The 113,750-nt window shown below is 71.3% G+C and carries 107 protein-coding genes and 1 pseudogene (2 of these 108 cut by a window edge); 67 read left to right on the top strand and 41 right to left on the bottom strand.

Annotated elements, in window-relative coordinates; translation table 11 throughout:
- The 12 genes from rpsD to aroQ form a co-directional block, all read left to right on the top strand.
- Positions 1-17, top strand: the 3' portion of a protein-coding gene (gene rpsD, locus ACZOOI_RS03375; RefSeq protein ID WP_465279328.1) for a 30S ribosomal protein S4. 592 nt of this gene lie to the left of the window's left edge; the window shows 17 of its 609 coding nt (coding positions 593-609); its start codon lies beyond the left edge, outside the window; it ends in the stop codon at positions 15-17.
- A gap of 356 nt (positions 18-373) precedes the next feature.
- Positions 374-808 carry a DUF948 domain-containing protein gene (locus ACZOOI_RS03370; RefSeq protein WP_391587549.1) on the top strand — a complete coding sequence of 145 codons (435 nt, stop codon included), beginning with the start codon at positions 374-376 and terminating at the stop codon, positions 806-808.
- Between the two features lie 5 nt (positions 809-813).
- A complete protein-coding gene (locus ACZOOI_RS03365; RefSeq protein ID WP_465279327.1) occupies positions 814-1,173 on the top strand; it encodes a DUF6167 family protein in 360 nt (119 codons plus the stop codon).
- The gene (gene alaS, locus ACZOOI_RS03360) at positions 1,173-3,842 is read left to right on the top strand and encodes an alanine--tRNA ligase (protein ID WP_465279326.1); all 2,670 of its coding nucleotides are present in this window, start codon (positions 1,173-1,175) and stop codon (positions 3,840-3,842) included. The genes ACZOOI_RS03365 and alaS overlap by 1 nt, the downstream gene beginning before the upstream one ends.
- A 134-nt stretch (positions 3,843-3,976) precedes the next feature.
- Positions 3,977-4,474: a Holliday junction resolvase RuvX gene (gene ruvX / locus ACZOOI_RS03355; protein WP_465279325.1), complete on the top strand. Its 498-nt coding sequence runs from the start codon at positions 3,977-3,979 to the stop codon at positions 4,472-4,474.
- Positions 4,471-5,628, top strand: coding sequence for an endolytic transglycosylase MltG (mltG, locus tag ACZOOI_RS03350; RefSeq protein WP_465279324.1), 1,158 nt, complete (start codon positions 4,471-4,473; stop codon positions 5,626-5,628). The genes ruvX and mltG overlap by 4 nt, the downstream gene beginning before the upstream one ends.
- Positions 5,625-6,467, top strand: a complete 843-nt coding sequence (locus tag ACZOOI_RS03345; RefSeq protein ID WP_465279323.1) for a shikimate dehydrogenase — start codon at positions 5,625-5,627, stop codon at positions 6,465-6,467. The genes mltG and ACZOOI_RS03345 overlap by 4 nt, the downstream gene beginning before the upstream one ends.
- A 379-nt stretch (positions 6,468-6,846) precedes the next feature.
- Positions 6,847-7,551, top strand: coding sequence for a prepilin peptidase (locus ACZOOI_RS03340; protein WP_465279322.1), 705 nt, complete (start codon positions 6,847-6,849; stop codon positions 7,549-7,551).
- A 162-nt stretch (positions 7,552-7,713) separates the two neighbouring features.
- A complete protein-coding gene (gene aroC / locus ACZOOI_RS03335; RefSeq protein ID WP_465279321.1) occupies positions 7,714-8,898 on the top strand; it encodes a chorismate synthase in 1,185 nt (394 codons plus the stop codon).
- Positions 8,899-8,902: 4 nt separating this feature from the next.
- Positions 8,903-9,529 (top strand): shikimate kinase, encoded by a 627-nt coding sequence (locus ACZOOI_RS03330; RefSeq protein ID WP_465279320.1) that lies wholly within the window; start codon positions 8,903-8,905, stop codon positions 9,527-9,529.
- Positions 9,526-10,620: a 3-dehydroquinate synthase gene (gene aroB / locus ACZOOI_RS03325; protein ID WP_465279319.1), complete on the top strand. Its 1,095-nt coding sequence runs from the start codon at positions 9,526-9,528 to the stop codon at positions 10,618-10,620. The genes ACZOOI_RS03330 and aroB overlap by 4 nt, the downstream gene beginning before the upstream one ends.
- The gene (gene aroQ / locus ACZOOI_RS03320) at positions 10,617-11,060 is read left to right on the top strand and encodes a type II 3-dehydroquinate dehydratase (protein ID WP_391587539.1); all 444 of its coding nucleotides are present in this window, start codon (positions 10,617-10,619) and stop codon (positions 11,058-11,060) included. Before aroB ends, aroQ begins: the two co-directional genes overlap by 4 nt.
- 104 nt (positions 11,061-11,164) lie before the next feature.
- Here aroQ and ACZOOI_RS03315 read toward each other — a convergent pair whose 3' ends face one another.
- Entirely contained in the window at positions 11,165-13,126 is a 1,962-nt protein-coding gene (locus ACZOOI_RS03315) for a trypsin-like peptidase domain-containing protein (RefSeq protein WP_465279318.1), read from the bottom strand.
- Positions 13,127-13,372: 246 nt separating this feature from the next.
- On the opposite strand from ACZOOI_RS03315, the gene ACZOOI_RS03310 reads away from it, so the two are divergent.
- The 6 genes from ACZOOI_RS03310 (at position 13,373) to ACZOOI_RS03285 (ending at position 17,211) form a co-directional block, all read left to right on the top strand.
- Positions 13,373-14,503, top strand: coding sequence for an aminopeptidase P family protein (locus ACZOOI_RS03310; RefSeq protein ID WP_465279317.1), 1,131 nt, complete (start codon positions 13,373-13,375; stop codon positions 14,501-14,503).
- Between the two features lie 74 nt (positions 14,504-14,577).
- A complete protein-coding gene (gene efp / locus ACZOOI_RS03305; protein ID WP_020551770.1) occupies positions 14,578-15,144 on the top strand; it encodes an elongation factor P in 567 nt (188 codons plus the stop codon).
- Positions 15,144-15,572, top strand: a complete 429-nt coding sequence (nusB, locus tag ACZOOI_RS03300) for a transcription antitermination factor NusB (protein ID WP_355535936.1) — start codon at positions 15,144-15,146, stop codon at positions 15,570-15,572. The genes efp and nusB overlap by 1 nt, the downstream gene beginning before the upstream one ends.
- A 120-nt stretch (positions 15,573-15,692) precedes the next feature.
- Positions 15,693-16,067: a YidH family protein gene (locus tag ACZOOI_RS03295; RefSeq protein WP_465279316.1), complete on the top strand. Its 375-nt coding sequence runs from the start codon at positions 15,693-15,695 to the stop codon at positions 16,065-16,067.
- The gene (locus ACZOOI_RS03290; protein WP_465279315.1) at positions 16,067-16,411 is read left to right on the top strand and encodes a DUF202 domain-containing protein; all 345 of its coding nucleotides are present in this window, start codon (positions 16,067-16,069) and stop codon (positions 16,409-16,411) included. Before ACZOOI_RS03295 ends, ACZOOI_RS03290 begins: the two co-directional genes overlap by 1 nt.
- A 44-nt stretch (positions 16,412-16,455) precedes the next feature.
- Entirely contained in the window at positions 16,456-17,211 is a 756-nt protein-coding gene (locus ACZOOI_RS03285) for a class I SAM-dependent methyltransferase (RefSeq protein ID WP_465279314.1), read from the top strand.
- A 52-nt stretch (positions 17,212-17,263) separates the two neighbouring features.
- Here the strand turns inward: ACZOOI_RS03285 and ACZOOI_RS03280 are convergent, their stop codons facing one another.
- Together ACZOOI_RS03280 and ACZOOI_RS03275 are read right to left on the bottom strand one after the other, a co-directional pair.
- Positions 17,264-17,755: a MarR family winged helix-turn-helix transcriptional regulator gene (locus ACZOOI_RS03280; RefSeq protein WP_355535948.1), complete on the bottom strand. Its 492-nt coding sequence runs from the start codon at positions 17,753-17,755 to the stop codon at positions 17,264-17,266.
- Positions 17,756-17,880: 125 nt separating this feature from the next.
- Positions 17,881-19,422 (bottom strand): MFS transporter, encoded by a 1,542-nt coding sequence (locus ACZOOI_RS03275; protein ID WP_465281104.1) that lies wholly within the window; start codon positions 19,420-19,422, stop codon positions 17,881-17,883.
- Between the two features lie 218 nt (positions 19,423-19,640).
- Here ACZOOI_RS03275 and ACZOOI_RS03270 point away from each other — a divergent pair, with 218 nt between their 5' ends.
- A complete protein-coding gene (locus tag ACZOOI_RS03270; RefSeq protein WP_465279313.1) occupies positions 19,641-20,300 on the top strand; it encodes a TetR family transcriptional regulator in 660 nt (219 codons plus the stop codon).
- 199 nt (positions 20,301-20,499) lie between these two features.
- On the opposite strand, the gene ACZOOI_RS03265 is transcribed toward ACZOOI_RS03270, so the two are convergent.
- Complete coding sequence (locus ACZOOI_RS03265) at positions 20,500-21,855, bottom strand: MFS transporter (RefSeq protein ID WP_465279312.1); 1,356 nt, start codon at positions 21,853-21,855, stop codon at positions 20,500-20,502.
- A gap of 409 nt (positions 21,856-22,264) precedes the next feature.
- On the opposite strand from ACZOOI_RS03265, the gene ACZOOI_RS03260 reads away from it, so the two are divergent.
- Positions 22,265-23,281, top strand: coding sequence for a LacI family DNA-binding transcriptional regulator (locus ACZOOI_RS03260; RefSeq protein ID WP_465279311.1), 1,017 nt, complete (start codon positions 22,265-22,267; stop codon positions 23,279-23,281).
- A 101-nt stretch (positions 23,282-23,382) separates the two neighbouring features.
- Here the strand turns inward: ACZOOI_RS03260 and bldD are convergent, their stop codons facing one another.
- The gene (gene bldD, locus ACZOOI_RS03255) at positions 23,383-23,886 is read right to left on the bottom strand and encodes a transcriptional regulator BldD (RefSeq protein ID WP_355535963.1); all 504 of its coding nucleotides are present in this window, start codon (positions 23,884-23,886) and stop codon (positions 23,383-23,385) included.
- Between the two features lie 374 nt (positions 23,887-24,260).
- Between bldD and pyrR the strand changes: the two genes are divergently transcribed.
- The 13 genes from pyrR (at position 24,261) to ACZOOI_RS03190 (ending at position 38,132) form a co-directional block, all read left to right on the top strand.
- Positions 24,261-24,896: a bifunctional pyr operon transcriptional regulator/uracil phosphoribosyltransferase PyrR gene (gene pyrR, locus ACZOOI_RS03250; protein ID WP_391587530.1), complete on the top strand. Its 636-nt coding sequence runs from the start codon at positions 24,261-24,263 to the stop codon at positions 24,894-24,896.
- 3 nt (positions 24,897-24,899) lie between these two features.
- Positions 24,900-25,913, top strand: a complete 1,014-nt coding sequence (locus ACZOOI_RS03245; protein WP_465279310.1) for an aspartate carbamoyltransferase catalytic subunit — start codon at positions 24,900-24,902, stop codon at positions 25,911-25,913.
- Positions 25,910-27,196, top strand: a complete 1,287-nt coding sequence (locus ACZOOI_RS03240; RefSeq protein WP_396008581.1) for a dihydroorotase — start codon at positions 25,910-25,912, stop codon at positions 27,194-27,196. The genes ACZOOI_RS03245 and ACZOOI_RS03240 overlap by 4 nt, the downstream gene beginning before the upstream one ends.
- On the top strand, positions 27,193-27,819 hold the full coding sequence (locus ACZOOI_RS03235) for a PH-like domain-containing protein (protein WP_465279309.1): 627 nt from the start codon (positions 27,193-27,195) through the stop codon (positions 27,817-27,819). The genes ACZOOI_RS03240 and ACZOOI_RS03235 overlap by 4 nt, the downstream gene beginning before the upstream one ends.
- Before the next feature lie 5 nt (positions 27,820-27,824).
- A complete protein-coding gene (gene carA, locus ACZOOI_RS03230; protein WP_465281103.1) occupies positions 27,825-28,958 on the top strand; it encodes a glutamine-hydrolyzing carbamoyl-phosphate synthase small subunit in 1,134 nt (377 codons plus the stop codon).
- Complete coding sequence (carB, locus tag ACZOOI_RS03225; RefSeq protein ID WP_465279308.1) at positions 28,951-32,262, top strand: carbamoyl-phosphate synthase large subunit; 3,312 nt, start codon at positions 28,951-28,953, stop codon at positions 32,260-32,262. Before carA ends, carB begins: the two co-directional genes overlap by 8 nt.
- Before the next feature lie 8 nt (positions 32,263-32,270).
- Positions 32,271-33,122, top strand: coding sequence for a dihydroorotate dehydrogenase electron transfer subunit (locus ACZOOI_RS03220; RefSeq protein ID WP_391587525.1), 852 nt, complete (start codon positions 32,271-32,273; stop codon positions 33,120-33,122).
- A complete protein-coding gene (locus ACZOOI_RS03215; RefSeq protein ID WP_465279307.1) occupies positions 33,122-34,144 on the top strand; it encodes a dihydroorotate dehydrogenase in 1,023 nt (340 codons plus the stop codon). Before ACZOOI_RS03220 ends, ACZOOI_RS03215 begins: the two co-directional genes overlap by 1 nt.
- A gap of 184 nt (positions 34,145-34,328) precedes the next feature.
- Positions 34,329-35,024: an orotidine-5'-phosphate decarboxylase gene (gene pyrF, locus ACZOOI_RS03210; RefSeq protein WP_465279306.1), complete on the top strand. Its 696-nt coding sequence runs from the start codon at positions 34,329-34,331 to the stop codon at positions 35,022-35,024.
- Positions 35,025-35,610: 586 nt separating this feature from the next.
- On the top strand, positions 35,611-35,934 hold the full coding sequence (mihF, locus tag ACZOOI_RS03205; RefSeq protein ID WP_026218483.1) for an integration host factor, actinobacterial type: 324 nt from the start codon (positions 35,611-35,613) through the stop codon (positions 35,932-35,934).
- On the top strand, positions 35,918-36,520 hold the full coding sequence (gene gmk / locus ACZOOI_RS03200) for a guanylate kinase (protein WP_020551791.1): 603 nt from the start codon (positions 35,918-35,920) through the stop codon (positions 36,518-36,520). The genes mihF and gmk overlap by 17 nt, the downstream gene beginning before the upstream one ends.
- Positions 36,521-36,598: 78 nt before the next feature.
- On the top strand, positions 36,599-36,862 hold the full coding sequence (rpoZ, locus tag ACZOOI_RS03195) for a DNA-directed RNA polymerase subunit omega (protein ID WP_020551792.1): 264 nt from the start codon (positions 36,599-36,601) through the stop codon (positions 36,860-36,862).
- Between the two features lie 211 nt (positions 36,863-37,073).
- A complete protein-coding gene (locus ACZOOI_RS03190; protein ID WP_465279305.1) occupies positions 37,074-38,132 on the top strand; it encodes a TIGR03617 family F420-dependent LLM class oxidoreductase in 1,059 nt (352 codons plus the stop codon).
- Between the two features lie 232 nt (positions 38,133-38,364).
- On the opposite strand, the gene ACZOOI_RS03185 is transcribed toward ACZOOI_RS03190, so the two are convergent.
- Positions 38,365-42,192 (bottom strand): SCO7613 C-terminal domain-containing membrane protein, encoded by a 3,828-nt coding sequence (locus tag ACZOOI_RS03185; protein WP_465279304.1) that lies wholly within the window; start codon positions 42,190-42,192, stop codon positions 38,365-38,367.
- 248 nt (positions 42,193-42,440) lie between these two features.
- Here ACZOOI_RS03185 and coaBC point away from each other — a divergent pair, with 248 nt between their 5' ends.
- The gene (gene coaBC, locus ACZOOI_RS03180) at positions 42,441-43,649 is read left to right on the top strand and encodes a bifunctional phosphopantothenoylcysteine decarboxylase/phosphopantothenate--cysteine ligase CoaBC (protein ID WP_465279303.1); all 1,209 of its coding nucleotides are present in this window, start codon (positions 42,441-42,443) and stop codon (positions 43,647-43,649) included.
- A gap of 231 nt (positions 43,650-43,880) precedes the next feature.
- Positions 43,881-45,074, top strand: a complete 1,194-nt coding sequence (gene metK / locus ACZOOI_RS03175) for a methionine adenosyltransferase (RefSeq protein ID WP_391587519.1) — start codon at positions 43,881-43,883, stop codon at positions 45,072-45,074.
- A gap of 303 nt (positions 45,075-45,377) precedes the next feature.
- Here the strand turns inward: metK and ACZOOI_RS03170 are convergent, their stop codons facing one another.
- From ACZOOI_RS03170 to ACZOOI_RS03155, 4 genes are all read right to left on the bottom strand, one after another.
- Positions 45,378-45,608, bottom strand: coding sequence for a hypothetical protein (locus tag ACZOOI_RS03170; protein WP_391587518.1), 231 nt, complete (start codon positions 45,606-45,608; stop codon positions 45,378-45,380).
- 75 nt (positions 45,609-45,683) lie between these two features.
- Entirely contained in the window at positions 45,684-46,211 is a 528-nt protein-coding gene (locus tag ACZOOI_RS03165) for a hypothetical protein (protein WP_465279302.1), read from the bottom strand.
- Between the two features lie 156 nt (positions 46,212-46,367).
- The gene (locus ACZOOI_RS03160; protein ID WP_465279301.1) at positions 46,368-47,030 is read right to left on the bottom strand and encodes a nitroreductase family protein; all 663 of its coding nucleotides are present in this window, start codon (positions 47,028-47,030) and stop codon (positions 46,368-46,370) included.
- A gap of 133 nt (positions 47,031-47,163) precedes the next feature.
- Positions 47,164-47,448 carry a hypothetical protein gene (locus tag ACZOOI_RS03155; RefSeq protein WP_465279300.1) on the bottom strand — a complete coding sequence of 95 codons (285 nt, stop codon included), beginning with the start codon at positions 47,446-47,448 and terminating at the stop codon, positions 47,164-47,166.
- A 373-nt stretch (positions 47,449-47,821) separates the two neighbouring features.
- On the opposite strand from ACZOOI_RS03155, the gene ACZOOI_RS03150 reads away from it, so the two are divergent.
- Entirely contained in the window at positions 47,822-48,250 is a 429-nt protein-coding gene (locus tag ACZOOI_RS03150) for a DUF5709 domain-containing protein (RefSeq protein ID WP_465279299.1), read from the top strand.
- A 335-nt stretch (positions 48,251-48,585) separates the two neighbouring features.
- Here ACZOOI_RS03150 and ACZOOI_RS03145 read toward each other — a convergent pair whose 3' ends face one another.
- Positions 48,586-51,132: a hypothetical protein gene (locus ACZOOI_RS03145; protein ID WP_465279298.1), complete on the bottom strand. Its 2,547-nt coding sequence runs from the start codon at positions 51,130-51,132 to the stop codon at positions 48,586-48,588.
- A 414-nt stretch (positions 51,133-51,546) separates the two neighbouring features.
- Between ACZOOI_RS03145 and ACZOOI_RS03140 the strand changes: the two genes are divergently transcribed.
- A complete protein-coding gene (locus tag ACZOOI_RS03140; RefSeq protein WP_465279297.1) occupies positions 51,547-53,508 on the top strand; it encodes a copper-translocating P-type ATPase in 1,962 nt (653 codons plus the stop codon).
- A 175-nt stretch (positions 53,509-53,683) separates the two neighbouring features.
- Positions 53,684-54,614, top strand: a pseudogene (locus ACZOOI_RS03135) (phosphotransferase family protein).
- 49 nt (positions 54,615-54,663) lie between these two features.
- Here ACZOOI_RS03135 and ACZOOI_RS03130 read toward each other — a convergent pair.
- Entirely contained in the window at positions 54,664-55,251 is a 588-nt protein-coding gene (locus tag ACZOOI_RS03130; protein WP_465279296.1) for a TetR/AcrR family transcriptional regulator, read from the bottom strand.
- Between the two features lie 70 nt (positions 55,252-55,321).
- Between ACZOOI_RS03130 and ACZOOI_RS03125 the strand changes: the two genes are divergently transcribed.
- Positions 55,322-56,215, top strand: coding sequence for an NADP-dependent oxidoreductase (locus tag ACZOOI_RS03125; protein WP_465279295.1), 894 nt, complete (start codon positions 55,322-55,324; stop codon positions 56,213-56,215).
- Positions 56,216-56,261: 46 nt separating this feature from the next.
- On the opposite strand, the gene ACZOOI_RS03120 is transcribed toward ACZOOI_RS03125, so the two are convergent.
- Entirely contained in the window at positions 56,262-57,356 is a 1,095-nt protein-coding gene (locus ACZOOI_RS03120; protein WP_465279294.1) for a Gfo/Idh/MocA family protein, read from the bottom strand.
- A gap of 168 nt (positions 57,357-57,524) precedes the next feature.
- Positions 57,525-57,986 (bottom strand): hypothetical protein, encoded by a 462-nt coding sequence (locus ACZOOI_RS03115; RefSeq protein ID WP_465279293.1) that lies wholly within the window; start codon positions 57,984-57,986, stop codon positions 57,525-57,527.
- A gap of 115 nt (positions 57,987-58,101) precedes the next feature.
- Between ACZOOI_RS03115 and ACZOOI_RS03110 the strand changes: the two genes are divergently transcribed.
- The 3 genes from ACZOOI_RS03110 to ACZOOI_RS03100 all read left to right on the top strand — a co-directional run bounded on the left by ACZOOI_RS03110 (position 58,102) and on the right by ACZOOI_RS03100 (position 61,250).
- Positions 58,102-58,554, top strand: coding sequence for a PaaI family thioesterase (locus ACZOOI_RS03110; protein ID WP_465279292.1), 453 nt, complete (start codon positions 58,102-58,104; stop codon positions 58,552-58,554).
- Between the two features lie 154 nt (positions 58,555-58,708).
- Positions 58,709-60,361 carry an AMP-binding protein gene (locus ACZOOI_RS03105; protein WP_465279291.1) on the top strand — a complete coding sequence of 551 codons (1,653 nt, stop codon included), beginning with the start codon at positions 58,709-58,711 and terminating at the stop codon, positions 60,359-60,361.
- Between the two features lie 37 nt (positions 60,362-60,398).
- Positions 60,399-61,250, top strand: coding sequence for a PaaX family transcriptional regulator (locus ACZOOI_RS03100; RefSeq protein WP_465279290.1), 852 nt, complete (start codon positions 60,399-60,401; stop codon positions 61,248-61,250).
- Between the two features lie 314 nt (positions 61,251-61,564).
- Here the strand turns inward: ACZOOI_RS03100 and ACZOOI_RS03095 are convergent, their stop codons facing one another.
- Together ACZOOI_RS03095 and ACZOOI_RS03090 are read right to left on the bottom strand one after the other, a co-directional pair.
- Positions 61,565-62,659, bottom strand: coding sequence for an alpha/beta hydrolase (locus tag ACZOOI_RS03095; protein WP_465279289.1), 1,095 nt, complete (start codon positions 62,657-62,659; stop codon positions 61,565-61,567).
- 40 nt (positions 62,660-62,699) lie between these two features.
- A complete protein-coding gene (locus ACZOOI_RS03090; RefSeq protein WP_465279288.1) occupies positions 62,700-63,722 on the bottom strand; it encodes an alpha/beta hydrolase in 1,023 nt (340 codons plus the stop codon).
- Between the two features lie 169 nt (positions 63,723-63,891).
- Here ACZOOI_RS03090 and ACZOOI_RS03085 point away from each other — a divergent pair, with 169 nt between their 5' ends.
- Positions 63,892-64,563, top strand: coding sequence for a hypothetical protein (locus ACZOOI_RS03085; protein WP_465279287.1), 672 nt, complete (start codon positions 63,892-63,894; stop codon positions 64,561-64,563).
- Positions 64,560-65,801 carry a PrsW family intramembrane metalloprotease gene (locus tag ACZOOI_RS03080; RefSeq protein ID WP_465279286.1) on the top strand — a complete coding sequence of 414 codons (1,242 nt, stop codon included), beginning with the start codon at positions 64,560-64,562 and terminating at the stop codon, positions 65,799-65,801. The genes ACZOOI_RS03085 and ACZOOI_RS03080 overlap by 4 nt, the downstream gene beginning before the upstream one ends.
- A 64-nt stretch (positions 65,802-65,865) precedes the next feature.
- Here ACZOOI_RS03080 and ACZOOI_RS03075 read toward each other — a convergent pair whose 3' ends face one another.
- A complete protein-coding gene (locus ACZOOI_RS03075; RefSeq protein WP_465279285.1) occupies positions 65,866-66,087 on the bottom strand; it encodes a hypothetical protein in 222 nt (73 codons plus the stop codon).
- Positions 66,088-66,197: 110 nt separating this feature from the next.
- Positions 66,198-66,404 (bottom strand): TetR family transcriptional regulator C-terminal domain-containing protein, encoded by a 207-nt coding sequence (locus ACZOOI_RS03070; protein ID WP_465281102.1) that lies wholly within the window; start codon positions 66,402-66,404, stop codon positions 66,198-66,200.
- On the opposite strand from ACZOOI_RS03070, the gene ACZOOI_RS03065 reads away from it, so the two are divergent.
- Positions 66,312-66,566, top strand: coding sequence for a hypothetical protein (locus tag ACZOOI_RS03065; protein ID WP_465281341.1), 255 nt, complete (start codon positions 66,312-66,314; stop codon positions 66,564-66,566). The genes ACZOOI_RS03070 and ACZOOI_RS03065 overlap by 93 nt on opposite strands.
- Before the next feature lie 37 nt (positions 66,567-66,603).
- Positions 66,604-67,428 carry a GNAT family N-acetyltransferase gene (locus tag ACZOOI_RS03060; RefSeq protein ID WP_465279284.1) on the top strand — a complete coding sequence of 275 codons (825 nt, stop codon included), beginning with the start codon at positions 66,604-66,606 and terminating at the stop codon, positions 67,426-67,428.
- Here ACZOOI_RS03060 and ACZOOI_RS03055 read toward each other — a convergent pair.
- Positions 67,421-68,338, bottom strand: coding sequence for an NAD-dependent epimerase/dehydratase family protein (locus ACZOOI_RS03055; protein ID WP_465279283.1), 918 nt, complete (start codon positions 68,336-68,338; stop codon positions 67,421-67,423). The two genes, ACZOOI_RS03060 and ACZOOI_RS03055, sit on opposite strands and share 8 nt — an antisense overlap.
- 579 nt (positions 68,339-68,917) lie before the next feature.
- Between ACZOOI_RS03055 and ACZOOI_RS03050 the strand changes: the two genes are divergently transcribed.
- Entirely contained in the window at positions 68,918-69,493 is a 576-nt protein-coding gene (locus tag ACZOOI_RS03050; protein ID WP_465279282.1) for a hypothetical protein, read from the top strand.
- Here the strand turns inward: ACZOOI_RS03050 and ACZOOI_RS03045 are convergent.
- Positions 69,429-70,358 (bottom strand): hypothetical protein, encoded by a 930-nt coding sequence (locus ACZOOI_RS03045; RefSeq protein WP_465279281.1) that lies wholly within the window; start codon positions 70,356-70,358, stop codon positions 69,429-69,431. The genes ACZOOI_RS03050 and ACZOOI_RS03045 overlap by 65 nt on opposite strands.
- Before the next feature lie 48 nt (positions 70,359-70,406).
- On the opposite strand from ACZOOI_RS03045, the gene ACZOOI_RS03040 reads away from it, so the two are divergent.
- The 3 genes from ACZOOI_RS03040 (at position 70,407) to ACZOOI_RS03030 (ending at position 71,610) form a co-directional block, all read left to right on the top strand.
- Entirely contained in the window at positions 70,407-70,871 is a 465-nt protein-coding gene (locus tag ACZOOI_RS03040; RefSeq protein ID WP_465279280.1) for a hypothetical protein, read from the top strand.
- 164 nt (positions 70,872-71,035) lie between these two features.
- Positions 71,036-71,365, top strand: coding sequence for a DUF6247 family protein (locus ACZOOI_RS03035; RefSeq protein ID WP_465279279.1), 330 nt, complete (start codon positions 71,036-71,038; stop codon positions 71,363-71,365).
- Entirely contained in the window at positions 71,362-71,610 is a 249-nt protein-coding gene (locus ACZOOI_RS03030; protein WP_391587489.1) for a hypothetical protein, read from the top strand. The genes ACZOOI_RS03035 and ACZOOI_RS03030 overlap by 4 nt, the downstream gene beginning before the upstream one ends.
- Before the next feature lie 102 nt (positions 71,611-71,712).
- Here the strand turns inward: ACZOOI_RS03030 and ACZOOI_RS03025 are convergent, their stop codons facing one another.
- Positions 71,713-72,318, bottom strand: a complete 606-nt coding sequence (locus ACZOOI_RS03025; protein WP_465279278.1) for a hypothetical protein — start codon at positions 72,316-72,318, stop codon at positions 71,713-71,715.
- A gap of 241 nt (positions 72,319-72,559) precedes the next feature.
- On the opposite strand from ACZOOI_RS03025, the gene ACZOOI_RS03020 reads away from it, so the two are divergent.
- Positions 72,560-73,498 (top strand): sigma-70 family RNA polymerase sigma factor, encoded by a 939-nt coding sequence (locus ACZOOI_RS03020; RefSeq protein WP_465279277.1) that lies wholly within the window; start codon positions 72,560-72,562, stop codon positions 73,496-73,498.
- A gap of 239 nt (positions 73,499-73,737) precedes the next feature.
- Here ACZOOI_RS03020 and ACZOOI_RS03015 read toward each other — a convergent pair whose 3' ends face one another.
- The 4 genes from ACZOOI_RS03015 to ACZOOI_RS03000 form a co-directional block, all read right to left on the bottom strand.
- A complete protein-coding gene (locus tag ACZOOI_RS03015; protein WP_465279276.1) occupies positions 73,738-74,412 on the bottom strand; it encodes a response regulator in 675 nt (224 codons plus the stop codon).
- Positions 74,409-75,815 (bottom strand): sensor histidine kinase, encoded by a 1,407-nt coding sequence (locus ACZOOI_RS03010; protein ID WP_465279275.1) that lies wholly within the window; start codon positions 75,813-75,815, stop codon positions 74,409-74,411. Before ACZOOI_RS03010 ends, ACZOOI_RS03015 begins: the two co-directional genes overlap by 4 nt.
- A 158-nt stretch (positions 75,816-75,973) precedes the next feature.
- Complete coding sequence (locus ACZOOI_RS03005) at positions 75,974-76,522, bottom strand: hypothetical protein (RefSeq protein WP_465279274.1); 549 nt, start codon at positions 76,520-76,522, stop codon at positions 75,974-75,976.
- 772 nt (positions 76,523-77,294) lie between these two features.
- The gene (locus ACZOOI_RS03000; protein ID WP_391587483.1) at positions 77,295-77,450 is read right to left on the bottom strand and encodes a hypothetical protein; all 156 of its coding nucleotides are present in this window, start codon (positions 77,448-77,450) and stop codon (positions 77,295-77,297) included.
- 284 nt (positions 77,451-77,734) lie between these two features.
- On the opposite strand from ACZOOI_RS03000, the gene ACZOOI_RS02995 reads away from it, so the two are divergent.
- Positions 77,735-78,025, top strand: a complete 291-nt coding sequence (locus ACZOOI_RS02995; RefSeq protein WP_465279273.1) for a VOC family protein — start codon at positions 77,735-77,737, stop codon at positions 78,023-78,025.
- 45 nt (positions 78,026-78,070) lie between these two features.
- Here the strand turns inward: ACZOOI_RS02995 and ACZOOI_RS02990 are convergent, their stop codons facing one another.
- Positions 78,071-78,505 carry an SRPBCC domain-containing protein gene (locus ACZOOI_RS02990; protein WP_396008617.1) on the bottom strand — a complete coding sequence of 145 codons (435 nt, stop codon included), beginning with the start codon at positions 78,503-78,505 and terminating at the stop codon, positions 78,071-78,073.
- Positions 78,506-78,841: 336 nt separating this feature from the next.
- On the opposite strand from ACZOOI_RS02990, the gene ACZOOI_RS02985 reads away from it, so the two are divergent.
- Complete coding sequence (locus tag ACZOOI_RS02985) at positions 78,842-79,276, top strand: EboA domain-containing protein (RefSeq protein ID WP_465279272.1); 435 nt, start codon at positions 78,842-78,844, stop codon at positions 79,274-79,276.
- Between the two features lie 261 nt (positions 79,277-79,537).
- A complete protein-coding gene (locus ACZOOI_RS02980) occupies positions 79,538-80,740 on the top strand; it encodes an alpha/beta fold hydrolase (protein ID WP_465279271.1) in 1,203 nt (400 codons plus the stop codon).
- Positions 80,741-80,800: 60 nt separating this feature from the next.
- Here the strand turns inward: ACZOOI_RS02980 and ACZOOI_RS02975 are convergent, their stop codons facing one another.
- Positions 80,801-83,017 (bottom strand): SDR family oxidoreductase, encoded by a 2,217-nt coding sequence (locus ACZOOI_RS02975; RefSeq protein ID WP_465279270.1) that lies wholly within the window; start codon positions 83,015-83,017, stop codon positions 80,801-80,803.
- Positions 83,018-83,573: 556 nt separating this feature from the next.
- Between ACZOOI_RS02975 and ACZOOI_RS02970 the strand changes: the two genes are divergently transcribed.
- From ACZOOI_RS02970 to ACZOOI_RS02955, 4 genes are all read left to right on the top strand, one after another.
- Entirely contained in the window at positions 83,574-84,485 is a 912-nt protein-coding gene (locus tag ACZOOI_RS02970; protein ID WP_465279269.1) for an MEDS domain-containing protein, read from the top strand.
- Positions 84,482-85,003: an ATP-binding protein gene (locus ACZOOI_RS02965; RefSeq protein ID WP_465279268.1), complete on the top strand. Its 522-nt coding sequence runs from the start codon at positions 84,482-84,484 to the stop codon at positions 85,001-85,003. Before ACZOOI_RS02970 ends, ACZOOI_RS02965 begins: the two co-directional genes overlap by 4 nt.
- 69 nt (positions 85,004-85,072) lie before the next feature.
- Positions 85,073-86,491, top strand: a complete 1,419-nt coding sequence (locus ACZOOI_RS02960) for a hypothetical protein (protein WP_465279267.1) — start codon at positions 85,073-85,075, stop codon at positions 86,489-86,491.
- 67 nt (positions 86,492-86,558) lie between these two features.
- On the top strand, positions 86,559-87,701 hold the full coding sequence (locus tag ACZOOI_RS02955) for an FAD-dependent monooxygenase (protein ID WP_465279266.1): 1,143 nt from the start codon (positions 86,559-86,561) through the stop codon (positions 87,699-87,701).
- 45 nt (positions 87,702-87,746) lie between these two features.
- On the opposite strand, the gene ACZOOI_RS02950 is transcribed toward ACZOOI_RS02955, so the two are convergent.
- The 5 genes from ACZOOI_RS02950 to ACZOOI_RS02930 form a co-directional block, all read right to left on the bottom strand.
- A complete protein-coding gene (locus ACZOOI_RS02950; RefSeq protein WP_465279265.1) occupies positions 87,747-88,118 on the bottom strand; it encodes a VOC family protein in 372 nt (123 codons plus the stop codon).
- 326 nt (positions 88,119-88,444) lie between these two features.
- The gene (locus tag ACZOOI_RS02945) at positions 88,445-89,425 is read right to left on the bottom strand and encodes a hypothetical protein (RefSeq protein ID WP_465279264.1); all 981 of its coding nucleotides are present in this window, start codon (positions 89,423-89,425) and stop codon (positions 88,445-88,447) included.
- Positions 89,426-90,375: 950 nt separating this feature from the next.
- A complete protein-coding gene (locus ACZOOI_RS02940; protein WP_465279263.1) occupies positions 90,376-90,780 on the bottom strand; it encodes a PPOX class F420-dependent oxidoreductase in 405 nt (134 codons plus the stop codon).
- Positions 90,781-90,981: 201 nt separating this feature from the next.
- Positions 90,982-91,884, bottom strand: coding sequence for an aminoglycoside phosphotransferase family protein (locus tag ACZOOI_RS02935; protein WP_465279262.1), 903 nt, complete (start codon positions 91,882-91,884; stop codon positions 90,982-90,984).
- Positions 91,885-92,160: 276 nt separating this feature from the next.
- Positions 92,161-92,361 (bottom strand): hypothetical protein, encoded by a 201-nt coding sequence (locus tag ACZOOI_RS02930; protein ID WP_465279261.1) that lies wholly within the window; start codon positions 92,359-92,361, stop codon positions 92,161-92,163.
- 113 nt (positions 92,362-92,474) lie between these two features.
- On the opposite strand from ACZOOI_RS02930, the gene ACZOOI_RS02925 reads away from it, so the two are divergent.
- Both ACZOOI_RS02925 and ACZOOI_RS02920 read left to right on the top strand, forming a co-directional pair.
- Positions 92,475-94,811 carry a helix-turn-helix domain-containing protein gene (locus tag ACZOOI_RS02925; RefSeq protein ID WP_465279260.1) on the top strand — a complete coding sequence of 779 codons (2,337 nt, stop codon included), beginning with the start codon at positions 92,475-92,477 and terminating at the stop codon, positions 94,809-94,811.
- Positions 94,812-95,554: 743 nt separating this feature from the next.
- Positions 95,555-96,871, top strand: coding sequence for an ice-binding family protein (locus ACZOOI_RS02920; protein WP_465279259.1), 1,317 nt, complete (start codon positions 95,555-95,557; stop codon positions 96,869-96,871).
- On the opposite strand, the gene ACZOOI_RS02915 is transcribed toward ACZOOI_RS02920, so the two are convergent.
- Positions 96,855-97,307 carry a hypothetical protein gene (locus ACZOOI_RS02915; protein WP_465279258.1) on the bottom strand — a complete coding sequence of 151 codons (453 nt, stop codon included), beginning with the start codon at positions 97,305-97,307 and terminating at the stop codon, positions 96,855-96,857. The two genes, ACZOOI_RS02920 and ACZOOI_RS02915, sit on opposite strands and share 17 nt — an antisense overlap.
- Before the next feature lie 777 nt (positions 97,308-98,084).
- Between ACZOOI_RS02915 and ACZOOI_RS02910 the strand changes: the two genes are divergently transcribed.
- On the top strand, positions 98,085-98,441 hold the full coding sequence (locus ACZOOI_RS02910) for a peptidase inhibitor family I36 protein (protein ID WP_465279257.1): 357 nt from the start codon (positions 98,085-98,087) through the stop codon (positions 98,439-98,441).
- Between the two features lie 58 nt (positions 98,442-98,499).
- Here the strand turns inward: ACZOOI_RS02910 and ACZOOI_RS02905 are convergent, their stop codons facing one another.
- The gene (locus tag ACZOOI_RS02905) at positions 98,500-100,143 is read right to left on the bottom strand and encodes a CocE/NonD family hydrolase (RefSeq protein ID WP_465279256.1); all 1,644 of its coding nucleotides are present in this window, start codon (positions 100,141-100,143) and stop codon (positions 98,500-98,502) included.
- A gap of 795 nt (positions 100,144-100,938) precedes the next feature.
- Between ACZOOI_RS02905 and ACZOOI_RS02900 the strand changes: the two genes are divergently transcribed.
- The gene (locus ACZOOI_RS02900) at positions 100,939-102,141 is read left to right on the top strand and encodes a CHAT domain-containing protein (protein ID WP_465279255.1); all 1,203 of its coding nucleotides are present in this window, start codon (positions 100,939-100,941) and stop codon (positions 102,139-102,141) included.
- 220 nt (positions 102,142-102,361) lie between these two features.
- On the top strand, positions 102,362-103,729 hold the full coding sequence (locus ACZOOI_RS02895; protein WP_465279254.1) for a purine-cytosine permease family protein: 1,368 nt from the start codon (positions 102,362-102,364) through the stop codon (positions 103,727-103,729).
- 55 nt (positions 103,730-103,784) lie between these two features.
- Here ACZOOI_RS02895 and ACZOOI_RS02890 read toward each other — a convergent pair whose 3' ends face one another.
- The 5 genes from ACZOOI_RS02890 to ACZOOI_RS02870 form a co-directional block, all read right to left on the bottom strand.
- A complete protein-coding gene (locus ACZOOI_RS02890; RefSeq protein ID WP_465279253.1) occupies positions 103,785-104,534 on the bottom strand; it encodes a hypothetical protein in 750 nt (249 codons plus the stop codon).
- 606 nt (positions 104,535-105,140) lie between these two features.
- Positions 105,141-105,950, bottom strand: coding sequence for an amino acid ABC transporter permease (locus ACZOOI_RS02885; protein ID WP_465279252.1), 810 nt, complete (start codon positions 105,948-105,950; stop codon positions 105,141-105,143).
- A complete protein-coding gene (locus tag ACZOOI_RS02880) occupies positions 105,947-106,591 on the bottom strand; it encodes an amino acid ABC transporter permease (RefSeq protein WP_465279251.1) in 645 nt (214 codons plus the stop codon). The genes ACZOOI_RS02885 and ACZOOI_RS02880 overlap by 4 nt, the downstream gene beginning before the upstream one ends.
- A gap of 13 nt (positions 106,592-106,604) precedes the next feature.
- A complete protein-coding gene (locus tag ACZOOI_RS02875; RefSeq protein ID WP_465279250.1) occupies positions 106,605-107,666 on the bottom strand; it encodes a glutamate ABC transporter substrate-binding protein in 1,062 nt (353 codons plus the stop codon).
- A 13-nt stretch (positions 107,667-107,679) separates the two neighbouring features.
- Positions 107,680-108,426: an amino acid ABC transporter ATP-binding protein gene (locus ACZOOI_RS02870; RefSeq protein ID WP_465279249.1), complete on the bottom strand. Its 747-nt coding sequence runs from the start codon at positions 108,424-108,426 to the stop codon at positions 107,680-107,682.
- A gap of 307 nt (positions 108,427-108,733) precedes the next feature.
- Here ACZOOI_RS02870 and ACZOOI_RS02865 point away from each other — a divergent pair, with 307 nt between their 5' ends.
- Positions 108,734-108,940 (top strand): DUF2191 domain-containing protein, encoded by a 207-nt coding sequence (locus tag ACZOOI_RS02865; RefSeq protein ID WP_391587450.1) that lies wholly within the window; start codon positions 108,734-108,736, stop codon positions 108,938-108,940.
- A gap of 126 nt (positions 108,941-109,066) precedes the next feature.
- Positions 109,067-109,453, top strand: a complete 387-nt coding sequence (locus tag ACZOOI_RS02860; protein WP_465279248.1) for a hypothetical protein — start codon at positions 109,067-109,069, stop codon at positions 109,451-109,453.
- A gap of 96 nt (positions 109,454-109,549) precedes the next feature.
- Here the strand turns inward: ACZOOI_RS02860 and ACZOOI_RS02855 are convergent, their stop codons facing one another.
- Complete coding sequence (locus ACZOOI_RS02855; protein WP_465279247.1) at positions 109,550-110,200, bottom strand: GntR family transcriptional regulator; 651 nt, start codon at positions 110,198-110,200, stop codon at positions 109,550-109,552.
- A gap of 145 nt (positions 110,201-110,345) precedes the next feature.
- Here ACZOOI_RS02855 and aceE point away from each other — a divergent pair, with 145 nt between their 5' ends.
- Both aceE and ACZOOI_RS02845 read left to right on the top strand, forming a co-directional pair.
- Positions 110,346-113,024, top strand: a complete 2,679-nt coding sequence (gene aceE / locus ACZOOI_RS02850) for a pyruvate dehydrogenase (acetyl-transferring), homodimeric type (protein ID WP_465279246.1) — start codon at positions 110,346-110,348, stop codon at positions 113,022-113,024.
- Between the two features lie 163 nt (positions 113,025-113,187).
- Positions 113,188-113,529, top strand: coding sequence for a VOC family protein (locus ACZOOI_RS02845; protein ID WP_465279245.1), 342 nt, complete (start codon positions 113,188-113,190; stop codon positions 113,527-113,529).
- A gap of 52 nt (positions 113,530-113,581) precedes the next feature.
- Here ACZOOI_RS02845 and ACZOOI_RS02840 read toward each other — a convergent pair whose 3' ends face one another.
- Positions 113,582-113,750, bottom strand: the end of a protein-coding gene (locus ACZOOI_RS02840) for an FG-GAP repeat domain-containing protein (RefSeq protein ID WP_465279244.1). The gene runs 1,502 nt beyond the window's last position; 169 of the gene's 1,671 nt are visible here — the last part of the coding sequence; its start codon lies off the right edge, out of view; it ends in the stop codon at positions 113,582-113,584.

Here is a 113,750-nt window from a genome sequence, read left to right as displayed (position 1 = left end):
AGTACTACTCGCGCTGATCCGCGAGCGCACCCGACGCCGAACCGCGCCGAATCGCGACGCCCGCCCCGAACCGCGCCGCAGCGCACGCCGAACCGCGCCGCAGCGAATCCGAGGGCACCACACCACACCGCACCAACCCGCTCCCGCTCCTCCCCAGCCGCCCGCCGCCCGCCGCCCGCCGAGCCCTCGCACGGCAGCATGCCGACGGCACCGCACCGGCGATCGGGAAGCGACACCAAGTCAACACACGCGCCACACCGACCGCGCGGGTTTCCTCGGACGAGGAGACCCGCGCGGTCGCGGTAGGGTCGGGTTTTCCGAGGCGGGCCACGCATGTCTGCCGCCTCGACTGATCCCACTCATCAAGGAGCGCATGACGGTGTCGGGTGGCGAAGTCGCGCTGATGATCATCGCGGTTTTCTGGGCGATCCTGGTCGCCTTTCTCGCAGTGGCTCTGGTCAAGCTGGCGAAGGTGCTCAAGGAGGCCACGACCCTGGTCGCAGGAGTGGCGGACCGAGCCGTTCCGCTGCTCGACGAGGTGACCGAGACGGTCCGGGCGACCAACGCCCAGATGGGCCGGGTCGACCAGATCGCGGGCAATGTGCAGACCATGACCACGAACGCCACCGCGCTTTCCTCCACGGTCGCCGCCACCCTGGGCGGCCCGCTCGTGAAGACCGCCGCGTTCAGCTACGGTGTCCGCCGCGCGTTGTCCGCGCAGCAGCGCGCCGAGCTCGGCCGTCGGGTGCGGGTCGCGGCCAAGGCGCAGAAGGTCGCACGGCAGCGCAGCATGCGCGGGAGAGGCTGAGTCGAATGGCGAGGCTGTTCTGGATCGCGGTCGGCGCCGGCGCCGGCGTCTGGGCCGCGCGCAAGGTCAAGGACAAGGCGTACAAGTACACGCCCGAGGGCGTCGCCGACAATGTCACCGGCATCGGCGAGGCGATCAAATACTTCGCGGACGAGATCCGCGCGGGCATGGCCGAACGCGAGCAGGAGCTGTACCGCGCCATCGGCGCGGACGTGGCCGCCGCGTCGTTGCCGCCCGCCCCGGTGCGGCGCGTGTTGCCCGGCACCCGGGAAGCGCACGACGACTGGCACGACGGGCGTGATCTGTACGACCCGCGTGAGCTGTACGAAGGCAAAGCAAGGTACGACCGAAGGGACGGCAGCTGATGGAATCGGCAGAGATCCGGAAGCGCTGGCTGCGCTTTTTCGAAGAGCGCGGACACACCGTCGTCCCCTCGGCCTCGCTGGTCGCGGACGACCCCACGCTGCTCCTGGTGAACGCCGGCATGGTGCCGTTCAAGCCGTACTTCCTCGGTGAGGTCAAGCCGAGCTTCAAGCGCGCCACCAGCGTGCAGAAGTGCGTGCGCACCCTGGACATCGAAGAGGTCGGCAAGACCACCCGGCACGGGTCGTTCTTCCAGATGTGCGGCAACTTCTCGTTCGGCGACTACTTCAAGGAAGGCGCGATCGGCCTCGCCTGGGAGTTGCTCACCAACTCGATCGAGGACGGCGGCTACGGGCTGGACCCGGAGAAGTTGTGGATCACCGTCTACCTCGACGACGACGAGGCCGAGCGCATCTGGCGGGACGTGATCGGCGTACCGCCCGAGCGCATCCAGCGCCTGGGCAAGTCGGAGAACTTCTGGTCGATGGGCGTGCCCGGACCGTGCGGCCCGTGCTCGGAGATCAACTACGACCGCGGCCCCGCCTACGGCGAGGCGGGCGGCCCGGCCGTCAACGGCGAGCGCTACCTGGAGATCTGGAACCTGGTCTTCATGCAGTACGAGCGCGGCGCCGGGACCGGCAAGGACGACTATCCGATCCTGGGCGAGCTGCCCGCGAAGAACATCGACACCGGCCTGGGCCTGGAGCGCCTCGCGTGCATCCTCCAGGGCGTCGACAACCTGTACGAGATCGACACGTCGCGGATGATCCTGGATCGCGCCGCCGACCTCGCGGGCAAGACCTACGGCCAGGACCACAGGAACGACGTGTCCTTGCGCGTGGTGGCCGACCACGTGCGCACCGCGGTGATGCTGATCGGCGACGGCGTGGTGCCCGGCAACGAGGGCCGCGGCTACGTGCTGCGCCGGATGATGCGCCGGGCGATCCGCAACATGCGCCTGCTGGGCGCCGAGGGCGAGACGCTGCACGACCTGGTCGAGACCACGATCAAGGCGATGGGTCCGCAGTACCCGAACCTGATCGAGGAGGCCGAGCGGATCGACGCCGTCTCGGTGGCCGAGGAGAAGCGCTTCCTGGCCCGACTCCAGGAGGGCACCGCGCTCCTGGACGAGTCGATCGTCAAGGCGAAGAGCTCCGGCTCCGCGGTACTCCCCGGCGAGGTGGCGTTCCTGCTGCACGACACCGAGGGCTTCCCGATCGACCTGACCCTGGAGATCGCGGCCGAACAGGGCCTGGCGGTCGACGAGGACGGGTTCCGCCGGCTGATGAACGAGCAGCGGCAGCGGGCCAAGAAGGACGCCCAGGCGCGCAAGCAGGGGCTCGCCGACCTCTCCGTCTACCGCGAGGTCGCGGACGCGGCCGGCGGCACCGTGTTCACCGGCTACCACGACACCTCGGACGAGGCGACCGTGGTCGGCCTGCTCGTGGACGGCGTGCCCGCGCCCGCCGCGCACGAGGGCGACGAGGTCGAGGTCGTGCTCGACCGCACCCCCTTCTACGCCGAGGGCGGCGGCCAGCTCGCCGACACCGGCCGGATCCGGCTGGACACCGGCGCCGTGGTCGAGGTCCGCGACGTGCAGACCCCGGTCGCCGGTGTCACGGTGCACCGCGGTCGGGTCCAGGTCGGCGAAGTACTGGTCGGCGCCCAGGCGTCCGCCCAGATCGACACCAACCGGCGGAACGCCATCGCCCGGGCGCACAGCGCGACGCACCTGACCCACCAGGCGCTGCGCGACGCGCTCGGCCCGACCGCGGCACAGGCCGGCTCGGAGAACGCGCCCGGCCGCTTCCGGTTCGACTTCGGCGCACCCGGCGCGGTGCCGGGCAGCGTGCTCACCGACGTCGAGCAGAAGATCAACGAGGTGCTCGCGCGCGACCTGGACGTCACCGCCGAGGTGATGTCGATGGACGAGGCGAAGAAGCAGGGCGCCGTGATGATGTTCGGCGAGAAGTACGGCGACCGGGTCCGCGTGGTCACCATGGGGGACTACTCCAAGGAACTGTGCGGCGGCACGCACGTGCACAACACCGCCCAACTGGGCCTGGTCAAGCTGCTCGGCGAATCCTCGATCGGCGCCGGCGTGCGCCGGGTCGAGGCGCTGGTGGGCACCGACGCGTACAACTTCCTGGCGCGTGAGCACACCATCGTCAACCAGCTCACCGACGTGGTGAAGGGCCGCCCGGAGGACCTGCCCGAGCGGGTCGCCTCGATCATGGCCAAGCTGCGCGACGCCGAGAAGGAGATCGCGGCGCTGCGCGGCGCCCAGGTGCTCCAGGCCGCCGCAGGTCTGGTCGAGGGCGCGCAGGACGTGCACGGCGTCGCGCTGGCGACCGCGCAACTCCCGGACGGCACCACGCCGGACGACCTGCGCAAGCTCGCGCTGGACGTTCGCGGCCGGCTTGCGGCGCGCCCGGCCGCGGTCGCGGTGGTGTCGGTCGTGAACGGCAAGCCGATGGTCGTGGTGGCCGCGAACGAGGCCGCGCGCGAGCGCGGCGTCAAGGCGGGCGAGCTGGTCCGCGTGGCCGCGCAGACCCTCGGCGGCGGCGGTGGCGGCAAGGACGACGTGGCCCAGGGCGGCGGTTCGGACCCGACCAAGGTGGCCGACGCGCTGGCCGCGGTCACCCGGACAGTCGCCGAACGCGCCTCCTGAGACGTCCCCTACCCTCGTTCCCCCGGTGTGTGTGGAAGTCTGGAACCGGACTCCCTTACCACCGGGGGACTTGTATGACGGGGCGTCGTGCCCGAATAGTTCAGTGACGCAGAGCCTGTGACGGAGAGCCGACCTTGAGACGCGGAGTACGAATTGCGGTCGACGTGGGAGACGTTCGGATCGGCGTCGCGGCCAGCGACCCGCACGGTCTGATCGCCACCCCGGTGGAGACCGTGCCCGCGGGCAAGCGCGACGTCGCCCGAGTGCTGGAGATCGTCGCCGAGTACGAGGCGATCGAGGTCGTGGTCGGGCTGCCGCGCTCGCTCTCCGGCAAGGAGGGCGCCGCGGCGGCGAAGGCCCGGCTGTTCGCCGGCCGACTGGTCGCCGCGCTCGACCCGGCGATCGGCGTGCGCCTGGTCGACGAGCGGCTGACCACCGTCACCGCGACCCGCGGTCTGCAGGCATCCGGCGTGAAGGCCAAGAAGGCCCGCGGCGTCGTCGACCAGGCGGCCGCGATCGTGATCCTGCAAAACGCGCTCGACACCGAGCGTGGTTCCGGACGTCCTCCGGGCCTGGCCGTTACTCCCGCCCCGGCCGGGTCCGTCTCCGACTCTGAAAGGCCCACGGCATGAGCGATCTCGGACTGCGCATGGAGTCGGAGCCGCGCAGTCGGCGACGGGGCAAGGACGACAACTCACGGGGCGGCCGGCGCGGCCGGGGCCGCAAGAAGAAGAACCGCAGCGGTTGTGCGGTCTCGCTCGCGCTCGTGATCGTCCTCGCCGTCGTCGGCGGCGGCGGCTACTGGGCCTACGGCTTCCTGAAGGACCGTTTCGGCCCGCCGCCGGACTACAGCGGCAACGGCTCGGGTTCGCTCGTGGTCGAGATCAAGCAGGGCTGGGCCACCCCGCAGATGGCCAACGAGCTCAAGCGGGTCGGGGTCACCAAGAGCGTCGAGGCGTTCACCAAGGTCGCCCGCGAGGACAAGGACCAGCGCGCGTCCAAGATCCAGCCCGGCGCGTACACGATGGCCAAGCACATGTCCGCCAAGGCCGCCTTCGAGATCCTGGTCAACCCGAAGAACAAGCAGGACTACATCGTCAAGCCCGGCGCGCGCTCCGCGCAGGTCTTCGACTCGCTGGCGAAGACGCTCAAGGTGCCGAAGGAGAAGGTCGAGGCCGCCGCGAAGGACCCCTCGCTCGGCCTGCCCGCCTACGCCAAGGGCAACATCGAGGGCTTCATGTTCCCCGCGTCCTACGTCGCGGCGCCCGGCATGGACCCGCTCGTGGTGCTCAAGGAGATGGTCGCCAGGGCGGTCAAGGAGTACGACAAGATCGGCTTGGCGGCGAAGGCCCAGGCGATGGGCAGGTCGCCCTACGACATGATCATCATCGCCAGCCTGGTCGAGGCCGAGGGCAAGACCACCGACGACAAGGGCAAGGTGGCCCAGGTCATCTACAACCGGCTCGGCAAGAACATGACGCTGGGTCTGGACTCGACGGTCAACTACTACCTCGGCAAGAGCAACGTCCAGCTCACCAACAAGGAACTCAACGACACGAGCAACCCGTACAACACCCGGGTCAAGAAGGGGCTGCCGCCGGGGCCGATCAGCAACCCCAGCAAGGCCGCCATCGACGCGGCGCTGGCGCCGCCGGCGGGCGACTACCTGTACTTCGTGACCATCGACCCGGTGGTCGGCACCACCGAGTTCTCCAAGACGGAAGCCCAGTTCCAGGAGTCCAACCGCAAGCTCCAGACCTGGATCAAGGAGCACCCCGGCCAGTGACCGACGCACCCGCCACCCCGCGCCGGGCCGCCGTGCTCGGCTCGCCCATCCGGCACTCGCTGTCCCCGGTCCTGCACCGGGCCGCGTACGCCGAACTGGGCCTGACCCACTGGTCCTACGACGCGTTCGAGATCGACGAGGCGGCCCTGCCCGGCTTCGTCGCCGAACTGGACGCGTCCTGGGCCGGGTTGTCGTTGACCATGCCGCTCAAGCGGGCGATCCGGCCGCTGCTGGACGAGATCGGGCCGGTCGCGCGCGACGTGGACGCGGTGAACACGGTGGTGTGCACCGCGGACGGCCGGCGCCTCGGCGAGAACACCGACGTGCCGGGCCTGGTCGCGGCACTGCGCGAACGCGGCGTGGACCGGGTCGAGTCGGCGGCCGTGCTCGGCGCGGGCGCCACCGCGACCTCGGCCCTGGCCGCGTTGCGTGAGATCACCGACGGGCCGGTGTGGGTGTACGTGCGGGGCGAGGAACGGGCCCGCGAGATGCGGGCCGCGGGCGAGCGGCTCGGCGTCGCGGTGCGGGCGCGCCCGTGGACCGAGGCGGCCGAGGCGCTGCGGGCACCGCTGGTGGTGGCCACCACGCCCAAGGGCGCCGTCGACCACCTCGCGATCGAGGTGCTGCCCGCCGGGGTCGGCGTGCTCTTCGACGTCGTGTACGACCCGTGGCCCACCGCGCTCGCGGGTGCGTGGGGCCACGCGGGCGGCACGGTGGTGAGCGGGCTGGATCTGCTCGTGCACCAGGCGGTCCTTCAGGTCGAGTTGATGACCGGCCGGCCGGGTCCGTTGGCCGCGATGCGCGCGGCGGGCGAGGCGGCGTTGGCGGGGCGGGGCTGAGAGGGCCGGGTTGAGCGCGCGGGGTTGAATCGAGCGGTCGGCCGTCATCGGGCGGTCGCGACCGGCCGGCGCCGCTCCGGACGATCGCGACCGGTCGGTGGCGATCCGGCGGTGGCGGTCGGACGGTTGCGATCGGACGGCAGCGATCGACGCGAGTCGACTGCCCGGGTCCGGGTGGGTTCGGGGTGAGCTCCGGGCTGTTCGGGCGCCGCCGTGCCGTCCTGCCGGTCGGTCCGCCCGGTCGGCGGGCGAGGCCGGCACGCCGACGCGTGCTCGGTCGAATCCGTCGTCCCCAGGCTGCCGGATTCTTCCGATCATCGGATCGACACTGGGGACGACGGAACGTGACCGGGAGTCGATTCTGCGTATCGTCACTGGCGTGTTCCTCGGACTCACTCTCGCCTGCGCGCTGCTCGGCTTCGTCGCCGGGCTCGGTCTGCCCCGCCCCATCCATCTGCTGCTCGCCCAGGGCGCCGGCCCGGGGCCGCCCTCCCCGGTCGCCGAACCGGTGGTCGCCGGCACCGGGCGATACGGCCCGCTGCCGCTCGCGGCGCTGACCGGCCTGGTGTGCGCACTGCTGGCCTGGCGGCTCGGGCCGGGCCTGGATCTGCTCGCGTTCCTGGTGCTCGCGGTCGCCGGGGTCACCCTGGCCGTCGTGGACGTGCGCACGCTGCGGCTGCCCGACCCGGTGCTGCTGGTGACGCTGGCCACCGGACTGACCCTGCTGGGCATGGAGTCGCTCGCGCTGGGCGACTTCACCGCCTACCGACGGGCCCTGCTCGGCGGCGTCACGCTGGCCGGCTACCACCTGTGCCTGGCCGCGCTCTTCCGCGGCTGCCTGGGCATGGGCGACGTCAAGCTCGCGGGCGTGCTCGGCCTGCATCTGACCTGGCTTGGTTGGGGCGTGCTGGTCACCGGTGCGTTCCTGGCGTTCCTGCTGGCCGGGCTCACCGCCGGGGTGCTGATCTCGGCGGGCCGCGTACGCCGGGACAGCCGGCTGCCGTTCGGACCGTGGCTGCTGCTCGGTGCGCTCGGCGGGGTGTTGTGCGGCGCCGAGTTGTCCCGATTGCATCTCGCTTGGTGAGACGAGGTGCACCCGCGGGGCGGCTGTCCGACACCTGGACGCGGCGATGATCGGTCGCCGCCGGCATGAAAGGATTCGGGTGGACATCCGCCGGGCGCATCCAGGACAGCCCCCGCGCCGTTCCCCGGACGCGGTATGCGGCAAGCGCAAGAAGGAGCATTCGTGGGCAACCTACGCTGGCTGACCGCCGGGGAGTCGCACGGCCCCGCACTCGTGGCCACCCTCGAAGGGCTGCCCGCCGGCGTGCCCATCACGACCGACCTGGTCGCGGACGCGCTCGCCCGCCGCCGGCTGGGCTACGGGCGCGGTGCGCGGATGAAGTTCGAGCGCGACGAGGTCACCTTCCTCGGCGGCGTCCGGCACGGCCGCACCCAGGGCGGCCCGGTGGCGATCATGGTCGGCAACACCGAGTGGCCCAAGTGGGAGACGGTCATGTCGGCCGACCCGGTGGACCCCGAACTGCTCGCCGCGCAGGCCCGCAACGCCGCGTTGACCCGGCCCCGGCCCGGCCACGCCGACCTGGCCGGCATGCAGAAGTACGGCTTCGACGAGGCGCGGCCGATCCTGGAGCGGGCCAGCGCGCGCGAGACCGCCGCCCGGGTCGCCCTCGGCGCGGTCGCGAAGTCGTTCCTGGAGCAGGTGGCCGGCATTCGGATCGTCAGCCACGTGGTCGAGTTCGGTGCGGCCAAGGCGCCCGCCGGCGTGCTGCCCGGCCCCGACGACACCGCGCGCCTGGACGCCGACCCGGTCCGCTGCTTCGACCCGGAGGCCTCGGCCGCGATGGTCGCCGAGGTGGACGACGCGCAGAAGGCCGGCGACACCCTCGGCGGCGTGGTCGAGGTGCTCGCCTACGGGCTGCCGCCCGGCCTGGGCAGCCATGTGCACTGGGACCGCCGCCTCGACTCGCGGCTCGCGGGCGCGCTGATGGGCATCCAGGCGATCAAGGGCGTCGAACTCGGCGACGGCTTCGAACTGGCCCGGGTGCGCGGCTCCAAGGCGCACGACGAGATCGTCAACACCCCCGACGGCGCCAAGCGCACCTCGCACCGCTCCGGCGGCGTCGAGGGCGGCATGTCCACCGGCGAAGTGCTGCGCGTGCGTGCGGCGATGAAGCCGATCGCCACCGTGCCCCGCGCGCTGGCCACCTTCGACGTGCGCACCGGCGAGCCCGCGCAGGCGCACCACCAGCGCTCCGACGTCGCGGCCGTGCCCGCCTCCGGGATCGTGGCCGAGGCGATGGTCGCGCTCGTGCTGGCCGACCTGGTCACCGAGAAGTTCGGCGGCGACTCGATCGCCGAAACGACCCGCAACGTGCGCGGCTACCTGGACGCGCTGGAGATTCGGTAGCGCCATGGCGGACATCGGGGACGCAGCGGACGGCGAGACGGTGCACATCGAGGACGGGGGCGCCCGCCCACTGGTGGTCCTGGTCGGACCGCCCGGGTCGGGCAAGACGACGGTGGGCCTGGTGCTCGCCCGGGCGCACGGGGTCGGCTTCCGTGACACCGACGCCGACGTCGAGGAGCGCGCCGGCAAGTCGATCCCGGACATCTTCGTCGACGAGGGCGAGGCGCACTTTCGCACGCTCGAACACGAGGCGGTCGCCGCGGCGCTCGCCGGCCACGCCGGAGTGCTCGCGCTCGGCGGCGGCGCGATCCTGGACGACGCCACCCGCGTGTTGCTGAAGGGGCATCGGGTGGTCTTCCTGGAGGTCGACCTCGCGGACGCGGTCAAGCGGGTGGGCCTGGACGCGCCGCGCCCGCTCCTGGTGGGCAATCCCAGGGCCCGCTGGCGCGAGTTGATGCAGCAGCGCCGACCGCTGTACACCGAGGTCGCAGCCCTCACGGTGAACACCGCGGGACGCACCCCCGAGGACGTGGCCGCCGAGATCCGGGTCGGCCTGGGCCTCGTCGAGCAGACCGCCCCCGACCCGGCTCGATCCGGGCGCACCGAGCCCGAGAAAGACGTGAATCCATGAGCGGCAACCACTCCGAGCCCGTGCGGATCCGCGTCGGCGGCACCGCGGAGCCGTACGACGTGCTCGTCGGCACCGGCCTGCTCGGCGAACTCGCGGGCCTGATCGGCACGTCCGCCCGCCGGGTGGCGATCCTGCATCCCGAGGCGCTGACCGCCACCGGCGAGGCGGTCCGCGAGGATCTCGCCGCGCAGGGCTACGAGGCGATCGCGATCCAGGTGCCCAACGCCGAGGAGGCCAAGGACGTCGCGGTCGCGGCGTACTGCTGGTCGGTGCTGGGCCAGACCGGCTTCACCCGCTCCGACGTGATCGTCGGCATCGGCGGCGGCGCCACCACCGACCTCGCGGGTTTCGTCGCGGCCACGTGGCTGCGCGGCGTGCGCTGGATCGCGATGCCCACCACGCTGCTGGGCATGGTCGACGCGGCCGTCGGCGGCAAGACCGGGATCAACACCGCCGAGGGCAAGAACCTGGTCGGCGCGTTCCACCCGCCGGCCGGCGTGCTCGCCGACCTGGCCACGCTGGAATCGCTGCCCCGCAACGACTACGTCAGCGGCCTGGCCGAGGTGATCAAGGCCGGCTTCATCGCCGACCCGGTGATCCTGGACCTGATCGAGGCCGACCCCCAGGCGGCGCGCGACCCGCAGGGCAGGGGCACCGCCGAATTGATCACCCGCGCCATCCAGGTCAAGGCCGACGTCGTCTCCGGTGACCTCAAGGAGGCCGGCCGGCGGGAGATCCTCAACTACGGCCACACCTTGGCGCACGCGATCGAGAAGGCCGAGCGCTACAAGTGGCGGCACGGCGCCGCGGTCAGCGTCGGCATGGTCTACGCGGCCGAGTTGGGCCGAATCGCCGGTCGCCTCGACGACGCGACCGCCGACCGGCACCGCACCGTGCTCGCCTCGGTCGGCCTGCCGCTGACCTACCGCGGCGACGCGTGGCCCAAGCTGCTGGAGACCATGCGGGTGGACAAGAAGTCGCGCGGCGACATGCTGCGCTTCATCGTCCTGGACGGCCTGGCCAAGCCGGTCGTCCTGGAGGCCCCCGACCCGACCTTCCTGGTCGCCGCCTACGCCGAGGTGTCCGCGTGAGCGCGCGCCGGGTGCTCGTGCTCAACGGCCCCAACCTCGGCCGGCTGGGCAGCCGCGAACCCGACGTCTACGGCGCCACCTCCTACCAGGGTCTGGTCGCCGAGTGCGAGCGGCTCGGCGCCGAACTCGGCTTCGAGGTCGAGGTTCGCGAGACCAACGACGAGGGCGAGATCATCCGCTGGATGCACGAGGCCGCCGACGGCCGCATCCCGGTGGTGATGAACCCCGGCGCCTTCACGCACTACTCGTACGGTCTGCGCGACGCGGTCGCCCAGCGCACCGCGCCGTTCATCGAGGTGCACATCTCCAACCCGTACGCGCGCGAGAGCTTCCGGCACACCAGCGTGGTGGCCGCGGTCGCCAGCGGCACCGTCGCCGGCTTCGGCATCGGCTCGTACCGGCTCGCGCTGCGTGCGCTGGCCGAGGAGATCGACGGCTGACCGGGCGGCTCGCGGGTCACCCACGTGGGCGACCTGCGAGCCGTCCCGCCCACCCGAGAGCCGCCCAGCCGCGAGCCGCCCGGCCCACGAGCGAGCCGCCCCGCTCACCCCAACAACCGCCCGATCGCCGTGGCCACCTCCCGATGCGCCAGATACGCGCCGATGTCGTGCGCACGATCATGCGGATTGGCCACCGTGCACTCCGCGCCCAGCCCGCTCCAGTCGTCGGCCAGCGGACACCCGATGGCAACCGGATCGCTCGGACACCACGCGTTGAACCACGGCCCCGCGATCGGCGGCAACTGCGCCCCGCCGCCCCGCAGCCGCGAGTACACGGTGTCCATGCCCAGCGGACTGCCCACCGTGATCAACCCGGCCACCGGCAACTGCGGCCCCAGCCGGGTCAGCAGATCCATCGCCACCACCGTGCCCAGACTGTGCGCGACCAGCACCAGCGGACCGGACCCGGGCAGCCCCGCCGACACCTGATCGAGCACCGCCGCACGCGTGTCGTCCCGATCCAGGTAGGCCGCGACGTCGCGAAACGCGGCCCGGATCACCAGTCGGTCCACCCCGGTGTGCGCGGCGATCCAGCCCAGCGGCTCGTGCACCGTGCCCACCACGTGGTCCCAGATGCTCTCGGTCACCGCGACCTGCCCCGCAGCGGGCATCCCGGCCCGCCGCGCGGCCTCGTCGAGCAACTGCTCGTACAGCCCCTGCGCGGACGCGGACAGCGGCGCCTCGATCGGCAGCGCCGACTCCATCACCTCGACGAGCCGGTCGCCGTAGAACGGGAACCACACATCCTCGGGATCCACCGTCGGCAGCCCCGCCATGGTCAGCCCGCTGTTCAGCCCCGCCGCCCAAGTGCGCCGCAACTGCGCCGGATCGTGCCCCTGCTGACTGCGCCCGTGCACGAAGACCAGCCGCACCCGACCGCCGAACGCATCCGCCCGCCCGGCCACCCCGGTCACCGCGACCGCCTCGACGCCGGAGGCGGCCTCCACCGGCGCGCGCGGCGCGGGCACACCGGTGCGCACCGTCGGTGTCGAACCCAGACCCGACCCGGCACCCAGTTGCGCGAGCAGCGCCCGCTGCGCGTCGTTCGTGGTCAGCGCGCCCAGCCGGGCCAGGATCACGCTGATCCGCACCCCTTCGTTGGCGATCCACTTGATCTGCGCCAACCCCTGCTCGGGCTGCCACGGCAGGCCCTGCACGTTCAGCACCGTACCGTCGGCGTCGTGTGCGGGCACACCGCTGTGGTGCAGCCCGACCGCCTCCCACTGGTCGTTGAACACCGGCGAGCCGGAGTTGCCCGGTTCGGTGTCGGTCTCGTACTGGAGGAAGTCGTCGAAGCGCTGGGTGAACCGGTTCTCCCGGATGGCGATCTCCTTGAGCCGCCCGTCCGGGTGGCCGATCACGTTCACCGGATCGCCCACCACCAGCTTGCCCTCGGCCGCGATCAGCCGGATGTGCCCGAAGATCTGCCCCGGCGGTCGGCCATCGCCGCCCGGTCGCATCGCCACCAGGGTGAAGTCGAGGTCCTCGTCGGTCAGGAACAGCGCGTCCGGGTCGGGGGCGAAGCGGGTGGTGTGCACCGGCAGGTCGTTGTCGATGCCCATCTCGGCACCGAACTCGGCGAACGCGCCGCCCGCGGTCGCCGCATCCGGGAAGACGTGATGGTTGGTCAACAACAGGCTCGGCGCGACCAGGAAGCCGGTCGCCTGCGGCTGCACCGGCCCGCCCGTGGAGTACCAGATCCGGGCGACGCACGCGGCGGCCCGCAGCCCGCGCGCGAGGAAGTTCAGGCTCTGGAGGTCGTTGGTGGCTCCTATGATCCGCTCGGCCAACCGGGGGCCACTCTCCTCGGGCGAGGTGGCCAGCAACACCTGCCCGGGCACCTCGTTCTGCTCGACCAACCGGGCTGCGCGCAGCTGCAGCCGATCGTCCTCGTCCGGGAAGCGCCTGCCCTCGGCGCGCCGCCGATCGATCTCGCCACGAGCCGCCTCGGATGCCAGGTATCGCCCGGCAGCGGCCCTGATCTGGCGGACCAACAGCTCGTTCACCGGCGCGGAGCGAGTTGCGTCATTACCGCTGATTTCCACTGAAGTACACCCCCTCGCAGGCAGCGTAGGGCCGAATATCGCTCGTTGTCCGGACATCACCCGATTGCCCTGCTCTGAGCCCGAAAGAGGCAACGCGAAACCCGAAGGATGCAGTGCAGAGCCCGAACGATGCAGTCCGAAGCCCGAACGATGCAGTGCGCCGAGTCACGCCGGGCTCGCCCCACCTCGCGGCACTACGCTGGATTCATGCCCGAGGCCCATGCTCAACGCCGTGATCGGCTGCGTTCCCGCCTGGCCGGTGCCGGTGCGGATGTCGCCCTGATCACCAATCGCGTCAATGTGCGCTACCTGACCGGCTTCACCGGTTCGAACGCGGCGCTGCTGGTGTACACCCCGGGAGCGGCCGGCGAGGGGTCCACCGACTCGGGCGCGGTGTTGTGCACGGACGCAAGGTATGCGCACCAGGCGAGCGAGGAGTCGCCGGGCGTGGAGTTGCTCGTCGAGCGGGCCTGCGCGCAGGCGCTGACCCGCCGCGCCGCCGCGGCCGGGGCGGTCCGGCTCGCGATCGAGGAGCAGCACGTCACGGTCGAGCTGTACCGCGCCCTGGGCGCCGTGCTGGCCGAGGAGAGCGCCGCCGCCACGCTGGTCGGGCTCGGCCGGGTGGTCGAGGATCTGCGCCGGATCAAGGACCCGGCGGAGATCGCCGCGCTGCGGATCGCCTGCGAGATCGGCGATCGCGCGCTCGGCGAGATGATCGAGTCGATCCTGGTCGGGCGCACCGAGCGGCACATCGCGATGGAGCTGGAGCGGCGGATGGCCGACCACGGCGCCGACGCGGTGGCCTTCCCGACCATCGTGGCCACCGGGCCGAATTCGGCGATCCCGCACCACGATCCGGGCGACCGCCGGGTCGAGGACGGCGATTTCCTGAAGATCGATTTCGGTGCGCGCTATCGCGGCTACCACGCCGACATGACCCGCACCTTCGTGATCGGCACCGAGCCGGCCGGCTGGCAGCAGGAGATCTACGGCGTGGTCTTCGCCGCCCAGAAGGCGGGCCGCGAGGCACTCGCGCCGGGCGTCGAGGCGGTGGCGGTGGATCGAGCCGCGCGCGAGGTGATCGAGCAGGCCGGCTACCTGGAATTCTTCAAACACGGCCTCGGTCACGGCGTCGGGCTCGAGATCCACGAGGACCCGCATCTGGGTCCGACGGCGACCGGTAAGCTGGACGCTTGCATGCCGGTCACCGTCGAACCGGGGATCTATCTCCCGGGCCGAGGCGGTGTCCGCATCGAGGACACCCTTGTGGTTCGTCCGCTCGAAGACGGCGGGCCCGAGCTACTCACCATCACGACCAAGGAGTTGCTCGTCCTGTAGCGGGCGGTATCGATACCAGTCCCGTCCGACGCGCGATCATCCGGTCCCGGAAGCACGCAGGAGACACCACACTCGTGGCCACGACCAACGACCTGAAGAACGGCATGGTGCTCAAGCTCGACAACGGCCAGCTCTGGTCCGTCGTCGAGTTCCAGCACGTCAAGCCCGGCAAGGGCGGCGCGTTCGTTCGTACGAAGCTCAAGCATGTCCTCTCCGGCAAGGTCGTGGACAAGACCTTCAACGCCGGCACCAAGGTCGAGACGGCCACCGTGGACAAGCGCGGCATGCAGTTCTCGTACAAGGACGGCACCGACTTCGTGTTCATGGACACGGACACGTACGAGCAGCTGCCGATCTCGCCCGAGACCGTCGGCGACGCCGCCAACTACCTCCTCGAAGGCTTCGAGGCGACCGTCGCGATCTACGAGGGCTCCGCGCTCTACGTCGAGCTGCCGGCCTCCGTCGAACTGCTCATCGAGTACACCGAGCCGGGTGTCCAGGGCGACCGGTCCACCGGTGGCACCAAGCCTGCGAAGCTGGAGACCGGCTTCGAGATCGCGGTTCCGCTCTTCATCACGACGGGCGAGAAGGTCAAGGTCGACACCCGTTCCGGTGACTACCTGGGCCGCGTGAACAGCTAGTGGCCGGTGCCCGTAGCAAGACCCGGAAGCGCGCCTTGCAGATCCTGTTCGAAGCCGACCAGCGCGGCGTCGACCCGGTGACCATCCTCGCGGACTGGGTCGGCCGTTTCCAGGCCGACAAGGCGGAGCCGCAGGTCGCCGACTACACGATGCAACTGGTCGAGGGCGTCCAGGAGCACCGCAAGCGGATCGACGACCTGATCGGCACCTACGCCGTGGGGTGGACGCTCGACCGCATGCCCGGCGTGGACCGCAACGTGCTGCGCCTGGGCATCTACGAGCTGCTCTGGGAGAGCGACGTCCCCGACGTCGTGGCCATCGACGAAGCCGTCGAACTCGCCAAGGAATACTCCACGGACGAGTCGCCGGCCTTCGTGAACGGCCTGCTCGCGCGGATAAAGGAACTCAAGCCGACGCTGCTGCGTTAGCCGCGCCCGCCCGCTTCCGGGACTGCATCGAGCCGCCTGCCCCGTCACGGGGGAGGCGGCTCGTCGGCTTTGCCGGGTCGGGCGGGGTCGCGACGATCGGGTCGTGATCGAATGCCGATAATGAAGATCATGAGATCCGAGCGCAAGGGCTCCCGGCTGCGGGAGATCGGGGACGAGCCCGACTACCGCTTCACGCTCGCCAACGAGCGGACCTTCCTGGCCTGGATACGTACCGCCCTGTCGTTGCTCGCGGGCGGCGTCGCGGTGGTCCAGCTGGTGCCGGACCTGGCTCCGCACGCGCAGCGGCTCGTGCTCGGCCTGGCCCTGGTCGGCTTGGCACTGACCCTGTCGGCCACCGCGTACCGGCGCTGGTATCAGGTCGAGCGGGCGATGCGGCTCGGGCGCGCGCTGCCGTTCTCCGCGCTGCCGCTGGTGCTCTCGGCGGGCCTGGTGATCGTGATCGTGGTGAGCGTCGTGCTCATGCTCGCGTCCTGATGTCGCGATCGGCGCTGCTGCCGGGCGCACCGCTGGATCCGGGACTGCAACCGGAACGCACCAGGATGGCGTGGTCGCGCACCGCACTCGCGTTCGTCGCCAACGGTGCCCTGCTGGTGCGCGCGGGGCACGTGCCGGACCGCTGGTGGTACATGGTTCCCGGGTGCGTGGTGATGGCGGCCGGGTGCGTGGTGTACGGGGTGGGGCTGCTGCGGCATCGGCAGGTCTACCGCGCGGTGCGGGCAGGCACCCCCGCGGCGGGCGATCGGGCGATCCGGGCGACGCTGCTCACCTCGGTCGTGGCGTGCGTGCTCGCGGCAGCGGTTCTGCTGGGCCGGCCCTGAGCGGACCCTTGTCCGGGCTCGGGCCGTTGGCCAGAATGCGCGACATGACGACCGACGATCTCGGCACCCGAGGATTCGCCCAAGGCACCGATCGGTACGAGCGGGCGCGACCGTCCTATTCCCCCGAGGTGGTGGAGCATCTGTGCGCCGGCGCGGGCATCGGGCCGGGCGCTCGGGTGCTCGACCTGGCGGCCGGTACCGGCAAGTTGACCAGGCTGCTGGTCGAGCGCGGGGCGAGCGTGACCGCGGTCGAACCGTCGGCGGCGATGCGCGAGACCTTCGCCCGGGTGGTCGAGGGCGTGCCGGTGTACGCGGGCACCGCGGAGCGCATCCCGGCTCCGGCCGGGGCGTACGACGTGGTCACCGTGGCCCAGGCGTTCCACTGGTTCGACCCGGAGCAGGCGCTGCGCGAGATCGCCCGGGTACTGCGGCCGGGCGGCGCGTTGGCGATGGTGTGGAACGAGTTGGACGAGAGCGAGGAGTTCATCGCCCGTCTGCACCGAGTGGCCGAGTGGCCCTTCCACGCACTCCACGACTATCGCGCCGAGCTGGACGGCAGCGACCGGTTCGAGCCGGCCGAGCGCACCCTGTTCCACTGGCGAGACGAGCTGACGCGCGATCAGGTGGTGGAGAGGTGCTCGACGTTCAGCTACGTGGCAGCCGGGTTGGCGGCCGAGCCGAAGGCCCGATTCCTGTCCCGGATACGCGAGTTCCTCGGCGAGTACGCGGAGCCGATCGAACTGGCCTACATCACCGACACCTACATCGCCCGCCGCCGAGACTTCGAGCCGCCACTGTGACCCGGCGAGCGCTCGAACCCACCGCCCGGCGGGGATCGAAGACAGGCCCCGGTCAGTTCTCCCGCCACCACCACGCCTGGCTCAGGTTGTCGGGCAGTTCGCCGGATGCGCCGAGTTGGCGCATGCCCGCGCGTAGACCTTCCTTGAGCACCTCGACACCGTCGTCGCCGACCGCCTTCGTCCATGCGCCCTGGATCCCGGACAGCTCGGCCCAAATCACGCGCAGGCACTCGCGCCCGCGCTCGGTGAGGGTGATCCGGCGCGCCCGGCGGTCGGCGGGATCGGGCTTGCGTTCGACGTAGCCGTGGCGCGCGAGGTGCGAGACCACCTCGCCGGCCGACTGCTTGGTCATGCCGAGCCGGCGCCCCAGCTCGGTTGCGGTGGTGCCGCCCTCGCCGACCAGGGTCAGCGCGAAGCCGTGGGTGGGCCGGATCTCGTCGAAGCCCGCGGCCGTCATGCGGTCGGAGAACAGTTGACTGATCCCGCGCACGGCGCCGACCAGCAACGTCACCAGTTCGGACTCGGAGGAGGTGTCTTGCTGCACGAGGTAAGAATACCTGTCTAATTTGCCGGGCAAACCGGAACGCCGTCCCCGATGTGGATCGGGAACGGCGCGACGGTCTTGCCCACGACCACGGCCTACGGATGATGCTCCGCGTCGATCATGCCCTACACGTGCACGGCGACCGCGCCCTCCCGCTTCTCACCCTGCCGGACGAACAGTGCGAGGACGATCCCGATCGCCATCGTGATGGCGGCGATGGTGAAGGCGAGCTGCATGCCGTCCAGGAAGGTGACGTCCGACGCGTGTCGGACGGCGTCCATGGTCCGCTCGTTCATGGTGGCCGGGTCCACCGGCGGGAACCCCTGCGCGACCGACCCCTCGATCGCCTCGCGCTGCCCGTGCGGCAACTCGTCGTAGGTGCCTGCCTCGGCCGGCCACCGATCCGGCAGCACCGAGGAGACCTTGGCCGCCACCACCGCGCCGAGCACCGCGGTGCCCAGGGCGCCGCCGACCTGCATCGCGGCCTGCTGGATACCGGACGCGACGCCGGACAACTCCAGCGAGGCGTTGCCGACGATGATGTCCGTCGCGCCGACCATGATCGGGCTGAGCCCGAACCCGAGCAGCACGAACGGCAGCATGGTGGCGCCGAAGCTCGCGTCCTCGCCGAGGCGGGCCAGCAGTGCCATCGCGGTCGCCGACAGCGCCAGGCCGGCGATGATCGGGATGCGCGGGCCGAGCTTGGTGATCGCGAAGCCGCCGATCGGCGAGCCGATCATCATCACCACGGACATCGGCAACATCCGCACACCGGTCTCCGTCGGGCTGAGCCCGTTGACGCCCTGGAGGTAGAAGGTGATGAAGAACATCGCGCCGAACATCGCGAAGGCCATGAAGATCATCAGCACGATGCCGATCGAGAACGACCGGTTGCGGAACATCACCATCGGCATCAGCGGTTCGGGCGCCCTGGTCTGCCACAGCGCGAACAGCGCGAGCAGGATCAGCGCGGCGGCCATGAAGCTCAGCGTGTAGGCGCTGCCCCAGCCCTTCTCGCCGCTCTTGATCACACCCCACACCAGGCAGAACATCGCCACCGAGAGCAGCACGACGCCGAGGTAGTCGATCCGGTTGCTCGCGCCGGCCACCCGGCTGTTGGCGAGGGCCCAGATGCCGACGACCAGCGTCAGCACGCCGATCGGCACGTTGATGTAGAACACCGACTGCCAACTGACGTGCTCGACCAGCAGGCCGCCGACGATCGGTCCGGCCGCGGTCGCGGTGGAGATCGCCGCGCCCCAGATCCCGATCGCCATGTTGAGCTTGTCGCCCGGGAAGCTGTTGCGCAGCAGGCCGAGCGCCGTGGGCTGAAGCAGTGCGCCGAACACGCCCTGAAGCACCCGGAAGGCGATCAGCATCGTCACCGACTGGGAGAAGGCGATGATCAGCGACGTGGCCGCGAAGCCGGCCGCGCCGATCAGGAAGATCGTCTTGTGGCCGTAGCGGTCGCCGAGCTTGCCCGCCGGGATCAGACACACCGCGAGCGCGAGCAGGTAGCCATTGGTGACCCATTGCAGGTCGGCGAGCGAGGCGTCCAGGTCCTTGGAGATGGCCGGGTTCGCGATGCCGACCACGGTGCCGTCCAGGGCCACCATCATCACGCCGAAGGCGACCGCCAGCAGGGTGAGCCAGGGGTGCCCCTGCATGCCCTTGCGCACGGGGTTTTTCGAGGGGGCCGGCGGGAGTGCGTCCGATGTCGCCGCCGTCGAAGTCTGACTCATGCGTCCCCTACATCCATCCGTGTTCCACCGCCGAACCGAGCCATCGAACGATATGGCACACGGTGCCATATAGCCAAATCACTCAAGTTGCACGCAGTGGCAAGTGTCATACTGTGCAGAGACGAACGAGAGGATCACCCAACGTGCGGGACACGGCCGGCACCGCGACGGGTTTGCGGGAGCGCAAGAAGGAACGCACGCGCGAGGCATTGGTGGACGCCGCGCAGGAGTTGTTCCTGCGCAAGGGGTACGACGCCACCACGATCGACGAGATCGTGGCCGCCGTGGAGGTGTCCAGGCGTACCTTCTTCCGCTACTTCGCGGGCAAGGAGGAGGTGGCGTTGGCCCGGGCGATGGAGTTCGAGGCGCTGTTCCTGGACGCGCTCACGACCCGCCCGGCGGACGAGGCGCCGCTGACCGCCCTGCGCCGCGCGGGCACCGAGGTGTTCAGCCGGTTCGCAGGCGAGGAACGCGACGGCGCGGGCCAGGAGTTCCTGCACATGCGGCGGCTGATCGAGGACACCCCGGTCCTGCTGGCCGCGTCGCTGCGCAACATGATCGAGTCGGAACGACGGATGGCCGAGGAGATCGCCCGGCGCGAGGGCCTGACCCCCGGCGCCGATCGGCGGCCGGCGCTGTTGGTGACCCTGTACCACTCGGTGATGCGGGTGGCGATGGACGAGTGGACCGAGGGCGAGGCGCTGGAGGTCGCGGGCCTGGCCCGGCTCATCGACGACGCGTGGGACGACATGGGCGTCCTGCTCACCGGCCGCTGGACGGCGGGCGAGATCCCGCGCTCGTGAGCGCCGCCGCGCCCCCGCCCAGATGAGCGCTGCCGCGATCCCACGCGCATCGACGGTGTCACGGCCCCGCACACATCGGCGGCGACCCGGGCGCGTGCCCGACGGGAGCAGGCCCGGCTGGGCCGCGAACGGACGCCGACATACCGACGGGGCGGACCGGTGATCCGGTCCGCCCCGTCGGCGCGTGTGGTGCGCGGAGTCACTTCACCCGCTTGACCAGCAGCGCGAGCAACGCACCCAGCAGGGATATGGCGGCGGCGAAGGCGAACAGCCCCTCGTAGCCGAAGTCCAGGTCGTCGACCAGGAACGGGGCCAGGAACGGCGCGGCGATCTGCGGGCCGGCGTTGGCGATGTTGATCAGGCCCATGTCCTTGCCGACGTCCTGCGGACGTGGAAGCACCTGGGTGATCAGTGCCATGTCGACGGCCATGTACATGCCGAAGAACAGGCCGTTGGCGATCTGGAAGGCGATCATGCCGTCCTCGGTGGCCCACACCAGCGGGATCATCAGGGACAGCGCGGCGCCGGCGCCCGCGCCGATCACGAACGGCTTGACCCGGCCGACCCGGTCCACGATCGGGCCGATCACGATCGCCGCGACGATGGTCACCACGGCGTTGATCACGGTGAGGGTGCCCAGCTTGGACAGCACCTCGTTCATCGGGATCTTGATGTACATCAGCAGGATGAAGAAGTTGAACTGCAGGACCACCATGTAGCCGAGCATCACGCCCAGGCGCGAGACCAGGGCGATGAAGAAGTCCGCGTGCTCGCGCGGGGACACCCAAAAGCCCTTGACGAACGAGACGAACGCGAACTTCTCGCGCGGCATGTCCTTGGTGGACCTGTCCGGGCTGACGATCACGAAGATCACCGCGGCCGCCACCAGGATCGCGGCGATCAGGTAGAACCCCTTGGCCCCACCGTCCGCCGGATCGGCGAACCTGTGATCGAAGCCGCCGATGGTGGTGTCGATCCCGATCATGCTCAGGTCGACGCCGGCCAGCAGCAACGAGGCCACGATCGTGCCCACCGGGATGCCCAGGCCGATCAGCGCGGAGAACCTGCCGTACTTGCCCGCGGGCACCCGGTCGGGCATGACCGCGGTCACCGCGGCCTGGTAGCCGTTCATGATGAACTGGATGACACCCCAGGTCAGACCCACGACCGCGATCGAGTTCGCGTTGGCCTGGAAGCACAGGGCGGCGGCGCCGACGAGCGCGCAGAACAGGATGAACGGCGAGCGCCGGCCGAACCGGGACCGGGTGATGTCGGACAGCTTGCCGAACAGCGGGTTGCCGATCGTGGCGAACAGGGCGCCCCAGAAGATCGGCCACTTGAGCGCTTCCTGGTCGGGAACGCCCTTGATGTGGATGACCTGCGTCGGGAGCAGGTAGACCCCCACGCCCAGCCACAGCATGTACAGCGCGATGTTGGCGATGGGCAGCGTCGCGTAGAGCGGACCGAGCCTGTATCCGGTGGGCTCGGCGCCGGTGTCGGATCCCGGCGCCGGTGACGAGGAGGAGCCGGGCGCCTCTGTGGTGGTCGAACTCATGTGGACCGTCCGATGGAGGGGATCCGATTCCGTCCCTGCACGGAGGACTCGAATCTGCTGACGAGGTGTTGGGTTGGGAGCCTAGGTGACACGAATAAGCAGGGGAATGGGTCCACAACGTGAAATCAGTGCGACAAGATAACGATTTGATTGTTCAAGGCTTGAAGGAAGCGCAATTCGAACCGAATCGTCACCGTGAGTGATCTTGTAACGACCGACACTCGTCGGTAGCGCATTGGAGCGATTACGGCCAAGGTTGTGCCCGCTAACCAAGCGGTATCGGATCGCTCGTCCCAGTGATCCGGTGGACATCGGTTGCGCGCGGGCCGGCCCCGCGTGCGGGTGCGGTAGGGGGTGTCGTCGAGATGACGAGCACGAAGTCGGTCACTTGCCGCCCGGGGGGTCACGGATGAGCGCGCCGGAGGCGGGGGCCAAACCCCCCACCAGTTCCGACGTCGCCCGGCTCGCCGGCGTATCCAGATCCACCGTGAGCTACGTGCTCAACTCGCCGCCCGGGGTCCGGGTCAGCGCGCAGACCCGGGAGCGGGTCATGCTCGCGGTGCGCGAACTGGGCTACGCGCCCAGCGCGCCCGCCCGTTCGCTGCGCTCGGGCAACAGTGACGTGGTGCTCTTCCCGCTGCCGCTGCAGCCGATGGGCCAACTCCTGGAAGCGTTCATCGACGAGCTGACCGAGGCCCTGAACCGGCACGAGTTGAGCCTGCTCATCCACGCCGACCGCACCTCGCGCGGGGCCGACGCGGCCCGGCAGTGGGCCGCGTTGCGACCACTCGCGGTGATGGCCGAGTCCAACCGGCTCACCGGGGGCGCGGTCGACGTGCTCAAGCGGGCCGGCGTCCGGGCGATCTTCGCGTGGGGCCGCGAGGAGCACCCCGACGTGCCCACCGCGATCTTCGACAACCGGGACACCGGCCGGGTCGCGGTACGTCATCTGATCGACCGCGGCCACCGCCGGTTGGCCTGCCTGGTCCCGTCCGGGCCGCTGGCCTTCCTCGGCGAGGAGCGCTGGGCGGGCGCGCAGGCCGCGGCCGAGGACGCGGGTGTCTCGCTGCGCCGGGTGGACGTGGGCTATGTACGCGAGGACGTGCTCGCCATCGTGCGCCGGTGGCAGCGCGAGAGCGAGCCGCCGACCGCGGTGTTCGCCGGCAACGACGACTTCGCCCTGATGATCATCTCGGCGCTGCGCGAATGCGGCTGGTCGGTACCGGAGGACATGGCCGTGGTCGGCGCCGACGACCTGCCGTTCTGCGATCTGGTCTGGCCGCGGCTGACCAGCGTCTCGATGCACACCCGGACGATGGGCTCGGGCGCCTCGGACGCGATCACCACGCTGATCCGCGGCCGTGACTACCGACCGGGTGGTCGAATGGTCGTGCACCCGCGCGTGGTGGTCCGCGAATCCGGTTGAGGGCCGATGATCGTACAAAAAGTGAAGGGTCCCGAAGCCGGTCGGCCTCGGGACCCTTCGACGTTTCCGCGCGTAGCGGTCACGCTCCGTGCACTACTGCATCACGCGTTGTTCTGGTTCTCCACGGCCCGACGCGCCTCCGGGTTGAGCACGCCCCACCCGATCAGCTGCTCGGTCAGCACGCTCGGCGACTGGTCGTAGATCACGGCCAGGGTGCGCAGGTCGTCCTGACGGATCGACAGCACCTTGCCGTTGTAGTCGCCGCGCTGGCTCTGGATGGTGGCCGCATAGCGCTGCAGCGGACCGGCCTGGTCGGACGGAACGGTCTGCAGCCGCTCCAGGTCCAGGACCAGTCGCGGCGGCGGCTCGGCGGCGCCGTTCGGGGTGCCGCCGGGCAGCAGCTCCTGCACCGGGACGCCGTAGAAGTCGGCGAGCTCGGCCAGGCGCTGCACGGTTACCGCACGGTCGCCGCGTTCGTAAGAACCGACGACGACGGCCTTCCAGCGGCCCTGGGACTTCTCCTCGACGCCGTGCAGGGACAGGCCCTGCTGGGTCCGGATCGCGCGGAGCTTCGCCCCGAGCTGCTTGGCGTAGTCGCTGGACATCTCGCTCCCAAAACAGGTGACTGACCGTGAAGGTCCACCGGTGGTTGGCCGAACCGATGGGGTGGCTACCTCCGGGCCGGCTTTCTGTACCTCGACTCTCCCCGAAGCTGCGAGGTTCGGCACGTCGCGACTGTCGCGTTTGGCCCGGTGGTGACTCATTGTGAGGTTACGCAGAGTAATTTGCGTCCGTCAAGCCGAACGGCCTACAAAGCCGGATTCGCGCAGGTGAGAGGCACCTTTACTCCGCTTTCGCCCGACTCGATCCCTCGGTCCGGGCGGCCGAAAGGCTGATGATGTTGGCTGATACTGTGAGGGACGTACCCCGACGTCCTTTAAAGCCCGTCCTGTGAGACGGGGAAGGAGGTCTGTTTTCCATGACAGCACCTGGCTCCACCGGCGGCACGTCGGCCGCCCGTCCCAAGGACCTCGACCCGGCCACCGCCCGTACGGTCCTGGACCCCTCGGACATCAACCGGGCCCTGACCCGGATCGCGCACGAGATCGTCGAACGCGCCAAGGGCGCCGACGACGTCGTGCTCCTGGGCATCCCGACCCGAGGCGTGGCCCTGGCCCGCCGGCTCGGCGAACGTCTCGCCTCGATCGAGGACGGCGCCAAGGTCCCGGTCGGCGCGCTGGACATCACCATGTACCGCGACGACCTGCGGCTGGGCCCGGCCCGCGCGCTGGAGCGCACCGAGATCCCGGCCGAGGGCATCGACGGCAAGCTCGTCGTCCTGGTCGACGACGTGCTCTTCTCCGGCCGCACCATCCGCGCCGCACTGGACGCCCTGAACGACATCGGCCGCCCGCGCGCGGTCCAGCTGGCCGTCCTGGTCGACCGCGGCCATCGCGAACTCCCGATTCGCGCCGACTACGTGGGCAAGAACCTGCCGACGTCGCTGCGCGAGACCGTCAAGGTCCATCTCGCCGAGTACGACGGCCGCGACGCGGTCCTGCTCGGCACCCGCGCGGCCGACCCCGCCGCGGCCCCCACCGACGCGGAGAAGTAGCCAGTGAAGCGCCACCTGATCTCGGCCGCGGACCTCACCCGCGACGACGCCATCCTGATCCTCGACACCGCCGAAGAACTCGCGCACATCGCCGAGCGGCCGATCAAGAAGCTGCCGACGCTGCGCGGCCGCACCGTGGTCAACCTGTTCTTCGAGGACTCCACCCGCACCCGGATCTCGTTCGAGGCCGCCGCCAAGCGGCTGTCCGCGGACGTGATCAACTTCTCCGCCAAGGGCTCCTCGGTCTCCAAGGGCGAATCGCTCAAGGACACCGCGCTGACCCTGCAGGCGATGGGCGCAGACGCGGTGGTCATCCGCCACCACGCCTCCGGCGCGCCGCACCGCCTGGCCGGCTCCGGCTGGCTGCGCGGCTCGGTGGTCAACGCCGGCGACGGCACCCACGAGCACCCCACCCAGGCGCTGCTCGACGCGTTCACCATGCGGCGCAGGCTGGCCGGTGGGCGCGGCGATCTCGAAGGCCGCCGGATCACCCTTGTGGGTGACGTCTTGCACAGCCGGGTGGCCCGCTCCAACGTGCTCCTGCTGGCCACCCTGGGCGCCGAGGTCACCCTGGTCGCGCCGCCCACGCTGCTCCCGATCGGCGTGGAGAGCTGGCCCTGCACGGTCTCCTACGACCTGGACGCGCCGCTGCCCAAGAGCGACGCGGTGATGATGCTGCGCGTGCAGCGCGAGCGGATGAACGCCGCGTTCTTCCCCACCGAGCGCGAGTACTCGCGCCGCTACGGCCTGGACCTGCGCCGGATGGCGATGCTCCCCGAGCACGCCATCGTGATGCACCCCGGCCCGATGAACCGAGGCATGGAGATCGCCGCCGAGGTCGCCGACTCGACCCGCTCGACCATCGTCGAGCAGGTCACCAACGGCGTCAGCGTGCGGATGGCGGTCCTGTACCTGCTCCTGGGCGGCAACGAACCGGCCCTGAGCGCCCCGAGCACGTCCGGCACGTCCGGCACCCCGAGCATCCCGAGCACCGGCACCGAGGAGAGCACCAAGTGAGCACGTACCTGATCAAGGACGCCAAGGTCCTCGGGGGCGACGCGTCCGACGTGCTCATCCGCGACGGTGTGATCGCCGAGATCGGCACCGGCCTGACCGCCGACGGCGCCACCGTGATCGAGGCCGCCGGGCAGATCCTGCTGCCGGGCCTGGTCGACCTGCACACCCACCTGCGCGAGCCCGGCCGCGAGGACGCCGAGACGGTCGCCACCGGCGCGAACGCGGCGGCGCTGGGCGGCTTCACCGCCGTGCACGCGATGGCCAACACCGACCCGGTCGCGGACACCGCCGGCACCGTCGAGCAGGTCTGGCGGCTCGGCCAGGAGACCGGCCGCTGCGACGTGCACCCGGTCGGCGCGGTCACCGTGGGCCTGGCGGGCAAGCGACTGGCCGAACTGGGCGCGATGGCCGACTCGGCCGCGCGCGTGCGGGTGTTCTCCGACGACGGCAAGTGTGTCGACGACGCGGTGATCATGCGCCGGGCGCTGGAGTACGTGAAGGCCTTCGACGGCGTCGTCGCCCAGCACGCGCAGGAGCCCCGGCTGACCGAGGGCGCCCAGATGAACGAGGGCACCGTCTCCGGCGAGCTGGGCCTGCGCGGCTGGCCCGCGGTCGCCGAGGAGTCGATCATCGCCCGCGACGTGCTGCTCACCGCGCACGTCGGCTCGCGCCTGCACGTGTGCCACGTCTCCACCGCCGGTTCGGTGGAGATCCTGCGCTGGGCCAAGTCCAAGGGCTGGAACGTCACCGCCGAGGTGACCCCGCACCACCTCCTGCTCACCGACGAACTCGTGCGCAGCTACGACCCGGTCTACAAGGTCAACCCGCCGCTGCGCACCGCCGCCGACGTCACCGCGCTGCGCGAGGCGCTCGCCGACGGCACCATCGACGCGGTCGCCACCGACCACGCCCCGCACCCCAGCGAGGACAAGGACTGCGAGTGGGCGGTCGCCGCGATGGGCATGCTCGGCCTGGAGACGGCCCTGTCGATCGTGCAGGAGACCATGGTCGACACCGGCCTGCTCGACTGGGCCGGCGTCGCCGACCGGATGTCCGTGCGCCCCGCCGCGATCGGGCGGCTGGAGGGGCACGGCCGCCCGGTCGAGGTCGGCGAGCCCGCCAACCTGGTGCTGGTCGACCCGACCCCACGGCGTACGGTCGAACCGTCCGAACTCGCCTCGCGCAGCCGTAACACCCCCTACGCCGGACTCGAACTCCCCGGCAAGGTGGTCGCCACGTTCCTGCGCGGCGTACCCACGGTGATCGACGGGAAGCTCGCGTGACTCCAGGCACGGCCCACCACGACCTGCTGCTGCTCGCCACCACCGAACAGAAGTCGGCGGAGGTGACGAACTGGAGCGGTCGCATCCTCTGGATCGGCATCTGCCTCGTCTTCGTGCTCGGTGTCTACCTGCTGATGTGGCGCGCCTGGAAGAAGCGAGGCGAGCGCCAGGCGGCGCTGCCCGCACTGCCCACCGCCCCCGAGTCCGCCGCCGCGCCGCTGCTGCCGCCATTGGTCGGGCGCTACTTCGGCAGCACCACCGCCGGCGACTGGCTGGACCGGGTGGTCGCGCACGGCCTGGGCACCCGCAGCCCGGTCGAGCTGACCCTGCGCCCGGACGGCCTGGTGGTCGAGCGCCCCGCCGCGACCGACTTCTTCGTGCCCGCCGCGGCGCTGACCGGCGTGCGGCACGAGAAGGGCATCGCCGGGAAGGTGCTGCCCGAGGGCGGCCTGCTGGTGATCACCTGGACGCACGGCGACACCTCGCTCGACTCCGGCTTCCGCAGCGACCACCCGGACGACCACGACGCGTGGATCGAGACCATCACCCGGCTGATCGCCGGGGAACTGCCGGCGACCGCCGGCACGGCTACAAGGAACCACCAGGAAGGATCGGTCACGTGACCGCAATGACCGGACGGGCCACGACGCCTGCGGTGCTCGTCCTGGAGGACGGGCGCACGTTCCGCGGCAGCGCCTACGGCGCGGTGGGGGAGACGTTCGGCGAGGCGGTGTTCTCCACCGGCATGTCGGGCTATCAGGAGACCCTGACCGACCCCTCGTACCACCGCCAGGTCGTCGTGATGACGGCCCCGCACGTCGGCAACACCGGCGTCAACGACGAGGACCCCGAGTCGTCCCGGATCTGGGTCTCCGGCTACGTCGTCCGCGACCCCGCCCGAGTGCCTTCCAACCACCGCTCGCGGCGTTCGCTCGACGACGAACTGGTGCGCTACGGCGTGGTCGGCATCAGCGGCATCGACACCCGCGCGCTGACCCGCCACCTGCGCGAGCGTGGCGCGATGCGGGTCGGGATCTTCTCCGGCGACGCCGCCCGCGCGGACGAGGCCGCGCTGCTGGAGCGGGTGCGCACCAGCCCCGAGATGGCCGGCGCCGACCTCGCCGAGCAGGTCAGCACCGACGCCGCCTACGTGGTGCCCGCGATCGGCACCAAGCGCTTCACCGTCGCCGCCCTGGACCTGGGCATCAAGGGCATGACCCCGCACCGGATGGCCGAGCGCGGCATCGAGGTGCACGTGCTGCCCGCGACCGCCACCCTGGAGGAGGTCAACGCCGTCGCCCCCGACGGGGTGTTCTTCTCCAACGGCCCCGGCGACCCGGCCACCGCGACCCACCAGATCGAGCTGCTGCGCGCGGTCCTGGCCCAGGGCACCCCGTTCTTCGGGATCTGCTTCGGCAACCAGCTGCTCGGGCGCGCGCTGGGCTTCGGCACCTACAAGCTCAAGTACGGCCACCGCGGCATCAACCAGCCCGTGCAGGACCGCACGACCGGCAAGGTCGAGGTGACCGCGCACAACCACGGCTTCGCCGTGGACGCGCCGCTGGACACCGTCTCGGAGACCCCCTACGGGCGTGCCGAGGTCAGCCACGTGTGCCTCAACGACGACGTCGTCGAGGGCCTGCGACTGCTGGACCGACCCGCGTTCAGCGTGCAGTACCACCCGGAAGCGGCGGCCGGCCCGCACGACTCCGCCTACCTGTTCGACCGTTTCGTCACGCTGATGGAGACCAAGAGTGCCTAAGCGCAGCGACCTGAAGTCCGTCCTGGTCGTCGGCTCGGGCCCGATCGTCATCGGCCAGGCCGCGGAGTTCGACTACTCCGGCACCCAGGCGTGCCGGATCCTCAAGGCCGAGGGCCTGCGGGTGATCCTGGTCAACTCCAACCCGGCCACGATCATGACCGACCCGGAGATCGCCGACGCGACCTACGTCGAGCCGATCACCCCCGAATTCGTCGAGAAGATCATCGCCAAGGAGCGCCCCGACGCGCTGCTGCCCACCCTGGGCGGGCAGACCGCGCTCAACATCGCGGTCTCGCTCAGCGAGAACGGCGTGCTGGAGAAGTACAACGTCGAGCTGATCGGCGCCAACCTCGACTCGATCCAAAAGGGCGAGGACCGCGACCTGTTCAAGGGCGTGGTCGAGCGGGTGCGGGAGAAGATCGGGCACGGCGAGTCGGCCCGCTCGGTGATCTGCCACTCGATGCAGGACGTGCTCGACGGCGTCGAGACGCTCGGCGGCTACCCGGTCGTGGTCCGCCCGTCCTTCACCATGGGCGGCGCCGGCTCCGGCTTCGCGCACGACGAGGAGGACCTGCGCCGGATCGCCGGCCAGGGCCTGACCCTGTCGCCGACCACCGAGGTGCTCCTGGAGGAGTCCATCCTCGGCTGGAAGGAGTACGAGCTGGAGCTGATGCGCGACAAGCACGACAACGTCGTGGTCGTCTGCTCGATCGAGAACTTCGACCCGATGGGCGTGCACACCGGCGACTCGATCACGGTCGCGCCCGCGATGACGCTGACCGACCGCGAGTACCAGACGCTGCGCGACGTCGGCATCGCGGTGATCCGCGAGGTCGGCGTGGACACCGGCGGCTGCAACATCCAGTTCGCGATCAACCCCGAGGACGGCCGGGTGATCGTGATCGAGATGAACCCGCGCGTGTCCCGCTCCTCGGCGCTGGCCTCCAAGGCGACCGGCTTCCCGATCGCCAAGATCGCCGCACGGCTCGCGATCGGCTACACGCTGGACGAGATCCCCAACGACATCACCAAGGAGACCCCGGCCAGCTTCGAGCCCTCGCTCGACTACGTCGTGGTCAAGGTCCCGCGCTTCGCGTTCGAGAAGTTCCCGGCCGCCGATGACCGCCTCACCACCACGATGAAGTCGGTCGGCGAGGCGATGGCGATCGGCCGCAACTTCACCGAGGCGTTGAACAAGGCGCTGCGCTCGCTGGAGAAGAAGGGCTCGCAGTTCGACTTCGTCTCCGAACTCGCGGACAAGGACGTCCTGTTGGTCGCGGCCGAGAAGCCCACCGACGGCCGGATCAACGTGGTCATGGACGCCATCCGGGCCGGCGCCACGCCCGAGGAGCTGTTCGAGGCGACCCGGATCGATCCGTGGTTCCTGGACCAGATGTACCTGATCCACGAGATCGCCGGCGAGGTCCGCGACGCGGCCGAGCTGACCCCCGAGGTGCTGCGCCTGGCCAAGCGGCACGGCCTCTCGGACCTGCAGATCGCGGCGATCCGGGGCATGCGCGAGGAGGTCGTGCGCGAGGTGCGCCAAGCCCTCGGCGTACGTCCGGTGTACAAGACCGTGGACACCTGCGCCGCCGAGTTCGCCGCGCGCACCCCGTACCACTACTCCTCCTACGACGAGGAGAGCGAGGTCGCGCCGCGCACCAAGCCCGCCGTGATCATCCTGGGCTCCGGGCCGAACCGGATCGGGCAGGGCATCGAGTTCGACTACTCGTGCGTGCACGCCGCGTTCGCGCTGCACGACGCCGGCTACGAGACCGTGATGGTCAACTGCAACCCGGAGACCGTCTCCACCGACTACGACACCTCCGACCGGCTCTACTTCGAGCCGCTCACCCTGGAGGACGTGCTGGAGATCGTGTACGCCGAGACCCAGGCCGGGCCGGTCGCCGGCGTCCTGGTCCAGCTCGGCGGCCAGACCCCGCTCGGCCTCGCGCAAAAGCTCAAGGACGCGGGTGTGCCGATCGCGGGCACCTCGCCCGAGGCGATCCACCTCGCCGAGGAGCGCGGCGCGTTCGGCCGGGTGCTGGCCGAGGCCGGCCTGCTCGCGCCCAAGCACGGCACCGCGTTCTCCTTCGGCGAGGCCAGCGCGATCGCCGCCGAGATCGGCTACCCCGTGCTGGTGCGCCCCTCGTACGTGCTCGGCGGACGCGGCATGGAGATCGTCTACGACGAGCCCTCCCTGGCCACCTACCTGGAGCAGAACGCCGGTCTGGTCAGCGACCACCCGGTGCTCGTCGACCGCTTCCTCGACGACGCGATCGAGATCGACGTGGACGCGCTCTACGACGGCGAGGACCTCTACCTCGGCGGCGTGATGGAGCACATCGAGGAGGCCGGCATCCACTCCGGCGACTCGGCCTGCGCACTCCCGCCGATCACGCTGGGCGCGCACGACATCAAGCGGCTGCGCGCGGCCACGCTGGGCATCGCGCGCGGCGTCGGGGTATGCGGACTGATCAACATCCAGTTCGCCCTCTCCGGCGACATCCTCTACGTCCTGGAGGCCAACCCGCGCGCGTCGCGGACCGTGCCGTTCGTGTCCAAGGCGACCGCCGTCCCGCTGGCCAAGGCCGCCGCGCGGGTCTCGCTCGGCGCCACCATCGCCGAACTGCGCGCCGAGGGCCTGCTGCCCGCCGAGGGCGACGGCGGCACGCTGCCGATGGACGCGCCGATCGCGGTCAAGGAGGCGGTCCTGCCCTGGAACCGCTTCCGCGACACCAAGGGCCGCGGCGTGGACACCGTGCTCAGCCCGGAGATGCGCTCCACCGGCGAAGTGATGGGCATCGACGCGGTGTTCGGCACCGCATACGCCAAGTCCCAGGCAGGCGCCTACGGATCGCTGCCGCTCAAGGGCCGCGCGTTCGTCTCCTTCGCCAACCGGGACAAGCGCTCGATGGTGTTCCCGGTCAAGGCCATGCACGACATGGGCTTCGAGATCCTGGCCACCGAGGGCACCGCCGAGGTGCTGCGCCGCAACGGCGTGCCCGCCACCGTGGTGCGCAAGCACAGCGAGGGCGCCGGCCCGGCCGGCGAGCCGACCATCGTGCAGATGATCCACAACGGCGAGGTCGAACTGATCGTCAACACCCCGTTCGGCACCGGCGGCCGGCTCGACGGCTACGAGATCCGCACCGCGGCGGTCACCCGGGGCATCCCCAGCATCACCACGGTGCAGGGCTTCGCCGCGGCGGTGCAGGGCATCCAGTCGCTGATCGCCGGCGACATCGGGGTGCGCTCGCTCCAGGAGCACGCCGACCACATCACGTCCCACCGAAAGGGCTGACGACACCGATGGCACTTCCCCTGCAGGTGCAGGCGGAGATCGTCGGCCGCGAACCCGCGGGCGCGTACCACCGCATGGTGCTGCGCGCCCCCGGGATCGCCGCCCGCGTCGAACCCGGCCACTTCGTCGCCGTGGCGATCGGCGGCGTGGACTCGGCGATGCTGCTGCGCCGCGCGTTCTCCATCCACCGGGCCGACCCGACCGCCGAGACGATCGACGTGGTCTTCGCCGAGGCCGGGCGCGGCACGCGCGAACTGGCCCGCCTGCGGGTCGGCGACAGCGTGAACGTGGTCGCGCCGCTGGGCACGCCGTTCCCGCTGCCGGGCGAGCCGGTCAGCGCGGTGATGGTGGCCGGCGGCTACGGCAGCGCGCCGATGTTCGCACTCGCCGAGAAGATCGTGGCCGAGGGCGGCTCGGTCGCCTTCGTGCTCGGGGCGGCGACCGCCGAACGGCTGTACGGCGTGGACCAGGCGCGGGCGATCACCGAGGACGTCGTGGTCACCACCGACGACGGCTCCGAGGGCGTGCGCGGCTTCGTCACCGGCCCGCTGCCCGAGGTGCTCACCGCGGTACAGGCGGACGTCGTGTACGCGTGCGGGCCGATGGGCATGCTGCGCGCGGTCACCGAGGTCGCGACCGCGCACGACGCGCGCGTGTTCACCGCGGTCGAGGAATCGATGGCGTGCGGCGTCGGGGTATGCATGACGTGTGTGCTCCCGGTGGTCGGCGACGACGGGGTCAGCCGGTTCGTCCGCTCGTGTGTGGACGGCCCGTGCTTCGACGGCACCAAGGTGCGCTGGGACGACGCCGGCACCATTCCGGCGGACATCGAGGGCGCAGCGGCGATGGGAGCGCACTGATGACCGACGGGTACAGCGGTTTCGACGACGATGACGACGCCGGCGACTTCGACGCGCCGCCGTCCACGATCATGCTGCCCGGCGGCGGGATCGACCTGGCCACCCGGCTCGGCTCGACGCTGCTGCCGAATCCGGTGACCACGGCCTCGGGCTGCGCCGGCTACGGCAAGGAATTGGCCAAGTTCTTCGAGCCGGCCGCGATCGGCGCGGTGGTCACCAAGACGATCATGCCGTACCCGCGTTCGGGCCGGGCCACCCCGCGGATGGCCGAGACGCCGTCCGGGATGCTCAACTCGATCGGCCTCCAGGGTCCGGGCATCGACGCCTTCGTCGAGCGCGACCTGCCCTGGCTGGCGGCGCGCGGCGGACGCACCATCGTGTCCATCGCGGGCGGCCACGTGGACGACTTCGTGGCGCTGGCCGAGCGGCTCAAGGGCGCGCCCGGCGTGGTCGGCATCGAGGCCAACATCTCGTGTCCGAACGTGGCCAACCGCGGCCAGGTGTTCGCGTGCAACCCGGCCACGTCCTACGACGTGATCCGGGCGGTCCGCGACGCGGCCGACCCGATGGTGCCGGTGCTGGCCAAGCTGTCGCCGGACGTGACGTCGGTCGTGGACATCGCCCGGGCGTGTGTGGAGGCGGGCGCGGACGGCCTGTCGATGATCAACACGCTGCTCGGCATGGTGATCGACACCGACACGATGAAGCCGGTCCTGGCGGGCGTCACCGGCGGGCTGTCCGGCCCGGCGGTGCGACCGGTCGCGGTGCGCTGCGTCTACCAGGTGCACGCGGCGATGCTGGACGGGCAGATGGCGCAGGTGCCGATCGTCGGCATGGGCGGCATCCGGACCGGCCTGGACGCGCTGGAGTTCATCCTCGCCGGCGCGGCGGCGGTGTCGGTGGGCACGGTGATCTTCAACGACCCGTCGGCACCGGTGCGGATCCTGGACGAGTTGCGGGCGGCGCTGATCGCCCGCGGTTTCGGGTCGCTGGAGGCGGCGATCGGGTACGCGCACCGCTGAGGGGTTCGCGGCAGATGACGGGGATGCCGGTACGGACGGGGTTCGTACCGGCATCGCCGTGTCCGGGCTCGGGCCCGGGTCGGCACCCGAGTCGGGGTCCGGCTCGGGCCCGGGTTGCGGCTCGGGTCGGTGCTCGGCCCTCGGGGCGGACGAATTTTTCGATGTCGACGAGAGTGGGATTTCGATGAGCAACCTCGCACCCGTGGCGGTGGCCCTGGACGCACCGGACGCGGACCGCGCGCTCGCGTGGGCCAAGGCCGTGGGCCCGTATGTGAGCACGGTCAAGGTCGGCCTGGAGGTGTTCCTGCGGGACGGCGCGGACGCGGTCTCGGGCGCCCGTGAGGCCAGCGGCGGACGGGACGTGTTCCTGGACCTGAAGCTGCACGACATCCCGAACACGGTGGCGGGCGCGGTGCGTTCGGTCGCGCGGCTGGCGCCGACCTACCTGACCGTGCACGCGAGCGGCGGGAGCGCGATGATCCGCGCCGCGGCGGACGCGGCACCGGAAGTGAACATCGTCGCGGTGACGGTGCTGACCTCGATGGCCGAGGAGGACCTGGCGGCGATCGGCCTGGCGGGCCCCTCGATCGAGGCGGCCCGACGGCTGGCCGGCCTCGCGGTCGCGGCCGGCGCGCGCGCGATCGTGTGTTCGCCGCGCGAGGTCGCGGCGGTGCGGGCCGAGGTGGGCCCGGGCATCGTGCTGATCACCCCGGGGGTGCGGCCGGCGGGCGCGGCCCTCGGCGACCAGAGCCGGGTGGCCACGCCCGAGCAGGCGTTGGCCGACGGCGCGGACCTGCTGGTGATCGGGCGGCCGATCACGGGCGCGGCGGACGTCGGCGAGGCGGCGCGCGCGATCGGGGCGGGCCTGGCCGCGCGGTAAGTGCGGCGGGCGCGCCGGCGGTGTCGCCTCGGTCGGTGGGCGCTGCTCCGACATGCGGGGCCCGCGAATGCCGCTGGGGCGTGCGTGTGGCGCCGGACCGGGCTTTCGGCACTCGGGGGGTGCCGGCCGCCGCCCGGGAGCGCTCCGAAGGCGCCCAGGGGCCGCTGCGGCGGTTTCCGCATGCTTCGACGGGGGCGGCGGACTGTGGAGCGTTCGGGAGAGCCGATTGCCCCGGGACGATCTCCGACCCGGCGTGGTGCTCGGCCCGGGTCGGGCGTGCGGGCTCGCACCGCGGTCGCCTCGCGCAAGAGCGCCGGGAGGGGGCACGGAAGCGCGATCGGCGCCGCCGCCCGCCCCGAAGCCGCCCGACGCTCCGTCAGGTTCGGGTTTTGCCGCAGGTAGCCGGGCTTTTCCCATCGATTCGGGCGACGCGGACCGATTCGCCGACTAGGCTCCCTCGTGAGCCGGCCCGGTGGAGTGTCGCGCGTTGCCGCGAACGCTCTGACCAGCTAGGTTCCACTGTTTGTTGGTGGCCGTCCGAGCCGGGCGGCCTTGAGGATCGCAACGAAGTCCGAGGTGACACGGCGTGGCTCTCCCACCCCTGACCCCCGAAGAACGCGCGGATGCGCTCGCTAAAGCCGCTGCGGCTCGGCGGGAGCGCGCCGAGGTGAAGAACCGGCTCAAGAACTCCGGTGCTTCGCTCAGCGACGTCATCAAGGAGGGCAAGGACAATCCGGTCGTGGGCAAGATGAAGGTATCGGCCCTCCTGGAGTCCCTCCCCGGCGTCGGCAAGGTGCGCGCCAAGCAGCTCATGGAGAAGCTGAACATCTCCGAGACCCGGCGCGTCCGCGGTCTCGGCACGAACCAGATCGCAGCACTCGAACGGGAATTCGGTGGCTCCGCGTCCTGACGCGGGCGCCGGCTCCGATCCCCGTACCGTGCACGGCACCCGTCGACTCACCGTGCTCTCCGGCCCCTCGGGGGTCGGCAAGAGCACGGTGGTCGCTGACCTGCGCCGCCGTCACCCCGAGGTTTGGCTGTCTGTGTCCGCGACCACACGCAAACCCCGTCCGGGGGAGAGCGACGGTGTGGAGTACCACTTCACCGACGGCGATCAGTTCGACAAACTGATCGCCTCGGATGAATTGCTCGAATGGGCCGAATTCGCCGGGAACCGATACGGAACCCCGCGACTGCCCGTGCTCGAACGGCTTGACGCCGACGTTCCGACCCTGCTCGAAATCGACCTGCAGGGCGCCCGGCAGGTACGGCAGGCGATGCCCGAGGCACGCCTGGTGTTCCTCGCCCCGCCCTCGTGGGACGAATTGGTCCGCCGTCTGGTGGGCCGGGGGACCGAATCCCCCGAAGTCATCGAGCGGCGCCTGGCCGCCGCGAAGGTCGAGTTGGCCGCGGAATCCGAATTCGACGTGACGCTGGTCAACACGTCCGTCGAAGACGTCGTCCGCGAACTGCTAGCCTTGATGAACGTATCTTGATCGTTCGGGCTGCCCGATAGCCGACAGGCAGCCCGACTTTCATCCACAGCTTTCACAGCTTTTCGAAGGGCCCCCGCCTTGTCAGCTTCTTCCACCGCACCCGAGGGCATCATCAACCCGCCCATCGACGAGCTCCTGGAGGCGACCGACTCCAAGTACAGCCTCGTCATCTACGCGGCGAAGCGTGCTCGGCAGATCAACGCCTACTACTCGCAGCTCGGCGAGGGCCTGCTGGAATACGTGGGTCCGCTCGTGGACACGCACGTGCACGAGAAGCCGCTGTCGATCGCGCTGCGCGAGATCAACTCGGGCATGCTGACCGCCGAGCCCATCGAGGGCTGAGCGAGTCATGCGACTCGACGGCGCCGTATCCGCGCTGTATCGCTGAACCTGTAGGACGCGAAGGGCCCGACGGAGTTCCGTCGGGCCCTTCGCGCGTTTCGACCGTACGCACCGCGTGCCGACCGATCGTCTTGACCCTTGATCGCAGATGGCGTACCTGTGGGCGGCGACACGCGCGAGGCGCAAGTGATCCGGAGGGTGGGCGACGAGGGTGGACCGGATCGAGAGCGGCGCGGACGCGCCGAAGACGGGCTGGCGTGCGCTGCCGGTGGACACATTGCTGGACGTGCCGCTGAGCCGCGCCGGCGACCGGGCCCGGGAACTGGGCGAGGCGGGCTTCGACGGGGTGTTCACCTTCGAGGGCCCCACCGACGTGTTCCTGCCCCTGGTGCCGGCCGCTGCCGCGGGCGTGGACATCATGACCAACATCGCGGTCGCCTTCCCGCGCAGCCCCACCCACCTCGCACACACCGCGTACGACCTGCACCTGGCCTCGCACGGGCGGTTCCGTCTCGGCCTGGGCACCCAGATCCAGGCCCACATCGAACGCCGGTACGGCGCCACGTGGTCGCGCCCGGTGGCCCGGATGGCCGAGACGCTGCGCGCGGTCCGCGCGGTGCTCACCTGCTGGCAGCGGGAGACGCCGCTGGACTTCCACGGCGAGTTCTTCGACCTCACCCTGATGCCGCCGACGCTGCGCCCGGGACCGAACCCGTACGGGCTGCCGCCGCTGCTCGCGGGTGGGGTGGGCCGGCGGATGATCACCATGGTCGCCGAGCACGCGGACGGGCTGCTGGTCCACCCGCTCAACACCGACCTGTTCGTGCGCGGCCCGGTCACCGACGCGGTGACCGACGGCCTGGTGCTCTCCGAACGCACCCGGGATCGGTTCTCGGTGATGCTCGACGTGATCGTCGCCGCCGGGCGGACCGAGGAGGAGATGCGCGCCGCGCTCAAGGGGGCCAGGGCGATGGTCGCGTTCTACGCCTCCACGCCCGCCTATCGGCCGGTGCTCGACGTGGAGGGCTACGGGCCGTTGCAGGCCGAGTTGCACGCGCTGATCCGGGCCGGCCGCTGGCCGGACATCCCGCACGCGATCGACGACACGCTGCTCGGCCGGGTGGTGGCGATCGGCGAACCCAAGGACGTCGCGGCCCAACTGGCCGCGCGTGCCCACGGGGTCGCCGACCGTCTGGGGTTCTACCTGCCCTATCGGGCCGACCCGGCGTGCGTGTCGGAGGTGCTGGACGAGCTGCGGGCGCTCACCTGAGGCGGGAGCGGGTCGGCGGGCGGACGGCCGGCGCGGTGGGCTTTCGACCGACCGCGCCGGGAGAGCCGACGGTTGCTCGGGTTGCTCGGATTGTTCGGGCTTGCCGGGGCTCCTCGAATTACTCGGATCGTGCGGGTTGGTCCGGTTGATATTGATTGAAATCAGTTGACCCGGGTGTTGCAGGTATTACGGGTGTTTCGGTTGTTTCGGCACGTGGTGTGCCGGGTTGGTTCTAGCCGAGTCGTCCGACCGCGCGGCGCAGGCGCTTGAGGTCGCGCAGGCGGCGTTCGTAGCCGGCGCCGATCACGATCAGGAGCAGGCCCGCCGTGCCGAGGACGGCCCAGCGCGGCACCGCGTCGTAGACCGGAGCCAGGTGCGGCAGCAGGTGCACCAGCCCGACCGTGGCCAGCGCCGCCGCGCCCAGGAACAGCGGCGCCTGGAGCCGGAAGCGGGCGCCGACCAGGAGCGTGACGATCGCCGCCGCGCCCAGCAGGCTCGGTCGGATCGGCTCGCCCTGGCTCACCGCGAGCGGGAGCGAGGGCAGCAGCAACACCGCGAGCGGCCCGCCGTACGCGGCCCACGAATTGGTTTCCGGGTGGGCCTGCCGGCGGAGCATGCCCTCGACCAGCAGGACCAGGCCGAGCGGGATCGTGTACGCCTCCGGATGGGTGACGTCGAACAACGCCAGCCGAACCCAGTACGCGGCGAACAGCAGCGGCAGGGCGGCGAGTCGAGCCGGCGTGCGCAGCGGTCCGGCCGGGGTGGTCGCGGCGGCGACGCCGGCCCAGGCCAGGACGAGCCAGATCTGTTCGGGAGCCACGGCGGCGGTTGTGGTGCCGGCGACGAGCATGCATGCCGCGGCGGCGAGTGTGGCCGCCGGGGCGGGGCGGGGGAGTCGGGCGACGGCGATGTACAACAGGGCGGCCGTGCCGACCGCGGCCAGCGCGGACACGGTGTCCGTCGCGTCGAGGCGGTACAGCGTCGCCGGCACCGTCGCGGTGCACAGCACGACGGTGGCGGGCGCCCAGACCGGCCGGGCCTCGCCGTGCCCGCGGAGCGCGCTGTGCAGCGTGCCGGCGGTGACGACGGCGAGTGCGACCGGCAGCAGGCCGTCGGACCGGGCGATCGAGACGGCCGCCGCGAAGACGGCGACCGCCTCGATCATGATCGCGGCCATCGGCAGGTCGTGCAGGTACGTGGCGACCACCAACAGGATCACCGCCGCGCACGCGCCGGCCACCGCCTGGCCGGACACGCCGACGTCGAGCCGGTACAGCGTGGCCGCCGTCGTGGCGTACAGCAGCACCGCGGTCGCGGGCGCCCACCCGGGCCGCAACATCGTGCGGCCGAACAACGCGCCGCACAGGGTGGCCGCCGCCGCGATCGCGAATATGACGGGCGAGGGCTCCCGGCCGACCAGAAGTGTGCCGAGCAGGGTCGCGGCCCCCGTGCCCTCCAGCGCGACGGCCATGCCGGGCCGGCCGGCGCAGGCGATGGCGAGCGGGAACAGCAGGGCCGCGGCGATCACGGCGGCGAGCACGGTGCCGGGCCGATCCGCACCGAAGGCGTGCGTGCCGGCCGCGATGGCGCCCACCCAGCACAGGGCGGCTGCCCCGGCCCACGCCGGCCGGATGCCGGGCAGGTCGCGAACGGCGCCGACCAGGCTCACCATCAGGGCCGCGGCGAGGGTCACGGCGAGCGGGACCGGGGTGTCGGCCGTGGCAAGGCTGCCGATCGCCCAGCCGGTGGCGCCGACCAGAGTCAGGGCGCGGGCGGTCGGGGCGGTGGGGCGCAGCGCCAGGGCGATCAGGGTGACCAGGGCGAAGAGCAGGGCCGGGACGAAACCGACCACCGCCGTCGAGGCACCCGCGTGCGCCGCAGTCATCGCCACGTCGACACCGGCGAGCGCGAGGGCGAACGCGGCTGCGAGCGGCCGGATCGGCTGCGGGAGCGGGAGCGGGGTGGGGCGCTCCGGGTGGTCGGTCGCGTTGTCGTCGTCGGTGGTGGCGCGGGTGGGCGCCGCGTACGGGTCGTCGGTGCCGGTGCCGGTGCCGGTGCCGGTGCCGGTGCCGGTGTCGGCCTCGGTGTCGGCGTCGTGTGGTCGGTGGGTCGAGGCGACCCGGTCGTCCGGGGCGCTCGTGGTCTTGTCGGACAGGCCGCTCGGAGCCGCGGCGACCTTCCTGATCGGCGGGGCGATCGACTCCTCGACCGATTCGGGAGCATCGGCGGTGTTTTGCGCCGGTACATGAGCATCGGCCGTCGCGGTGTGCCCCGCGGCGGTTGCCGAGTTCGGGGCGGACGCGGGACGTCCCGGCGACAGGACGGCGGTGATGGTGAGGCCCGCGGCGGCGATTGCCCAGACCACGATCGAGGTCAGCGGGTGCGCCGTCGCCCACGCCAGGGCCAACGCGCCGTGCACCAGACCGATGAGCGGCAACCACGGCCGCATCCGCCAGGCGCAGCCCCAGCCGACGGCCGCCACCAGGTGCCAGCCGAGTGCCGCCCACAGCGGCAGATCCAGGGCCGGCGGCAGCACCACGAACAACGCCTCGGCGGCGACCGCGGCGGTCACCAGGACCGGCGTACGTCCCGGTCGGCCGCGCAGCAGGGTGACGGCGGTCAGCGCGACGAGCGCCGCCGCCGGCAGCAGCACGAGCGGCGCCAGGCCGAAGTCCCAGTCGGAACCCGCCATGATCGCGTCCCGGCTGCCGGTACCGGCCGAGCCCAGGCTCCAGGCCCGCCGGGGCCAGGACAGCGGACCGGCCAGCGCCACCGCGGGCGTCGCGACCACCCAGAACGCGGGCGCCACCGTCAGCGGCACGAGGACCGCGAGCGGCCCGGCCCGGAAGTCGCGCGGCACCGCGAACAGCGGTGCCATCGCGACCAGGACCACCAGCAGCAGGCCCACGCCCGCCCAGGCGATCGGCAGATCCGACTCCTCGCCCGCAGGTCGGGTGGCGAGCAGCAGGGCCGTGGCCGCGAGCGAGCCCGCCATCGCGCTTGCGGATGCCAGGTGCCGCACCACGGGAGCCCGGCGCAGGACGAACGCGATCCCGCCGGCGATCGCGGCGAGGGCGAGCATGGTGCCCGCCGACGCGCCGCTCGCGCCCTCGGCGAAGGTCAGGACGACCGCGGTCAGCCAGTAGCAGAGCACGCCGACCTCGGCGACGACCCGCAGCCCGCGCGCGGCCTCGGCGTAGACCCGGCGCAGCAGCACGACGTCCACGGCCGCCTGGAGGCCGAGCCCGATCGCGAGCGGCAGCAGTGATGCCCGGCCCACCCCGAACCAGGCGATCACCAGCGGCAGCGGACCCTGGAGCAGCAGCGCCGCCGAGACCCGCAACGCCCGCAGCGGCGCCACCAACGAGCCCAGCGCCGCCGCGCCGCCGACCGCGAGCAGGGTGGCCGCGGCGACCAGCACCGCGCTTCCATCGCGGATGCCGGCCAGGTCGGCGGCCCACGCCGCGTAGCCGTCGAGCAGGCCCATGGCGACCGTGAGCGCGGCCATCGCCTCGGCGGTGGCGGGCAGTTCGCGCCGCTCGGCGAGCGTGGTGCCCGCGGCGCACAACACCAGCGCGAGCGCCATCACCAGGGCCCGGCCGCCGGTGCCGGTGCGGTTCCAGGTGACCGCGACGAACACGACCGCGGCCAGCACCACGAGCAGCACGCCCGCGCCCAGCACGATCCGGGCGACTCGACGCCGCCCGACCTCGGCCATCTCGCGCACCCGAGCAGCCGGCGGGTGGGCGGGGGCGGACGCGGCCGCCGGCACCGGTGCCGGCGCTGCCGCGGGAGCCGGCGTCGGCGTCGGGGTCGGGGTCGGCGGTGCCACGGGCGGTCGGACGAGCGCCCGGCGCGCCTCGGCGCGCATGTGCTCGAGCAGAGCCTCGCGCTGCCGCAGCAGCCGAGCCGCCGACACGCCGATCTGCCACAACCGGTCGGCCTCCTGGCCGGTCAGCCGGATCGCGCACCCGTGGCAGCGCTCGGTGCGCGGCATCCGGAGCTGCTGCGCACAGCCCGGACACCGCGTCGCGTCGTCCAGCAGCCACTCGTTCAACATCGACGTCATCTCCCCCGATGGACTCCCGGCTCCCGATGCTGGCAGCGCGGGCGGGACGGGACATCCGTACTCGTACTCAGATCCCGCCCGCGGTGACGGCCCGGGCAGGTCGCCCGGCGACGACGGCGCATGCGGCCCGTCGGCAAAGGCCGCCCGGTCGACACGAGATCGAGCCGTCGCGGACGGTGTCGTAGGCTCGCCGTGCCGCTCGGAACACGGGCCGGTCGCCACGAGGACCAGGAGCAGCGATGAGTACCGGACCCCGACCCCGTGTCGTGCTCGGCGTCGCCGGCGGCATCGCCGCGTACAAGGCGTGCGAACTGCTGCGCAGGTTGACCGAGTCCGGGCACGAGGTGCGGGTCGTGCCGACCGCGTCCGCGCTCAACTTCGTCGGCGCGGCCACGTGGTCGGCGCTGTCCGGGCAACCGGTGGCCACCGGGGTGTGGGACGCGGTGCACGAGGTCCCGCACGTACGGATCGGCCAGAACGCGGATGTCGTCGTGGTCGCTCCGGCGACCGCGGACATGCTCGCCAAGGCCGCCCACGGACTCGCCGACGACCTGCTCACCAACACGCTGCTCACCGCGCGATGTCCGGTGATCTTCGCCCCGGCCATGCACACCGAGATGTGGGAGCACCCGGCCACGGTGGAGAACGTCGCGACGCTGCGCCGCCGCGGTGCGATCGTGATCGAGCCGGCGGTGGGCCGGCTGACCGGCAAGGACACCGGCAAGGGCCGGCTGCCCGACCCGGAGCAGATCTTCCAGGTGGTCCGGCGCACCCTCGTGCGCGGGGCGACCGTGCCGGATCTGGCCGGCCGGCACGTGGTGGTCACCGCCGGCGGCACCCGCGAGCCGCTGGACCCGGTCCGCTTCCTCGGCAACCGCTCGTCCGGCAAGCAGGGCTACGCGCTCGCCCGCACCGCGATCGCCCGGGGCGCCCGGGTCACCCTGATCGAGGCCAACACCGGCCTGCCGGACCCGGCCGGGGCCGACGTGCTGCGCGTGGGCACCGCGCTGGAGCTGCGCGAGGCGGTGGTCAAGGCGGCGGAGAACGCGGACTGCGTGGTGATGGCCGCGGCCGTCGCGGACTTCCGCCCGGCGACCCGGGTCGATGGCAAGATCAAGAAGACCGACGCGGAACCGGAGCCGATCGCGCTGGTCAAGAACCCGGACATCCTCGCCGAACTCGCCCGCGACCGGCTCCGGCCCGGCCAGGTCGTGGTCGGCTTCGCCGCGGAGACCGACAACGTGCTCGAGAACGGCCGCGCCAAGCTCGCCCGCAAGGGCTGCGACCTGCTCGTGGTCAACCGGGTGGGCGAGGAACTGACCTTCGGCACCGACGTGAACGAGGCGATCGTGCTGGCCGCCGACGGGAGCGAAACCCCGGTTCCGCACGGTCCGAAGGAGGACCTGGCGGACGTGGTGTGGGATCTCGTGGTGCCTCGTTTCGCCTGATTCCCGTGCCCCGTTTCGACTGATTCATCGATGGATTCGAACGCCCGATCGCGGCAGGTTCACACAAAGTGAGCAACGCCACGCCGTCCATGTCGTGGGACACCCCGTCCCCCGGCGGGGGTCGGGGGGATAAACTCGGCCCCAGTATTCGGTGGACCCGCCCGTCCCGACCTGTCCCGACGGTCCGGGTCCACCTGCCAGCCAGCAGCCGCTGCAACCCCAGGGAGCGATGTGTCCCGCCGTCTGTTCACCTCTGAGTCCGTGACCGAAGGTCACCCGGACAAGATCGCCGACCAGATCAGCGATTCCATCCTGGATGCGCTCCTCAAGGAAGACCCCAAGAGTCGGGTCGCCGTCGAGACGCTGATCACGACCGGGCAGGTGCACGTGGCCGGCGAGGTCACGACACAGGGCTACGCCGACATCCCCACGATCGTGCGCGAGCGGGTCCTGGAGATCGGCTACGACAGCTCGAAGAAGGGCTTCGACGGCGCCTCGTGTGGCGTCTCGGTGTCCATCGGCGCGCAGTCGGCCGACATCGCCCAGGGCGTCGACACGGCGTACGAGAACCGGGTCGACGGCGACGAGGACGAGCTGGACCGCCAGGGTGCGGGCGACCAGGGTCTGATGTTCGGCTACGCGTGCGACGACACGCCCGAGCTGATGCCGCTGCCGATCACGCTCGCCCACCGGCTGGCCAAGCGCCTGGCGGACGTACGCAAGAACGGCACCATCCCTTACCTGCGCCCGGACGGGAAGACCCAGGTCACCATCGAGTACGACGGCGACCGTCCGATCCGCCTCGACACGGTCGTGGTCTCCTCGCAGCACGCGGCCGACATCGACCTGGACTCGCTGCTCGCGCCGGACATCCGCGAGTACGTGGTGGAGCCGGAGTTGGCCGGCCTGGGCATCGAGACCGAGGGCTACCGCCTCCTGGTCAACCCGACCGGCCGGTTCGAGATCGGCGGCCCGATGGGCGACGCCGGGTTGACCGGTCGCAAGATCATCATCGACACCTACGGCGGCATGGCCCGGCACGGTGGCGGCGCGTTCTCCGGCAAGGACCCGTCGAAGGTGGACCGCTCCGCCGCGTACGCGATGCGCTGGGTGGCCAAGAACGTGGTGGCCGCCGGGCTCGCCCGCCGGTGCGAGGTGCAGGTCGCGTACGCGATCGGCAAGGCCGCGCCGGTCGGCCTGTTCGTGGAGACGTTCGGCACCGAGGCGGTGCCGGTGGAGACCATCCAGGCCGCCGTGGGCACCGTGTTCGACCTGCGCCCGGCCGCGATCATCCGGGACCTGGACCTGCTCCGCCCGATCTACGCGCAGACCGCGGCGTACGGCCACTTCGGCCGGGACCTGCCCGACTTCACGTGGGAGCGGACCGATCGCGTGGACGCGCTCAAGGCTGCCGCGGGGATCTGAGCCGCCGGCTCTCTCCGCCCTGCGCTTCGCCGCCGGCCGCGGTGCGGACCCTTCGGGGTTCGTGCCGCGGCCGGCGGCGTTTTCGGTGCGGGTGCGGCGCTTTCGGTGTGAGACGGACAGCCGCTTTCGGCGCGCCTTCCGGTGGCCTCGACGGCTTCGCCGTGGCGCGCTTCCTGGCCTAATCGGTCGATATCGGACGTCTCGTGTCGGGTGTGCGACATCGGCCGTCGAAGGGCCGGTCGAGCCGAGCCGCGCGCCGGGTCGGCGGCGCCGAGTTGGGGCGCCGGGGTCTCGACGTCCGGCTCAGGCGGCCTGGGCGGCCATGCGCAGGCGGGTCACCAGGTCGGCGCGGTCGCCGCCGGCGGTCATCGCCGGGTGTGCGTGCAGCGCCTCGACGGCGTCGCGGGCTCGGGCCCACAGCCGGGCATGTTCCTCTTCGGTCAGCTGCCCCGCGTGCCGGGCGATGGCCTCGTAGGCGGCGTCTCGGGCCCGCTGCAGTGCGATCAGGTCCGCCGGGATGGGCTGTTCGGACATACCAGAGAGCTTACGAGAGTCCACGTAAACACAGGGTTAGCTCCGGATTGCGGTGGACCCGACGAAGGGGCGCTTTCAGATGGCTTCGTGATCACGGCCCGGCGACGGCTGCGGATGGCGCGGTATGCGGTACTCGGTCACCGGCGGCATGCAGAAGATGGTCAGGTCGCACGCGACGCCGACCGCCTGGGTGGGGGTGTGACCCAGATGCAGCGCGGCACGTGCGTACTCCCACCCGGAGCCGATCGCTCCGTAGTCGTAGTAGAAGACGTCGAAGTCGTTGCTCGTCTCGAACAGCTTGCCGTCGAACGCGAACATGAACTCCGACTTGGGCTCGAAGCTGGACAGCTTGCGCTTGCCCCATTCGACGAACTCGGCGTAGAACTCCAGGATGTCGCGTTCGTCGGCGGACGCGGGTGTGTGCGTGTCCAGGAACAGGCGCATCAGGTTGATGTCGCGCAGCAGTCCGGCACCGCCGAAGATCAGGCCCTCGCCGATCTTGTACAGCTTGGTGCCCTCGGTCTTGGCCTGACCCCAGGTCACCTGGGAGTCGGCGGCGATCACGATCGACTCGTCGATGATCTTTCCGGCGACGACACTCATCAACGCCCCCCGTACGTACGGCTGATGCGGATCCGGACGTGCCGGTTCAGGATCGCAGAGGGGAGGGCTTCGGCGCAGGTGTTCGGGTGGCGCGAGCCGGCCCTCGGTGCCGGACGGGCGCCGTGCGTCGGGCCCGTCCGGCCTCGTGGTGGCGGGTCAGAGCCGGACGACGACCTGCTCCAGTGGCTTGCGCCGGATGTCGGGGACGCGTGCGCCCTCGGCCGGGTAGCCGACCGGGATGACGTAGGCGGCGCGCTCCTCCTGCGGGCGGTCGCACACCTCGTTGAGGAAGCGCATCGGACTCGGCGTGTGGGTCAGCGTGGCCAGGCCGGCCTGGTGCAGCGAGGCGAGCAGGAGGCCGACGGCGATTCCGACCGACTCCTTGGTGTAGTACGGGCGGGGCGAGTCCGGGCCCTTGTGCACCTCGAACACGACGATCACGACCGGCGCCTCCTCCAGGAAGGGCTTGCGCCAGTCGGTGCCGATCGGCGCGAGGGCTTCGAGCCATTCGGCGGACGCGCGGTGCTCGTAGAACTCGCGCTCCTCTTTCTCGGCGGCCTCGCGCAGGTGTCGTTTGCGCTCGGGGTCGCTGAGCACGACGAAGCGCCAGGGCTGCACGTTGGCGCCGCTGGGCGCGGTGCCGGCGGTACGGATCGCCCAGTCGACCACGTTGTCGGGGATCGGCCGGGAGGAGAAGTCGCGGACGGTGCGGCGCTGGGCCATCACGTCGTGGAAGGCTCGGCTGCGGGCTTCCGCCTCGTGGGCGGGGACGCCTCGGTGCCGGTGCGGAACCGTGGGGTATGTGGTTTCGTCGACCATGGCCGACAGCACAGCACGGCGCGGGGGGTCGGTGGAAGGTCCCGCCTCGCCCGGCTTCGACGCCCGCGGGCGGGTGGTTCGTTCGGCGGGTCGAGTCGCCCCGGTTCGTGGCGACTGGCGCGGTCGGGCCCGGTCAGCGGTTGAGCAGGGCCTGTTCCGCGTCGGTGCGTTGCGGTTCGCTGATCGAGAGCGTCGGCGCGGGGACGCCGACCCGGGTGACCCGGAACTGTCGGCCGGTGCTCGGCACGGTCACCACGGACCCGGCCCAGGCCTCGGTCACCCGTCGGCTCAGGTCGGCCTCGGCCACCCCGGCGTGGACCAGGTCCGCGCGCAGCGCCCGGGCCGCCGATTCCCGGGTGCCGGTGTGCAGCGTCTGCCAATCGTCGCGGCTGGTCTCGCGTGTTTGCGCCTCGTGCATTCCGTCCGCTCCCTCCCCGGCCCTGTAGGACCGGGTCTTCCGTCCCTGGCCCCCTGGACCCACCCTGCGCCGGCGATCAAAGATCGTCCAAATCCGTCAGGAAAAATCAGCCTCAGGCATGAGACGGGTGGAGGTGTCTACACCGACGGAACGAGCGGTTTCGCCGCCCGTGCGCCCAGCGGCGGGGGTCGCGTCTCCAACCGATCGGATGCGCCGCGGGTGGGTCGGCCGAGCGCTCGGGTCAGGGGAAGGCCGCCGGACGGCTCCGAATGAACCGGGCGGCGTTGGGCAGAGTCACTCGGGTCGCGCGGGACAGGGTCGAGCCCTGGACGCACGGCACGAGCACTTGCACTTCAGCGGAAGGCGGCAGGCGATGAGCGACGACACTCCGGACCCGACCGAAGAGTCCCCGGACACGCCGGGCGACGACGGTGTGCTCGGCCCCGAGGACACGCTGTCGACCGACGACCTGTCGTACGACCCGCTGGACACCGGGATCGTGCCGCCGGACCGCTGGTCGGCGGCCGAGCGATACGGCAACACGCCGGAGGAGGAGCGACGCGGCGAGTCGCTCGACCAGTTGCTGGCCGAGGAGGAGCCGGACGTCGCCTACGACGACGTGATCTCCGACGAGTGGGAGGGCGGCCCCGACCCGCGGGCCGGCCGGCTGGTCGCCGACGACGAGGGCGCACACGAGGACACCGAATCCGAGGCGATCGCCCACGACGTCGGCATCGACGGCGGCGCGGCGGGGGCCGAGGAGGCGGCGATGCACATCATCCCGGAGGAAGAGGTCCCGTAGAGCGCCTGCCGCGGCCGTGACCCGGCCACCCCCGTGACCCTGCCACCCGGGTCGGCGACCCGCTGGTTGCGGCCGGCCGACGATCGGCCGGGTCGGGGGTCGCCCGCGGTGTACGGCCGGGTGCATGCGCAACACGCCATGCTGTGCCTGGGGGCGTCGCCTCGGTGATCCGGGCCGCCGGCTGCCGGTGCTGTGCCGCGCGCCGGATCGGCCCGCCCTGCCGCGAGGTCCGCGCCGCCTCCTTCCGTCCGCTGCGCACGTCGCGTCGTGTCGTTGTGTTTCGTGCTTCCTGCGGTCCGCCGATGGGCGCCGCCGTGCGGCGTGGTGCGGTGGGTTCAGGTGTTGTCGGGGTCGGGGTTCGGGGTGTTGGCGAGGAGGGCTTCGGGGGTGGGTTCGGGGCCGGTCAGGAGGTGGCCGTCGAGGAGGTCCAGGGTTGCGGACAGGCTCGCGGCGGCGGCTCGGGCGGCGCCGGCGGTGAGGGGGTCGCCGGTGTGGGCGGCGAGCTCGGCGAGTTCGCGTTCGGCTTCCGGACGGTCGGCCAGCAGGGTGTGGCGCAGGTCGGTCAGCGGACCGGCGATCCAGGACTCGGCCTCCGCCTCGGTTTCGGCGACCCGGCGCATGGCGTCCACCCAGCGGCTCACGGTGCCCAGCGACTCGCGGGCGTATTCGAGCAGCCGACGCCTGGCCGGTCCCTCCAGGCGGTGGCCCTTGCCGTTACGGAACTCCTCGTCGATCGCGGAGAGTCGGTTCTCCAACTCGTGGTGCTTGGTGAGTCGGCGCAGCGCTTCGGCGACCTCGTCCAGATCGCGACGCTCGTTGCCGGCGGCCAGTCGCAGCAGTCGGCCGAGCAGGCCGTCCTCGGGCCGCCACCACAGTTGGGCGATCGAGGTGGCTCGGGGGAAGCGCAGGTGGCGCGGGTGCAGCAGGGCCTCCGCAGCGTCCGCCGCACACGTCGCGGCGCCCGCCTCGGCCTCGGCGAGCGCCTCGAGCGCACCGAGGTTGCGGGTGCCGCCGAGCAGCCCCTGTGCGGAGCCGGTGGCGATGTGGCGGGCCAGGGTGGCCACCGCGGGCAGGTCGCCCAGACCGGCGGCGGCCTCCTGGAGCAGGCCGTACGTGCTGTGTCCGCACAGTACGGCGGCGCGCGCCGCGGCGGCGACCGTCAGCAGCTGGGTCGCCCGGTCGTGGCTGGGCTCGCTCATCGCCATCTCGTCGAGTTCCTCGCGCAGCGACACGGCGACGGCGCCGGTGTCCGAGCGTGCGCCGTCGGCGTAGGCGAGGGCGCGCAGCGCGGATATGCGTTCGGGCGCGTCGGGCGACATGGCCCGTGCCGCCGAGGCGTAGTCGCCCCGGCCGATCAACTCGCCGATCAGGGCCGCGGGCTCGGGATCGGCCGGTGCCTCGGGAGTGCGCTCCTCGGCGGCGGCCTTGGTGGAGTCCGTGGAGTCTTCGGCGTCCGCGTGGTTCGGCGTGGCCTTCCTCGCGTCGTCGTCCGTGGGGCCGTTCTCTTCCGCAGCCGATGCCTCGTCGGCGTCGGCGTCGGCGGGCCGCGTGTCGGGCGCCGGGGTCGGGCCGGTGTCGGCATCGGGGCCCGGGGCCGAGTCCGCCTCGGCTCCGCGGGACGTCGCCTGCGCCGAGTCCTCGGGCGCGGTCGGTTCGTCCTCCGCGGCGGCCGAGGTCGGCGTCTCGTCCCAGGACAGCCGGCCACGTAACGCGGCGTTGACGATCGTCGGGTCCGGTAGGTGCGGGCGGATCGTCTCGGCCAACTCGTCCACCCCGTCGTCCCGGTCGGCCGCGATCGCGTCGATCATCCCGCCGAGGTCGGCCAGGGCCAGCACCCGGCGGCGGTCGGCCGGTTCCCAGTTCTCGTGACGGGCGCTCAGGTCGGCGGCCAGCTCGCGGAGTTCGCCGATCGCGGTGGCGTGCGCCGGCGGGCCGTCGAGGTGCCGGAAGCGGTCCACGCCGGCCAGTTCGCGGGCGTGTACGGCGGTCTCGTGCGCGGTGATCGCGGCGGCCAGCCCCGGCCGGTCCTCGGGCAGGGTGTCCGGTTCGACCTCGACCAGCGCGCCGACCGCCGTGCGTGCCTCGGCCACGGCCGGGCCGACGAGGCCGAGCATGGTCAGGTCGGCCTCCTCCGGAGCACGGCCGGCGGCGACGGCCGCGGTCACCGAGTCGGCGGCGGCCCGGGCCCGGCCGAGGGCGTCGTCGAGCGAGCGCAGCGGCGACGGGGGCTCGCTGGCGCCGCACATCCGGTCCCGGCAGAACGCCTCGAATCGGCGACATGCGGCCGCCACGTCCGTGATGATGTCGGCGGGCCAGCCGGGCAGGGCGAGGTCGGCCTCGGTCAGCGCGAGCCGCAGCAGCGCGGCGGCCTGGCAACTGAATCCCCAGTCGGCGATCGCGGTGAGCCGGATCAGATCGGGGGTGAAGGTCGTGGCCTTCAGGCTTTCCAGGATCTCGCCGTCCAACGCGCCCGAGTCGGTGTCCAGGGTCGCGGGCAGCAGCACGCGCAATACCGGCAGGGTGACCACCTGCGCGGTGTAGCCGCGCACGCTCGGGGTCTGCTTGCGCAGCCGCTTGAGCGCGTGTTCGGCGATCGCGGGGGTCGGTCGGCGGGCGGGCGGTACGCGCAACGCGCGCAGGGTGTCGGTCCGGGTGGGGTTGGGCAATCGCCACAGGGCGTCGGCGAGGACGTCCGGGGCGATTGCCGCGAGACAGTCCACGAGTGGGTCGCCGAGGCGGGCAAGTTGCACCGCGACCGCCGACTTCTCCCGGGCTATCTCCTGCTGATCGTGATCCGGATGGTCCAGGAAGGGTTGCAGTTCGCCCGACGAGGTCGCCCACCACAGCCAGTCGACGCTGCGGGATCGTGGCTGACGCACCATTTTGGCCTCCCGGAGGAGAGGGGGATGGTCTCTGGTTATACCGCCGCCGGCCCGAGATGCGGATGGTTCTGCCGGAATCGCAAGGAATGAGCGCGGGTCGATCGGAGGTTGTTCATACCCCTGGGTGGTATAGATGAAGGGTCGACGGTGGACGAGGAAGGGAACGGGATGGAGCACGGCCGGTTCGGGCGGGACGAACACTCGGGCCATCCGGAGCCGGCGGGCGGTACGGATCGTTCGGATCGCCCGGATCATGCCGGGCACGAGGGCTCCGCGGAGGCCGCCGGGCGGGCAGGGCGTGCCGGCCATGCAGGTCACGGCGACCATGCAGGTCACGGCGACCATGCAGGTGACGGCGGCCACGGCGGGCATGGCGAGCACGAAGGTCACGCCGGTCACGTCGGTCACGCCGAGATGTTCCGCAGCAAGTTCGTGCTGAGCCTGCTGCTCTCCGTCCCGGTGCTCGTGCTGAGTCCGATGCTTGCGGACCTGCTCGGCTACCACGAGCCGTCGTTCACGGGCTCGTCCTGGATCCCGCCGCTGCTCGGCACGCTCGTGTTCGGCTACGGGGGGTGGCCGTTCCTGACCGGCGCACGCGACGAACTGGCCGGGCGGCAACCGGGGATGATGACGCTGATCGCGATGGCGATCACCGTCGCGTTCGTCGCCTCCTGGGCGTCCACCCTCGAACTCGCGTCGCACGAACTGGACTTCTGGTGGGAACTGGTCCTGCTGGTCGACATCATGCTGCTCGGCCACTGGCTGGAGATGCGTGCCCTCGGCGCCGCCTCGGGGGCGCTGGACGCACTCGCCGCGCTGCTTCCGGACGAGGCGGAACGGGTGCGTCCGGATGGCGGGTTCGAGCAGATCCCGGTGGCCGAGTTGGCGACCGGCGACACCGTCCTGGTGCGTTCCGGGGCACGCGTCCCGGCGGATGGCACGATCACGGACGGCGCGGCCGAGTTCGACGAGTCGATGATCACCGGCGAGTCCCGACCGGTGGCGCGCGGCGCGGGTGCCACCGTCGTGGCCGGCACGGTGGCGGTGGACAGCGCGGTGCGGGTGACGGTGACCGCGACCGGGGAGGGCACCCAACTCGCGGGCATCCGGAGGCTGGTCGGCGAGGCGCAACAATCCCGTTCCCGGGCCCAGGCGTTGGCGGACCGCGCGGCGGCGCTGCTGTTCTACTACGCGGCCGGCGCCGCGGTCCTGACCCTGGTGGTGTGGTCGCTGCTCGGCGAGGGCGGGTCGGCGATCGAGCGGACCGTCACGGTACTGGTGATCGCCTGCCCGCACGCGCTCGGGCTGGCCATCCCGCTGGTGATCGCGATCTCGACGGAGTTGTCCGCGCGACAGGGCATCCTGATCAAGGATCGCATCGCGCTGGAGCGGATGCGCAACGTCGACGTCGTGCTGTTCGACAAGACCGGCACCCTCACGCGCGGCGCGCCGGCGGTGACCGGGGTCGCGGCGGCGCCCGGCCGGGACGAGACGAGGGTGTTGCTGCTCGCGGGCGCGGCCGAGCGGGAGAGCGAACACCCGTTGGCCCGGGCGATCGTGCGGGCGGCCGAGAAACGCGGCAGGCCGGTCGCGGCGAGCGGGTTCCGATCGATGACGGGCCGGGGTGTCGAGGCGGACGTGGCGGGCACCCGGGTGCGGGTCGGCGGGCCGGCGCTGTTGCGCGACGCGGGCGTCCGGGTGCCCGACGGGCTGTCGGCGGCGGTCGGGGACTGGGTCGGACACGGTGCGGCGGTGCTGTACGTGCTGGCCGACGACGAGGTCGCCGGGGCACTCGCGCTGGAGGACGAGATCCGTCCCGAATCCCGCTCCGCGGTCCACGAGTTGCATGCGGCCGGGGTGCGCGTCGGGATGCTCACCGGGGACGCCCGGCAGGTGGCCGACTGGGTCGGGGGCGACCTCGGGGTGGACGAGATCTTCGCCGAGGTGCTGCCCGGCGACAAGGACGCCAAGGTCGCCGAACTCCAGTCCCGCGGCCTGCGGGTGGCCATGGTCGGCGACGGCGTCAACGACGCTCCGGCGTTGGCCCGCGCCGACGTCGGCATCGCGATCGGCGCGGGCACCGACGTCGCCGTCCAGTCGGCGGGTGTGGTGCTGGCCTCGGACGACCCGCGCGCGGTGTTGGGCGTCCGTCGCCTGTCCACGGCCGGCTACCGCAAGATGCGACAGAACCTGGCCTGGGCCGCGGGCTACAACATCGTCACGGTACCGCTGGCCGCGGGCGTCCTGGCCTGGGCGGGCGTGGTCCTGCCGATGGAGGTCGGCGCCATCCTGATGAGCCTGTCCACCGTCGTCGTGGCCCTCAACGCCCAACTCCTCCGCCGCCTCGACCTCCGCCCGAACCCCCACGACACCTGACCGGCCGACCGAGGCAACTGCCCACTGCCGAGGGTCCGTTGCCCGGCGCGAATGCGGTATCGACGCCGGCCATGGGCGAGACGGCGGGGCCTGGTGGTGGGGATCGGGGCACGGGGGTTCGGGTGGGTACGCTGCCGGCGTGGACGGTGGCGGGGTCGGGTGGGAGCGGACGCGGGTGTGGGTCGAGGCACGGTTGGCCTCGGGGGAGCGGGTGGTGGGGGCGAGCGGCTGGTCGGGGGCTGGACCTCGGTGATGCGGCGATTGCGGGTGGTCGGGCCAGGGGGCGAACGGCCGCTGGTGCTGCGGTCGTTCGTGAAACCGTTCTTTCTGGTGCATGCCGAGGGCCTGCTGGACCGTGAGGCGGCGATCCTCGGGTTGCTTGCCGACACCGACATTCCGGCCGCGACGTGTCTGGCCGTGGACCCGCGTGGCGAGCACTGCGACCATCCGCCCCTGCTGATGTCGTTGCTCCCGGGCGGGATTCGGCTGGACGACGACGGCGTCGACGAGCGGATCGTGCTGCTCGCCCGCCAACTCGTGGCCGTGCACGCGGTCGTGGTCGACGATCGCACTCGGCCCCGCGACTATCAGGCGTGGACCACCCCCGAGCGGGTGCGCGTACCCGAGGATTCCGGGCGACCCGAGCTCTGGCGGCGCGCGATCGACCTGATTCGGTGTGAACCGCCGCCGTATCGTGGGTGCTTCCTGCATCGCGACTTCCACCCGAGCAACGTGCTTTTCACCGGCGAGGGTGCGCACACCCGGGTCACCGGCATGGTCGACTGGGTGGAGACCTCGTGGGGGCCGGCCGACCTGGACGTCGCGCACTGCTCGACCGCCCTGGCGCTGCTGCACGGGCCGGCCGCCGGGATGAGCTTCGCCGCCGCCTATACCGCGGCCGGCGGGCGGCTCGCCGAGGACTCCGCCGCCCACCTGTACTGGCGCCTGCTCGACGCGCTCGGCTACGCCCCGACGCGGAGAAGATCGCCGTTCCGTGGCGCGAGTCGGGTCGCCCCGATCTGACCCCGGCCCTCGTGACCGGGCGCCTGGAGGAGTATGTCGCCGCGCTGCTGGACCACTTCGACGAACCGGTGCGGCGGCGCTGATCGACCCTGCGGGTCGTGGCATTCCGGGGGAAGACCCGGGAACGGCTTCTCACGCGCGTGGCGAGGGGCGGCCGACCTCCCAGGACGCCTCGATCATCCGGAAGATCTCGTCCACCGCGGCCTGCGGATCGGCCGCCTCGCGGGCCAGCGAATAGGCGTCGATCACGAACCTGGCGATCGTCCGGCAGGCCGTGGTGGTCTGCGGCAGGTCGAGGTCGGCGGCGATGGCCGTTGCCAGCGACTCCGCGTGGCGCAGCCGCATCGATTCCTCGTACTGCCGCAGGCCGGGTGATTCGTCGATCATGCGCCAGATCGGGGCGGCGCCGTCCCCCGTGCAATGTTGCACCAGGGCCCGGATCTCGCCGCGCAGTGCGGGGATGAGCGGCTCGTGCGGCGCCCGGCCGGTGACCGCCCGGATGAGACCTTGTTCGAAGTCTTCGTCCTGTTCGAACACCAGTGCCTCTTTCGAGGCGAAGTGGGAGAAGAGCGTGGTGACGGCCACGTCGGCCTCGGCGGCCACGTCCCGGATGCCCACCGCGTCGTATCCGCGTTCCAGGAAGAGCCGCAGGGCGGTGTCGGCGATCTTCCGGCGGGTCGCGGCCTTCTTGCGTTCGCGGCGTCCGGGCGGCTCGGTCATGGCCTGACGCTATCAGATGCAAATGCGTAACCGTTGTTAAAAGCTAACCGTTAGTGTTACGGTCCGCCGCATGAAGAAAGTGAGCTTCGCCGAGTTCGGCGGTCCGGACGTTCTGCGTCTCGAAGACGCCGAGGAGCCGCACGCGGGCCCCGGCCAAGTACGCATCGCCGTGCGGGCGGCGGGTGTGAATCCCGTCGACTGGCGGGTCCGTGAAGGCCAGGTCCTGAAGGCCCATCCGATCGAATTGCCCGCCGGTGTCGGGCTGGACGCATCCGGGGTGGTGGACGAGGTCGGCGAGGGGGTCGACGGGGTCGAGGTCGGCGACCACGTGTTCGGCGAAGGTTCGAGCACCTACGCCGAGTTCGCCGTGCTGTCGGCCTGGGCGCGGATGCCGGAGGGCCTGACGTTCGAAGAGGCCGCGGGATACCCCTCCGTGGTGGAGACCGCGCTGCGCATCATCCGTGAGGTGGGTGTGCGGCCCGGGCAGACGCTGCTGGTCAGCGGTGCGTCCGGGGGAGTGGGATCGGCGGTCCTGCAGATCGCCCGGGACCGCGGCATCACGGTGATCGGCACGGCCGGGGCCGCGAACCAGGACTATCTGCGTGGCCTGGGCGCCCTCGCCACGACGTACGGCGAGGGGTGGGTCGAGCGAGTGCGCGGGCTCGGCCGGGTCGACGCAGCCCTGGATCTGGCCGGCTCGGGTGTGATCCGCGAGTTGGTCGAGCTGACCGGGGACCCGCGGAAGGTGGTCTCCATCGCCGATCTCGGTGCGCCGGAGTTCGGTGTGCGATTCTCCGGCACGGCCGGGAGCGTGCCGGACGCGCTCGCCGAGGCCGCCGACCTCATCTCGCGGGGAAAGCTCCACATCCCGGTCGAGAAGTCCTACACGCTCGCCGAGGCCGCGGCGGCGCACATCGACAGCCGAGCCGGCCACACGCGCGGGCGCCGAGTCATGGTCGTCTGAGCCGTTTCCGGGGCAACTGCACGGCCCGGCGCGCCGAATCCCTCGATTACCGGGTGCACGGGATCCATTGGCCGCCGCCGGCGGCGGAGGCGCGGATGGCGTCGAGGACGCGTTGGCCGGCGACGCCGTCGGCGAAGGTGGCGTGCCGGGGGGCCTCGGCGGCGGGGTCCCCGTTGATCAGGGCGGCGAACGCGGTGGCGAGGCGGGTGTACGGCGCGCGGTCGATGCCCATCGAGTGGAGCAGGTCGTAGGCCGTGTGCATCAGGTCGGACGGGGGCGCGATCGGGTCCGGGTTGACCAGGTCGGCGGGGGTTTCCACGCGGCGGTCGCCGGAGGCGTCGGCGAGCCAGACGTCGTCGAACTCGACCCAGGCCGTGCCGTGGGTGCCGGCCACGCGCGTGGTCATCAGCGGCGGCCCGTAGATCCCGGCGGAGCTTTGCAGCGTGCCCTCGACGCCGGTCACCGTGCGGAAGCGGATGTTGAAGGTGTCCTCGGCGGTCTGCCCCGGCCGGTCCGCGACCAGGGGCAGGCCCGCGCTGACGCCCGCGAACTCGCCGAGCGTGTGCCGGATCTGGTCGATCCAGTGCGAGGCGTGCGCCCCCAGCCAGCCGCCGCCGTCCTCGGCCCGACCCCACCACGCGGGCACCTCGGCGGCCGGTCCGGTCAGTACCGGGATGTGCAACAACCAGGTGGCGAGCCGGGGTTCGCCGATCGCGCCGGCCGCGATCAGCCGCGCGAGCAGGGCCTGCGAGGACTGCCAGCGGAACTCGGTGCCCAGCATGTGCACGACGCCGGCCTGCTGCGCCGCCGCCAACATCCGCGCCGCCTCGTTCGCGTCGCTCGCGAACGGCTTCTCGCACACCACGTGCTTGCCCGCCGCGACCGCCGCGAGCACGATCTCGGCGTGCGTGTGCGGCGGTGTGGCCACGGTCACCGCGTCCACGCCGTCCAGGGCGAGCGCCGCGTCGAGGTCGGTGAACGCGTACGGCACCCCGAAGCGCTCGGCTCGCTCGGCGGTACGCACCGGGTCCCGGCCGACCAGCGCCCGTACCTCGAAGCCCGCATCCCGGAAGGCGGGCAGGTGGGTGATGCACCCGAAACCGGTTCCCACGATCGCCACACCCAGCTTGTTCTGCGCCATGACGTCGCTCTCCTTCTTCGGGGCCGAGGTTTCGGGGCCGGGGCCGGCCGCGGCCACGGCGGGGACGGGCCCACCGTGGGCCGGCCGGGCCGAAACGCGCGCCTACGGTAAGGGAAGCTGTCCAATTTCGCCATGACGCCGCCGTGTGACGAACCGCATCCGGCGGGGTCAGCGGTTCCGGTACGCCGACACGCCCTCGATGGTCAGTCGCGCCCGCGCCATCCGGCCCGCGGCGACCGTCGGCTCCGGGTCCAGGATCAGCCCCAGTTCCGCGCGTACCGCCGTCGTCGGCAGTGCCGCATCGACCTCGGCGGCGGGATATCCGAACACGTCGACGTCCCGCCAGACGACCGGGTCCGTCTCGGTGCCGGGCTCCCGTTCGAAGACGATCGTGCGGCACCCGTGCTCGGAGCCGGTCACGTCGATGCGCAGGGTGCCCGATCGGCCGCCGAAGCTCCAGAACTCCCGGTGGCCGTCGTCGACCAGGCGCGTACCGGCGCACGACCAGTAGGGGCGCACGTCCACCACCGTGGACAGTGCCCATTGGGCCTGCTGCTCGCTCATCCCGAAGCGCAGCATGCCCGCGCCGCGCGGCAACACCACGCCCGCGCCCGGCAGCAGTTCGAACATGCTCCGAGTGTGCACACCGGGCCCCGGCGGCGGTGATTCGGACTCTGGTTCGATGATCGCCTGCCTGTATGTGCTCCCCGCCGGTCCTGTTTCCCGAGCGAAAGGTGATACCGCGATGACCGAGACCCCCACCGACCCGCCGACCGGCTCCGAGGCGCTCGACTTCGCCCGATCCGTGCTCGCCGCCCAGCCGTTCAGCCGACTCGTCGGGGCCAGGATCACCGAGTTCGGCGCTGGGCGGGCCACCCTGGAGGTCGACGTCCGCGACGAACTCCGGCAGCAGAACGGCTACTTGCACGGCGGCGTGCTCGCCTACGCGGCCGACAACGCGATCACCTTCGCGGCCGGCAGCACACTCGGCTCGTCCGTGCTGACCGGCAGCGTGTCCGTTCAGTACCTGCGGCCGGCGCTCGGTGCCGTGTTGCGCGCCGAGGCGCGGATCGTGCACGCCGGTCGCCGGCAGGCGGTCTGCGACTGCAGCCTGATCATGCGGGGTGCGGACGGCAGCGAGACGGTCTGTGCGATCGGCCGGGGCACGGTGCTGGTGGTCGACGGCACCGCCGACTGACGGCCGTCTGCCGCCCGCTGTCCGCCGTACGCCGCCGCCCGCCGCCCGCCGCCCGTCGCCCGCCGTCCGCCGGGGCAGGGGGATGTCCTCGGGAGCGGATGTCGCGTACCGTTGACTGTCGTCACGATGGCAACAGGATGATGAGGTGCCGGCCATGCAGCTCCGTCCCTCCGCACACGTCGACACGTTCTCCCGGGATCGGCTGCCGCCGGTCGAGCAGTGGCCCGAGCTGATCTTCGAGCTGCCGGAAGTGCGCTATCCGGACCGGCTCAACTGCGCCGTCGCGCTGCTCGACGACACCATCGCGCGACACGGCGCGCCCCGGCGCTGCCTGCTCACCGCCGACGAGACCTGGACCTACGGCGACCTGCTCACCCGGGCCAACCAGGTCGCCCACGTGCTGACCGAGGACCTGGGCGTGGTGCCCGGCAACCGGGTCCTGTTGCGCGGCCCCAACAACCCCTGGCTGGTCGCGAGCTGGTTCGGCGCGCTGAAGGCCGGCGCGGTCGTGGTGACCACCATGCCGCTGCTGCGCGCCCACGAACTCGACGCCATCCACGAGATCGCCCGGCCCACCGCCGCACTGTGCGATCACCGCTTCACCGCCGAACTCGACGCGGCGCGGACCCCCGGCCTGCGCGTACTGACCTACGGCGGGCCCGGCGAGGACACGCTGCCCGCCCGCTGCGCGACGAAGAGCACCGTGTACGAGGCGGTGGACACCGCGTGCGACGACGTCGCGCTGATCGCGTTCACGTCCGGGACGACCGGTCGGCCGAAGGCCACGATGCACTTCCACCGGGACGTGCTCGCCATCGCCGACACCTTCTCCGCGCACGTCGTCCGCCCCGAGCCCACCGACCTGTTCACCGGGACCCCGCCGCTGGGCTTCACCTTCGGCCTCGGCGGGTTGGTGGTGTTCCCACTGCGGGCGGGCGCGGCCACGCTGCTCCTGGAGCGGGCCACTCCCGAGGAACTCGCCGCCGTCGTGGCCGAGCGGCGGGTCACCGTACTGTTCACCGCGCCGACCGCCTACCGGTCCATTCTCGGCGCCGGGCTCGTCGACCTGCTCGCGGGCGTGCGGCGCTGCGTGTCCGCCGGCGAGGCGCTGCCGGTCGGCGTGTGGCAGGCGTATCACGACGCGATCGGGACGCGGATCATCGACGGGATCGGTGCGACCGAGATGTTGCACGTGTTCGTCTCCGCCGCCGACGACGCGATCCGCCCGGGAGCGACCGGGCTGCCGGTGCCCGGCTACCGGGCCGTGGTGCTGGGACCGGACGGCAAGCCGGTCCCGGACGGTACGCCCGGGCACCTCGCGGTCAAAGGCCCGACCGGCTGCCGCTACCTCGACGACCCGCGGCAGTTCGACTACGTGCGGGACGGCTGGAACATCACCGGCGACACCTACATCCGCGACGCCGACGGCTACCTCTGGTACCAGGCCCGCAGCGACGACATGATCGTCTCGTCCGGCTACAACATCGCCGGCCCCGAGGTGGAGGCGGTGCTGTGCGCCCACCCGGACGTGGCCGAGTGCGGGGTGGTCGGGGCGGCCGACGAGCGGCGCGGGATGGTGGTCAAGGCATACGTGGTGCTGCACCCCGGGGTGGTCGCGGACGAGGCGACGGCGCTTGCGCTCCAGACGTTCGTGAAGCAGACCATGGCGCCGTACAAGTACCCGCGGCTGGTCGAGTTCGTGTCCGAGCTGCCGCGCACCGACACGGGCAAGCTGCGGCGCGGCGAACTGCGCCGGCGTGCGGCGCGGGGTACGCCGGTCGCCGAGGCGGGGCCGGCTCCCGGATAGGATCGCCGGCGAACCAGACTCCGCGAGGAAGGCGACCATGGCGGAGACCCCGGCCCGGCCCAGCTCGTTGATCAACACCGTGTACGGCGCGTTCGTGCGTGGTCTCGGCGGGTGGATCTCGATCGCCGACCTGATCGTGCTGATGGGCGAACTCGGCGTGGACGCGCCTGCGGTGCGGTCGGCGATCTCGCGGCTGAAGAAGCGCGGCACGCTCACCCAGGAGCGGCGGGACGGCACCGGGTATCGGCTCAGTCCGGCGATGGAGTCGATCTTCGACGAGGGCGATCGGCGGATCTTCGGCAACCTGGAGCCGGCGCGGCTGGAGGACGGCTGGGTGCTGGCGATCTTCTCGGTGCCCGAGTCCGAGCGCGCGCACCGCCACCAACTGCGGTCGCGGCTGACGTGGCTGGGCTTCGGCAATGTGTCGCCGGGGGTGTGGATCGCGCCCGCCCGGCTGCTGGAGGATGCTCGGCGCACCCTGGTGCGGGTCGAACTCGCGGACTACGTACACCTGTTCACGGGGGATGCGGCATTCGCGCAGTTGGGCTCCGCGGTCGGGGACTGGTGGGACTTCGAGGCGATCGAGGAGCAGTACGCGCTGTTCACCGACGAGTACGGTCCGGCCGCCGCCGAACTCGTGGGGCGGCCGGTGGTGGATACGGTCGACGCGTTTCGCACGTATGTGCCGATGTTGACGCAATGGCGGCGGTTGCCGTATCTGGATCCGGGGTTGCCGGCGGAGTTGTTGCCTGCGGATTGGAATGCGGTCGAGGCTCGGAAGGTGTTTCTGTCCTTGCACTCGCTCCTTGCGGAGGGGGCGAGGGAGCACGTTCGGGAGGTGGCTGGGTTGGCCTCAAGCGCCGGCCGGGCTGGTGGGGTGTTCGGCTGACCTCAGGCGTCGGTCGGGCTGGGGTGGCCTCAGGCGCCGGCCGGGCTGAGTGTGCTCAAGCGCCGCACGGGCTGCTTGGCCTCAGGCGCCGGCCGGGCTGGTGGGGTGTTGGGCTGACCTCAGGCGTCGGTCGGGCTGGGGTGGCCTCAGGCGCCGGCCGGGCTGAGTGTGCTCAAGCGCCGCACGGGCTGCTTGGCCTCAAGCGCCGGCCGGGCTGGTGAGGTGTTCGGCTGACCTCAGGCGTCGGTCGGGCTGGGGTGGCCTCAAACGCCGGCCGGGCTGGGTGGACTCGGGTGTCGGCCGGCGTTTGGGGGTTAGGCCATTGTTTTGGTGAGCCAGCGGAAGACGTCGGGGACCATGCGGCGCCAGACGTCGGTGCCGTGGCCGCCGCCGGTGATTTCGGCGAGGGTGATGGCTGTGGGGGGTTTGGCGAGGGCCTTGAGGGCCTGGGCGTCGCCGTAGCCGTCGCCCTTTTCGCCGGCCAGGTAGAGGGCGACCTTGGGGGGCTGGGGTGCGTCCTTGAGGATGGTCAGCGGGTTCGCCGAGACGCGCAGGGCCGGGTCCTTGGACGTGACCGAGTCGGACTCGCCCTTGGGGTCGTTGTAGCCGGACAGGCTCACGCCCGCGCCGTAGCGGTCCGGGTGCAGCAGCGCCATCCGGACGGCGCAGTGGCCGCCGGCCGAGTAGCCCGCGATGGCCCAGTGCTTGGGGTCGGTCTCGGCACGGAAGTTGTCGATCACCATGCGGCGCACGTCGCCGGAGATCCAGGTGTCCGCGTTGGCCTTGCCCGGCACGTCCGCGCAGCCGGTGTCCTCGTTGCCCGCGAGCAGCTTGGTTCGCGGCGAGACCAGGATGAACGGTGCCACCTCACCCTTGGCCATCAGGCTCTTGAGCTGCTTGTTGACGTCCAGCGTGCCGAACCAGGCCTTGGCCGAGCCGGGGTAGCCGGGCAGCAGTTCGACGACGGGGAACTTCTTGTCCGCGAACGCCGGGTCCTTGTACTGCGGCGGCAGCCACACGTAGACCTCGGCCTCGACGGCCGACTGCGGGCCCTTGAGGGTGGTCTCCTGGACGCCGTCGCCCATCTTGCCGTCGGAGGCGGGCTCGAACTTGCTGATCAGCTTCTGCTCGGGCGCCGGCGGCGGAGCCGGTTCGCGGGCCTCGGTCACGTGGCCGCCGCCGGTGCCCAGGAAGTCGTCCCAGGTGTCGTAGAGGCTGTTCGCGTTGTTGACCATCACGAAGACCATCAGGATGGCCGTCGCCTGGCACGTGACGAGCATGAACAGCCGCCCGACGATCCTGACCGGCTTCGGCCCGGGGATGCGGTTCCATGCGACCAGAGCCAGCACGAGGGCCGCGATGGCGAGCACGATGGTCGTTATGTAGAAGGGGGTACCGGTCAGGCTCACTGTGGTCTTCCAGGGGGATTCAGCGACGATCCGGACACGGTCAGTCGGCGGTGGGCGGGGACATGTGTCGGCCGAGCCAGCCGAGCAGATCCGGGATCATCTTCTTGAAGTGCGACGTCAGATGCCTGCCGGCGGGCTGCTCGTAGTACTCGATGCGTACGGGTGGGGCTGCCTTCGCGACGAAGGCCTTGACCAGGCGGACCTCGGCCGCGTCCCCGCCGCCTGCGGTCGCGAGCACGTCGATGTCCGCCTTGCCCGCGGCGATCAGCTTGTCCGGGCTGTTGGCGAGCCGCTCGGCCTCGTGGCCCTTCCACAGCGGGGAGTCAGGGTTGAAGTAGCCGTCGATCGGCACGGCGACCTTGAACCGGTCCGGGTGCTGGAGCGCGAGCTTGATGCTGCAGAACGCGCCGGTGGAGGCACCCATCACCCCCCACCCGGCCGGGTCGCGCAGCGTCCGGAAGTTGGCCTTGACCAGGTCGGGGATGTCCTGAGCCATCCAGGTGCCCATCTTCGGCTGTCCCGGGATGTCACTGCATTCGAGGCTGCGCTTCTCGTCCTTCTCCAGGTTCTGCACCGGCATCACCATGATGAACGGATGACTCGTGCCGGCCCGGCTCTGGCGTACGGCCTCCTGCTGGATCGGCAACTGGTTGTCGGTCCAGGTGTTGTAGCCGTTGCTCTGGCCACCCGCGTAGAGCGTGAGCACCGGGAAGCCGTGCTTCGCGAAGGCCGGGTCGTGGTACTCCGGCGGCAGCCACACCCACACCTTGCCGGTGACCCCCGACTTGGGGCCCGTGTACGAGGTCATCAGGATCGGCCCGACCGAGGTGGTCGTGGCGGTCGTGAAGTTCGTCGCGGGGCCGGTCGGCATCACCGCCTTGGTCGGCGCGGCGGGCTTGGCGGGCGGGCTCGGCGCGCCGCCGGACTGCGACGGTGCCGCCGTGGACTTGGCGTGTTCGGCCGCCGAATCGCCGGACGAGCCGCACGCGGACGCGGTCACCGCGACGAGTACGGCACCGAGCAGCGCCGTCGCGCGACGACGGCGTGCGGAAAGGGAGTTCAAGGGAAGGGCTCCGGCAGGCGTCAGGGGGTGCTGTTGACAAAAACGACCTTAACCGGACATCGAAACGGTCACTCGACGGCTCTGTAACAGCCGTCCATCGATCGGCGGGACGAAAACAGCGTTTTCGTGATTTTACCGTGACCGAGTCACCCCTTCGGTCGAGCCACGAGTGACTTTCGGCGACGGCGAGGGTACCGGCGAGGACGCCGTCGGCCACAACCAGGAGTCGCGCTTGTCCTTCGCCACGCCCGTCCCGCGACCCCCCTCCCCGGATTCGAGTCCGAGTTCGAGGTCGGGGTCGATTCCGCGTACGCACGGACTGCGCGCGACGGTCGTGGTGGCTCTCGTGATGTTGTTCCTGATCGCGATTCCGTACCTGCTCAACCGCTCCGTCGTCGGCGCGGCGCCGGTGCGGGCCGGCCAGGTGGTCACGCTGGGCCCCTTCCGCTATCGGCCGGCGCCGGGTTGGCAGATCGACCGCGGCGCCTCGCAGGCCGATCTGGTCAGCGTGCTGGTCAAGGGCGCGACCACGTACCGGCTGACCCCGCTGGGCCGGCAGTCCTCGGCCGCGGGCGCGTTCAAGGCGGCGGCGCGCCGTTACGAGGCGACCGGGCGCGGACGGATCGGCGGCGACCCGGCCACGGTGGCCACCGCGCGCGGGCTCACCGGCCTGGTCGCGCCGATCAGCGGGAACACCGTGGCCGGCACGCTCACCGTCCTGGTCGGCGGCGGCCAGGGTCTGGGGGTCTCGCTCACCGCCCGGCACACCGCACCGCTGACCGAGGCGATCGCCGACGACGTGGTGACCATGGTGGATTCGGTGGAGGTGGTCGACTCGTGAGTGTGGCTCCACTGACCGATCGCCGGGGCCGGCGGGACGCGGGCAGCATCGTGCAGCCCGGGCGTGCGGCGTTCTGGCTGTATCCGATCGTGCTCGCGCTCGGCGCCGCGAGCGTGGTGCCCAACTTCGTCCGGCTGTCCTCGGCCGCGCCCTCCGGCGCGATCGTGCTGAGCGTGGTGGTCCACACTCTGTGGCTGATCCCGGCGCTTGCCGTGATCACCCACCTGGACCTGTTCGAGCGCGAGCCGCTGTCGTTCTGCGTGGCCGCGGTGCTCTGGGGCGGCGTGGTGGCGACCGGATTCGCGCTCGTGGCCAACGACAACGTGCTCAGCTATCTGTCCAAGCTGGATCCCAAGTTCGCCACCGACTGGGGTGCCTCGATCTCGGCGCCGGTGGTCGAGGAGACGCTCAAGCTGCTCGGCGTGGTGATGCTGACCCTGATCAACCGCCGGGTCTTCGAGAGCGTGCTCGACGGCTTCGTGTTCGGCGCGCTGGTCGGCCTCGGGTTCCAGGTGGTCGAGAACGTGATGTACGCGCTGAACGCGGCGATCCAGGCGGGCGAGACCTGGACCGGCGGGATCATGGCCAGCTTCTTCGTCCGGGCGATCGTCAACGGGCTGTGGAGCCACGCGGCGTTCACCGCGATGACCGGCGCGGGCGTGGCGTACGTGGTGGTCGGTGTACGGCGGCGGCTCGCGGTTCGGCTGGCGGCGGCCGGTGCGCTGTACGCGGTCGCGTGGGCCCTGCATTTCGTGAACAACTCGCCGATCCTGGAGATCGTCCTGGAGCGCACCGACTGGTACCTGACCATCGTGCAGATCGTGCTCAACGGGCTGGTCGTGCTCGCCATCGCGAGCTTCGTCTACCGGCTCGCCGCCCGGCAGGAGTATCGCTGGTTCGCGCGCGCGGTGGGCGACGAGCCGGATTTGCTGCCACTGCGCGAACTCGCCGCGCTCGCCTCGAACAAGACCCGCAAGGAAGCGGTGGAGGCGGCCCGGCGCGAACACGGGCGCAAGGCGGCCCGGGCACAGAGCCGATTGCAGCGCGCCCAGTTGGGCTACGGTGTCGCGCTGGCCCGCTCCGCCGATCCGGACACCGATCCGGGTGTGGCCCGCTGGCATCGCCGGATCGACCGGGCCCGGGCCCAAGTGGTGGCCGCGGACGCGGAACCGCCCGAGTCACCGGATGCGCCGATGCCGCATGCGAAGGTACGCCGCGAGTCGCCGGAGGTGCCGTAGTCGGACCCGGCCGGCTTCGGGTCGGCGCCGCCGCGGCGGCCCGAAGCCGGCCGGATCCGGACGGTCAGCGACAGGTGTGCGGGTCCGGCGCGGTTCGCCGGTCCGCCTGTCGGGGCCATTCGGTGTGCTGCACCCACGCGGTCTCGTCGAGATCGGTGAGTCGGTCCTCGCGCAGCAAGTCCCTGGGTGCGGTGCTGAGGTCACGACGACCGAGCGAACGCACCACCAGGAGTACGGTCAGGCCGAGCAGACACACGGAGACGGCGAGCACGACGAGTCCGTCCATGGTGCTCCTCCCTACCTACCTCTAGGGCAGTTGCCCTCCATGCTCCCGTGCGAAGCCGACATTGGGAACCCGACGCAGATGAACACGGGGCGACGGGTTGCGCCGCGCCGTCATCGGGCATCCGGTGGTTCGGTGTGCCCCGGGGTCGCGGTCAGCGCGTCCAGGTGGGCGGCGACGATCGAGCGCATCCGGTCCGAGCCGACCAGGGTGGGGCGCATCGCGGCGTGGATCGCGAGGCCGTCGAGGAGGGCGTGCGGCCGGTCGGTTTCCGGGTCGAGCGCGGGCTCGGGCGTGCCGGCCGGGAGCAGGGCACGGATCGGACCGGCGCAGCCCGAACGCAGCGTCCGCCGGGCATGTTCAAGACGGTGCCGACGGTGTGGACCGGGAACGCCCGGGTGCATGTGTGGGCCCACCACGCGTTCGCGCGGCACACCCTCGCGGACACCCCGCACGTCGTGCACCTGTTCCGCGTCGAATGAGGTTGGGTGGGCGCCGGGGCGCGGTGAGAATGGCCGGATGGGCGCACCGATCGAAGCGATGGACCGCAATCTCGCCGAGCACGCATGCCACGCGCACCGGAGCACCCCCGGGATGCGGGTGGACGAGGACGACGGCGTGGTCGTCGCGGACAGCGGCCTGGGGCACGACTCGTACAACATCGTCGCGGGCGCGCGGCTGACCGCCGAGACGGTGGGGCCGGTCGTCGAGCGCACGATGCGTCGGGTCGCGGCGACCGGGCGGCCGTTCTCGTGGTGGGTCACGCAGGGGTCGCGGCCGACGGATCTGGCCGAGCACCTGGTGGCGCACGGCCTGCCGGTCGGCGACACCGAGGTGGCGATGTGGACACGGTGGAGTCGGACCACGTCCGCCGAGGCCGCGCTCCCGGCCGGGTTGCGGATCGAGCCGGTGCGCACGCGCGCGGGGATCCTCGACTTCGCCGGGGTGCTCGCCGAGCTCTGGACGCCGTCCGCGCAGGACGTCGTACGGTTCGCCGAACTGACCGCGGAGGCCGCGCTCGGGTCCGCCGCGCGCTACCTGGTGGGGTACGTAGCGGATCGACCGGTGGCCACCGCCGAGGTGTTCCTGCACGCCGGTGTCGCGGGTGTGTACAACATCGCGACGCTTGCCGCGCACCGGCAGCGCGGATACGGCGCGGCCCTGACCCGGGCCGCGCTGGACACGGCGGTCGACGAGGGGCACCCCGTCGCGGTGTTGCAGGCCTCGGCGGCGGGTGAGCCCGTGTACCGGAAGCTGGGCTTCGAGGTACTCGGGCCGGTCACCGAGCATGCGTTCCCCGGGAGCGGGACCGGGGCGAACGCGGAGGGTGGGCAGGCTACTTGAGCAGTTCCGGGTGCAGCGCCTCGACCATCCGGCGCATGCCGTCCCGCCAGTGCACGGTGGTGCGGCCGGTGATCTCGTGCATCCGGGTCAGGTCCAGCGTGACCGAGTCGATGGTCGTGTCCGTGGGGTTGAACTCGGGCGTGACGCCGGTGAGTTCGGCCAGATAGCCGCACCACTCCTCGATGCTCACCGGGTCGCTGCCACCCCAGTTGACCGTGGTGACCTCGGGTGTGGCCGCGGCGAACAGGGCGGGGAGGGTGCCGGCGATGTCGTCCACGTGGATCGGGTGGTAGATGCTCGGCGCGTTGGTGTGCACGTCGATCGGCGCGCCACCGAGCATCATCTCCAGGTGGATCCCGGGCCAGCCGCCGTTGTCGCCGTAGGGCACCGACAGGCGCGCGATGGTGGTCGGCAGCGCGAAGCGGCGGGCACCCCAGCGGGCGGCGCCCTCGGCCGCGATCTTGCAGATGCTGTACGTCTCCAGGAACGACCACACGCCGTGGTTGTCGCCGAGCGACGCGCTCTCGGCGAGCTCCTTGTGGCCGGCGGGCTGGTACACCGCCGTGGAGGAGCAGTGCAGGAACGCCCGGGCGGCTTGGTGGTGTTCCATCAGGGACAGGACGCCTCCCGCATTCGCGTCCAGGTCCACGTTCCAGTCGCCGTTCTTGGCGACGGCGAAGTTGACCACGTAATCGGCGTCGGCGGGCAGCGCCGCGACATCGCCGGCGGCCAGGTCGATCCGAACGCACGTGACGCCTGCGGCCTCCAGGCGCTCGCGGGCCTCGTCGTCGTGGAAACGGGCTGCGCCGTACACGTCGTTGTCCCGGGCGAGGATCTTGGCGACCGGTTCGGCGACTTGGCCGGTGACTCCGGTGACGACGATCTTGGCGCCTGTGAGGGTCGATGCCATGGGGTCCTCCGTGCGGGTTCGCTGCGCTTTGCTGGTGGGATTTTTGGTGGTTTTTGGCGGGTTGGTGCGGTCTGGGGGTGGAGGCTTTTTTGTCCTCAAGCGCCGGACGGACTGGATTGGGGCTGGGGCCGGGTGCATGGGTTGCCGTTGGGGTTGTCCTGCGGACGGCTGTCCTCAAGCGCCGGACGGGCTGGGTTTGGTTGGTGGGCTTGGTGGGTTGGGTTGCGGTTGGGGTTGTCGTGCGGACGGCTGTCCTCAAGCGCCGGACGGGCTGGATTGGGGTTGGGTGGCCGGGTGCGTCGGTTGCCGTTGGGGTTGTCCTGCGGACGGTTGTCCTCAAGCGCCGGACGGGCTGATTGGGGTCGAGGTGCGGTTGGGGTGTTGTGTGGACGGCTGTCCTTGAGTGCCGGATGGGCTGGTTGGGTGGGGGTTGGGTCGTGGGTGTGGGCGCACGTTAGTGCAGGATGCGATTGGGGGGAAGGGAAGGGAGAGGGGGTTCCCTTATGTGGGGGTGCGGGGGGAACGGGGGGTGGCCGGCGGGCGTCTTCGGTGGCGGGGGATCGACGTTCGGGGGCAGCCATGGGTGTGACGGGGTACTGCCGACTGTGTGGGACTTCGGTTGCGGACGAGTGCCACGGGTATTGCGTAGGGCCGCTGTGCGGAGCCGATCTGGCCGGGCAGCGGGTCGGGGATCCGGCGCTCGCGGTGCAGGTCGGATTCGAGCGGGCGCGGGTGGCGGCGGCCCCCGGGGACGTGGTCGAGGCGCGGTTGGTGGTGCGTAATCGCGGGGGTGCGGCCGAGCGGTTCCGGGTCCGGGTGTTCGACGCGGAGCGGGTCGTGGTGGTGGAGCCGGAGCCGGGTGTGCCGATCGGACCGGGGGCGCAGGTGGTGTGGACCGTGCGCTATCGGGTGCCGCGCGAGATGGGCCCGGTGGGTGCGGGAGCCCCCGGCGGGCCGGGGCTGCTGTATCACGCGGCGGTGCGGGCCGAGGCGGTGCGCGATCGGCGAGTGGGTGCGGCGGCGGTGCTGGATGTGCGGATCCGCGGCGGTACCGACCGGGCCGACCCGGAGTCGAGCGGTGCGCCGCGCTTCAGCGCGTCCAGTCGGGGGCGTACCGCTCGACCAGACGCTGCCACGCGGGGACGCCGCCCTTGAGCGGCCAGGCCCGGGTGAGGCCGTAGCCCTCGCGCAACCGGTGCAGGTCCCGGGCGAGTTGCCGGCCCGCGTCGCGTACCGCGTTCCCGACGGCGCCTTCGGGAACACCGGCGATCGCGGCCATGCGCTGCTCGTACCCGCCCACCGGGCCTGCCACGTAGGCGTCGTGTTCCGTCGGGCGGGAGAGCACCAGCAGCGGCGGCACCCGGCCCTCGGCGAGCGACGCGGCGAGCCGGTCGTGGCCGTCGAGGACCACGTGCGTCTGGAACATGCTGATCCACCAGACCAGGACCGGGGGCAGCGAGCCGTCCCGGACCTGCTTGCGATACGCCTTGACTCGTCCGTGCTCGGCCGACGCGAGCGGACGCAGCGGCAGGATCTCCCAGTAGTGGTAGGTGTGTGCGTTGAAGTCGATGTGCCCCTCGGGCCACGTGGGCAGCGTCGGCAGGGCGAACTCCGGGAAGCGCAGCCGGGTGCGATCCATGTCCCGCGACAGCAGCCACCCACCGCCGTACAGCGGCCCGGTCCGGCTCAGCTCGTCCGCCATGCGATGTGCCCAACGGGCATACCAGGAAGGGTCGTTCGGGGCGCCCAGGGCGCGTGCCTCGGCGGCGCGCAGCGGGGCGAGCGGGGAGCGGTACGGGGTGGGACAGCGGTAGTCCACGCCGTACCAGTCGGGGTCGACCTCGGCGAGCAGCAGCGGTGGTGCGTCGGCGTCGGGAGTGCCCTCGGCCGAGGCGTCGACCAGTACGAATCTGCGGTTGTGCGCCGCCAGCAGGCGCAGCGACGGCCGCGCCGACTCGGGTACGTCCAGGCGCAGTGCATCCCAGTCGCCGCCCGGCCGGGTGAGATTCGTGCGGTCCATCCGGCGATCCTAGGGCTGCGGCCCCGGTCGGCCGGCAACATGTCCGGAATGAAGGCATCGCTGTGGTTCACCTGGACCCTGTCGGGTTCCGGCTGGGCCGACTGCACCATCGCCGACATCTCCGGGGAGGCGCATCTGGTCGTCTCCTACATCACCTATGCCCCCGAGGAGTTGATCGGCGCGGTGACCCGACTCGCGCTCGGCGAACCGGGCGACCACAAGGTGATGTTCGAGGCCGAACCGAACGGCTGTCTGTGGCACCTGAGTCCGGACGGCGATGCGGTGGACGTGCGGATCGTCGAATACGCCGACGCGTCCGTGCGCACCCGGCCCGGCGACGTGTTGTGGGAGGCCCGCCACCCGATCGAGCTGCTTGCGCGAAGCGTGCTGCGCGGCTTCGACCGGGTGGACTTCGACCTCGGCGAGGACGGCTGGTACGCCGACTGGCGACGGCCGTTCCCGCGCCGCGAGTTGGAGGCGCTGCGCACGGCGTGGCAGAAGCTGAGGATGTGAGCGGTTCGGGCGGCTGAAGCCGGTGTCCACCAGGATCAGCGGATGGCCGGGCGGCTTCGGGATGCGCCATCCGGGCCGTGTCGGGGTGATGCCGGCGGTGTCGGCGGCAGCGATTTTCGGCGTGCCTCGGTGTCGGGCGGATGGGTGGTGCGACGCTTGGGCGCATGACCGCACCTCGTGATCCATCCGTCCCGGACGTGACCATCCATACCGGCGGCTCGCTGTGGCCCACGCCGGGGCAGTTGCGTGCCGAACTGCCGGACGGGGCGCGGGAGGAGTTCGAGGACGAGTACGGCCGGGCGCTGGACCATGCGCGCGACGCGGGGGATCTGGCCCAGCTGGCGAGCGTGCTGATCCCGTGGCAGCGGCGGCTGGTCCACCACCGCAACGGGGACTACGAGGCCGTGTTGGAGCGGGCCCGGCGAATTCGGGACGGCGATCTGTCGGGGATCGTTCCGGCGCGGGTGGACCGGTTGTTCCGGGCGCAGCGGTGAACTATGGCGTCGAGTACCACGTCGAGGCCGAGGCGATCCGGCGCACCCTGCCGGCCACCGCGCGCCGGGCCTGGGCCGAACTGGAGCGGCGGTTGCGCAACGACCCGTGGAACGCGGGGGCGCGGATGAGCGGGGGCCTGAGGGACACGCTGGAGGCGGCGTTCGCGGCGCACGGGTTCGCCACGTACATCGTGCAGGAGAACCGGGTGATGGTGAGCGTGATCAACCTGGTGTGGATCGGGTGAGGGCGGACCGGGACGGGCCCGCTCGGTTCGGTCCGCTCGGTCCGGTCGGTTCGGCTCGGGCCGTTCGTTTCGGTTCGGTCGGCTCGGTCGGCTCGGTTCGGCTCAGTCGGTCGTGAGCGTGAAGTGGTGGGTGGGGAAGGTCAGCGGGATGTCGGTCGGGCCGGTGGGGCAGGTCGCGTGCAGGGTGCCGGTCGGGGTCAGGTCGAGGGTGCCGGTGCGGAAGGACCTGGGGACCTGGAACGCGAGTTCGACCGAGGCGAGGTAGGGATTGGGCTGCGGGGAGGCGTTCAGGACCGGGACGCGGCGGCCGTCCGGGAGGCGCAGCACCACCTCGTCGGCGAGCTTTTGGCCGTAGGCGAAGGTGCAATCCGATGCGCCGCCGGCAGCGGTCGTGCGCAGTTCGGCGTGCAGGCCGATCAGGACGAACGTCGCACCCTGTGGGGCGGTGCCCACCTGCGGCAGGCGATCGGTGACCCGGGGCCGTTCGGGCGCGGTGGTCACGCCGACGGCCAACTCGAAGGCGACCGGCCGGTCCTGCCAGCCGGCCGTGGCGGACACGACGCCGTCCGTATACCCGGTGATCTCCCGATCCTGCGCCGCGGCCGCGGTGTCGCCGCAGGCCGCGCAGCCCGCGGCGGCGAGCAGGGCGAGGACGGTCGGCGGTAGCGCGCCACGCCGCACGGGCATGTTCCGCCGTGGCCTGGGCACGTACTCGCCTCCTCGATCCCGGTTGCCGCGCCCATGCAACCAGGGGTTCGGCCCCGGGGACAGCTCTGCGGGTGGATCGGCGGGAAGTCCCTCACCACCGACGCGGCCGGTGGGCCGTGCGGCCGGACCCCGGTCGGCGCAGGCTGTGGGCGGGGCGTCGGGGTGGCGGATTCCGGGTGTCATATCGTCTGGAAACCGCCGGTCACAGCGCCGCGGGAACGGGAACGGGAGAAAACGAACGATGACGGAGCACGAATTGCTGGCCGAACGGTTCGAGGAGAACCGGAGCCACCTGCGGGCGGTGGCGTATCGCATGCTCGGCTCGCTCAGCGAGGCCGAGGACGCGGTCCAGGAGGCCTGGCTGCGCCTGGATCGCTCCGACATCAGCGATGTGCACAACCTCGGCGGCTGGCTGACCACGGTGGTCGGGCGGGTGTGCCTGGACATGCTGCGCTCGCGCAAGTCCCGGCGCGAGGACATGTGGGACACCCACGTGCCGGACCCGATCCTCTCCCGCGCGGACGGGGCCGATCCCGAGGAACTCGCGGTACTCGCCGACTCCGTCGGATTGGCCATGCTGGTCGTGCTGGACACCCTTCCGCCCGCCGAACGACTCGCCTTCGTGCTGCACGACATGTTCGCGATGCCGTTCGACGACATCGCGCCGATCGTGGACAAGTCGACCGCGGCGACCCGGCAACTCGCCAGCCGGGCCCGGCGCAAGGTACAGGGGGCCTCGGCCGCGCCCGAGCCGGATCTGCCCCGCCAGCGCCGGGTCGTGGACGCGTTCCTCGCCGCCTCCCGGGGCGGCGACTTCCAGGCGCTGCTGGACCTGCTCGACCCCGACGTGCTGCTCCGCGCCGACACCGGTGGCGGCCCGATCGGCGTGTCGCAACTGGTCCGCGGTGCCCGCGCGGTGGTCGAGCAGGCGCTGAGCTTCGCCCGCTTCGCGCAGTACGCCCGGCCCGTGCTGATCAACGGCGCCCCGGGCCTGCTGAACGCGCCGGGTGGTCGCGCGTTCGGGGTGATGGACTTCACCATCGTCGGCGACAAGATCGTCGAGATCAACATCCTCGCCGACCCCGCCCGCCTGGCTCGGCCCGAGAATCAGGACCTGGTCGGTCCGACCGGGCCGGTCGACCCGGAGCTCGCGAAGCTGCTGGGGTTGCCCACGGACTGAACCGGGGCGGCTGCGCGGAATGCCGATGCCGGCGCGGGCGCGCGCCGGCGCTGACACCGGCGCCGGCGCCGGCACCGACGCGGGCGCGTCGGTGCCGGCTTCGGCTTCGATGGGCCTGCTCCGGGTTGCCCGGGTGCCTCGACGGCGTGACGCCGTGGCGGGGCGGGGTGGGGCGGGTGGGTCGAGTCGACCGGCCGGCGGTGCTCGGGTTGTAGGGATCGCCCGGGGTGGTCGGAGCGCTACGAGGGTGTGCCCGGGGTGACCAGGCCGCTCTCGTAGGCGAAGACCACTGCCTGGGCGCGGTCGCGCAGGTCGAGCTTGTCCAGGATGCGGCTCACGTGGGTCTTCACCGTCTGCTCGGCGAGTACGAGATGGGCGGCGATCTCGCCGTTGGAGCGGCCCTGTGCGATCAGCCCGAGGACCTCGGTCTCGCGCGGGGTGAGGGTGCCCAGGCGGGTCGAACCCGCGCGGGTGATCGGCCGGTTGCGGGCGAAATCGGCGATCAGCCGGCGGGTGATCGAGGGCGCGAGCAGTGCGTCGCCGGCCGCGACGATGCGGACCGCGGCGATCAGGTCGGCCGGCGAGGCGTCCTTGAGCAGGAATCCGCTCGCGCCCGCGCGCAGCGCCTCGTACACGTAGTCGTCGATGTCGAACGTGGTCAGCATCAACACCTTCGGCACCCGGTCGAACCCGCCCTTCTCGCCGAGCAGTTCGCGGGTCGCGGCCAGGCCGTCCAGGATCGGCATGCGAACGTCCATCAGGACCACGTCGGGCCGAGCCTCCCGGGTCAGCCGCACGGCCTCGCGGCCGTCGGCCGCCTCGCCGACCACCTCCAGATCCGGCTGCGCCGCGAGCAGTGCGGCGAAGCCGGCGCGGATCATTGCCTGGTCGTCGGCGATCACTAGGGTGGTCATGCCGCTCCGGGGGTGGTCGGGGCCGGTGTTGCGTCGGCCGGTGGTAGGGGAAGCATGGCAGCGACCCGGAAGCCGCCGTCGGGCAGCGCCTCGGTGTGCAACTCGCCGGCCAGCATCGCGACCCGCTCGCGCATGCCGATCAGACCCTGGCCGGTGCCGGTGCCGGTCGGTTCGGAGCCTGCGGTGCGGTCGTGGGCCTCGACGGGTCTGCGGAGGGCTGCTGTGGCGCCTGCGGCTTTTGCCGTTCCCGGTGCTCCAGGCGTTCTGGGCGTTCCCGGTGCTCCGGGCGTTCCGAGCGTTCTGGGCGTTCCGGGTGCTTCGGGGGCGGAGTTCAGGACGGTGATCCGCAGCGCCGAGGTGTCCCCGGTCACGGTGACCCTTACCGCTGCGCCCGGTGCGTGTCGGACCACGTTGCTCAGCGACTCCTGGACCAGCCGGTACGCGGAGAGCTGCACCCCCACCGGTACCCGGTCGGGTGTGGGCACGCTGTCCGCGACGGACAGGTGTGCGTCGAGGCCGGCCCGGTGCGCGGTCTCGATCAGTACGGGCAGTTCGGCCAGGCCCGGTTGTGGGCTGTGCTCGGCGTCGGCGTCCGCGTCCTGACGCAGCACGTGCAGCAGGCGGCGCATCTCGGTGAGCGAGCGGCGCGCCTCGGCCGCGATCGAGCCGAACTCGTCGACGGCGGCGGGCGGAAGGTCGGCGATCCGGTACGGCGCGCTGTCCGCCTGCACGGTGATCACCGACATGTGATGGGCCACCACGTCGTGCAACTCGCGGGCGATCCTGGTGCGTTCCTCCAGGAGGGTACGCCGGGCGTGTTCGGCCTGGCCGATCTCCTCGACCACGACCAGGCGGCGCTGGGCGGCACTTCGGCTGCCGATCGCCTCGGCGGTGAGCGGGGCCAGCGCGGACAGGATCGTGATCGGCAACAGATCACTGAGCCGGACTGGGCCACGGATCAGCACCAGGGTCGTGCCGGCCGCGAGCAGGATCAGCCACAACGCGACCAATACGCGGCGCGGCGCCCGCAGCGCGATCACGGTCAGCACCACGACCAGGGACATCACCGTGGTCACCGCCCACGGCCACGGCTCGGCGTCGGACACCGGGTGGGTCGGCACCGCCGTCGCGATCGCCGCGGCCAGGGCCAACCACCAGGCTCCCAGCGGGCGATACAGGCACAGCAGGACCGGGACCGCGCGGGCGAGGGCGGCGACGGTCACGCCGGGGCCGTGCGGCTCGTAGTGCTGGTACAGGTCGAACCACCCGGCCACGGCGACCGCCAGCGCGGTCAGCGACAACACCAACGTCGTGCGGCGGGTGTGCGGCAGCGGGGCCACCGAGTTCGGCGACATCGCCTCGCGCAGCGTGGCCAGGACGATCGAGGGTCGAACGGTCTCCACGGTTGGTGATGGTATGCCCGGAGGGCCCGATTGACCGGGCCGGGCAAGGGTGGTGGTCATTGCGCTCTCCGGGGTGGGGCGAACGGGCATACGGGTACCGGCGTACCGGCGTACCGGCGGGTACGGGCGTACGGGTGGCGGATGTGCGGATGCGCGGATCAGGCCGACGGGGCGAACGCGCGGCGGGCCGACCTCGCCTGTACGTCGGTGAGCACCTTGATCAGGCACAGGCACACCGCGAAGAAGGCGAGCCCGCCGATCGAGTGCACGGCCCAGACCCCGGCCAGGGTCGGTCCGCCCCACGCGTCGGAATAGTCGGTGTTGCCGTACCAGATCGGGTAGGTCAGGTTGCGGAGCGTGTTGCCGTACGCGTAGCCGGCCAGGACCAGCGTCGGGATGCCGAGTGCGGTGTCGGGCAGGGCGTGGCGCAGCACCCGCGGTGCACCGGGGGCGTCCCGACCGGCGGCCTCGCCCAAACCCGGATCCAGGAACCGGCGCGCCGCCGCGAGTCGGAGTCGGGCCGCGCGGGACGACCGGCCGGTGAGCACGAGGCCGATGCTCAGCAGGCCCAGCGGGAGCGTGATCAGCGCGTATGCCGAGCGTCGAGCGGCCTCGCGCACCGAAGTCGGCGCGAATCGGCGCAGTGCGGGGTGGGCACGACGGGCGCGGGAGCGGGTGGGGACGTGGCGGGCGGTGGTGAGCGTCATGGCGGGTCCTTGGGGTGTGCCCACGATTACGCGGTCGCGGTGCGTGGCGCGCGAACGCTCGCGGCTGGTGCTCGGTGCTCGGTGCCTGGATCGGCGCCGTTTTCCCAAGGTAGGAGCCGAGTCGGCGGCGGGCATCACACTGCGGCGCCAACTCCGGAGTGATACCGCAGTAGGGGGTCGGAGCGCGGCGGATGCGGGGCCGGGGAGGTGCGGTGGGTCGCCCGGCGACGACGCGAGGGTCGATGTGCGGCGCCGGTCGGCGGTCGCCGTGCGGTCGGGCGCGTGGAGCGGGAGGCGGGCGTACACACTGATCGCGTCGCCGCCGCAGGGTCTGATTCGGGCCGGGGTGAGGCAGCCGGCGACGTGAAGCGGGTCGGCGGGCAGCCGGGCTGTACGGGCAGGTGCGTCGCCGCAGGAGGACCGGCCCACGGGGAGGCTTCGGTGCGTTGCCCGCGGCCACACCGTGCGTGCCGACGCGGTGGGAGCACTTCGCGTTGCTACGGGCGGGACGGGACGGGGCTGGGCTGGGTCGGGCGGGGCGGCCGGGCCGTCGCAACGCGGGCGCGGCATGGCGGGAAGCCTCGACATTCACGTCGGGGAGGAGTGGCGACGTATCCGGGACCTACGCACGCACCGGAGGGCGGACCGGAAGCGCGGTGAGCGGGTCGGTCCGGCTCGGGGCCGGGCAATCGGCGCACACGCCCGGCGCCTCGGGCGTCGGGCCTCGGGACGACCGCCGGGAATCGTCGGCCGAATGCCGAACGCCGAACGGTCAGGACGAGTGCGTCTGCGCCTCGGCGTCCTTCTTGGCGTAGTGCTCGCGCTCGCGCCGGTCCGCACGCAGGATGCCGCGGATCACGAACGTGAAGCCGACCGCGACCACGACGAAAGGGGTGAGTTCGGCGAGGGCGCCGAGGGCGTTCAACACGATGACTCCCAAAAGTGGTGCAGCCGCGCGACCGTGCCACCGGCCGAACCGGTCGCACGAACCGCGGTTGGCTCGCTCCGCCGTTCGTCCTCCGAGCGGCGGCACAACACTACCGCCCGTGCCGACGTCAACCGTCGGCGACCACGGGTGGGGCGTGGAGTTGCCGATCGCGGGTCGTCGGTCGTAGGTGGTGCGTGGCGGGTCGTGGTTCGTCGGTCACGGTGCGGGTCGGTTCGCGTCGGGAGGGCCGGATGGGCGGGCGGTGCTGTGCTTGACTGGCTGCCATGTCGCTGGGACTGATCGTCGTCTATACGTCGCGGCTCGATGCGTGCCGCGACTTCTACGCATCGCTCGGCCTCGATCTCGTCCGCGAGCGCCATGGGACCGGCCCCGAGCACTACGCGGCGACCCTTGCCGACGGTGTCGTGGTGGAGCTGTATCCGGCGCGGCCCGATCGGCTCACCGGATATCTGCGACTCGGCCTGACCCTGAAGACCTCGCCGCTTCCGGCGGGGCGGCACCGGCTGACCGACCCGGACGGGCGGGCGGTCGATGTCTCGGTGATCGGCGGGTGAACCGGTTGCCGCCCTTCCTGTCGCGTCGCCCGGGCGGGGGTGTGGTCAGCGGGGGCCGCCGGCGGCTTCGGTGAAGCGGCGGAGGTCTTCGACGTGGGCGCCCCAGCCGTCGCGGTGTGCGGCGGCGAGGTTCGGGCCGTCCGCGAGGCGGTTCCAGCCGGTCTCGCGGACCCGGAGTTGGGTGCCCGGGCGGGCCCGGGTCAGCTCGATGGTCACCGTCGTGGACACCGCCCAGTCGTCGTCGGCCCAGGTGAACCGCAGCAGCCGGCACGGGTCGAGCGCCTCCACTCGACCGGTGGTCAGTCGGGCCTCGCCGTCGGCCCCGCTCCAGCGCTCGGACAGCCGGCCGTTCACCCGCGCGTCCAGGTCCAGGTAGCTCCACCACAAGGCGCGCGTGTCCGCGTCCACGAGGGCATGCCAGACCGCCTCGGCGGGCGCGGCGATCACGACACTGACCTCGACGAGCGGTTCGCGAACCATGGACCAACGGTAGATCTCGCGAACGCCCACGTCAGCCTGCCAACGGTTCGCGAACGGTTCGCTGAAGGTCAAGTTTGCGCCGTACGCGCGCCGTGTGCGCCTCCGCGGCCGGGTGGTGCGGTCGGGACGGGGGCGGTACCGGATGCGGAGGCGATTGTTTGCGGCAATTCATGGGCTTTGTCGGAAATATGAATCGGCTTGAAACGTAGGTCACCGGCACGTCCGGCGTGGGCCGATGCGTCCGCCTGTGATTCGTCGATTGGCGATCACTCCGGATGGGGAACGCACAGCCACGAATGCGTACTCCGCATCGCCGCCACCGGGAGGAATCCGCCCATGCCCCACCCGCCGATCGCAGCTCTGCGAAGCGCGTTCACCGCGTCCGCCAAACCGGGCAGCCAGGACTGGCCCACCCTCGCCGACTTCACCGTGTTCGCCGCCGCCGGCCGCACATGCGGCCGGGCCCCGCTGATCGGGCTGCCCGGTTGGACCTGCGACGACGCCGCGCGCGTGCTGGCCCTGGCCGAACTGGCGACGCGCACCCCCGAGGACGACCTGTCCGCCCACCTGCGCACCCTGTACTGGCGCGGCGACGCCCACGAACGCCGGGCCGTGCTGCGCGCGTTGCCCTACCTCTCGGTCGCCCAACGGGACCCGGCGCTGGCCACCGCCCTGGTCGAGGACGCACTCCGCACCGGCGACCCCCACCTGATCGCCGCCGCCCGTTTCGCCGACTTCACCTCCGCCTCCGCCACCACCGACCCCGACTAGTCGGCGCAAGCCCCCCGAAAACCACCGCACGCCGCTCGACCCCGACGCCGGCCACCCCACCACCCGGGGTGGCCGAGATCGCCGCGGTGCGCTGCGCTCGGCACGGTCTTGTCGGTTCGTTGCGTCGTCCCGCCGCGTTCGTCGCGTCCTGCCCGTTGTGCCCACCGAACGCGGGTCCGTGGCCGGTGTGTTGCAGGGACCCGGGGGCTTGTGGGGTGGGGACGGTGGGCAGGCTGGGGTGGGGCGAGGTTGGGAGACGGGATGCGGCGTAGGAAGGCGTTGGCGGTGCTGGCGGCTCCGGCGTTGGTGGGCCTGGGGGCGGGTAGCGCGCGAGCGCAGCCGGCGGCGGAGCGTATTGCCGGCGCCCTGGGCGGCGACCTCGAGGTGCGTGGGCGCGAGCACGGCCCGGAGTGGACCCGGACGCGGCTGGAAGTGCGGGACGCGGCCGTGCCGTTGGTGGTGGACGTGGTCGCGGACACCCGACATCTGCCGCGCCGGCTCGTCTATCTGCTCCCGGGCGGCGGCCTCGACTTCTCCTCGAACTTCTTCACCCCCACCGCCCACAACCTCACCCACCACCTGCGCGAACGCGGCTATCTCGTGATCGGCATCTCACCGCGCGAGAACGACGCGGCGCCCGCCGACCTCACCGCCGCATGGGGCCTGGCCGCGCACAAGCGGGACGCGCACAAGGTCATCGACGCGGTCGACTCGGCGCTGCGGGTGCCCTACGAACTGCTCGGCCACTCCGCGGGCGCCGCGCTCGCGCTCGACCTCGCCGCGGACCGGCCGGCCAGGCTGCGGCGGGTGATGGTGCTGGATACGACCGGGCCGTACGAGGGCGACCTGGCGGTCCGCGCCGCCCGGACCAGGGCCGCGCTCGATCGGCAGCTCGCCGCCGGCACGTACGCGAACGACCCGGGCCTCAAGGGCCTGCTCGCGCGGGCGGTCGGCGATCCGGATGGGGCCTCGGCCGTGCCGCGACCGGTCGATCCGAACACGAGGTTCACCAACGCGGCACTCGCGCATTTTGCGCTGATCCATACGAGCAGCCTGCCGGGACTGACCAACTGGGTCTATGAACAGGGCTTCGCCGCAGGGACTTTCGCCTTCGGCGCGACGCCGGCCGAGGACCGGTTCAGCCTGGCGCACGGTCCGCTGTCGGTGTGGGCCGAGGCCACCGCGCGCTTCGGCGGTGGCCTGATCCCGACCGCGCTGCTCCGCGACCTGACCGCGATCTGGGCCGGCGAGGAGTCGGTCTACCGGATCGACTGGTCGGCCATCGACGCCGAGGTGACCTGGGTGAACACGGCCCTGGGCCGCGGCAACCACCCGCTCGGCGCCGACCTGATCCGGGCCGGCGGCAACCCGAAGGTGAGCTACACCGTCGTCCCGGACTACGGCCACGGCGACGCGACATGGAGCACCACGGCCGACGCGGACGTGTGGCGACACCTGGTCTGATCGGGCCGAAGCGGGTCGGGCCGAAGGCCGCCCTCGCTTCGGCGACCCCCGCGCCGCGCCTCAGTCCGTCGTGAGTTCGTCCAAGGCCGTGGACAACGACGTGCACAGGGACTCGGCCAACTCCGCCGGCAGGCCGGTGTCGGCGACGGCGCTGACGTACAGGGTGTCCTCGAAGGTGGCGAGGAACATCCCGAACGGCATGCCTCGGGGCAGGCCGCCGAAGGGGACCGCGCCGATCAGCGGCGAGCCGCGGAATGCGTACGGTCGGCGCAGCCACCGGTGGATCGGGCCCGCCGTCAGATCGACCTGCCACGGTGACGTCGCCGCCCGCGCGTGCCAACGCGGCCCGGAAGCCGGGTGCGCCGCCCGGATCGCCTCCGTGACCAGGGCCAGGCGTCGTGCGGGATCCGCCTGGTCGCACGGCAGCCGCACCCGGGTGGGCCGGGCGTGTGCGCCCGGTTCCGCCGCGCCGGAAGGGGTCGGTACGAGCGCCCAGACCGGTCGTGGCCCGCGCCGCCACGGGACGCCCGCGCAGTCTCGCAGCGCGCCCGCGAGCGCGGCGAGGAACAGCGCGTCCGGGTCGGCCCCCGCCGGATGCAGCCGCTCGGCGTCCATGCCCAGCCAGGCCAGGCGCCGCGTGCCGGTCAACCCCCGGGTGGCGAACGGCCGGGTGGCCGGCGGGAGCAGGCGCCGTACGCGGGCGCACGCGCCCGGATCGCCGACCGCCGCCGGGTGGGCCGGCGCGGCGTCGATCGGCTCCACGCCGAACAGCCGCCGACTCACCTCGACCACCGACGCGCCGTCCAGCAGGGTGGGGTGCGCCTTGACGATCACCGCCCATTCGTCGTGCGCGTGGCCGTGTACGAGCCGGGCCTCCCACAGCGGCCGATCCCGCGGCAGCCAGGCCGCGAGCGCTTCGTCCACGGCGGTATCGAGGCGATCCGGGCCGATCGGGTGCACGTGTACGTGCCGGGCCGGATCCAGCGGGCCGCGTCGGCGATGGCCGCCGTCCGTGCGGTACGCGAGCGTGGGCACGCGCCACAACCGCGCCGCCACCGCCTCGCGCAGATCCTCGACGGTCGGCGCGAGGCCGCGAAAGCGCAACACGCAGCCGAGTTCGACCGACCCGGCCCGCTCCGCCCGACCGTGCTCGGGGTGCGGGTGCCGCTGCGCGCCGGCCCGCCGCCCGCTGCGACCCGGCCGGACGCAGTCCACCAGGTAATCCCGATCGATCCCGACGGCCGAGCGCGGCTCACCGAGCAGCGCCCGCACACCCGAGTCGTCATAGCTGCGACGGTGCGTCAGATACGGCATGAACGCGGCGTGCGCCTCCGCGAGCCGCTCCACGCTGGTCGGCCCGGCGGGCGGCTCGGCCACGAACCGCAGCCTGACCGGCAGGAATTCGGCCAACACCTCGCGCACGACCTCGATCGGCACGTCGTGCGGATGCCGTACGTGGTAGACGTCCACACCGCCCGATCCGGCGAGGTCGGCGAGCCTGGTCATCACCCGAGCCGCCTCGTGCACCGGCACGAAGTTGAGCCGGCCCTCCGGCGCCGAGGTCAGGCGCAGGACCGGCCGGATCCGCCGCGGCAACCGCGCCGCCCAGCCCAGCGCCGCGCAACCGCCGGTCGCCTCGGCTCGTTCGACCATGTATCGCAGCGCATTTCCCGGCATGCCGGGCCGGTCGGAGACCAGCGTGGTCGGCCGCAGGATCATCGCCGCCCGGCCCGATCGTGCGGCCCAGTCCCGGACGAGCACCTCGGCCTCGTACCGGGATCGCTCGTAGTCGTTCTCGAATCCGCCCGAGTCGTCCGGCAGTTCCTCTTTCACCGTGCCGTCGCGCCGGGAACCGGCCACATACGCGGTGCTGATGTGCAACATGCGCGGCCGACGCCGGCCGACCTCGGCCAACTCCAGGAGATGCCGGGTGCCTTCGACGTTGACCGGACGCAGCTCGGCCAACGTGGCGTCGATTCGGCGATCGCCGGCGCAGTGCCAGATCACATCGATCGAATCGGCCAGCGAGGTGAAGTCCGATCGGGACAGGCCCAGTCGCGGCTGCGTCAGATCGGTCTCGACGATCCGCAGCCGTTCGGGGAGTCGCCGCACCAACTCGTCCGGAGCGGCGGTGACTTCCAGAAAGGCCCGAATCCGGTCGATCGCGCCGCGCGAGCCCGCGTGCGAGAGCACGGTGATCGTGCGATGTCGGTCGAGTAGTTCGCGGAGCAGATGGAGACCGAGGAATCCGGTGGCTCCGGTGATGGCGACGCGCATGGCTCAGCAAACTCCTTGCAGGTTCTTCCGAATGGCCTGACGGGGCGTCATGTCCAACGTGTCGACGCGCGGCGAGTCGGGCCCGATGGCGCGCTGCGCCGGGGCATGCGTGGTCAATGTCTTCCCTGGGACGAGTGGGTTTCGTCAGGACGCTAGTCGCCGAACGGTCGGCACCCGGGCGGTATTGGGCCAACCGATGTCGGCGTCACCCGATCGGGTTCGCGGTCGCGGTCGCGGTCGCGAACCCGGTCGCGGATGCGGTCGCGAGGAGGCCGGTGCCGCGCCCGGCGGCGTGCGTTCCCGCGGCGCGTCGAGGAGGCATCGCACCGGAACACCGCGACGGAACAAACGTCGCGGCACACGGCGCGCCGGTTCGGGCCCGGTCGAGGTGGTGACCGGGAACCAACGATTGTGCCTCGATCGGGCTGCCGATACCCCCGAAAGAAGCTTTCTGGACTGTTTTCGCTCGATGACACCACCTGGTGGGTCTACGGTCTGGAGCGGGACGAGCGCCCGGGTCCGCCCGCGGCGCACCAGGACCAGGGGGCATACGCAGATGGACACTTCCCAGGCCGGGGCCACGGTGGCCGCGGTGGGATCGATGGCATACGGAAGCCACTGTTGCTTCGTGTCGGCCGACGAGGAGATCGTCCGGCTCGCGGTGCACAGCTACGTTCGGGACGGCCTGTCCGCCGACGACCGAGTGCTGTGTCTGCTCGGCCGGCGCGACCGGACCTGGCTGATGAGTACGCTCTCCGAAGGACCCACATGGCCGGCCGAACGCGAGGCCGACGGCTCGCTCGTGGTCGTCGACGTCGGCCGAACGCCGCTGTGGGAGGGCGAGTTCTCGCCCGAGGGGATGGCGAAGACGTTCTTCACGGCGGTGGAGCAGGCACTTGCGGACGGCTTTCGGGGCCTGCGGGTGTGCGGCGACATGACCTGGGGCCCGGCGGGCGGCGTCGCGTACGACGAACTGCACGAGTTCGAACGACTCGCGGGCCTGGGCCTGCCCGGCCGTCAGGCGATGGGCTTTTGCCTGTACGATCCGCGCGAGTTCAGCTCCGTCCAGGTCGACGCCCAGGAACGATTGCACCCGATCGTCGCGGGCACCGGGCGCGCTCGTCCGCCCAGCCTCCAGGTCGCCGACACGACCAGGGGTCTGCGACTGATCGGCGAGGCCGACGTGGCGACCCGGGCGCTGTTGGAGGATGCGCTGCGGCGGGCCACGGCGGCGCAGTCGGGACGTGATCTGGTGGTCGACCTGTCCGCGCTGGAGTTCGCCGACCTGTGCGCGATGGAATCGTTGTACCGGACCGCCGCCGCGCTGAGCCCGGACCGGCGGTTGGTGCTGCGCGCTCCGGGGCCGGCCGTACGCAAGGTGCTCGACCTGCTCGGCTGGAGCGGCACCGGTGGCTTGATCGTGGACGGGGACCGTCCGTCCGGGGAGCGTAGTGGGGGAGCGCAGTGACCGGCCCGAAGCACGATCACGCCCGCGCCTGTACCGGCGGCGGTCCGGTAGAGGTGTTGCCCTTCGGTGCTTCGGACCTGTGCCTGGTGCGCGCGGTGGTGCGCCGGCACGCCGACGCGGTCGGCCTGGCCGACGACCGACCCGACTGTCTGGTCCTGGCGGTGCACGAGATCGCCGCGTGTGCGGTCACGAGCGGCTCGAAGCCCGCCCTGCTGCGCTGTGTGCCCCGCATGGGCCGGGTGGTGTGTGAGATCCACGCGAGTAGCGACGAGTACAACGGCTGCCGACGGCGGGCCTTCCCGAGACTGACCGACAAACACGAGACCCCCGGCCGCGGGCTGTGGATCGCCCGCGCGTTGTGCGACGAGGTCGAAGTGGCGGAGTGCGCCGAGGGCGTGGTGGTCCGGATGACGATGCACCTGACCGCGTCGACGCCCGCGACCCCGGCCGAGCCGGCCGGGCGACCGCAGGGCGAGGAAGCCTGTGGCAGCGCCGGGACGGGAGCCGAGCGCCCCTGACGGCCGGCGGGATCGGCTGGGGCGGACCGGCCCGATGTGACACCGTCGGGCACGGTGACCGATGAAGAGATGTCGAGACGGGCCGTGACCTCCGGCGCGGCGGCCATGGTGGGTGCGCAGCGCACGGCGATCTTCGAGGCGGTACGCGCGGACCGGGACGGACCGGTGACCGGGCTGCTGCTCGCCCTCGCCGACGCGGGAGCGGCCGAGGAGCGGGTGCGCGCGATCGAACTGCTCTGTGCGCTGGCTGAGTTCGGCCGGGCCTGGCCGATCGTCGGCGAGCGCGCCGCAGCGTACGTGGTGGACCCGGAGCCGAGTGTGCGGGTCGCGGCGGCGGACCTGTTCGTGGCGACGCAGGACGCCGAGACGGTGTCGGCGCGGTTGCCGGACCTGGCCGATCCGGACGTGCGGGTGGCGGGCGTGACGGCCCTGCTCGGGCGAGCCGGTGCGTTCGAGGACGTGCTCACGCAGCTGCTGGAGGACGGCGATCCGGCGGTGCGGGTGGTGGCCGCGCTGGGGCTGCTGGGCGTGGAAGGCCTGCCGTGGGCATGGCTACAGGCGCTGAACGAGGCGATCTCGGCCGATCTGCCGGCGGCGGTGCGTCGAGTCGGGCCCGGCGCCCGATCCTGGGGCTCGACCTGGGCATGGCGATTGGCTCGCAACGATCACGAGGACGCGTGCCACCGCATCGTGCGACTGCTGCTCGCAGCCGAGTACCCGGGTGTGCGGTGGGTCGGGCTGGACATGGCGGCGGCGGCGATTCGGTGGTGGCGTACCGGACCGGGCGAACTGCTGCCCGCCCTGGCCGAGGTCGCGGCCGGCTCGGATCCGGCGCTGCGTGCGGAGACGCTGCGGGTGTTGCGGCTGTCCGTCGACCTGTGGCGGGCGGCGGTCGAGCTGTGGGCGGCGCATGCGGACGGCCTCGGAGAGGCATGGTCGGGCGAACCGGGCGCGCCGGCACCGGTCGAGGCGGTGCTGCCGGAGTTGGACGCGGTCTTCGCAGCCCGACGGCCGCCCGATGGGCGAGCGGACGTCGACGCGTGGTTGGCGGAACAGCCGGTCGACGTGGTCGAGTCCCGGCGCCGGGTGGGCCGAGCACTGATCGGACTGATGGCGTGCGGTGGGTTGACCGAGCGTCAGGGTCGGCAGGCGATGGCTCTGTTCGAGCCCGAGTCGGTGCTCAAGTACGAGTTGGCGGGCGTGGTTTGGCGACACCGTGGTGTCACGGATGCCGGCTTCGCCGATCGGCTCGTCGCCGAATTGTCGGCCGTTGCCGGGGATCGGTACGTCGGCGCACACGCGCTGCCGGTGCCGGCGGACATGGGGCGGCATGCGGCCGGTGCGTTGCCGCGGCTGACCGCGTTGATCGAGGACCGGCGTCGACTTCCGGTCAACGAAAGCACGGAGTGGGCCGAGATTCGGTTCGACGAAACCCGGCGGGCCCAACTGGTCGTTGTCCGTGATCGGATCGCCGCCGACATCCCGTAGGGTCCTTCCGGACGCCAACGCGTTCGGACATCCGTACGAAGTCGGATGCGGACAAGGGGAGATGGGCATGCCGATAGGCAGGGTCGCCGTGGTCGGCGGAAGTATCACGGGCTGCGCCTTCGCACTGGCGGCGGCGCGGGGCGGGGCCGAGGTCACCGTGTACGAGCGCACCACCGGCGAACTCGCCGACCGGGGCGTGGGCATCGCGTTGCACGTCGACCGCTATGTGGAGCTGGAGGCGGCCGGTTACATCGACGACAGCACCCCGTGGCGCAACGTTGTCGGGCGCAAGTGGCTCGTCGACGACGGGAGTTCACCGCGAGGCCGGTTGCTCTGGGACCAGTCGGCCGCATTCCGGATGTACAACTGGGGCCAGTTGTGGCAGGGGTTGCGCCGCCGGGTGCCGGCCGAGGTGGACTACCGCGGCGGCACGCCCGTCACCCTGGGCGAGGACGGCGAGGTGGTGCTGCCGGACGGCACCCGGGAGCACTACGACGTGGTGGTCGGCGCGGACGGGTACGGCTCCGCCGTGCGTACCGCGCTGTTCCCGGACGCGGTGCCGCAATACGCGGGCTACACGATGTGGCGCGGGAGTTGTGCGTGGGAGCACGAGCCGATGGACCACCTGATCTCGGTCTGCATACCGAACGGCCAGGGCGTGATGTACCGCATTCCGGGCAGCGAGGGCGACCGGATGTCGTGGGGCCTGTACAGCGCCGTGGGCGGCACGGACAACCCGCGTCCGGCGCTGCTGGAACTGGCCCGCACGTACTTCCCGCCGTTCTGGGCCGACCTGGTGATCGCCACGCCCGAGAGCGAGACGTTGATTCAGCCGATCAACGACCTGGTGGTGGACGCCTATACGAGCGGGCGTGCGCTGGTCGCCGGTGACGCGGCGGCGATCGCCCGCCCGCACGTGGCCAGTGGCGCGGTCAAGGGCATCCAGGACGCGGTGGCCTTCGAGACCGCGTGCCGGGAGGTGGGACGGGACGGTTCGTGGGACGACGTGCTGGCGCGCTACCGGGCGGAGCGGCAACCGGCGGGCGCGGACCTGGTCCGGGTGGCCCGGGCGATGGGCTACGCGATGGTCGAGGACACCCCGGACTGGACCGTCATGACGGCGGAGCACATGGTCGACTGGTGGGCGGCCCAGCACGCGGACGACGGCTTCGGCGGTCACGCGCTGGGCGCCTCGATCGGTGGTCGGTGACCCGGCGGCTTGGTGCGAGGGGCCGGCCGTCGGGTGGCGGCGGACTCAGCCCCGGTCGGCGATGTGCATGTTGATGTTGAGCACGTAGCCGTTGGGGTCGCGGACGAAGAAGCGGCGCACACCCCACGCCTCGTCGGTGATCGGGTAGACGATCTCGTAGCCCCGATCGCGCGCCTGGGCATAGGCCGCGTCGACGTCCTCGACCTCGATCGACATCGCTGTGCGGCCGGACTGGGCGTCCCAGTCGCAGTCGTCGGTGACCACGATCACCTGCGCGGTCGGGTTGCTCGGCGAGCGGAACATCAGGAACCCGGGCTCGTCCATGCCCGGCTCGAAGCCGAGGAAGTCCTGATAGAAGTCCCGATTGGGGCCGAGGTCGGTGGCGGAGACGCTGGGTACGACGCGGCGGATCTTCATACGGCCACAGTAGGCACGCGGACCGACATCCACGGTAGGCACGCGGACCGACATCGCCCGGGCAGCCGGGCGATGTCGGTCGGTCGGAGTGTCGCGCGCGGTCGCGCTTCGCTCAGGGTGGGTCCGGAGGGCCGGTGCCGTCCGACGGTGCGCGGGTGCGTGCGCACCGGTTGCGATGGCGCCCCGCCGAAGGGGGCGACCACAAGGAGCCGAAGAGGGCGGCTAAAAGGGACGGAACGGAGGTACCGGACTACCCGGCACGCGGGACCGCCGGGCGTCGGACGGCCCGCCGATCGGCATGGACGGGCGGGCCGCTCGGGGCGTTCTCAGTCCTTGGGGATGTAGACGACGCATGTCGAGAATGCGTTGTCGCGGACGCATCCGAAGAGCTGGTTCCAGCGACTGCTGTTGTCGCCGGACGCCTTGGCCAACGTGTCGGCGCACGATTGGTCGGAGAGGCCCCACAGGGACCCGTCCGGCCAGCCGGCCTGATTCGTTCGGTTCTCGATTGTCGTGAGGCAGGCCGCCGGCGGATCGTACTTCTTGACCTCCGTCAAGAATTTCAGATATTCGGGATTCTGTGCTGCGTTGGTCAATGCATTCAGCTTCTTCTGTGCGGCCTGCCGATCCTGCGGCGACGCCTTCGGATTCTGGAGGGTTGCCGCCGCTTGGTTGGCCTCTTGGCTGATCTGCTCGATGACCTGTTTGATCCTGTTCTGGTCCGGCGGTTTCGTCGGTGCCGTTATCGGATTCAGGCTGGCCAGGAATCCGGCGGCGGAAAACTGGGTGAGCTTCATGACGATCGCCCGATCCGCCACGGTCACTTTCGGATCCTGAATGAACGCCAGACGGAAGGCAAAATGCGTGGCGATGGCAGAGAAAGTGTCACGGTTCGCGGGGATCGTCCTCGGATCGAAGACTATCGCGTATGCCGCGCCGATTGCCTGCGTGATCTGCGTGTATGCGGCCCGATCCTGCGGAGACGTGTTCGGATCCTGGATCGCCTTGAGCGTATCGCCGATAACCTGTGCGTCTCGCAGTCGCTGATCCCGGACGGCAGCCGGTACGTTCGGATCCCGGCTACTCACCACGACATTGCCGAGCGTGGAAGCGAGTTTCGCGTACGCATCCCGGTCCGCTGCTGAAGCATTCGGGTTCCGGCTCAGTTTCAGCGCTTCGTTGAGCCCGTCCACGGCACTCTCGTACCTGGCCCTATCGGCCGGAGTGGTCGTCGGGTCGTTGATCGCTTCGAGAGCCTTGTTCAGCCCGTCTCTGATCTTCTTCTTCTCCTCCTCCGGAATGTTCAACGCCGCTATCTGAGCTTCGACCTCCTTCGGCGTGATTCCCGGCGCGAACTGCCGCGAGGACGGCGTCGGTCCTGTCGACGTGGGTGTGCTCGGGCCCCCGGAACCGGGCGTGCTCGGCTGCCCCGAACCCGGTGGACTCGACTCCTTCGTCTCGGACGGCGTGCCCGGCTTCGTGGGCTTGGAAGTGTCGGTCTGTTTCGGTCCGGACGTGTCCGGCGGCGGCTGTGGCGCCGGGGGAGTGGCCGTCGCGGGTACCGCGCTCCGAGCGCGAGCGAAAGCGGGGGGTGCCGCTTGGACGACGGCCGGTAGTGCGAGTGCGGTTGCCAGGCAGGACGTGCCGACGATGCGGGAGATCTGGTGCCGTGCGGTTTTGGACATGGGAGTTCCAAATGGCTCGGGACGGTGCTGCCTTGTCGTGTGTGGGCGTCGCCTGCGACGGCCCACGGTCACCGGAGACGAAGTGCTCAACGGTGGATACCCACGACAAGATCCACTCTTCGCTCCCTGGCGGCCCTCCGCAACCCACGCGCCGATCTCCGCGCCGATCTCCGCGCCGATACCGAGCGGCCTCGGCTTCGTGAAGGAGCACGCCTCCCCGATTCCCGCGGCGGCCGTGCCGAATGCCGTCCAGGCCACAACGTGCAGGCCACAACGTCCAGACCGCGGATGGATGGCACGTGTGAAAGAACCGCACGCCAGGGATATGCGCTCGAACGTGATCGGCCATGAACTCGACTTTGTTTCGGAACCGTCCGCCGCAACACGCTCACGCCGGCCTCCGCCGCCGACGAACTCGCGGTATTGCACACCCATTGGTCGTGTCGTGCCACCTGGCCCATCGGAAATATGCCCCCGCCCGTCGGCGCACCGTCGACGATCGGCGTCTCGGCGGTGGTCTCGGCTCCCATGGCCGTGATCGGGATTGCTTCGCGTGCCCGCACCCGTTCGGGTCAGGAACCGGCGCCGCGGTCCTCGAGATTCCAGCCGATCACCCGCTCGGGGTGGATCCGCAGTACCTCGTTGCTGAAGAACCCCACGGCCAGCGGCGGTTCGTGGTCGCGCAGCAACTCGGCGCGGCCGCGGATCTCCACGCCGCGCCCCCAGCCCGGCTTGTACGCCCCCGGCTCGTCCGGCGTCATGTCGTCCACGACGAACGCCACGGCCGAATTGCGCTCCGCGTTGCGCCACTTTTGGCTCGCGCTGAGCTTGGGCCCGCCGATGTCGACGGTCCCGTCCTCGTTGAGCCGGAAGCCGACGGGCCGCACCTGCGGCTCGCCATCGGGTCCCACGGTTGCCAATCGCCCCAGGCCCTGGCCGAGCAGGTACGCCCGTTCGATCTCGGTGTACGTCGCCATGTCCGCCGCGCTCCGTCCGTGTCCGCCGTGCCATCCGAGTCCGCCCCGGACGCTCGTCTCGAACCCGGAAACTAGAACTTCAAGCGCACTTGATGTCAAGGATCGACGTTGCCACCGGGCATGGCGAAGCCATCCGAGCCGGTTTCTTCCCGGCGTCACCCGATTGGCGCCGCCACCGAACATGGTCGAATGGCGCCGGGATCAATCCCGTTCCCGCACGGCCCGGATCACGTGGCGGGCGTTGTCGGCCATCGACCGGTTCGTGGTGCGGTAGTACGGCAGTGCGATCACGGCCTGGGAGAGGGTACGGCCCCGGCCGCGGCGCCAGGTCGCGTCGTCCACGCCGAGTGCCGCGCGGAAGACCTGCCGTGCCCCGGCCGGCAGCAGATTCCAAGCCGGGAACAGATCGCACGCCGGATCACCAACGCCCATGCACCCGAAGTCGATCACCGAGGTCAGCCGGCCGGTACCGTCCACCAAAAGATTGCCCGGCATCAGATCGGCGTGCAGCCACAGCGGCGGCCCGTCCCAGGCGGGGGCCCGGAGGGCGTCCTCCCAGACGGCGATCAAGTCGTCGCAGTCGATGCCCTCCTCCGGAATGGCGCGCAACTCCTCGATCGCCGCCCGGGTCGAGGCATCGAGCCGGGCGAGCGGCCCACCCCGATAGGCGGGCGGCGCGTCCGGCAGGTCGACGGCCCGCATCGCCGCCACGAAGCGGGCAAGATCCTCGGCGAGCGCCATGGGCTCCGCCAACGCCCCGGCCTCGGGATTCCCGCCCGCCTGCCACCGGTACACCGACCACGGCCACGGATACCCCTCGGCGGGCTCGCCGACCCCGAGCATCTCGGGAACGCCGGTGGGCAGCAGCGGCGCGAGTCGAGGCAGCCACTCCCGCTCCAGCGCCACGTCCTCGGCCCCGCTCCTGCCCAGCGGGAGCCGTACGACCATGTCGTCCCCGAGCCGGTATATCGCGTTGACCGTGCCCCCCGAGGGAAACCGCCGCACCGCCGCCCCGGCCCACTTCGGAAACCGCCCGGCCATCAACCGCCGCACGAGCTCCTCGTCGATGGGATGCAAATCGGGATGCATCGGAACCGCACTCATGAGTTGCCATCCGACCTTCGGATGTCGGCGGCGTCAAGCACATTTCCGACCCACTCCCGCGCACGCACGGGCCACAACGCACAGCTTCGGCCGTCGCCTCGGCCGCAGCAACGGCATAGCGGAACCAGAGATCGCATACGCGAAAGTCGAATGATCGCGCCGACGCCTGTCGGGAAGCGGTAGTGGCACACGTCGTCGAGCCTGCCGTCGAGCAGCCGGTCACGCCCGTCGCGGAACACACACCGCCGGGCCGTTGGCCTGCGGTGCCCCCATGGCTCACGCCAGGACGAAGGCGAGCGTTTGAGTGACCACTGCGGCAAGCGTGACGCCGGCGGCGAAGGTGGTTCCTGCTCGCATGAGAGCAGTGGGGTAGGTGGCGCCATCGAGACGGGCGAGCACGCCGGCGGCTACTGCGGCAAGCAGCGCGAACGCAACAACGAGAGCAACGGCGACGAGAACGAGTGCAAGGTGGGTCACGGTAACCTCCCAGGGAGGGGCGGGACTTGACGAACTCATCGTCTCGGGAACGGTGTTCACCATGGTTCGGCCGAACAAAGACGAACACCGGTGAACACGGAACTGGGGGTCCTGTGGTCAAGGAGCACAGCGGGAGAACCGCTCTCGCGGAACTGCGCGAGCGGTTGCGCTACGGGCGGGTTCTCGCCGGGCTGAGCGTGACCCAGCTCGCGACCCGGGCCAGACTGGGCCGCACCACCGTCCACACCGCCTTCCAAGACGGGAGGCCGGTTCCCTCAGCGGAAACGGTCGCGGCTCTGGGAACTGCATTGCGTCTGCCGGTGGAGGAACTGCTGGCGCTCCAGCGGGCCGCAGCCGAGGAAGCCACCCCAGCACCGGTACCGGAGAAAGGCCCGGGAAGGCCGATCGTCGAGTGGGACCCGCACGATCTGGAGGTACATCCCGCCGGAGTCACCCCCGCCTCCGGCTCCGCGGAATCAAGGCGGATGCTGTCCGGTTACGTGCACCGCGTTCACGACCGGATCCTCGCCGACGCCGCAGGGGACGCCGAGATGGGCCGGAGCCGAATGCTGGTTCTGGTTGGCTCGTCCTCGACCGGCAAGACCAGGGCGTGCTGGGAGGCCGTCCAACCGCTCGCGGCCCAAGCATGGAAGCTGTGGCATCCGTTCGACCCGACCCGGGCCGAAGACGCGCTGACCGAACTCGAACGCGTCGCACCGCAAACGGTGGTGTGGCTCAACGAGGCCCAGCACTACCTCGGCGATCCGCAGGTCGGCGAACGCCTCGCCGCCGGCCTGCACAGCCTCCTTACCGACTCCAGCCGCGGACCGGTCCTCATCCTGGGAACCCTCTGGCCCGAGTACGAGGACCAATACACCGCCATGCCCCGACCCGGCGGGCCCGACCCCCACAGCCGCGTCCGTGAGTTGCTGGCCGGCCGCACAGTGACTGTTCCCGACACCTTCGACCAGGACGCGCTCGGCGCTGCCGCGACCCTTGCCGAGGAGGGTGACCGGCTGCTGGCGGAGGCTCTTACCCGCGCCGGCACCGACGGGCGAATCGCCCAAGACCTTGCGGGTGCCCCCGAACTCCTGCGCCGCTACCGGCAAGGCACCCCGGCTGTCCGGGCTCTCCTGGAGGCCGCGATGGACGCCCGCCGTCTCGGGCTGGGTCTCCGCCTTCCCCAGGCGTTCGTGACCGACGCTGCCACCGACTATCTCGCCGACCACGACTGGAACCAGCTCACCGACGACTGGGCCGAAATGGCCTACACCGACCTCGCCCGTCCCGTCCACGGCAAGCAAGCCCCGCTCGGCCGGACCAATCCCCGGCCCACACGGCGTCCCCCGGTCGGTCCGATACCAGCCACTGCTGTGGCCCCACCCACGGGTCCAATGATCCGCCTCGCCGACTACCTCGAACAGCATGGCCGCACCGCCCGGCGTCTGATCTGTCCCCCCGCGTCCTTCTGGCACGCCGCTCACATCCACCTCACCCACTCCGGCGACCTGAACAACCTCGCCGAAGCCGCCAAGGACAGGGGCCGGTTGCAATGGGCCCACTACCTCCGCCTCCGAGCTGCCCGAACCGGCCACACCGGCGCCATGATCGAACTGGGCTGGGAGAGGGAACTGGCCGGGGACCGGGAGGCCGCCGAGACGCTCTACCGGCGGGCCGCAGACGCCGGCGATCCCGGCGCCGTCCGCCGCCTGGGGCAGATGCGGGAGAGTGCCGGGGACCGAGAGAACGCCGAAGCCCTCTACCAGCAGGCTGCCGATGCCGGTGAAGCCGACGCTCTGCGTGGCCTGGCGCGGTTGCGGGAAACGGTCGGAGATTCAAAGGGTGCCGAAGCCTATTACCGGCAGGCTGCCGACGCCGGTCACACCAACGCCTTTACCGACCTGGTGTTTATGCGGGAAAGGGCTGGAGACCGGGAGGGGGCCGAAGCCTACGCTCGGCAGGGCGCCGATGCCGGCGATGCATTCCCCCTCTCCAACCTGTCGGTGATGCGAGAGGAGACCGGGGACCGGGAGAGCGCCGAAGCTCTCGCCCTGGAAGCCGTTTGCTCCGGTGATGCCAATGCCCTGTTGAAACTGGGGCGGATGCGGGAGGAGGAAGGAGACCGAGAAGGTGCCGAAGCTGCCTACCGACGGGCCGCGGACGCCAACGGCGGCCTCACCGTCGCCCACATGGCGTGGGCGCGGGAGGAGGCCGGCGACAAGGCGAGCGCCGAAACCGTTGCCCTGAAGGCTGCGGATGCCGGCGATTTCGACGTCCTGCGCGACCTGGCGCGGATGCGGAGAGAGGCCAGGGACCGTGAGGGAGTCGAAGCCCTCTACCGGCACGCCGCCGACGCCGGCCATCTCCCCTCACTCGGCATGGAAAGGTGGCAGTACGGACTGGACCCGGATGGATCCCCCTCGGCTCCATGGAGCGCGGACCATCAATGACAGGCAGGCGGAGAAGCCGACGCTCCGGCCTGAGGTACACGACCGGGGTGAGCAGCGTCCTGTCATCGCGAACTCATCCGGGCGCTCTCCATGTCGTCGGACGGCGCAGCGTTGGCAAGCGTGAGTCGACGGCACGGAGTATTGGCTCGGCAATCGCCGGACATCATGGGCCTTCTCACCGCAGCTCGGATACCGACCGGAGGGTGGACGAAACCTTCAGCACTGCGGACGTCAGTGGGCGTCAACTGTGGCACATCACCCGTGACGTGGCGGGAGCGGAAGAGCCCCCAGCACCTTGATATGGCCTGCGCAGCCCACGGCCGCGAAGGGCCGGCTGCACCAGCGGGCCTGACAGCTTGGTTGCAGTTTCGGCTGCATTTTCCGCCGGCCTGAACAGGCAAGACATTCGGCCCCGACCTGTCGCCAGGTCGGGGCCGATGTCCTCTGATTGCAGTTGCCTCGCGGAACCCAAAGCTCAGCTTGCTTCCGGCGCCGTCGCGTCGGCCGCGTTCAAGTTGGTTCACCCGGATTGCCCGGCGGCCTCGGTTTGCCTCTGCCCGACCAAGAGCGCCCCGAGGGCCTTGCACTGAACATGCCTCCATGGTGGGCGGCATGAGTTCCTTGCCTATTGACACCGGTTTGCACCCGATGGGTTACTTGGTGTAATCGAACCGTTGTGTCGTCGAAGGGGGCTGGTTCGAGACGCTCCCCCATCCGTCGGCGATCGTCCAAGGGGGCGCCCCATGCCGGTCTCACCGAACCAGGGATCCACCGGTGGCGGTGATGCGGTGACCCTCACCGGGAGCCACTTCACCGGTACCACCGCCGTGCGCTACGGCTCCCGCCAGGCTACGAGCTTCATGGTCGTCAGCGACGCCACGACTGACACCATCACCCCTTCCGGTCACGGCGCCGTCCCGGTCTCCGTCACAACCGCCGGCGGAACGGGGATTGTGGGCACCTTCTACTACCTGCCGCCGCCCTCCTTCCGCCTCGGCCCGCCTCCGGCGGGTCCTTCGGGAGGTGGCAATACGGTGATCTTCACCGGCCTCGGGCTCTACACCACGAGCGAGGTCAGATTCGGTACGCAGTCCGCCGTGTTCACCGTCGATTCGGACGGCCGGCTCACCGCGACCGTCCCACCGGCGGCCTCCGCGGGTCCGGTGGGGGTTACCGTGATCACCAGAGGCGGAATCGCCGGCGGAGTTACCTATACCTATCTCGACTCGCCCTCCATTACCGCCGTCACCCCCGACTCGGGACCGGTGGACGGCGGCAATCTCGTCGTCATCACCGGGACCGCGTTCTCCTACACCACGAGCGTCACCTTCGGCGGCATACCCGCCCTCTCCTTCCGGGTCGCCTCCGACACCGAGATCGACGCGGTGCTGCCGGCCGGAGAGCTCGGTCCGGCCGATGTCTCCGTCACCACCCTCGGTGGCACCACCACAGCTTCGGACGCCTACACCTATCTGGGACTCTTCGCGGTCCTAGGCGGAGCGTCGGTCACCAACACCGGTCTTACGAGCGTCACCGGAGATCTCGGAGTAAGCCCGGGAGTGTCCATCACCGGATTCCCGCCCGGCCGGGTAAACGGAAGTATCCACAACTCGGACACAGCTGCCGTCGAAGGCCATGCCAACCTGGTCACGACGTACAACGACGCCGTCGATCAGATCCCGGACGCCGGCATCACCGGAGACCTCGGCGACCTGACACTGCCTCCCGGCGTCTACAACGCCGCCTCTTCCATCGGGCTCACCGGAACGCTCACGCTGGATGCCCAGGGCGACCGCAACGCCGACTGGATCTTCCAAATCGGATCGACCCTGACGACGGCAACCGCGAGCCAAGTGCTCCTCATCAACGGCGCCATGGCCAGGAATGTCATCTGGCTGATCGGTAGTTCAGCCACTCTGGGCCCTGACACCGACTTTGCAGGAAGGGTCCTGGCCCAGATTTCGATCACCGTGAATGCCGGCGTGACGGTCAACGGCCAGGTCCTGGCCATCAACGGCTCTGTAACTCTGGACACCAACACAATCACTCGCCCTTGGTGACGGAGTCACACGCCACGCAACCGGGGCGCATGCCCGCCGCGTCCGCCGGCGCTCGGACGTCCGCTCGACACGACCGTGCCCGCCCGGACCACCGCCCACGGTCGACGTAGGTGAGGGTGTTGCCGTGGAACGTGATGCCGAGCCGCTCGGACGAAAAGCCCCAGCGCCGGTCGTTGCGAAATGTGGGCACCGGCAGGTCCTCGGCACCCGGCATGTCGGCGGCGCACGGGCACGTCGTCGTCGATCGCTCCATGTCTTTCGGTACGGCAACCTCCCACGCGCACGACACGCTCCTGCCGTGGCGCACGGCCCGCGCCGCCGCCGGCCGAACGTCGTCGGTGATGTGGTTCAGAGTGCCGAGCTCGTCGTCGTCACCCCACCGTCCCCAGTTCGACAGCGTGCCGAAGTACCCGAGCACATCGTCCTGTGTGGGCATCGGTCGCCCTGCCGTCATCCCGGTATCAACTCCTCCGGTCACGCGGTTCGAGGCACCAGGGCCCGCTGAAGTGGCATGACACCAACAGGATCGGCTCGGCTCGGAGGTCCGAGTCCGTGCCTCCGATCGGAAGGTTCAGGCGGTGTGTTCCCGGGTGAAGGCGAGAGCGATTCGGCGGTGCTCGCGGTCCATTTCGGTGATGGATACGTCTACTTGGTCGCCGACTCGGACCGGCGGGCGCGGGGGTTCGGCCGGTGACGATGTCGCCGATCCGCAACGAGGACATGAACGTGCGGCGTCCTCGGCCGGAGCGCGATTGGCGTGCTCGCAGTACGCCATCGGCGTCGGGCAGGTCGCCGGCGAGCAGTGGCCGGCGGTCGGCCTCATGTATGGGAACGAGCGTGGTTCGATCTCCGGGGGTCTCGGGCAGGTCTGGGTGGGGCATGTGCGGTTCGGCGATGCGTTGCTTGTGGAATTGGCCGCCCGGATGTTGTCGAACTAGCGATGTGAAGCGCTCCCGGCGCGCGATGGCGGTCCTGATCGCCTCGACGTCCTCGGTCAGGTCCGGCCACACTGCCAATCGTGCCCGCGGTGTCAGTCGGCCGCGTACGGAACGGATTTCGGCGCGGCCAGGGCGGTGGGGCGCTGGGCCGTTTGGGGAGGGCATGTCCCCGATCGGGTGGAAATGATCGACAAGTCTGGCGAGTTCGGGGGGCGGGTCAGGAGCATGGCGGCGTCGCGGCAGTTCGCCGTCGTCGTTTCGATCGTGGAGAACCGATGCACATGCGTACCCTGGCGCTCGGCGCCGCCCTTTCGCTGACCGCCCTCCTGCTCCCGGCGACGAGCGCGAGTGCCGCGCCGGCCGCGCCGCCGCCCTGTAGCGACGGCTCGGTCTGCTTCTGGACGGGCGAAGGATTCCACGGCAGCACGTGGGAGTGGACCTCGCGCAGCGGCTACCGCGATATGCCGCCGGCCTTCCACGACCACGTCGGTTCGTTCGTCTCCGGCACCAGGGCGTGTTTCATCAACTGGAGCCCGGTGCAGAAGCGCGACGTGTTCAACGGCGACTGGCGCTCGCGCTACCTCGGCGACTTCGGCGGCCGGATCGACGGCGTCGGCCCCGGCGCCTGCTGACACCCCTTGGACAGCAACGGCCGGTCCTTCGTCGGGGAGGACCGGCCGTTGCGCGAACTCAGTCGCGGACCGGCACCGTCACCGTGGACGGGTCGTTCGCCGGCGACGAGAAGGCGAGTCCGGCGCCGAACGGGTTGTGCTCCAGGTAGAGCGGATCGACCGTGTCGACCACGACGGCGAGGCGGTGGCCCGCCGGGACGTCGTAGGCCGTCGCGTACATGTCGATGTCGACCGGGAACGCCACCCCCGGCGTCTTTCCGTGGAAGGTCAGCGGCGTGTGGGTCACCAACTTGCCGATGCCCAGCGGGCCGACGTCGTACAGGTAGGCGAAGATCGTTCCGCTTTCGTGCGATGCGGTGACGGTGGTGTGCAGCTTCGTCGTACCGCGCACCTTCGTCTGTGTGCCGTAGCGGTCGCTCTGCCACACGCCCGCGAACGCCCTGGGCAGCAGCGGGATCGAGGCGACCGGCGGGGCCTGGATGAACTGGTCGAGGATGCTGGACAGGAAGATCGTGCCGCCGTCCGCCCCGGAGTCGACGTTGGCCAGGACGCGCTGGGTCCCGGTGAGCGCGATGGTGCGGGTCGAGGAGGGCACCGCCGACCAGCTCGGGTAGCCCTCGTAGCCGCCGTCGCCGGTACGGGACTTGAGCTGTACGGGCTGCTCCCGGTCGATGCCGTTGTCGACGCCGCGCAGGTGGTGGTCGAACCAGCGGGTCGAATCGGCCCACATGTCGTTCGGCAGCCCGAGCAGTCCGCCGGCCTCGGCGGTGGCGTGGTCGCCGGGACGGAATTCGAGCCGCTTGGCGCCGGTCAACTTCCCGTAGAAGTGCGCGTATTGGTTCGGCGGGAAGAGCGAGTCGCCCCAGGCGTTGCCGAGCATGATCGCGGCGCCGTTGGCGTTGATCCGGTCCAGGTAGGTCGCGGGCGAGCGCTTGGCGCCCCACGCGAGCATCTCCGCCTCCTTGGCCAGGTTGCCGGAGAGGAAGTTCTTCAGGATCTCGGTGAGTTCGGCGCTGGGTCGTCCGGTGAGGAAGCCGGCGCCGCCCAATAGTGCTGCCGCCTGGGCGTGTTCGGTCCGGCCGCCGTAGATTGAGTCGATCAGGTCGGCCCAGCCGCTCATCGCGACCACGGCCTTGATCCTGGGATCGAACGCGGCGGCGAGCAGGCTGATCCCGGCGCCGTACGAGACGCCGGCCATGCCTATTCGACCCGGATCGGCGGGAGTGTTGGCGAGCGCCCAGTCGATCACCCTGGACGCGTCGGCGATGTCCTTGGGACCGGCCGTTTCGATCTCGCCGCCGGACTGCCAGAAGCCGCGGGAGTTGTAGCCGATCACGACGTAGCCCTTGTCCGCGAGCTTTTGCGCGGGGACGACGTACTCGATCTGGGGCATCGCCCAACTGGTCGGCAGGACCACGACCGGGTAGCGGGTACCGGGGGCACCGCCGGTGGGCGTGACGACGTTCGCGGCGAGCCTGGTGCCGCCGTCGCCGGGGATGTCGACGAAGCGCAGGGACGTGCCGGCGGCGGTCTGCACGGCCGCCGCCGGGGTGTGCGTGGGGACGGTGCCGGCCGACGCGGCGGGCCCGAGGGCGGTCCCGGCGAGCATCGCGGCCGAGACGACGGCGACCGCACGAGCGCGTGAGCGCACACGAGCGCCTGGGCGCACACGAGCGCGTGAGCGCATGCGGAATTGACCCATGAGGGTCTCCTGACGTCATGGTCGGGGCGTGGCCCGACCCGCGAGAAAGCATGGTGAAGCGACGCCCAGGGACGGCGTCTGAAGGTGACTCACGAGTAAGTTACGCGCCGGTAAATCAGGACGGAAGAGCCATGAGGAACTCCGCTTCGCACGGTTCCGACGACGGCGGGGGGGGACGAACGGTGATGGCGGAGGCGGAGGCGGAGGCGGAGGCGGAGGTGGAGACGGGGGTGGGGGTGGGATGGCGGTGGTTGGTGGTGAAGCGGCGCGGCGCGGCACCGGCCGGAGTGGGGCGGTGCGACGGGGGCGACTCGTCCTGAGACGGCCGGAGCGGGCCGGGCGGCGATGCGGTGCGGGCCGGCGGCTAGGGGTGATTTGGGTGGAGGCGGCCTGAGTCGGGGGGCGGCATCCCTGGGCAGGCGGCACGGCCCGGTGAGACCGGGTGGGGCGGCAGACGTGGTGATTTCGGTGGGATGGTGCGAGTCGGGCAAGGCGACGCTGGGGCGGGCGGCAGGGTTCGAGGTCGGCTTCGACCCGGAGGGTCGGCTCATGCCGGCCGACGAGGCGATCATGACCGACTCGTCACGTTTTTGGGCATGTTGATCCGGGCCGGGATGACACGGGCCGGGCAAGACGTAGACGTGGCGGCTGAGCGGGGCGTGAGCCGGTGGGGGAGTCGGCCGCACGGCCGTGGGGGAAGTCCCGGCGCGCCCCCGGGGTGATCTTCGGCCGCGGTCGCGGTGAGGGTGCTTCCCGCCCCGGTACCGTGGTCCCGGCGAGCGGGGGCTAGCGGGGGTGAGCGTGGAGGACGTCGACGCGGAGACGCGGCGGGCGTGGGAACGGGGCGAGCGCGGGCGGGCACGGTGTGCCGAAGCGCTGGCCGCGGAGTCGACGGACGAGGGTCCGGAGGCCGTGCGCGACTTGTTCGCGGAGGCGATCGAGTTGCTGACCGAGGCGCTCGGCGCGCTGGACGTTGCCGATACACGCTGGCCGGAATTCGCGTATGCGGCGGGCATCGCGTACGCCGCGAGCGCTGCGACCACCGACGACCGGCCGGCCTGGGATCAGGCGCGGATCTGCTTCCGGCGCGCACATCGGGCCGCACCGGCGGACGCCCACCTGTTCCGGGCCGCCGCGCAGGTGGCCTCGGCCCGGGTCGGCCTCGACCCGCGCGGCACGCCGTGGCGCACCCTGCTCGACCCGCCGTCGGCCGCCGAGATCGCCGCCGCACTCGGCCGACTCGGCAGCGACGCGCTGGTGCAACTCGTCCCGGGCGCCGCGGTGTTGACCGACGCCGATGGCACCACGCGGGTGCTCGACCTGCCCGAACTCGACTACGGCCTGGACCTGGCCGAGGGCGACCGGGAGAACTGGGCCGTCATGCTCGATGCGCTGGGCGAATGGGCCTGGGCCACGGTGATGGAACCGGTACTGACCGCGGTGCCCGGCTCGTTCGGCCGCGCGCCGTCCCTGGTCCTGCTGCCCGCCGGACCGTTCGGTATGGTGCCCTGGCATGCGGCCTGGACACTCGTCGACGGCCGCCGCCGGCACGCGCTCCAGAACGCGCAGATCTCGTACATCGGCGCGCCGCGTCTGCTGTGCGAGGTCGCGGCGCGGCCGGCGAGTGCGCGGGCCCGGCGGTATGCGATCGAGATCGGGCGGGCCGCCGGCGACCCGATCGCGTTCGTGCCGGCGGGCGGTCACGACGAGACCTGGCGGGTGGGCGCCGAGTACCTGGCGGCGGGAACCCACACGGTGGTGTCGACGTTGTGGCCGGTGGACGAGACGACCACCGCGCTGGTGCTGTACATGGCCCACCACTACCTCGACCGCCGCGACCTGCCACCGGCCCAGGCCGTCCGCACGGCGCAGCTGTGGCTGCGCGACCCCAAGCGCGGAATCCCGGCCGCGATGCCGGCCGAACTGGCCGCCCGAGCACGCGCGATCGCCCCGGACGACCTGACCGCCTGGCCGGCATTCACCCACTCGGGCTGGTGAGCCCCCACCCGGTCCGGCGAGACGTCCCGCGGCTTGTTTTGCCACCCCGCCTTCCCAAGCGGGGTGCGTGGCGCGTACTGTTCGCCACGCCATCGCGGGAGCTCGGACCAACCGGGCTGAGAGGGCGGCATGGGGTGTCGGCGTCGAGCCGGCGCGCCCGGGGCCACCGACCGCTTGAACCTGTCCGGGTAATGCCGGCGTAGGGAGAGCAGGTAGAGCCATGTCGGCTCCGGTCATCGACGACGCACGCCCCGAGCTGCCGCACGGCGGCGCCGAGGCGCCCCTGATCCTGGACACCACACCGCCGCGCACCCTCGGGTTCCGCGACCAGGCGGCGTTCTGGGCCAACCTCGGCGTGAGCCTGCTCGGCTTCTCCGGCGCGCTGTACGTGCTGGCCCCGGCGGGGTATCCGCAACTGTCGATGGTCGCCGCGATCGTCGCGGCCGTCGGCGGCACGCTGATCGGCACCCTCATGGTCGCCGTCGCCGGCATCCCGGGTGCCCGCAGCGGTGCGCCCGCGATGACCGTGCTGCGCGGCCTGTTCGGCACGAAGATCTCGTACGTGCCGACGGTGTTCAACATCGTCCAGTGCATCGGCTGGGGCACCTTCGAGCTGCTGGTGATCTCGATCGGCATCGAGGCGATGACCGACGGTGACGGCCCGCACTGGCTGTACATCGTCGCCGCCGGCACGGTCACCACGGCGATGACGCTGCGCCCGCTGGGCATGCTGCGGATCCTGCGCCGCTACGTGACGGTCGCGGTGGGCATCGCGATGCTCTACTTCTCGGTCCAGCTGTGGCGCGAGGGCCTGCCGCCGATGACCGAGGGTTCGTGGTCCGGGTTCTTCCCGGCGATGGACGCGGCGCTCGCGGTCGCGGTCTCCTGGGTCCCGCTCGCGTCCGACTACACCCGCCACTCGCGCGGCACCAAGCCCGCGTTCTGGGCCGCGCTGAGCGGATTCTCGATCACCAGCATCTGGTGCTACCTGCTCGGCCTGGTCGCCCTCGCCCAGGTGGGCGGCGACCCGGACAAGATCTTCGACTCGTTCCTGGGCGTCACCGCAGGCTGGGTGTTCTTCGCCGTCCTGGTCGTGCGCGAGGTGGACCAGAGCTTCGCCAACGTCTACAGCACCGCGATGTCCATCCAGAACCTCGCACCGCGCGTGGACCGCCGGGTGTTGTGCCTGGGCGTGGGTGCGCTGGTCACCGCGTTCGCGCTGATGGTGAACGACTTCGACACCTACGCGAGCTTCCTGTCGCTGATCGGCTCGATCTTCATCCCGCTGCTGGGCGTGCTCGCGGTGGACCTGTTCGCCGGGCGCGGGCGGGCAGGCTGGGACCTGGGCGACCACGCGCCGGCCCGCTGGGTGATGATCGCGCCATGGGCGCTGGGCTTTTGCATGTACCAGCTGATCAACCCGGGTTCGGTCGAGTGGTGGGCGACGTTCTGGGGCCACATCCAGGACGCGCTGCACATCCACGCGCAGGCGTGGACGTCGGCCTCGCTGTTCTCGTTCGCGCTCGCGGGCGCGACCGCGTACCTCGCGGTCGCGTGGGACCGGCGGCGGGCGGTCGCGGCGCGTTGAGGCCGGCCGGCGGGAGTCGACCACATCGACGCCGCCGGTGGCGCTCGGCGGCGGCCTACTCCGTCGGGGTTAAGGCCGAGGCCAGGTCCGGCGCCGACCAGCGCCGCATCTCGGCGGGTGCGGTGTCGGCGGGGCCCGGGTAGAGGCGGTACAGGGTGCCCCCGCCGGTGATCGGGATATCACCGTGGACCAGGGCCACGAACGCGCGGCCGGCGGCGAGTTCCTCGCCCGCGTCGAGGGAGACTGCGGTGCCGCCGACGCCGTCGCGCACGCGGGCCGCGAAGGCGTCGGCGTCCTCGTCGGGGCCCAGGCGGTACTCGGTGAGTTCCCCCGCGCGCCGGCCGCGGATCAGCACCCGGTCGGTGGTCGCGGCGGCGATGATCCGGGCCAGGTCGCCGAGCGTGGCCCGGCCTCCCGGGGCGAAGTGGATGCGCAGGTCGCGGGCCAGTTCGGCGAGGCGGTCGGTGTGCCGGAAGACGTTGTGCGGGCCGTCCTGGCCGGACAGGTTCAGATCGGTCCACTGGGCGGTGCCCGCGGCCAGGTCGACAGTCATCGGGACGCAGATCCGCGCGTCGCCCGCCAGGTCGAAGCGCTGCCGGACCGCGCTCGGGTCGAACGTGCGCCCGGCGGCCACCGCGTCCAGGTCCTGGAAGCCGGCGAACGCGTCGAGCAGGTCGTCGAACGCCACGTCGTTGTAGCTGAAGACGACCACGACGGCGTACCGGACGTCCTGCGCGGCCGGCTTGGCGATGTCCAGATCCACGAACTCGGTCGCGCCGTGCGGTGCGGGTGCAAGTGAAGTCACCCGAGTGCACCATCGCGCGGTCCGGGCCGTAGACCAGGTTCGTGTAGTCGCACAGGCCGAGGTATTGCCAATTCGCGTCGTACAGCGCGATCGACAGGTCCAGATCGACCCGCTGGTCCGCGGCCTGCATCCAGTGCAGGAACAGCCGGATCCGACCGCCGCGCGGCATCGGCCGGGTGCTCCCGCGCGGGATCGCGACCAGCGCCTCGGCGGTGGAGTGTTCGGCGAACGGCGCGATCAGGTCGTCCAGTCCGGCATCCAGGACAGCGACCTCGTCCCGCGGCAACTCCAGTGCCCGGCGTGTCAGTTCCCGCTCGATGAGGGCGCAGACCGGGGCGCTGAGCGCGACCGGGACGGGCTCGCCCGCGTCGTTGCGCGCGTACGCTCCCGCGACGCTGCCGCGCGGGAACCACACCCGCCGTTCCCCCGCCGTGCGTTCGGCCCGCAGCCGACCCCACGCGCCGAGCAGCGGACCGGGGCCGACCCGGCGCAGCACGCCCGGCAGCGCGGCGACGAGTCCGGCGGGCAGCGAGGTTTCGCCGCTGCCGGCCCAAACCCCGCGACCTTGGTCGGCGCCCGGGGCCCACGCGCGTGGTCGGGGCGTGGTCAGGCGGTCTTGTGCCGGCGTCGGCCGCTGCTCTCCAGGTAGCGGGCCAGGCCGGAGAGGAGCATGCACATGCCGATGTAGATCGGTGCGATCACGATGACGACCGGGATGAACGGCAGGCTGTAGTCGAGGTTGGTGGCGATCTGCTTGCCGGCGTAGAGGAATTCCTCGTAGGAGATCAGGTAGCCCAGCGAGGTGTCCTTGAGGGTGACCACCAACTGGCTGATGATCGTGGGCAACATGGTGCGGACCGCCTGCGGGATCAGGATGTGCACCATGACCGCGGTCTTGCGCATGCCCAGCGCGTAGGCCGCCTCGCGCTGGCCCTTGGGGACCGCGTTGACGCCACCGCGGAAGACCTCGGCCAGGACCGATCCGTTGTACAGGGTCAGTCCGCAGATCAATGCCAGGCGGGGTTCGACCTTCATCGCGATGAAGATGAAGAAGATCATCACCAGCACCGGCATGGCCCGGAAGAACTCCACCACCAGGCCCGAGAACCAGCGGACCACCCGGTGTTCGGAGAGCCGGCCGGCAGCGAACACGGCGCCGAAGGCCAGCGAGAGCACCGCCGCCCACGCGAAGACCTGGAGGGTGTGCCCCAGGCCGCGGAGCAACAACTTCTGCACGCCCACGTATTCGAACGGCGCCCACTTGTCGTGGGCGAACTGGTCGGTGTCGAACAGCTTGTAGACCACCCACGCCAGCACACCGAGCAACAGCACGGTGACGATCAGGCCGTACGTGCGGTGTCGGGCCAGGGCCTTGGGCCCGGGGACGTCGTACAGCGCCGAAGTCTCGATGCTCATCGGGCCACCTCCAGGCGCTTCTCCAGGAAGCGGAACAGGGCGCTGATGGACAGCGTGATGATCAGGTAGCCGACCGCGATCCAGATGAACGTGACGACGATGTCGTAGCCGAGTTCGTTGAGCGTGCGGTATGTGCCCAGCAGTTCGACGACGCTGAACGAACCGGCGATCGCGGTGTTCTTGGCGAGCGCGATCAGCGTGCTGCCCACCGGCGGGATCACCGCGCGCACCGCCTGCGGCAACACGATCAGGTTGAGCGTCTGACCGAAGTTCATCCCCAGACTGCGCGCCGCCTCGCCCTGGCCGACCGGCACGGTGTTGATGCCCGCGCGGACCGCTTCGCAGATGAACGCCGAGGTGTAGCACCCCAGGGCGAGCACCGCGAGGGTGAAGAACGGGAGCACCACGCCGAATCGCGGCAGACCCAGCACGACGGCGAAGAACAGCAGGGTGAGCGGGGTGTTGCGGAGCACCGTCACCCACACGCCGCCGAGCATGCGCAACGGCCGGACCGGGGAGACCCGGCACCCGGCCATCAGCACCCCGACCCCTAGCGCGATCGCCGAGGCGGCCAGGGTGAGTTCGAGCGTGCCCACGAAGCCCTTGCGGAACAGGGTGAAGTTGTCGAGCAGGACATTCATCGTCGGCCCTCCGCTAGTACCGGTCCACCGGCGGCGGCTGGGGAGCCGGTACGCCGGAGAGGCCGAGGGTCGAGTCGTAGGCGCGCTTCCAGTCGCCGTTCTGTTCGTGCGCGACGATCGCGTCGTCGAGCGCGAGGCGGAAGTTGCGGTCCCCGCGCGGCACTCCGATTCCGTACGGCTCCTTCGAGAACGGCTCCCCGGCGAGGCGGAGTTGGTCGGGCACCTTGGCGGCGTAGCCCTTGAGGATGGTGTCGTCGGTGGTGACGGCGTCGACCTGAAGACTGATCAGGTTGTCCACGCAGACCGAATAGCTGTCGTAGGCCACGGCGGTGGCCTTGGGGTAGTCGGCGACCAGGCGCTGGTACGGGGTGGACCCGGCGACCGAGCAGACCTTCTTGCCGGCCAGGTCCTGCGGCCCGTTGATGTCCTTGTCGTTCTTGCGGACCAGCAGCGCCTGACCGGCCATGTAGTACGGGCCGGCGAAGCCGACCAGCTTCTTGCGGTTGTCGTTGATCGTGTACGTCCCGACGTAGTAGTCGACTTCGCCGTTCTGCAAGGACGTCTCGCGGTTGGCGGAGGTGATCGTCTTGAACTCGATCCGGTCCGCCGGGAAGCCCAGTGAGGCGGCCATCATCTTGGCGATCTCGACGTCGAAACCCGAGTAGTAGCCGGTCGCCGGATCCTGCTGGGCGACGTAGGGCTGGTCGGCCTTGGTGCCGACGACCAGTCGCCCGCGCGACTTGGCCGAGCGGAAGGTGGGCGAGTCGATGTTGACGTCGGTGGCCACCTGATAGGACGGCAGGTCCTTTGCCTTGGGGCCCTTGGGCGGGGGAGTGCCGGACTTGCCGCACGCGGCCAGCAGCAGGGCGGCGAGGAGGAGGGCGAGCAGGGCCGCGAACCGGGGCGAGTCGCCTCGTAGCGTGTTTCCTCGGAACGCGCTTTCTCGGGACGTGTTTTCTCGGGACCTGTTTCGGAGGGCGGTGGTGTGGGCGCGGTCGCCGGTGCCGGTGCCGGTGCCGGTGCGGGTTCGGCTGCGGGTACGGGTACGGGTTTGGGTCCGGTTTCGGGTGCGCATGTCCGATCCCCCGTCAGTGCTTGAGGATCTTGGACAGGAAGTCCTTGGCCCGGTCGGTCTCCGGGTGGTCGAAGAAGTCCTCGGGTCTGCGCGACTCCATGATGCGGCCGTCCGCCATGAACACCACACGATTGGCCGCCGAGCGGGCGAAGCCCATCTCGTGCGTGACCACGACCATCGTCATGCCCTCGACCGCGAGCGTGCGCATGACCTCCAGGACCTCGTTGATCATCTCCGGGTCGAGCGCGGACGTCGGCTCGTCGAACAGCATCACCTTGGGGTCCATCGCCAACGACCGGGCGATGGCGACCCGTTGCTGCTGACCGCCGGAGAGCTGCGCCGGATATTTGGGTGCCTGGTCGGCGAGGCCGACCCGGTCCAGGAGTTCGCGGGCCTTCTTCTCCGCCTCGGCCTTGCTGCGCTTGCGTACCTTGATCTGGGCCAGGGTCAGGTTGTCCAGCACGGTCTTGTGCGCGAACAGGTTGAAGGACTGGAACACCATGCCGACCTCGGAGCGCAGCCGGGCCAGTTCACGACCCTCGGCCGGCAGCGGCCGGCCGTCGATGGTGATGCTGCCGGAGTCGATCGTCTCCAACCGGTTGATCGTGCGACACAGCGTCGACTTGCCGGAGCCCGAGGGGCCGATCAGGACGACCACCTCGTTGCGCGACACCGTCAGGTCGATGTCCCGCAGTACGTGCAGCGACCCGAAGTGCTTGTTCACGCCGGAGAGGACGACGAGTGGGTCTTCCGAGGTCACAGGTATCCGACTCGCCTTCGACACGGGGGTAGGGGCCGTGCGCAAGCGCACATGCCCGGTGCATGGACCTCGGCGGGTCGATTCAGTCGCGCCGGCACCGCCAACCCCTCTAACGGCCGATAGAGTCCCCTCGCGCGGGTGACACGTGTGCGGGCGGCGGCCTGCCGGGCGGGTGGGCGGGCGGTCGGGTGCGTGGATCCGGGCGCGTCACCGGCTCGGTGCGCGGACCCGTCCGCGGACCGGTGCGCGGATCTCGCGCCGACGGGCGTGGGTTCGGACGGAGCGGGTCGAGTCGAGGGAGTCGTCGATGGCCAAGGTCAACATCAGTCTGGACGCGAACGTCGTGATCGAGGTCATGGTCCTGTCCGGCGTGCGCAACGCCCAGGACGCGATCGAGGCGATCGTGCTCGACTACATCGCCCGCGGCCACCGCACCGAGGCGCTGACCGGCAACGTCGAGGACCACCGACGCACGATCGAGGAGCGGGAGCAGCGCAACCCCGTCATCGAGTAGCCGGCCCGTCGCGGTCGCGTTGATCCGAGCCGCTGTACCGAGCCGGAGGGCGCTGCGCGAGAATGGCGAGTGACACGTGTGACACGGAGCCACGGGTCGGGACGTTGGGGGACGGGGCGGGTACGCATGCGGTTGTGGTTGTCCTATTTCGCGTTCATGTCCTCGGTGGGTCTGACGAACCGCACCAGCGACATCTGGCGAAGTGCGCGCGCGGCCGACGACATCGTGTCGGCATTCCGCGCGTTGCCGCTGAGTGACCCGGCTCGGCGCGGGCTGGTGCGGGCGATGGCGCTGGTGGCGATCCAGATGTGGTGCCTGTCCATCGTGATCGCGGTATCGCCGTGGTTCGCGGCGGAGGACGAGAGCCCGGCGGCGTTCTGGGGCTACCTGTCGATGGTCGCGGTCGTGGTCCTGTTGGCCGTCGCGGTGATCGAGGCGACGGTGATCCTGTTCAACCGGCCGCGCAACCTGGTGGCGCCGCACATGCGGGCGGAGCGCGGCGTACTGCGCTGAGGTGCGGAGCGGGGTCGGGGGTGTCGGCCCGGTGCGCCGCCGCCGGTGCGTGGCTCCCGTGCCGGCGCCGAGTCCGTGGGTGGTCTGCGTTCGTGCCTACGGCAACAGCGCGCAGCCGCCGTAGCCGAGCACGTGTTCGCGCAGCAGGTCGCTCGTGGCCGGGTCGCGGCGGCGGAAGGCGGCCACGATCGGCTCGTGGTCGGCCGCGTTCTCGTGCAGGTCCATCCGGTAGACCCGGATCGACAGCGTCGTCCACACCTCGATGCCCAGCGCCTCCCAGACCGAGCGCAGCAGCGCATTGCCGGATGCCGCGACGATCTCGCGGTGGAAGGCCACGCCGTGCCGGATCTGGGCGCTCGCGTCGCCGGCCGTCGAGGCCGCGTGCAGCGCGGCGACGTGCCGGTCGAGCGCGGCGAGCCGCTCGTCGTCGATCAGCGGCAGCGCGAGTCGCGCCGCGGTCTCCTCCAGGCCGGCCCGGACCGGGTAGATCTCGCGTAGATCGTTCTCGCTGAACGAGCGCACGCGCACGCCCTTGTTGGGCTCCGACTCGACCAGGCCGAGCTGTTCCAGCTCGCGCAGCGCCTCGCGCACGGGTGCCTGGCTGACCCCCAACTCCACCGCGACACGGCGCTCGACGATGCGTTCGCCGGGCGCCCAGCGGCCCGCGACCACGGCCTCGGTGACGTACTGGCGGATCTGCTCGCGCAGTGGGCGTCGTTCCAGGGTCGGGCGAGGCGGCTCGGTCATCGGGCCAGTCTAGGGCGCGGACTCGACTTTTGCGCAATGATCGATCATTGCGCAAACTGGAGAGGCTTCACCGCGGAACTCCCTCCCGCTTCACCCGGGGGTCCGCACCCAGAAGCCTTCACCGATACGAAGGAGGGCGGCCCGGATGTCACACCACACGTCGAGCCGTACCCCGACCGGGCAGCTCGACCAGCTCCCCGACCGGGACCCCGAGGAAACCGCGGAATGGACCGCGTCGCTCGACGCCGTCGTGCGCGCCGCCGGCCCCGGCCGGGCCCGCCTGCTGCTGGCCCGCCTGCTCGAACACGGTGCACGTCGCGGCCTCGAACTGCCGCCGGTGACGCGCACCCCGTACGTCAACACCGTGCCCACGTCGGCCGAGCCGGGCTACCCCGGCGATGTGGACCTGGAGGAGCGGATCACCGCCTACAACCGCTGGAACGCGGCGGCGATGGTCACCCGGGCGAGCCGGTACGGGCTGGGCGGGCACATGGCCACGTACGCGTCGGCGGCGTGGTTGTACGAGGTGGGCTTCGAGCACTTCTTCCGGGGGCGGGCCGACGGCGGGCCCGGTGATCAGATCTACTTCCAGGGGCATGCGTCGCCCGGGGTGTACGCACGAGCCTTCCTGGAAGGGCGCCTGACGGTCGATCAGCTCGACCGATTCCGCCGCGAGGTGGGCGGCGGCGGGCTGCCGTCCTATCCGCACCCGCGATCCCTGGGCGACTTCTGGGAGTTCCCGACCGTATCGATGGGGCTCGGGCCGCTGGCGGCCGTCTATCAGGCCCGGTTCAACCGCTATCTGCACCACCGCGGCATCAAGGACACCTCGCAGAGCCGGGTGTGGGCCTTCCTCGGCGACGGCGAGATGGACGAGCCCGAGGCCACCGCCGCGCTCACCCTCGCCGCGCGCGAGGGACTGGACAACCTGGTCTTCGTGATCAACTGCAACCTCCAGCGGCTGGACGGCCCGGTGCGCGGAAACGGGCGTGTGGTCCAGGAGTTGGAGGGAGTGTTCGCGGGCGCCGGGTGGCATGTGGTCAAGGCGCTGTGGGGCCGGGCCTGGGACGACCTGTTCGCGCGCGACCACGACGGCGAGCTGATCCGCCGGTTGGAACACACGCCGGACGGCCAGTTCCAGACCTACTCGGCCGCCGACGGCGGGTACATCCGAGACAACCTGTTCGGCGGCACGCCCGACCTGTGCGCCGTGGCGGGGAAGTTGGACGACGTGCGGCTCGCGGAGCTGGTCGGGTTCTCCCGGGCCGGCCACGAACCGCGCAAGGTGTACGCGGCCTACCGCGCGGCGATCGAGCACCGGGGCGGGCCCAGTGTGGTGTTGGTGCAGACGGTCAAGGGCTGGACGCTCGGACCGGGCTTCGAGGCGCGCAACGCCAACCACCAGATGAAGAGGCTGCGTCGGGACGAGTTCCGGGCGATGCGCGACCGGCTCGACCTGCCGGTGCCGGATGCCGACCTGGCCGGCGAGCTGCCGCCGTACCTGCATCCGGGCCCGGATTCGCGCGAGGCCCGCTACCTGGCCGAACGCCGCCGTGCGCTCGGCGGGCCGGTGCCGGCGCGGCGCCTCGCGTTCACGCCGTTGCCGGAGCCGCCGGCGTTGACCGAGGCGCCGTTCGCCGCGCTGCTCAAGGGCTCCGGAAGGCAGGAGATCGCGACCACGATGGCGTTCGTGCGACTGGCCAAGGATCTGATGCGTGATCCGGTCGTGGGTCGGCGCTGGGTGCCGATCGTGCCGGACGAGGCGCGCACGTTCGGGATGGAGTCGATGTTCCCGACCGCCGGGATCTATTCGCCGCACGGGCAGACCTACGACGCGGTGGACCGCGAACTGCTGCTGTCCTACCGGGAGGCGGTGGACGGTCAGATCCTCAACGAGGGCATCACCGAGGCGGGCGCGGTCGCCTCGTTCACGGCGGCGGCCACCGCGTACGCCACGCACGACGAGCCGATGATCCCGTTCTACGTCTTCTACTCGATGTTCGGCTGGCAGCGGGTCGCCGACCAACTGTGGGCCCTGGCCGACCAGATGGGCCGGGGCTTTTTGATCGGCGCCACCGCCGGACGCACCACGATGACCGGTGAAGGGCTGCAACACGCGGACGGCCACTCGCAGTTGATCGCGTCGACGAACCCGGCGTGTGTGTCCTACGACCCGGCCTTCGGGTACGAGATCGCGGTGATCGTCCGGGACGGCCTGCGTCGGATGCTGACCGCGACGCCCGAGCACCCGACCGGCGAGGACGTCTTCTACTACCTCACCGTGTACAACGAACCGCTTCCGCAACCGGCGATGCCGAGCCCGGACGCGGCCGAGGGGATCCTGCGGGGCATCCATCCGTGTGCGCCCGTGCCCAATGCGGCGGCCGAACTGCTCGCCGGCGGAACGGCGGTGCGATGGGCGCTGGAGGCGCAGCGGATGCTCGCCGAGGACTGGGAGGTGCCCGTGCAGGTGTGGTCGGTGACGTCCTGGACCGAACTGCGCCGCGAGGCGCTGGCCGCCGGGGAGGACCGCGTCCCGTACATCACCCGGGCGTTGGCGGACGCGACCGGGCCGGTGGTGGCGGTGAGCGACTGGATGCGCGCCGTGTCCGACCAGATCGCGCCGTGGGTCCGCCAGGAATGGACCTCGCTGGGCACCGACGGCTTCGGCCTCTCCGACACCCGGGCCGCCACCCGCACCCACTTCGCCGTGGACGCCCCGTCGATCGTGATCCGCACCCTGACGGCGCTGGCCCGCCAGGGCAGGGTCAAGCCGGAACTGCCACGGGAGGCGATGGAGCGGTACGGGCGGGTGGAGAGGTGAGGTGAGGTGGGGGCGTCCTCGTGGGCTCGGCGTGGGGGCGGGTGGAGGGGCGGCGTGAGGCGAGGGCGTTCTCGCGGGCTCGGACTGGGGCTCGGATTTGGGTTCGGGGGCGGCCAGGGGGACCTGCGGTGGGAGGTACGACCCGGTGCGGAAGACTGTGCGCATGACGATCACATCGGTGACAGTGCGTCGACACGTGCCCGACTTGGACGCGGCGATCGTGTTCTACGAGCGGCTGAGCGGCGAACCGGCGACCCGATTCGCTTTTGCCGGGCTGGAGTTGGCGGCCATCGGGCCGTTCCTGGTGTTCACCGGCCCGGACGAGGTGGCGGCCCGCTTCGCCGCGGTGGCCGCCACCCTCGGCGTCGAGGACCTGGACGCGACGATCGCCGACCTGACCGCCCACGGCGCCACCTCGATCGCCCCGCCGACGCCCACGCCGAACGGCCGCCGCGCGGTCCTGCGACACCCGGACGGCGCGGCCTTCGAATACGTCGGCACCTGAGCAAATCGGGGCCGTCCCGGTGCGGGCGGGGACGGCCCCGATCGCGCTCGGGTCAGCTACCGGCGATGAGTTGCCCCGGGCCGAACACGTTGCCGTTCGCGTCCGGAGCCTGTCCGGGGAACGTGTACACCTTGCCGTCGGCGGCCCGGGCCCACAGGTCGGCCCTGCCGTCGCCGTCGAAGTCCCCGTCGGAGGAGACCTGGGGGTAGGCGGCGAGATCG

This window comes from Embleya sp. L77 (assembly GCF_055557415.1).
Note: the sequence above shows the minus strand (reverse complement) of the source record. Positions and strands in the feature narration are given on the sequence as shown.

Excerpts from the sequence above, each read along its gene's own strand:
- ACZOOI_RS03160 (WP_465279301.1), bottom strand. The coding sequence starts at position 47,030 with ATGGTCGACGAAACCACATACCCCACGGTTCCGCACCGGCACCGAGGC.
- ACZOOI_RS02975 (WP_465279270.1), bottom strand. The coding sequence starts at position 83,017 with ATGCGCGTCGCCATCACCGGAGCCACCGGATTCCTCGGTCTCCATCTG.
- carA (WP_465281103.1), top strand. The coding sequence starts at position 27,825 with ATGACCGGACGGGCCACGACGCCTGCGGTGCTCGTCCTGGAGGACGGG.
- ACZOOI_RS02990 (WP_396008617.1), bottom strand. The coding sequence starts at position 78,505 with ATGGTTCGCGAACCGCTCGTCGAGGTCAGTGTCGTGATCGCCGCGCCC.
- ACZOOI_RS02935 (WP_465279262.1), bottom strand. The coding sequence starts at position 91,884 with ATGAGTGCGGTTCCGATGCATCCCGATTTGCATCCCATCGACGAGGAG.
- ACZOOI_RS02885 (WP_465279252.1), bottom strand. The coding sequence starts at position 105,950 with ATGAGCATCGAGACTTCGGCGCTGTACGACGTCCCCGGGCCCAAGGCC.
- ACZOOI_RS03295 (WP_465279316.1), top strand. The coding sequence starts at position 15,693 with ATGAAGATCATGAGATCCGAGCGCAAGGGCTCCCGGCTGCGGGAGATC.
- alaS (WP_465279326.1), top strand. The coding sequence starts at position 1,173 with ATGGAATCGGCAGAGATCCGGAAGCGCTGGCTGCGCTTTTTCGAAGAG.
- ACZOOI_RS02895 (WP_465279254.1), top strand. The coding sequence starts at position 102,362 with ATGTCGGCTCCGGTCATCGACGACGCACGCCCCGAGCTGCCGCACGGC.
- ACZOOI_RS02860 (WP_465279248.1), top strand. The coding sequence starts at position 109,067 with ATGCGGTTGTGGTTGTCCTATTTCGCGTTCATGTCCTCGGTGGGTCTG.
- pyrR (WP_391587530.1), top strand. The coding sequence starts at position 24,261 with ATGACAGCACCTGGCTCCACCGGCGGCACGTCGGCCGCCCGTCCCAAG.
- ACZOOI_RS02955 (WP_465279266.1), top strand. The coding sequence starts at position 86,559 with ATGCCGATAGGCAGGGTCGCCGTGGTCGGCGGAAGTATCACGGGCTGC.
- ACZOOI_RS02970 (WP_465279269.1), top strand. The coding sequence starts at position 83,574 with ATGGACACTTCCCAGGCCGGGGCCACGGTGGCCGCGGTGGGATCGATG.
- ACZOOI_RS02845 (WP_465279245.1), top strand. The coding sequence starts at position 113,188 with ATGACGATCACATCGGTGACAGTGCGTCGACACGTGCCCGACTTGGAC.
- aceE (WP_465279246.1), top strand. The coding sequence starts at position 110,346 with ATGTCACACCACACGTCGAGCCGTACCCCGACCGGGCAGCTCGACCAG.
- aroB (WP_465279319.1), top strand. The coding sequence starts at position 9,526 with ATGAGCGGCAACCACTCCGAGCCCGTGCGGATCCGCGTCGGCGGCACC.
- ACZOOI_RS03140 (WP_465279297.1), top strand. The coding sequence starts at position 51,547 with ATGTTCCGCAGCAAGTTCGTGCTGAGCCTGCTGCTCTCCGTCCCGGTG.
- ACZOOI_RS02875 (WP_465279250.1), bottom strand. The coding sequence starts at position 107,666 with ATGCGCACCCGAAACCGGACCCAAACCCGTACCCGTACCCGCAGCCGA.
- ACZOOI_RS02985 (WP_465279272.1), top strand. The coding sequence starts at position 78,842 with ATGCCCCACCCGCCGATCGCAGCTCTGCGAAGCGCGTTCACCGCGTCC.
- ACZOOI_RS02995 (WP_465279273.1), top strand. The coding sequence starts at position 77,735 with ATGTCGCTGGGACTGATCGTCGTCTATACGTCGCGGCTCGATGCGTGC.
- ACZOOI_RS03055 (WP_465279283.1), bottom strand. The coding sequence starts at position 68,338 with ATGGCATCGACCCTCACAGGCGCCAAGATCGTCGTCACCGGAGTCACC.
- ACZOOI_RS03100 (WP_465279290.1), top strand. The coding sequence starts at position 60,399 with ATGGCGGAGACCCCGGCCCGGCCCAGCTCGTTGATCAACACCGTGTAC.
- ACZOOI_RS03125 (WP_465279295.1), top strand. The coding sequence starts at position 55,322 with ATGAAGAAAGTGAGCTTCGCCGAGTTCGGCGGTCCGGACGTTCTGCGT.
- ACZOOI_RS02865 (WP_391587450.1), top strand. The coding sequence starts at position 108,734 with ATGGCCAAGGTCAACATCAGTCTGGACGCGAACGTCGTGATCGAGGTC.
- ACZOOI_RS03220 (WP_391587525.1), top strand. The coding sequence starts at position 32,271 with ATGGCACTTCCCCTGCAGGTGCAGGCGGAGATCGTCGGCCGCGAACCC.
- ACZOOI_RS02940 (WP_465279263.1), bottom strand. The coding sequence starts at position 90,780 with ATGGCGACGTACACCGAGATCGAACGGGCGTACCTGCTCGGCCAGGGC.
- ACZOOI_RS02960 (WP_465279267.1), top strand. The coding sequence starts at position 85,073 with ATGTCGAGACGGGCCGTGACCTCCGGCGCGGCGGCCATGGTGGGTGCG.
- ACZOOI_RS03285 (WP_465279314.1), top strand. The coding sequence starts at position 16,456 with ATGACGACCGACGATCTCGGCACCCGAGGATTCGCCCAAGGCACCGAT.
- coaBC (WP_465279303.1), top strand. The coding sequence starts at position 42,441 with ATGAGTACCGGACCCCGACCCCGTGTCGTGCTCGGCGTCGCCGGCGGC.
- ACZOOI_RS03005 (WP_465279274.1), bottom strand. The coding sequence starts at position 76,522 with ATGACGCTCACCACCGCCCGCCACGTCCCCACCCGCTCCCGCGCCCGT.
- ACZOOI_RS03115 (WP_465279293.1), bottom strand. The coding sequence starts at position 57,986 with ATGTTCGAACTGCTGCCGGGCGCGGGCGTGGTGTTGCCGCGCGGCGCG.
- ACZOOI_RS03015 (WP_465279276.1), bottom strand. The coding sequence starts at position 74,412 with ATGACCACCCTAGTGATCGCCGACGACCAGGCAATGATCCGCGCCGGC.
- ACZOOI_RS03150 (WP_465279299.1), top strand. The coding sequence starts at position 47,822 with ATGAGCGACGACACTCCGGACCCGACCGAAGAGTCCCCGGACACGCCG.
- ACZOOI_RS03265 (WP_465279312.1), bottom strand. The coding sequence starts at position 21,855 with ATGAGTTCGACCACCACAGAGGCGCCCGGCTCCTCCTCGTCACCGGCG.
- ACZOOI_RS03185 (WP_465279304.1), bottom strand. The coding sequence starts at position 42,192 with ATGTTGAACGAGTGGCTGCTGGACGACGCGACGCGGTGTCCGGGCTGT.
- ACZOOI_RS03290 (WP_465279315.1), top strand. The coding sequence starts at position 16,067 with ATGTCGCGATCGGCGCTGCTGCCGGGCGCACCGCTGGATCCGGGACTG.
- bldD (WP_355535963.1), bottom strand. The coding sequence starts at position 23,886 with ATGTCCAGCGACTACGCCAAGCAGCTCGGGGCGAAGCTCCGCGCGATC.
- ACZOOI_RS03145 (WP_465279298.1), bottom strand. The coding sequence starts at position 51,132 with ATGGTGCGTCAGCCACGATCCCGCAGCGTCGACTGGCTGTGGTGGGCG.
- ACZOOI_RS03155 (WP_465279300.1), bottom strand. The coding sequence starts at position 47,448 with ATGCACGAGGCGCAAACACGCGAGACCAGCCGCGACGATTGGCAGACG.
- ACZOOI_RS02905 (WP_465279256.1), bottom strand. The coding sequence starts at position 100,143 with ATGGGTCAATTCCGCATGCGCTCACGCGCTCGTGTGCGCCCAGGCGCT.
- ACZOOI_RS03060 (WP_465279284.1), top strand. The coding sequence starts at position 66,604 with ATGGGCGCACCGATCGAAGCGATGGACCGCAATCTCGCCGAGCACGCA.
- ACZOOI_RS02950 (WP_465279265.1), bottom strand. The coding sequence starts at position 88,118 with ATGAAGATCCGCCGCGTCGTACCCAGCGTCTCCGCCACCGACCTCGGC.
- ACZOOI_RS03020 (WP_465279277.1), top strand. The coding sequence starts at position 72,560 with ATGACGGAGCACGAATTGCTGGCCGAACGGTTCGAGGAGAACCGGAGC.
- ACZOOI_RS03275 (WP_465281104.1), bottom strand. The coding sequence starts at position 19,422 with ATGCAGGGGCACCCCTGGCTCACCCTGCTGGCGGTCGCCTTCGGCGTG.
- ACZOOI_RS02920 (WP_465279259.1), top strand. The coding sequence starts at position 95,555 with ATGCCGGTCTCACCGAACCAGGGATCCACCGGTGGCGGTGATGCGGTG.
- ACZOOI_RS03170 (WP_391587518.1), bottom strand. The coding sequence starts at position 45,608 with ATGTCCGAACAGCCCATCCCGGCGGACCTGATCGCACTGCAGCGGGCC.
- ACZOOI_RS03035 (WP_465279279.1), top strand. The coding sequence starts at position 71,036 with ATGACCGCACCTCGTGATCCATCCGTCCCGGACGTGACCATCCATACC.
- ACZOOI_RS03215 (WP_465279307.1), top strand. The coding sequence starts at position 33,122 with ATGACCGACGGGTACAGCGGTTTCGACGACGATGACGACGCCGGCGAC.
- ACZOOI_RS03310 (WP_465279317.1), top strand. The coding sequence starts at position 13,373 with ATGCCCGAGGCCCATGCTCAACGCCGTGATCGGCTGCGTTCCCGCCTG.
- ACZOOI_RS03365 (WP_465279327.1), top strand. The coding sequence starts at position 814 with ATGGCGAGGCTGTTCTGGATCGCGGTCGGCGCCGGCGCCGGCGTCTGG.
- ACZOOI_RS03330 (WP_465279320.1), top strand. The coding sequence starts at position 8,903 with ATGGCGGACATCGGGGACGCAGCGGACGGCGAGACGGTGCACATCGAG.
- ACZOOI_RS03165 (WP_465279302.1), bottom strand. The coding sequence starts at position 46,211 with ATGAGTGTCGTCGCCGGAAAGATCATCGACGAGTCGATCGTGATCGCC.
- ACZOOI_RS03130 (WP_465279296.1), bottom strand. The coding sequence starts at position 55,251 with ATGACCGAGCCGCCCGGACGCCGCGAACGCAAGAAGGCCGCGACCCGC.
- ACZOOI_RS02910 (WP_465279257.1), top strand. The coding sequence starts at position 98,085 with ATGCACATGCGTACCCTGGCGCTCGGCGCCGCCCTTTCGCTGACCGCC.
- ACZOOI_RS03105 (WP_465279291.1), top strand. The coding sequence starts at position 58,709 with ATGCAGCTCCGTCCCTCCGCACACGTCGACACGTTCTCCCGGGATCGG.
- pyrF (WP_465279306.1), top strand. The coding sequence starts at position 34,329 with ATGAGCAACCTCGCACCCGTGGCGGTGGCCCTGGACGCACCGGACGCG.
- ACZOOI_RS03075 (WP_465279285.1), bottom strand. The coding sequence starts at position 66,087 with ATGGACGGACTCGTCGTGCTCGCCGTCTCCGTGTGTCTGCTCGGCCTG.
- mltG (WP_465279324.1), top strand. The coding sequence starts at position 4,471 with ATGAGCGATCTCGGACTGCGCATGGAGTCGGAGCCGCGCAGTCGGCGA.
- ACZOOI_RS03050 (WP_465279282.1), top strand. The coding sequence starts at position 68,918 with ATGGGTGTGACGGGGTACTGCCGACTGTGTGGGACTTCGGTTGCGGAC.
- ACZOOI_RS02880 (WP_465279251.1), bottom strand. The coding sequence starts at position 106,591 with ATGAATGTCCTGCTCGACAACTTCACCCTGTTCCGCAAGGGCTTCGTG.
- ACZOOI_RS02855 (WP_465279247.1), bottom strand. The coding sequence starts at position 110,200 with ATGACCGAGCCGCCTCGCCCGACCCTGGAACGACGCCCACTGCGCGAG.
- ACZOOI_RS02915 (WP_465279258.1), bottom strand. The coding sequence starts at position 97,307 with ATGCCCACACAGGACGATGTGCTCGGGTACTTCGGCACGCTGTCGAAC.
- ACZOOI_RS03110 (WP_465279292.1), top strand. The coding sequence starts at position 58,102 with ATGACCGAGACCCCCACCGACCCGCCGACCGGCTCCGAGGCGCTCGAC.
- ACZOOI_RS03260 (WP_465279311.1), top strand. The coding sequence starts at position 22,265 with ATGAGCGCGCCGGAGGCGGGGGCCAAACCCCCCACCAGTTCCGACGTC.
- ACZOOI_RS02980 (WP_465279271.1), top strand. The coding sequence starts at position 79,538 with ATGCGGCGTAGGAAGGCGTTGGCGGTGCTGGCGGCTCCGGCGTTGGTG.
- ACZOOI_RS03040 (WP_465279280.1), top strand. The coding sequence starts at position 70,407 with ATGAAGGCATCGCTGTGGTTCACCTGGACCCTGTCGGGTTCCGGCTGG.
- ACZOOI_RS03120 (WP_465279294.1), bottom strand. The coding sequence starts at position 57,356 with ATGGCGCAGAACAAGCTGGGTGTGGCGATCGTGGGAACCGGTTTCGGG.
- ACZOOI_RS03370 (WP_391587549.1), top strand. The coding sequence starts at position 374 with ATGACGGTGTCGGGTGGCGAAGTCGCGCTGATGATCATCGCGGTTTTC.
- ACZOOI_RS03045 (WP_465279281.1), bottom strand. The coding sequence starts at position 70,358 with ATGGACCGCACGAATCTCACCCGGCCGGGCGGCGACTGGGATGCACTG.